Origin of the sequence: Citrobacter amalonaticus (genome assembly GCF_001559075.2) — a bacterium.
GTDB classification, from domain to species: Bacteria; Pseudomonadota; Gammaproteobacteria; order Enterobacterales; family Enterobacteriaceae; genus Citrobacter_A; species Citrobacter_A amalonaticus_F.
Genome location: NZ_CP014015.2, coordinates 2414554 through 2529896, shown reverse-complemented (window position 1 = coordinate 2529896; position 115343 = coordinate 2414554). Strand labels below are relative to the sequence as shown.

The window sequence follows — 115343 nt, the reverse complement described above, 5'->3', positions numbered from 1 at the left end:
GCAGCAATACCAATGAGCGCCAGCGCGATAAGCAGCGCCCGGTTCGCGGTGAAGTCGCTTGCCACCTGGGCGCCAGCACGCAACATCTGCGTATCTTCAATGGCGATCAGCGCCTGAACTTTCTCTTTATAGGCCTGCTGTACATTGACCGTCGTGGTCATCATCTCCTGCATTGCCGCCTGTCGGTTATGGTTTTGCAGTTCCTGCAGAATGCGGAATCGGGAGGCGAGATATTGCTCGCGCACGTCGCGGATCCCGGCGATGACCTTTTTCGATTCGGCGTTTAGCGGCGCAGCGTCCAGTTCATCCAGCAGCACTGTAATCTGCTGGCTAATGGTGTCGAGCTTTTTCTGCGACGTCTGGGCCCAGCGCCCCTCTTCGTCCATCAGCATCAGCTGCTGTGTGCTGACAAAATCCTGAAAATGATCGATGAGCTTATTGGCTTTTACCGTGACGGGATAGTCATTGGTAATGATGTTTTGCATACCGCTGTTGGCGCGGTCCAGGCTAAATAATGAAAGGCCCGAACTCACCATCATCAGTACAATAAACAATCCAAACGCGATAAATAATTTTGAGCGGATCTTCATGTTACGCAAAAACATATATTCTCCCTGGAGATAGTTTTCTTCAGACAGATTCCTTTATCGGTAACAAACTCACTAACTTTATGATATTGATCGCTTTTTATTATCAATAATTGTCGGAAAATAGTTTTTGACGATGAATAGACGCAGACCGATCGTTATATAAACGATTTTTTATAATGTCTTAATCGCCAAAAGACAGAAATTGAAAGATATGAATAAAATGAAAAAACCACCCGTAGGTGGCAATATTTAATATATCATTAACATTATTATTACAATAACGCTTACCATTACCGGTAAGCGTTGATGAGGATAAAAGAAAGGATCAGTGCAGCACCGTCACGGCATCCGCCAGACGGCTGGCACGGTGTTTAACCATAGCGGACACCTGCGCGCTCTCTTCAACCAACTCGGCGTTTTTCTGCGTGATGTCGTTAAGTTCGCTTACCGCACGCGTCAGACTGGTCAATCCGTCAGACTGCTCCAGCGTTGAATGGCTGATCTGCGCAATCAACTGGGTGACGTTTTGTACCTGAGAGACAATATCATCCATCGTACGTCCCGCCGCATGGACCTGCTGAGAACCCGACTGTACTTTATCCGCACTGGCATCGATCAACTTACGAATATCATTCGCCGCGCTGGCGCTGCGGCTAGCCAGATGGCGTACTTCACCTGCCACGACGGCAAACCCTTTGCCCTGCTCGCCCGCCCTGGCCGCTTCAACCGCGGCGTTCAGCGCCAGGATATTCGTCTGGAAAGCGATGTCGTTAATCAGCGTGGTGATGGTACCAATGCGCTGTGTGCTGTTGGCGATGTCATCCATGGTTTTAATCACGGTGTCCATCGCTTCACCGCCCTGCGTCGCCGCGCTACTGGCGGCAATCGACAGCTTATCGGCGGCGGATGCGGTTTCTGAGTTTTGTTTTACCGACGCCGCCATTTGATTCATGGTGGTCACCGTCTGCTGGACGTTATCGACCGTCTGACGCGTATGCTTATTCAGATCGTCATTGCCTTTCGCTAAGGTTTCGCTACCGTTTCTGACGCTCGACACCTGGCTTGAAACGTCGTTGATTAGCCAGCGACACATCAAACCAAGTTGCCCGACAGCGCGTAGCGTCAACCCCAGTTCATCACTGCGATTCAGATGCGCCACGCTGTTTCGCTCACCGGTCGCCACCTTCAGCGCCTGCTTCGCTACGTTCTCAATCGGGCGAACAATCTGCCACTCAAACGCCGCCGTACCCAACAACATCACCAGCGCACACATCAGTTGTGCAAGCCATGGCGCGCCGGACAGGTGTAGCGCCGCCGCCAATACCACGTAGATCAGCGCCATCACGCTGCGGACCCGCCAACGCACCGGCATTGCCGGTAGTTTCCCGAGCCATCCTTTACGCACCACCAGTCCTTTGTGGATCCGGCGTCGACAACGCCCCTCATTGAGCGCCTTGTAAAGCGGCTCAACCGTGGCGATCTCCGCATCCGTTGCGCGGGTGCGAATTGACATGTACCCCGTCACGTTCCCCTCGCGCACCATCGGTACCGCGTTCGCCCGAACCCAGTAGTGATCGCCATTTTTACGCCGATTCTTGACGATGCCGCTCCACGGCTCGCCCTGCTGCAGGGTGTACCACATGTCGGCGAAGGCTGCTTTCGGCATGTCCGGGTGACGCACCAGGTTGTGCGGTTGCGCCAGCAATTCATTGAGTGAGTAACCGCTAATATTGACGAACGTATCGTTGGCGTGCGTGATGTAGCTGTGGAGATCGGTAGTCGACATGAGGGTCGTATCGTCATCCAGCGGTGTATTTTGCTGGGTAACGTAGAGCTGAGAAGACATAGTCGCGTCCTGTGCAAGTTATCTGGTTGTTAACTTCTTGTCAGATGTTATTTCGGCGCTAACAGATTTATCTTTAGATGTTAAATTTGATTTAGATCGCAATTTGCGATTAAACCTCATAATTTGTACGAATTCTAATTGATTGATTTAAAATACTTTCGCTTTGAAACTATAAAGTCGCACTGTGGGACGCGCACTATCATCGCGCAAATTTTGCACTATTTCTGCGCAATCGCCCCTTCAGACACCGCTCTCGCACGGTCTTCACTTTGCGCAAAAACCCAGCAACTGTTAACAAATGAGATTAAATGTTGCGCAATAACAGTTCTCCCTGGTGTTTATCCCGATTTTCATCAGCGCCGCCGGGATGGCGCAATCCCTGCAATACTTAAATCGGTATCATGTGATACGCGATCTCCGGGAGCATATTTTGAACAGGTTACCTTCCAGCGCCTCGGCTTTGGCCTGTAGTGCGCACGCACTGAATCTCATTGAGAAGCGAACGCTTGATCATGAGGAGATGAAAGCACTTAACCGAGAGGTGATTGATTATTTCAAAGAGCATGTCAATCCGGGATTTTTAGAGTATCGCAAATCTGTTACCGCCGGCGGGGATTACGGAGCCGTAGAGTGGCAAGCGGGAGGTCTGAATACGCTTGTCGACACCCAAGGACAGGAGTTTGTCGACTGCCTGGGAGGTTTTGGAATTTTCAACGTGGGGCACCGTAATCCAGTTGTGGTTTCCGCCGTACAGAATCAACTCGCGAAACAACCTCTGCATAGTCAGGAACTGCTTGACCCACTGCGGGCCATGCTGGCAAAAACCCTTGCCGCCCTGGCACCCGGAAAACTGAAATACAGCTTCTTCTGCAACAGTGGTACCGAATCGGTCGAAGCGGCGCTGAAACTGGCGAAGGCGTATCAGTCACCGCGGGGCAAATTTACCTTTATCGCCACCAGCGGCGCGTTCCACGGTAAGTCGCTGGGCGCGCTGTCCGCCACCGCCAAATCCACGTTCCGCAAGCCGTTTATGCCGCTGCTGCCGGGCTTCCGTCATGTGCCATTCGGGAATATTGAGGCCATGCGTACCGCGCTCAGCGAGTGCAAAAAAACCGGAGATGATGTGGCAGCGGTGATTCTGGAACCTATTCAGGGTGAAGGCGGCGTGATCCTGCCACCGCAGGGTTATCTCACCGCCGTACGTAAACTCTGCGACGAGTTTGGCGCGCTGATGATCCTCGATGAAGTCCAGACCGGGATGGGGCGTACCGGCAAGATGTTTGCCTGCGAGCATGAGAACGTGCAGCCAGACATTCTCTGCCTGGCAAAAGCGCTGGGAGGCGGCGTGATGCCGATTGGCGCGACGATCGCCACCGAAGAGGTTTTCTCGGTACTGTTCGATAACCCCTTCCTGCACACCACTACTTTTGGTGGTAATCCACTGGCTTGTGCGGCCGCGCTGGCGACCATCAATGTGCTGCTGGAGCAGAACTTGCCGGCACAAGCGGAACAGAAAGGCGATATCCTGCTGGACGGTTTTCGCCAACTGGCGCGGGAGTATCCTGACCTGGTGCAGGACGCCCGCGGGAAAGGGATGCTGATGGCAATCGAGTTTGTCGACAATGAAACCGGCTACAGTTTCGCCAGCGAGATGTTTCGCCAGCGAGTCCTGGTTGCCGGAACGCTCAACAACTCGAAAACGATCCGCATCGAACCACCGTTAACGCTGACCATTGAGCAGTGTGAGCAAGTGCTGAAAGCCACGCGTAAAGCGCTGGCGGCACTGCGGGTGAACGTGGAAGAGATGTAAATCTATGCCGGGTAAGTCAGTGCCGGATGGCGCTGCGCTTATCCGGCCTACAACGGCACACACTTTTTTTGAATCCCATCACAATCATCGCATTCCCCTTTTCCCTTTTACCCGCCGACGGCTAAATTAGTAACTCATCCGACCACATAACAATAATTTTACATACTGGACAATCTTATGAGCTATCCGTCGCTGTTCGCCCCGCTTGATCTCGGCTTTACTCAGCTTAAAAACCGTGTGCTGATGGGTTCAATGCACACGGGACTTGAAGAGTATCCTGATGGCGCGGAACGCCTGGCCGCTTTCTATGCTGAGCGTGCCCGGCACGGCGTCGCACTGATTGTCACGGGGGGGATTGCACCTGCCCAGTCTGGTGTCGGAATGGAAGGCGGTGCCACGCTCAATGATGCTCGTCAGGTGGCACATCATCGCGTCATTACCGATGCCGTACACAACGAAGGCGGAAAAATTGCCCTACAGATCCTCCATACCGGGCGCTACAGCTATCAACCACAACTGGTAGCCCCTTCCGCGATTCAGGCGCCAATCAACCGGTTTACGCCGCACGCCCTGAGCCACGAAGAAGTTCTGCAACTGATAGAGGACTTCGCGCACTGTGCCCAGCTGGCGCGGGAAGCGGGTTACGACGGCGTGGAGGTAATGGGTTCGGAAGGCTACCTGATTAACGAGTTTCTCGCCTTGCGCACCAACCAGCGCGACGATGAATGGGGCGGTGATTATGCCCGGCGTATGCGCTTTGCCGTTGAAGTGGTGCGTGCAGTGCGTCAGAGGGTGGGGAACGACTTTATTATTATCTACCGCCTGTCGATGCTTGATCTGGTAGAAAACGGCGGCACCTTTGCAGAAACGGTGCAACTGGCGCAGGCCATCGAAGCCGCAGGCGCAACGCTCATCAACACCGGGATTGGCTGGCACGAAGCGCGCATTCCCACCATCGCCACACCGGTGCCTCGCGGTGCCTTTAGTTGGGTGACGCGTAAACTGAAAGGTCACGTTTCGCTGCCGCTGGTCACCACTAACCGCATTAACGATCCGCAGGTTGCCGATGAAATTCTGGCGCGTGGCGATGCCGATATGGTGTCGATGGCGCGCCCGTTTCTCGCGGATGCCGAACTGCTGTCGAAAGCGCAATCGGGGCGTGCCGATGAAATTAACACCTGCATCGGCTGTAATCAGGCATGCCTGGATCAGATCTTCGTCGGCAAAGTCACGTCGTGCCTGGTAAATCCTCGCGCGTGCCATGAAACCAAAATGCCTGTTTTTCCGGCTTCCACAATAAAAAATCTGGCTGTCGTCGGCGCGGGCCCGGCGGGCCTTGCCTTTGCCATCAATGCGGCGGCACGCGGTCATCATGTTACTCTCTTTGATGCGCTGGGCGAGATCGGCGGGCAGTTTAACATCGCCAAACAGATCCCCGGTAAAGAGGAGTTTTATGAAACGCTCCGCTATTACCGTCGGATGATCGATATCACCGGCGTAACGCTGAAACTGAATCATTATGTCGCGGCAGACGATCTGCAGGCATTCGATGAAGTGATCCTCGCCAGCGGGATCGAGCCGCGCAGGCCGCCGATCGACGGCATTGATCATCCGAAGGTCTTAACCTATCTCGACGTGCTGCGCGACAAAACCCCGGTGGGACGTCGGGTGGCGATCGTTGGCTGCGGCGGGATCGGCTTTGATACCGCGATGTACCTGAGTCAGCCCGGCGAACCCACCAGCCAGAGCATTGCCGATTTCTGTGTGGAATGGGGTATCGACACCAGCCTGCAACAGGCCGGCGGATTACGTCCGGAAGGCCCGCATTTGACTCGCAGCCCGCGCCAGATTGTGATGCTCCAGCGTAAGGCCAGCAAACCCGGCGAGGGACTGGGGAAAACCACCGGCTGGATCCATCGCACCACGCTGCTTTCACGCGGTGTGAAGATGATCCCGGCAGTCAGCTATCAGAAGATCGACGATGTCGGCCTGCACGTGTTGATCGGCGGTGAAGCGCAGACGCTGGAAGTCGATAACGTCATTATTTGTGCGGGTCAGGAGCCGCGACGTGAGCTGGCGGAACCGCTGCGTGCGACGGGAAAAACCGTGCACTTAATCGGCGGCTGTGATGTGGCGATGGAACTGGATGCCCGCCGGGCCATTGCCCAGGGCACCCGTCTGGCATTGGGAATTTAAAGTGCCTGATGGCGCTACGCTTATCAGGCCTACGGGATAGCCTCCCAATACGTAGGCCGGATAAGGCGCAGCCGTCATCCGGCAAAACGTTAGCGGCGACGACCGACTTTCACCGCTTTAAGCACCACAAACTTATTGTTGGTGGCAACGGTGGCGCAGTTGCCGAAGATCTTCTTCAGCTTGTGGAAGTAGTCGAGGTGACGGTTGGCGACGATATACAGCTCGCCGTTGATCTTCAGGCAGCGACGGGCGTGGTGGAACATTTCCCAGGCAATGTTATCCGTCAGCGCATGCTTCTGATGGAACGGCGGATTGCACAGTACGGCGTTAAAACGAAAAGGCTCCACTCCGGACAGCGCGTTGTTAATCATAAACTCGCAGCGATCGATGGCTTCAGGCAGGTTAGTTTCCACATTCAGACGGCTGGAAGCCACCGCCATTGGGGATTCATCGACAAAGACCACGTTAGCCTGCGGATTTTTTTCCAGCAGCGTCAGGCCAATTACCCCGTTGCCACAGCCGAGATCGACAATCTCCCCTTCCAGATTCTCTGGCAAGTGCTGCATAAAGAAGCGGGCGCCAATATCCAGCCCGGTGCGGGAGAAGACGTTGGCATGGTTATGGATGGTCCAGTCGGTGCCTTCCAGTTTCCAGCTCAGCGTTTCCGGCGCATCGGCCAGCGTCGGCTCGCTGAAGGTGCAATGGATGAGACGCGCCTTTTTCCACGCCAGCGTGGTGGTCGTTGGACCGAGCACTTTCTCAAACAGCTCCAGCGTAGAGTTATGGATATCCCGCGCCTTCGCGCCAGCAATGATACGGGTTTGCGGGGTCACCACTTTTCGCAGCGCGCGCAGCTGTTGCTCAAGCAGTGCCAGCGTTTTCGGCACTTTGATCAGTACCACGCCTGGCGCCTGCGGGTACTCTGCCGTGCTGTCGAGAAACTTGACGCTGGACTCCGCGATGTCGTTATGGCGCAGGTTTTCCCGCGTGGCCAGTTCGCTTAAATAAGAATCGCCAATGCTGTACGGCGACTGCTCCGCCAGCGCACAGCTCAGCGCACCGAAGGTATCATTCAGGATCAGCACCGGGCCGCGAATCTCCGTATCGTCCACCTGTTGCAGCAGATAGTCATCGGCCGCTTCCCACGCCAACAGTGGGTTAACGTCGTCCGTTTCCGGGAAACGTTTTAGTGTCAGTGAACGGAAACCGTTGTCTGTGTGGCTCATCGGCCCTCCTGAATGGTAAAATTTCGGCGTATCCCGTAAAAGGGTGCGTGAGTATACACTTTTTATGATTTGCATGGGTGACGATGAGCCAATTAACTTACCTCCAGGGCTACCCGGAGAACCTGCTTTCGCAGGTGCGCACGCTGATTGCCGAGCAGCGCCTGGGCGCGGTGCTGGAAAAACGCTATCCGGGAACGCATGATTTCGCGACGGATAAAGCGCTCTGGCAATACACCCAGGATCTGAAAAGTCAGTTTCTGCGTAATGCCCCGCCGATCAACAAAGTAATGTATGACAATAAGATCCACGTGCTGAAGAATGCGCTCGGCCTGCACACGGCAGTCTCTCGCGTACAGGGCGGCAAACTGAAAGCGAAAGCCGAGATCCGCGTCGCCACCGTGTTTCGCAACGCGCCGGAACCCTTTTTGCGAATGATCGTCGTCCACGAACTGGCGCATCTGAAGGAAAAGGAGCACAACAAGGCGTTTTATCAACTTTGCTGTCACATGGAACCGCACTATCACCAGTTGGAATTTGATACCCGCCTCTGGTTGACGCAGTTGTCGTTAAAGGAAACTGCGCAGTAGCGCACTGGCTTTGTCATAAAGGCGTGTTAAATTGACGACAGAATCCCTTTATGGAGCCTGAAGGCATTTATGATACGTTTCGCAGTGATTGGCACAAACTGGATCACCCGCCAGTTTGTGGATGCCGCCCATGAGACCGGCAAATATAAGCTAACCGCAGTCTATTCCCGCAGCCTCGAACAGGCGCAAACCTTCGCCAATGATTACCTCGTCGAGCATCTGTTTACCTCGCTGGATGCGATGGCGCAAAGCGATGCGATTGACGCGGTGTACATTGCCAGCCCGAACTCGCTGCACTTTCCCCAGACCCAACTGTTTCTGAGCCATAAAAAGCATGTGATCTGCGAGAAGCCGCTGGCGTCGAATCTGGCCGAAGTCGAAGCCGCCATCGCCTGTGCGCGGGAAAATCAAGTGGTGCTTTACGAAGCGTTTAAAACCGCCAGTCTGCCTAACTTCCTGCTGTTACAGCAGTCACTGCCGAAAGTGGGTAAGGTGCGCAAAGCGTTCCTCAATTACTGCCAGTACTCGTCGCGCTATCAGCGCTATCTTGACGGCGAAAACCCGAACACCTTTAACCCGGCCTTCTCAAACGGCTCGATCATGGACATCGGTTTCTACTGCCTGGCTTCTGCCGTGGCGCTGTGGGGGGAACCGCACAGCGTACAGGCCTCTGCCAGTCTGCTGGAAAGTGGCGTCGATGCCCACGGCGTGGTGGTGATGAACTACGGTGATTTCAGCGTCACTCTTCAGCATTCCAAAGTGAGCGACTCCGTTATCGACAGCGAAATCCAGGGCGAAGCCGGATCGCTGGTGATCGAAAAAATCTCCGAATGCCAGAAGGTCTGCTTTGTTCCACGCGGCGGGAAAACCCAGGACCTTACCCAACCGCAGCACATCAATACTATGCTGTATGAGGCACAGGCGTTCGCAGCACTGGTGGACGCCAATGAAGTGAATCACCCTGGATTGTCCAACAGTCGCATCACGGCAAAACTGTTAACCGAGATTCGTCGCCAGACCGGCGTCATCTTCCCGGCAGACGATGTCAGCCGCGCAGCCACTGCGTAAAACATTGTAAAACAGATGTTACAGGCCATTGACGGAATGCGTGGCCTGTCATATTTTGTTACCTGCAAAGGGGAGTAACTTCATTGTCGGTCGATCGTCATTACGATGTGTGAAAAACCACATCCGGTCACCGGGCAACGAAAAAGGAATGCGTTAACGCATTCTTTTTTTGTTGTAAGTGAGACCTTGCCGGAAGGCGAGGTCTATGCATAAAAAAGCAGCGGCTGACGTCTTCCGACGTTGGCCGTTTTTTTATGTGTAAGGAATGATGATGAATACTGTCGGCACACCGTTGTTATGGGGCGGATTCGCTGTTGTTGTGGTGATCATGCTGGCTATCGACCTCTTTTTGCAGGGGCGTCGTGGCGTACATACGATGACCATGAAGCAAGCGGCTGCCTGGTCCCTGGTCTGGGTCACGCTCTCGCTGTTGTTTAACGCTGCATTCTGGTGGTACCTGGTACAAACCGAAGGCCGCGCCGTTGCCGATCCGCAGGCGCTGGCGTTCCTCACCGGTTATCTGATCGAAAAATCCCTCGCCGTCGATAACGTCTTTGTCTGGCTGATGTTGTTCAGCTACTTCTCGGTGCCGCCTGCCCTGCAACGTCGGGTACTGGTGTACGGCGTATTGGGCGCGATTATCCTGCGTACAGTCATGATTTTTGCCGGTACCTGGCTTATCACCCAGTTCGACTGGATCCTGTACCTGTTTGGCGCATTCCTCCTGTTTACCGGAGTGAAAATGGCGCTGGCGAAAGAGGACAATTCCGGTATCGGCGACCGACCGCTGGTGCGCTGGCTGCGTGGACATCTGCGTATGACGGATACCATCGAAAACGAGCATTTCTTTGTGCGTAAAAAGGGTCTGCTGTATGCCACGCCGCTGCTGCTGGTGCTGATTCTGGTGGAACTGAGCGACGTTATTTTTGCGGTCGACAGTATTCCCGCCATCTTCGCCGTTACCATCGATCCGTTCATCGTCCTGACCTCGAACCTGTTCGCGATCCTGGGCTTGCGTGCCATGTACTTCCTGCTGTCTGGGGTTGCAGAGCGTTTCTCCATGCTGAAATACGGTCTGGCGGTGATCCTGGTGTTTATCGGTATAAAGATGCTGATCGTCGACTTTTACCATATCCCGATTGCGATTTCGCTCGGCGTGGTGTTTGGCATCCTGGTCGTGACGTTACTGATCAATGCCTGGGTCAACTACCAGCATGATAAGAAACAACAGGCGTAATTCTGTCGTGCCGGGCGGCGCTAGCGCGTCCCCGGCCAATAGACAATCTGACGTCTGCTATTTGCAGAACATGTCACATCATTGTTAATGCAAAGTTATAAAATATGACCGCAACATAAAATCCAGCATATTTCGCTTCCCGAAGCGTTATCTTTCCTTATACTCAACCAGGCAAACACTTTGTTACATCCGGAAAGAGACGTCCCAAGAACGTCCAGAGGATGGGCAATAACACAATGAAAGGATCAAGAAATGACTACGCAACGTTCATCGGGGCTGCTCCAGCGTTTGGCTCAAGGAAGCCTGGTAAAACAAATTTTGGTGGGTCTCGTACTGGGGATCTTACTGGCATGGATTTCAAAACCGGCGGCCATTGCCGTTGGCCTGCTCGGCACGCTGTTCGTCGGCGCATTAAAAGCCGTCGCACCGGTGCTGGTTCTGATGCTAGTGATGGCGTCGATCGCGAACCATCAGCACGGGCAAAAAACCAGCATTCGCCCGATTCTGTTTCTCTATCTGTTGGGGACGTTTTCTGCGGCGCTCGCCGCGGTAGTCTTCAGCTTCGCCTTCCCTTCAACGTTGCATCTGGCCACCAGTTCGCATGATATCGTGCCGCCGTCAGGCATCGTGGAAGTACTGCGTGGTTTGCTGATGAGCATGGTTTCCAACCCCATTGATGCACTGCTGAATGCCAACTATATCGGCATTCTGGTGTGGGCGGTCGGCCTTGGTTTTGCTCTGCGCCACGGCAATGACACCACCAAAAATCTGGTCAATGATATGTCGAACGCCGTTACCTTTATGGTGAAACTGGTGATTCGTTTTGCCCCGATCGGTATTTTTGGTCTGGTTTCTTCCACGCTGGCGACCACTGGGTTCGCAACGCTGTGGGGCTACGCGCAACTGCTGGTTGTGCTGGTCGGCTGTATGGCGCTGGTCGCGCTGGTTATCAACCCGCTGCTGGTGTTCTGGAAAATTCGTCGCAACCCATATCCGCTGGTCTTTGCCTGCCTGCGTGAAAGCGGCGTTTACGCCTTCTTCACTCGCAGTTCCGCAGCGAATATTCCGGTGAATATGGCGCTGTGTGAAAAACTGAATCTGGATCGCGATACCTATTCCGTTTCTATCCCGCTGGGCGCAACCATCAATATGGCGGGCGCGGCGATCACCATTACGGTGTTAACGCTGGCGGCGGTCAATACGCTGGGGATCCCGGTAGATCTGCCTACCGCGCTGCTGTTGAGCGTCGTCGCTTCTCTGTGTGCCTGTGGCGCATCGGGTGTTGCGGGTGGCTCGCTGCTGCTGATCCCGCTGGCCTGTAATATGTTTGGTATCCCGAACGATATCGCCATGCAGGTGGTTGCTGTCGGCTTTATCATCGGCGTGCTGCAGGATTCCTGTGAAACCGCGCTGAACTCGTCAACTGACGTTCTGTTTACCGCGGCAGCCTGCCAGGCTGAAGACGAACGTCTGGCGAATAATCCTCTGCGCAGCTAAGCCCCAGCCCCTTCCGTCATCTGGCGGAAGGGTTCTCTTCCTGTACGCTTTTCTCAATTTTGAACGGATCGATACCCCGGCGTTTCATACGCCAGAAGCGGATAATGTTCAGCCCGTTCATCACCAGAAAACTGCCTTCAATCAGCGTACCGCCGATCGATCCTAGCCAGAAGTTGTGTACCACCCAGCAGGCAGTTGCGCACCACATCACGCAGCGCACCGTTAATCCTTTACAGCGGAACAGCGCCCAGGTACTGGCGAGCGTGCCGATGATGGGCAGAATTTCCATCGCATGCTGTAGTTTTGCCAGCCCAAGCACCAGCGTGAGGATAATGAACAGCGCCATCACCCACAGTTTGCGGGTGCGCATCGACACCAGGGTACGCACGGTATTGAGTTCCGCGCTCATCCCGGCGGGCCAGGCGCCCATCAGAAAGAAGTGTACGCCTATCGTGGCGCTATAAACGGCAAGCTGGAGTCGGAAGCGGCGCTCATCGCGATTGAAAAACGTCGTAATGCCAATCAGAAACGCGAGCACACCGACGCCCTGAGCCAGCCAATACGCGGTCATGGGAGATCCTTGTCAGGAAATACAAAAACAAACGACGCTTCATCATATGAAACGTCGTTTTTAAAATCCAGATTCTCGTGATTACCCGAAAGGGAAAGGGTAATTACAACGTTACGCCGCTTTTAAAGATAGCCAGTTCGCGGAAATCATTGCGTTCGTTACAGGTCGGCTTGCCGTTCGCAAAATCGACGATGGTATCCACGAACTCATTCAGCAGTTGCGGCATCGCTTTGCCGTGAATCAACTGACCCGCATCAAAGTCGATCCAGTGCTTTTTCTTCGCGGCCAGTTCACTGTTGGTGGCGATTTTCACCGTCGGCACAAATCCGCCGTAAGGGGTACCGCGACCGGTGCTGAACAACACCATATGACAACCGGCCCCCGCCAGCGCACTGGTAGCAACCGCATCATTGCCCGGCGCGCTCAGCAGATTCAGCCCGTGGGTTTTCAGACGCTCGCCGTAGCGCAGCACGTCAACCACCTGGCTGGAACCCGCTTTCTGCGTGCAGCCCAGCGACTTATCTTCCAGTGTGGTGATCCCACCGGCTTTGTTACCCGGCGAGGGGTTCTCGTAAATCGGCTGGTTGTGGGCGATAAAATACTGCTTGAAGTCATTGACCATGGTGACCAGTTTGCCGAACGTCTCTTCGTCGCGACAGTGACTCATCAGCAGTTGCTCCGCACCGAACATCTCCGGCACTTCGGTCAGCACGGTGGTGCCGCCGTTGGCAATCATGTAGTCAGAGAAGCGACCGAGCATCGGATTCGCGGTGATCCCGGAAAGCCCGTCAGAACCGCCACACTCCAGACCAAACTTCAGCTCGCTCAGTTTCCCCGGCTCGCGTTTGTCATGACGCATCACGTCATAAAGCTGATGGAGATGCTCAACTCCGGCCTCCACTTCATCGTCCTGATGCTGACAAATCATAAAGTGCACGCGTTCAGGATCGAAGTCGCCCAGCGTTTCGCGGAAAGCATCGACCTGGTTGTTTTCACACCCCAGGCCAATCACCAGCACCGCGCCGGCATTCGGGTGACGGACCATGTTTTGCAGCATCGTCCGGGTATTGATGTGATCGTCGCCAAGCTGCGAGCAGCCGTAAGTGTGGCTGAACAGGAAGACACCGTCGGTGCCCTCGGCATCATGGGTCTCTTTCAGGAAACGGCTCTGGATCTGGCGCGCAATCCCGTTGACGCAGCCAACGGTTGGCAGGATCCAGAGTTCGTTTCGTACCCCGACGTCCCCGTTAGCGCGACGATAAATCTGCACGTCGCGATCCGCTGGTTGCGCAGGGAGATCCTGAAAATCAGGTTGATAGCTATACTCATCCAAATCGCTCAGATTGGTGCGAGTATTGTGGGCGTGAATATGTTCACCCGCCGCAATGTCCGCCAAAGCATGGCCGATAGGCTGGCCATACTTAATCACGTACGCCCCTTTCTTAATGTCACTCAGAGCAAATTTATGTCCGCGAGCAACATCCTGGCGAAGCGTTACGGTGTGGTTGTCCACAGTGACTTCTGTTCCCTGCGCCAAATCAGCCAGCGCGACCGCAACGTTATCCTGCACATGGATTTTGATGTATTGCATATCAACCCCGGACCTTAGTTCAGTTCAATGGCGAAGTAATCACGCGCATTGTTAAAGCAAATGTTTTTCACCATCTCACCCAGCAGTTGAATATCCGCCGGCGCTTCACCGGCCTGTACCCAACGACCAATCATCTGGCACAGAATGCGGCGGAAGTATTCATGACGGGTGTAGGAGAGGAAGCTGCGGCTGTCGGTCAGCATGCCGACAAAGCGGCTTAACAGACCCAATTGCGCCAGCTGCGTCATCTGACGTTCCATGCCGTCTTTCTGATCGTTGAACCACCAGCCGGAACCGAACTGCATTTTGCCCGGCATCCCTTCCCCCTGGAAGTTGCCGATCATGGTGCCCAGCACCTCGTTATCGCGCGGGTTCAGGCAGTAGAGAATGGTTTTCGGCAACAGGTTTTCTTCGTTCTGCTTGCTGAGCAGTTTTGACAGCTCTTCAGCCATCGGACGGTCGTTGATGGAGTCAAAGCCCACATCCGGTCCCAGCAGTTTGAACTGGCGCAGGTTGTTATTGCGCAGGGCGCCAATATGGTACTGCTGTACCCAACCGCGACGCGCATATTCCGCGCCCAGGAACACCAGCACAGCCGTTTTGAACTGCGCCACTTCATGTTCGTTCAGCGTCTCGCCCGCCAGGCGACGTGCCAGAATGCTATCCAGTTCAGCGTCGCTGGACTCGGCGAACAGCACCACATCCAGCGCGTGGTCGGAAACTTTGCAGCCGTGCGCCGCGAAGTGATCCAGACGTTTGGTCAGCGCGCTTTGCAGATCGGTAAAACGGCGAATGTCGGTGTCAGACACTTCACCCAGTTTTGCCATGTAATCGTTGAAGGTCGCCTGCTCAATATTGAAGGCTTTATCCGGACGCCAGCTCGGCAAGACTTTCACGGAGAAGCTGCTGTCTTTTGCGACCGTTGCGTGATGCTCCAGCGAATCGATCGGATCGTCAGTCGTGCCGACCATTTTCACATTCATCTGCTGCATGATGCCGCGCGCGGAGAATTTATCCTGCGCCAGCAGTTCGTTGCACTGATTCCAGATTTCATCCGCCGTCGACGGAGAAAGCAGCTTACCTGTCACGCCGAATGGGCGACGCAGTTCAAGGTGTGTCCAGTGGTATAACGGGTTGCCGATAGTATGCGGAACCGTCGCCGCCCACGCGTCAAACTTCTCGCGGTCAGAAGCGTCGCCGGTACACAGGCGCTCGGCGACACCGTTGGTGCGCATCGCGCGCCATTTGTAATGGTCGCCTTTCAGCCAGATGTCATACAGATTCTTGAATCGGTAGTCTTCGGCGATTTGCTGCGGCGGCAGATGGCAATGGTAATCGAAGATAGGTTGGTCTTTAGCGTAATCATGATACAGACGGCGGGCAAATTCAGTATCAAGTAGAAAATCTTCTGTCATAAACGGGGTCATTATCGTCTTCCTCTCAACGAGTGCGTCTGATTGCTTATGTAGCGATGCTGACAAAGTTATCACACCAATTTCCATAGTCTGTAGATATTTTCGTGAGATAGATCAATAAATGCTGACAAATTGTTTACCCTCGAAGTGGTAAACATCGCCCCAGGCCGCGCCAGCTCTGGCATCGCCTAATCGAAATAATAACCCTGCTAAGATTCACACTTTTGTGATGGCACTCACCTTTTAAAGTTGTATGACAAGTTATCTTTCTGCCGTCGCGATACATAAGCCGACGGAATGCAAAGTTACCGATGATTCATCATCGGATTGACCGGTACGGAAACCGAATTAGCAAAATTTATTTATGGCAACGTTCGGGCGTACCGGCTTTTTTTTGGTTACCCCGTCGTAAACAGCATCCTCTGCCACAGGCAGGAAGATGACCGCGATCTTTGCGGAAATAACAAAACGATGAGGTTTTACATGCGTAAAATTAAAGGGTTACGTTGGTACATGATTGCGCTGGTGACGCTAGGCACCGTGCTGGGTTACCTGACGCGTAACACTGTGGCGGCAGCGGCGCCAACTCTGATGGAAGAGTTGCACATCTCCACCCAACAGTACTCCTATATCATCGCAGCCTATTCTGCTGCTTACACTGTCATGCAACCTGTTGCCGGCTATGTGCTGGATATACTGGGTACCAAAATAGGCTACGCAATGTTTGCCGTGCTATGGGCCGTTTTCTGTGGCGCAACCGCGCTGGCAGGAAGCTGGGGTGGCCTGGCGCTGGCGCGTGGCGCGGTCGGTGCGGCAGAAGCCGCGATGATCCCGGCGGGACTGAAAGCCAGTTCCGAATGGTTCCCGGCGAAAGAGCGCTCCATTGCAGTCGGCTACTTTAACGTCGGCTCCTCTATCGGTGCGATGATTGCCCCGCCGCTGGTTGTCTGGGCGATCGTGATGCACAGCTGGCAGATGGCGTTCATCATCTCTGGTGTCCTGAGCTTCATCTGGGCCATGTCCTGGCTTATCTTCTATAAGCATCCGCGTGACCAGAAAAAACTGACGGACGAAGAGCGCGACTACATTATTAATGGTCAGGAAGCGCAGCACAAAAACAGCACCAAAAAGAAAATGTCACTCGCGCAGATCCTGCGTAACCGCCAGTTCTGGGGTATCGCCCTGCCGCGTTTCCTGGCAGAACCGGCCTGGGGGACGTTTAACGCCTGGATCCCGCTGTTCATGTTCAAAGTCTATGGCTTTAACCTGAAAGAAATTGCGATGTTCGCCTGGATGCCGATGCTGTTTGCAGACCTCGGTTGCATCGTGGGTGGCTATCTGCCGCCGCTGTTCCAGCGCTGGTTTGGCGTTAACCTTATTGTCTCGCGCAAAATGGTCGTTACGCTGGGCGCCGTACTGATGATTGGCCCAGGGATGATCGGTCTGTTCACCAGCCCATACATCGCCATCATGCTGCTGTGTATTGGTGGTTTTGCTCACCAGGCTCTGTCCGGTGCGCTGATTACGCTCTCTTCTGATGTCTTTGGTCGTAACGAAGTGGCAACGGCGAACGGTCTGACCGGGATGTCCGCCTGGCTGGCGAGTACGCTGTTCGCCCTGGTGGTCGGCGCGCTGGCAGACACCATTGGCTTCAGCCCGCTGTTTGCGGTACTGGCCGTGTTCGACCTGTTGGGCGCGCTGGTTATCTGGACCGTGCTGCAAAACAAACCGGCCAGTGACGTCGATTCTGGCCCGCAGTTCGATGAACCAGCGGCGCAAAGTTAGCCTGCCGACGGATAACGCATAAGTAATCTCAGCCGCCTGCTGGCACTCGCAGGCGGCTTTTTCGTTTCTGCGTATAGAGCCAAACTCGCGAAAGTGGTATAACAAATACAGTCTGCCGTATCATGCCTGGAGTGCATATGGAAATCACTGAACCACGACGTTTGTATCAACAACTTGCTGCTGATTTAAAAGAGCGCATCGAACAGGGTGTTTACCTGGTGGGTGATAAGTTGCCTGCAGAGCGTTTTATTGCCGATGAAAAAAATGTCAGCCGTACCGTGGTTCGTGAAGCCATCATCATGCTGGAAGTCGAAGGGTTTGTTGAGGTCCGCAAGGGTTCCGGGATCCACGTGATTTCCAATCAACCGCGCCACCAGCAGGCCACTGACGAGTCGCTGGAATTTGCCAACTACGGTCCTTTTGAATTGCTCCAGGCACGTCAGCTTATCGAAAGCAACATTGCGGAGTTTGCCGCCACCCAGGTCACCAAGCAGGACATCATGAAACTGATGGCGATCCAGGAACAGGCGCGCAACGAAAAATGTTTCCGCGACTCCGAATGGGACCTGCAATTCCACATTCAGGTCGCGTTAGCCACGCAGAACTCCGCACTGGCTGCTATCGTGGAAAAAATGTGGACACAGCGTAGTCACAACCCGTACTGGAAGAAACTGCACGAACATATTGATGCGCGTACCGTAGATAACTGGTGCGACGACCACGATCAAATCCTGAAGGCATTGATCCGCAAAGACCCGCATGCGGCAAAACTGGCGATGTGGCAGCATCTCGAAAACACGAAAATCATGCTGTTCAATGAAACCAGCGACGATTTTGAATTTAATGCCGACCGTTATCTGTTTGCCGAAAATCCGGTCGTTCATCTCGATACGGCGGCTAACGCGACAAAATAAACGTTCTTGATTCGACAGGCGCGCCGCTGCGCCTGTCAGTAAGCGAAAGGTATAAAGTGTCAGCCTGTGTAAATCCTCTCGCCACCCTCTCCTGCGATCAGCAAAATCACCTTTCACGGACGTGTAATTTCTATAACGGACTACGTTGACCTTTGTTACAATTAGATGCAATTCGAATTTATGTTTGTCAGTGCTTGCTTACTTCATAACTCTTAACAGGGAATAGTTCAGGCCGCGGCTTTGCGCCGTCCGCACACCATGTAAAACACTAACAATGATGCGGCGTAGCAAACTGTTAAACCCGGCGTGACGTTAACCAATTCGACCTGGAATACTGAATGGAACTTTTGACTCAATTACTGCATGCCCTGTGGGCGCAGGATTTTGAAACACTGGCCAATCCTTCCATGATTGGCATGCTGTATTTTGTTTTATTTATGATTCTGTTTCTGGAGAACGGGTTGCTGCCAGCCGCCTTTTTGCCTGGCGACAGTTTGCTGGTGTTAGTGGGCGTTCTGATTGCCAAAGGTGCCATGGGCTTTCCGCAAACCATTCTGTTGCTGACCGCAGCGGCAAGCCTCGGTTGCTGGCTGAGCTATATTCAGGGTCGATGGCTGGGCAATACCCGCATCGTACAAAACTGGTTATCGCACCTACCGGCCCACTATCACCAACGCGCGCACCATTTGTTCCATAAGCATGGTCTTTCCGCCCTGCTGATTGGTCGTTTTATCGCATTTGTTCGTACCTTACTGCCTACCATCGCTGGCTTATCCGGCCTGAATAATGCCCGCTTTCAATTTTTCAACTGGATGAGTGGCTTGCTGTGGGTGCTGATTTTAACCAGCCTGGGTTATCTGCTGGGGAAAACGCCGGTATTTCTGAAGTATGAAGATCAGCTGATGTCATGCCTGATGCTGTTACCCGTCGTGCTACTGGTTTTTGGCCTGGGCGGTTCACTGGTCGTCCTGTGGAAAAAGAAATACGGGAATCGAGGGTAAGGGATGCTGAAACCGCGCATAACGCTTAAACAACTGGCCTGGAGCACCGCCTTTCTGCTGGCGTTGAGCGCCATGCTGTTAGTCTGGTCAGCCGTTCGTCAGCAAGAATCCACGCTGGCGATCCGTGCCGTTCACCAGGGGGCCAGCGTGCCGGACGGCTTCTCGATCTGGCATCACCTCGACGCTAACGGCATTCGTTTTAAAAGCATTACACCGAAGAATGACACTCTGCTCATCACTTTCGATTCCAGCGCCCAGAGTGCCGCCGCCAAAGCGGTGCTCGACAAAACGCTGCCGCACGGCTACATCATTGCCCAGCAGGATGATAGCAATCAGGCCGTCCAGTGGTTGTCACGTTTACGCGACACTCCACATCGGGTAGGGTAATCTCCAGGAATCCGAATCATATCACCCACTTTGGTGATTTCTGCGATTAATGTCTATGATTAATGAGGCGATGGGGTCACCCTGTCGCTTTATCACTGGATCATCGTTCCTGAATTCATGGGGACGAGTCACAATGGAAGGTTCAAGAATGAAATACCGCATCGCTTTCGCTATCTCCCTTTTCGCCCTCAGTGCCGGCAGCTACGCTAACACGCTCTGCCAGGAAAAAGAGCAGGATATTCAACGGGAAATCAGCTACGCCGAGAAGCACAATAACCAGAATCGCATCAATGGGCTGAAAAAAGCGCTCAGCGAAGTCAGGGCCCACTGTACTGACAGCAAGCTGCGTGCCGATCATCAGGAAAAAATTGCTGAGCAGAAGGAAGAAATCGCCGAACGTCAGCGCGATCTCGCCGAAGCAAAGCAAAAAGGCGATGCGGACAAAATTGCCAAACGCGAGCGTAAACTGGCTGAAGCGCGAGCGGAACTGAAAGAGCTCGAGGCTCGCGACTACTAAGTATCAGTACCACTTACTCACCTGGAGAATACTATGTCGAAAGAAAACACATCGGAACATCTGCGCGCTGAGTTGAAATCCCTGGCCGATACGCTGGAAGAGGTGCTGAACTCCTCTGGTGATAAATCGAAAGAAGAGTTGAGTAAGCTCCGCAGTAAAGCCGAGCGTGCGCTGAAAGAGAGCCGCTATCGCCTCGGTGAAACGGGTGATGCCATTGCCAAACAGACCCGTGAAGCCGCTGCGCGTGCTGACGACTATGTGCGCGAAAATCCGTGGACCGGCGTCGGGATTGGCGCGGCCGTGGGCGTTGTGCTGGGCGTTCTGCTGACGCGTCGTTAATGATGGCGGATCCTCATCACGCACAAGGGCCCGGGAAAAGCGTTCTGGGTATCGGGCAGCGGATTGTCACTCTTCTCGTTGAGATGGTGGAAACGCGGTTGCGTCTGGCCGTCGTCGAGCTTGAAGAAGAAAAGGCGAACCTTTTTCAGCTTCTGCTGATGCTGGGACTCACCATGCTTTTCGCTGCATTTGGTTTGATGAGCCTGATGGTGTTAATCATCTGGGCCGTCGACCCGCAGTATCGGCTCAATGCGATGATTGCCACCACGGTCGTTCTGCTGGCTCTGGCGCTTATTGGCGGAATATGGACGCTGCGAAAAGCGCGGCGCTCCACGTTATTGCGCCATACCCGCCATGAACTGGCGAATGACCGGCAATTGCTCGAGGAGGAGAGCCGTGAGCGGTAAAGTCGAACGCGCACAACGTAAGGCCCAACTGCTTCGTGAGATCCAACAGCAACGGCTGGATCTTTCAGCCAGTCGTCGTGACTGGCTGGATGCCACGGGCGCTTACGATCGTGGCTGGAACACGCTGCTGAGCTTGCGCTCCTGGGCGCTGGTCGGCAGCAGCGTGATGGCGATCTGGACGATTCGCCACCCTAACCTGCTCGTGCGTTGGGCAAGGCGCGGGTTCGGCGTCTGGAGCGCCTGGCGACTGATTAAAAAGACGCTGCGCTCATCTGTTGCCTGATGGCGCTTCGCTTATCAGGCCTACGCACTCGACCTCTTCCTACTTCGCCTAATGGCGCTTCGCTTATCCGACTCTCACACTCAATATGTAGGCCGGATAAGGCGTAGCCGCCATCCGGCAGCTGTACCGGGAGCGCTTCGCTTACCCAATCTTCAATATCGCCCCACCGAAAAATCAAAATTTTTGAAAGATATTGACAGTTTTCCTTGCTAACAATTCTCATTCTTCACGCTTATGATTCTCTCCATCGACAGCAATGACGCGGAACACCGCGAAATTGCACCCAAAAAACAAAATCAGCAGTCTGTGTAGTTCCTGGAGAGAAGAATGAAAAAATTAGAAGATGTTGGTGTACTGGTAGCGCGTATTCTGATGCCAATCCTGTTTATTACTGCAGGTTGGGGAAAAATCACCGGTTACGCAGGTACCCAACAGTATATGGAAGCGATGGGCGTTCCGGGATTCCTGCTGCCACTGACCATTTTGCTTGAGTTCGGCGGCGGTCTGGCGATTCTGTTCGGTTTCCTGACCCGTACCACCGCGCTGTTTACCGCAGGCTTTACACTGCTGACCGCGTTTATCTTCCACAGCAACTTTGCAGAAGGCGTGAACTCACTGATGTTCATGAAAAACCTGACCATCGCTGGCGGCTTCCTGCTGCTGGGCATCACCGGTCCGGGCGCATTCAGTATCGACCGTGTACTGAACAAAAAGTGGTAAGCGCTCTATAATGAATGAAAAAGAACGAGGGGATTTTCTCCTCGTTTTTGCTATCTGAGGGAAAGAAATCATGGGACAACTGATCGACGGCGTCTGGCATGACACCTGGTATGACACCAAATCCACCGGGGGCAAATTTCAACGTTCGGTATCGGCATTCCGCAACTGGCTCACGCCGGATGGCGCGCCGGGCCCTTCCGGCGAAGGCGGTTTTGCGGCAGAAAAAGACCGCTATCACCTGTATGTTTCTCTCGCCTGTCCATGGGCGCACCGTACGTTAATTCTGCGTAAGCTCAAGGGACTGGAGCCGTTTATCTCCGTCTCGGTCGTGAATCCACTGATGCTGGAAAACGGCTGGACTTTTGACGATGATTTCCCGGCGGCCACAGGCGATACCTTATATCAGCACGAATTTCTGTATCAGCTTTACCTGCACGCCGATCCCCATTACAGCGGCCGCGTCACCGTGCCAGTCTTGTGGGATAAAAAGAACCATACGATTGTCAGTAATGAATCTGCTGAAATCATTCGCATGTTCAATACGGCGTTCGATGCGCAGGGTGCAAAAGCCGGGGACTACTATCCCCCTGAACTGCGCAACAAGATCGACGAACTGAACGGCTGGATTTATGACAACGTTAACAATGGCGTCTATAAAGCGGGCTTCGCCACCAGTCAGCAAGCCTATGATGACGCGGTAGAAAACGTCTTTACCGCGCTGGCGCGACTGGAGCAGATCCTCGGTCAGCATCGCTATCTGACAGGTAATCGACTCACAGAGGCTGATATTCGCTTATGGACAACGCTCATCCGCTTTGATCCGGTGTATGTCACACATTTCAAATGCGACAAGCATCGCATCAGCGACTATCTCAACCTGTATGGTTTTCTGCGTGATATTTATCAGATGCCAGGCATCGCGGAAACGGTCAATTTTGATCATATTCGCAATCACTATTTCCGCAGTCATAAGACCATTAACCCGACGGGCATTATCTCCATTGGCCCGTGGCAGGATCTCGACGAACCGCACGGGCGTGACAGCCGTTTCAAAGAGTGAATCCAGGCACCCTTCGCGGTGCCTCAGACCGCTGACAAAGAAGGAAAAAACGGGGTTTTTCCTTCTTTGTGATTATCAGCCGAAAATCAATGAATTGATTTTCCTGGTTTTTAATTAAGGAGCGCTCTGCTTGTCCGGTATCGGGATGAAGTTTGTCATCCCTCTCAAGGCACCCTTCGCGGTGCCTTATTAATTCACTATTCAGACATTTACCACCTAATCATTCGCATCTATTCTTATTCTGATTGCTTTGAAAACAAGTGATTGTCACAAGGTTGAGGCGAAAATGGACTGGTATATAAACGTTTTACGCAATTACATTGGTTTCGGCGGTCGGGCCCGTCGCAAAGAGTTCTGGATGTTTGTGCTGGTCAACATTATCTTCACGTTCGTTCTGGGCGTCCTGGATAAGATGCTTGGCTGGCAGCGCGCCGGAGGAGAAGGAATACTGACGACGATTTACGCGATCCTCGTCTTTTTACCCAGTTGGGCCGTTCAGTTCCGACGTCTGCACGACACTGATCGAACGGCCTGGTGGCTGTTACTGTTAGTGATTCCCGTCATCGGCTGGTTGGTGATCCTCATCTTCAACTGTCAGGACGGCACGCCAGGTGAAAACCGCTTCGGGCCAAACCCTAAGTAAAACGAAATGCGCTGATCGGCTTCGGGGCAATCGGTTTGCCCCGAATATGGTAATCCTGAAGAAAGCGTCGTTTATTTCCTGGCAAACAGTTTGGGAATTTCACGCAGACACCAGGCTTTAGCTTCCCCCATACTGTCTCTTCGCCAGGCCATAATGATGTCAATCTCGCTGGTCGATTCCGGACTGACCACGCGCAGTCGTCCTTCCGCAATATCCTGTTCCACCAGCGGATACGGCATCGTCGCCACCCCTAATCCTGCCAGCAACGCCTGACGCTTATCTTCGATGGTGCTGACGGTGAGGCGCGCTTGCTTATCCAGCAGTTGCACGGTTAATACCGGACGTTCACGCGCGGTATCCGCGACCGCAACGCCGCGATACTTCACCCGCGTTACTTCCGACAGCGGCTCCGGCTCCTGATGAATCGGGTGATCCGGCGCGGCAACATAGACGTTCATCAGAGTATACAGCTTGCGGGAATTAATTTCTGACGACGAACGAAAGTGCATGTCCGGGGCCACCACAATATCCGCCCGGCCTTGTTCCAGGCGCTCCCACGCCCCCGCCAGCACCTCGGTAATCACCGAAAGCTGCGTATTGGCTTTAACAGCCAGTTTGTCGATCAGCGGGAAAAAGGCCGGGGTTGGCACCAGCGCCTCGGTCACAATGGTCAGATGCGTTTCCCACCCTCGCGCCAGCGCCTCAGCGTCCGTGGTGAGCTTATCTGCCGCCTCCAGCAGCACACGCCCTCTTTCCAGCAGCATGCGCCCAACGTTTGTGAATTTTGTTCGATGTCCGGAGCGGTCAAACAACACCACATCCAGCTCTTCTTCCAGCTTCTGCATGGTGTAGCTGAGCGCAGACGGCACGCGCCCCAGTTCATCGGCCGCTGCGGCAAAGCTACCGCGGCGATCTATCGCGTCCATTACGCGTAATGCCTCAAGCGTTAACGCCCTTTCTTTGGCCATATCGTTCTCATTCAGGAAATTTGAACATACCGGGCAGAATATCTGGCTAACAATGCAGCGTCCAGCCCCTTAACATAAAAGGAAGTAAAGAGAGGTCAAGAACTATGATTACTACCCGAACAGCCAAACAATGCGGACAAGCAGACTACGGCTGGCTGCAGGCCCGTTATACCTTCTCCTTTGGACACTATTTCGACCCAAAACTGCTGGGCTACGCATCGCTGCGTGTGCTCAATCAGGAAGTCCTGGCGCCCGGTGCGTCCTTCCAGCCGCGCACCTGGCCAAAGGTGGACGTGCTTAATCTGATTCTCGAAGGCGTTGCAGAGTATCGTGACAGTGAAGGCAACCATGTGCAGGCCCAGGCGGGTGAAGCGTTGCTGCTCGCGGCGCAGCCGGGTATCAGCTACAGCGAACATAATATCAGCAAAGACAAACCGCTTACGCGTATGCAATTGTGGCTCGACGCCTGTCCTGAGCGCGAGAATGCTCTGGTGCAGAAGACAAAACTGACGAAGGCTAAACAGCAACTGATCGCCTCACCCGATGGTGAGAACGGCAGTCTACAGTTGCGCCAGCAGGCGTGGGTACACCATATTGAGCTGAATCAGGGCGAGTCACTGAGTTTTCAGCTTCACGGCCCGCGCGCTTATTTGCAGTCCATTCACGGCACCTTTCACGCCGTCACCCACGATGAAGCGCGTGAAGCGCTGACCTGTGGTGACGGGGCCTTTATTCGTGACGAAGCTAACATAACGCTCGTTGCCGATACGCCGTTACGCGCTTTGCTGATAGATTTGCCGGTGTAATCGGTAACCGGAGTGGTGTATGAGTAAGAAAGCGAAAAAACAGGCCCCGACAGGGAAAGTGGCAACGGCAGAAACCGACACCGCGCCCCGTGCGTTTGACTACGAGGCGATGCTGACCGAGCTGGAGGCGATTGTCGCGGACGCCGAAGTTCGTCTTTCCGAGGAAGACGCTGCCGCCTGATCCTCATTGCCGGATGACAGCGCAAGCGCTTTATCAGGCCTACACGTTCGTAGGCCGGATAAGCGTCGCGCCATCAGGCTGTCAGCCCTCCACTTAATGCGCTTTACGGGCCATGATCTCGATAATCTGTTTGTCCGTTTGCTGCATAGAATGACACGCCAACGCGCACAGGTTGGCAATAGATTGTTCCACGTTGTGCGCCACAATCCCTTCGTTACCGGTGACCGCCGTATCGTCCAACGCCATCAGCACCGCCTTCCACGCCGCAGAAGCACTGGTGGAGACTTTCATCGCACAACTGTTAGATGCCCCATCGCAAATCATTCCGCTGACATCGCCAATCATGCTGCTGATCGCCATCGAGATCGTGCTGTAGCGCCCTTCGTCCACCAGCCAGGCCATCCCTGCCGCGGCACCCATCGCGGCGGTCGTCGCAGCACACAGCGCCGACAGACGCGGGAGCTGGTGGTGTATGTAGATTGCGCTCAGATGGGAAAGCATCAGCGCACGCGCCAGTTTTTCTTCATCCACGCCAAAGTGTTCAGCCACCACCATCACCGGTACCGTGGCGGTGATCCCCTGATTGCCGGAGCCGGAGTTACTCATGGCGGGCAGCGTCGCGCCGCCCATACGCGCATCCGACGCCGCACTGGTCCGGATAAGGATCGCCGTCGAAAGATCGTTTGCCAGCAGACCGCGTGCGCACTGCTTTTCCAGCGTTGCGCCAATGTGCAGTCCCCAGTTTCCCCGTAACCCTTCCTGTGACAGCGCGCCGTTAAGTCGGGCGGCGTCGAGAATAAAACGAATAGCGTCGAACGGTACGGTATTCACAAACGCCAGAATTTCTTCCAGCGAGGTCTCAGAAAGCACCGCCAACGGCGATTCCTGCGCCTCATCGTCCGCATTCGCCTGCTGAGTAAACTTCACGCCGGTATGGGTTTCGATCCGCACAATGTGAGTATGACCGCCGACAATGGTGACGCACGCCCAGCCGTCATGGCTATAGACCTTTGCGCGAGAAAACAGGATGTCATCACAGGGTTGCTGCAACATCACCGACACCTTGCCCGCTTTCAGCATCGCTTTCGCATCGGCAATGGCCTGCGCGGAGGCATCTTTCAGCACCTCCAGTCCGGCGTTCGCATTCCCGCCAATCGCCCCCAGCGCGGCGGCGATTGGCAGCCCAACCATACCGGTTCCCGGCACCGTCACCCCCAGTCCGTTTTTCATCAGATTGGGCGAGACCCAGGCATCGATTCGCTCCACCGCGCCCTGCAGTTCAGAGGCCGCCACCGCCGCTGCCAGTGCAAGGGAAACCGGTTCCGTACAGCCCAGTGCGGGTTTCACCTCTTCCTCTACTGCGCGGATGAAACGCTGCCACAACGGATTTTTTATCGTCTCAGACATAACAACAACCTTCAGGATAAATCAGGAAAAAGCCAGGAACGGAGATACGCACAGCAACAAACCGGTGACGATAATCAGATACAGCGACGCCCCTTTGTATTTGTGCAATGCAGGGACTTTGTAGACCAGCCAGGCGGGGATCAAACATCCCACCATGCCGAAAATGGGACTACAAATCGACGTAAAACTCAGAACCGGCGCGTTGAGCACGATAGCGCTCCAGGCCAGTAAAATGGCAAACAGCATGATGCCGCGCTGCACCAGCGTTTCATTGATCTTCTCAGCCGGCAGTTTGCGACGCAGAATGTTCATCGCAATCCCCTGCGTGGCTTCGCGAAAGCCTAAATAGACGCCAAAGAACGCGGTCATCACGGCGAAAATGTTCAGGATGACGCTCACGACTTTCACCCAACCGGCGCCCGCACCGCTGATGAACTGTGCAGCAATCGCCAGCGCGGAGATATTCTGCTCATAGGCTTTAACCGCTTCGTCGTGTCCCATTGCCAGCGTAAAGGAGACGGCGTAGAAGAACACGGTGACAAACAAAATGCCGAAGGCAATATTCATGGCGCGTAGCGCTTTGTGACGCGCCACCTCGACGGATTTCTCACGGGAGCGGTAGGAGATCACCATCGGGCTCAGGGTCTGGATAAACAGGATTGAGGTCAGGGTAAACGGTAGCGTGATAATCGCGTTCTTAACCAGCAGCGCCATCGGCGGCAACGCGCCAATATTGTACAAATGCCACATGCCAACCATCGACACCCCCAGCGCCGCCACGACCAGCAGTTTGGTCAGCACCATACCGGTAGAGATTTTGAACAACAGTTTCTCACCGCGTGAAGAGATAGCCACGAGAATGCAGATCAGCACCAGACCATAGAACGGGTTATCGGATAGCAGTCCCTCTGTCACACCAAAAGTATGCAAATAGGAAGCGCTGTCGTTGGTGATAGCGGTGGAATAAACGAACATCCAGATAACCAGCATCACAAAGTACAGCGCGCCTAACAGAATGCCCCAGTTTTTCCCCAGATACCCGCTGATGACGCTGGGATAATCTTTACATTCCGGGGACTCCGCCAGCGTATTAATAAACAGACGCTGAAACAGATACATAGCGGGATAACCGATAACCGACGAGAGCAAAAAGACCCACAGCCCCATCAAACCGACCTGGACCGGGAGAAAAACAATCCCCGCGCCAATCGCCATCCCGATACTCATAATGACCCAACCGGTGTCGGTACTGTCGAATTTAATCGCTTCCCGCCACTCACTCTCTGTCATTCCAGCCCGGCGCGCAGGGGCGCTGGCGTCGAGAATGACGCTACTGTTCGTTGCCGTTTCCATAAAATTCTCGCTCATTGTGTAGGGTATATTTTTATTTTTTGTCGTGCCGCATCAAGGCGATACGCGGTACGGGGTATGCAGGCGAGTCATTAGAATGGAAAAAAGGATACGCTCAGGCGCAGAGAAAAACGTCACAAAATAACCCTGATATTTTCTATAAGTTAAGAAATTTTTTCTATTTAAAAACGTTTATATGTCATTTTTTTCTAAATTTGAAAGAGATCACAACAAAAAAGCACACCAAAGTGTGCTTTCCAGATGGCTGAAATGAATGAAATGCCCGATGGCGCAAGCTTATCGGGCCTACGAATGATGAACGTGTAGGCCGGATAAGGCGACAGCCGTCATCCGGCAAAACAACCAAATGCCCGATGGCGCAAGCTTATCGGGCCTACGAACGATGAACGTGTAGGCCCGATAAGGCGACAGCCGTCATCCGGCAAACTTTCTGGCGTTAGCTAACTGCACACCACTTTGATCGCTAAACCACCGCGTGATGTTTCGCGGTACTTATCGTTCATGTCCTTACCCGTCTCGTACATCGTTTCGATGACCTTATCCAGCGAGACACGCGGCTCGGAGGTACGGCGCAGCGCCATACGTGCGGCGTTGACCGCCTTGACTGCGTTGATCGCATTACGCTCAATACACGGGATCTGCACCTGCCCGGCGACCGGGTCGCAGGTTAAGCCGAGGTTGTGCTCCATAGCAATTTCCGCCGCGATGCAAACCTGCGCCGGGCTACCGCCCAGCAGTTCGGTCAACCCCGCCGCCGCCATTGAACTGGCCACGCCGATCTCCCCCTGACAGCCGACTTCCGCCCCGGAAATTGACGCATTCATTTTGTACAGCGCCCCAATGGCCCCGGCCGCCAGCAGATAGCGGGCGATGGAGTTGGCATTCAGCGGACGACGGAATTTATCGTAATAGGCCAAAACGGCTGGAATAATACCGCATGCCCCGTTGGTGGGCGCAGTGACCACGCGCCCGCCCGCCGCATTCTCCTCACTGACTGCGAGAGCAAACATGTTGATCCAGTCGATGACGTTCATCGGGTCGCTGGAGAGACTGTCACTGGAGACCAGCAGACGGCGTAACGCTACCGCGCGGCGCGGTACATTCAGCGGGCCGGGTAAGACGCCTTCGGTATTCATCCCGCGTTCTATGCCAGCGTGCATCACTTCCCAGATCTGAGCAAATCCGGCATCAATCTCCACCTTGCTGCGCAGCGCCAGTTCGTTTTGCATCATCAGCCCGGAGACTGAAAGGCCATTGCGCTCGCACAGTTTCAGCAGCTCGCTGGCGGAATGAAAATCATAAGGGACCGGCGCTTCCACGTCGTGCGCCTGACCAAAGCGCTCTTCCTCCACGATAAACCCGCCGCCAATCGAGTAGTAGGTTTTACTCAGCAGCGTCTCCTGGTTTTCCCAGGCGGTGATCCGCATACCGTTCTCGTGCCGTGGCAGCGTTTCACCATGAAAAACAATGCTGTCGGTAACCGGGAAATCGACGACATGTAACCCCTCAGCGACCGGCAAGCGGCCAGTACGGGTCACCTCGTCAATAAACGCGGGGATGGCGTCAATGTTGACGCTTTGCGGAGTGTTTCCGGCCAGCCCCATCATAATGGCAGTATCGGTCGCGTGGCCTTTTCCGGTCAGCGACAGTGAACCATACAGATCAACCGACATGCGCGTCGTGCGCGATAAGCTTCCACTGCTGACCAGTTGATCGATAAACCGTTTTCCTGCATTCATCGGCCCTACGGTATGGGAGCTGGATGGACCAATGCCAGGTTTGAAAATATCGAATGCGCTAATCATTTCTAGACCCTCGGACTCGTTCAGTGGAGACCAGGTTTTTATACGCATAGTGAATCGGGGCGATCCGCAGACCGCCCCGATAACGTTACATCGCCTGGGTGAAAGTACGCGAAATGACGTCCTGCTGCTGCTCACGGGTGAGCGCGTTGAAGCGCACAGCGTAGCCGGAGACGCGGATCGTCAGGTTCGGATAGTTTTCCGGATGTTCAATGGCATCCAGTAACATTTCCTTGTTCATTACGTTAACGTTCAGGTGCTGACCACCTTCCACATGCGCTTCATGGTGGAAGTAACCATCGAGCAGCCCGACCAGGTTGGTTTTCCGCACCCGATCCTCTTTCCCAAGTGCCGCAGGCACAATCGAGAAGGTGTACGAAATCCCGTCCTTCGCGTAGGTGAACGGCAGTTTCGCCACGGAGGTTAGCGAGGCGACAGCACCTTTGCGGTCACGCCCGTGCATCGGGTTAGCGCCCGGCGCAAATGGCGTTCCGGCGCGGCGTCCATCTGGGGTATTCCCGGTTTTCTGTCCGTACACCACGTTGGAGGTGATAGTCAGAATCGACTGCGTCGGTACCGCGTTCCGGTAGGTCGGCAACACTTTAATTTTCTTCATAAAGCGTTCAACCAGATCGCAGGCAATGCTATCCACGCGCTCGTCGTTATTGCCGTATTGCGGATATTCCCCTTCAATCACGAAATCGACCGCCAGCCCGTTATGGTCGCGAACCGGTTTCACCGTCGCGTACTTGATTGCAGAAAGTGAATCCGCCGCCACCGACAGCCCGGCAATCCCGCACGCCATCGTGCGATAGACGTCGCGATCGTGCAGCGCCATCAGCGACGCTTCGTAGCTGTACTTGTCGTGCATGTAGTGAATGATGTTCAGCGCGCTGATGTACTGCACCGCCAGCCAGTCCATAAAGTGGTCCAGACTGTCCATCACCGTGTCGTAGTCCAGCACGTCGTCCAGCAGCGGCGCGGTTTTCGGCCCCACCTGAATTTTCAGCTTCTCATCCACCCCGCCGTTGATTGCGTACAGCAGCGTTTTGGCGAGGTTGGCGCGCGCACCGAAGAACTGCATCTGCTTACCGATAACCATCGGGCTCACGCAGCAGGCGATCGCGTAATCATCGCTGTTAAAGTCGGTCCGCATCAGATCGTCGTTTTCATATTGCAGTGACGAGGTGACGATAGAGACCTGCGCGGCATATTTTTTGAACGCGATGGGTAACGCTTCTGACCACAGCACGGTGAGGTTTGGCTCCGGTGCCGGCCCCATCGTGTGCAGCGTATGCAGGTAACGGAAAGCGTTTTTGGTCACCAGCGTGCGGCCATCCAGCCCCATCCCGCCGATGACTTCGGTCGCCCAGATCGGATCGCCGGAGAACAGCGTGTCAAACTCCGGCGTACGCAGGAAGCGCACCATCCGGATCTTCATGATGAAGTGGTCGATCAACTCCTGCGCCTGTTGCTCTGTCAGGATCCCGGCATTGAAATCGCGCTCGATATAAATATCGAGGAACGATGCGGTGCGACCCAGCGACATCGCGCCGCCGTTTTGCGATTTCACCGCCGCCAGATAGGCAAAATAGACCCACTGTACCGCTTCCTGCGCGTTACGCGCCGGGCGAGAGATATCGCAGCCATATTTCGCCGCCATCTCCTGCATTTGCAGCAACGCACGACGGTGCTCCGCCAGCTCTTCACGCAGGCGAATCGTGGCTTCCAGACTCTGTCCCCACTCCAGATTTGACTGGAGATCGGCGAACTGCAACTCACGCTCACGCACCAGATAGCGGATGCCGTACAGCGCCACACGGCGATAATCACCGATGATGCGCCCACGACCATAGCCGTCCGGCAAACCGGTCAGCACACCGGATTTACGGCAGCGCAGCATGTCCGGAGAATAGGCGTCAAAAACGCCCTGGTTGTGGGTTTTACGCAGTTCGGTGAACAGGTACTCGAAGTTCGGATCCATCTCACGACCATAAGCATCGAACGAGCTTTTGATCATGTTGACGCCGCCAAACGGATGCAGCGCACGCTTCAGCGGCTTATCCGTTTGCAGACCGACAATCTTCTCCAGTTCCTGCTCAATGTAACCCGCATCGTGCGCAGTAATGGTGGTCGCAATATTGGTATCGAAATCGACCGGCGCATGGGTCGCGTTTTCGATACGAATGCCCGCCATCACCTTTTCCCACAATGCCGTAGTTGCAGGCGTTGCATCCGCAAGGAAGGATTCATCCCCTTCATAAGGCGTATAGTTGTGCTGAATAAAATCACGGACATTAATTTCTTCTTTCCAGTCCGTACCTTTAAAGCCAAGCCATGCTTCGGCATACAGCATATCGCTGGTATCGATATCTACCTTCATGAAAAATAATCTCTCTACAGAACAACAAATAAATTAGGCGTATTCCACGGCTGCGTTAATGCGGCCTAATTGAATCGCATCGAGCGCAATCATTTTTTCTTCGTTCGTCGGGATCACGGCGAAAATAACCCGGGCATCAGGGGCGGAAATAATGCGCTCGCCATGAGAATTCGACAGATTATTTCGGTCGCTGTCGATATTCACCCCCAATACCGCCAGATGCTCAACCACCAGACGACGAATTAATACCGAGTTCTCACCAATACCACCGGTAAAAATAATGCCGTCCAGACGGTGTAACGAAGCGGCATGTCCGGCAATATGACGGGCAATGCGGTGAACAAAGGTTTTAATCGCCAGCTGTGCCCGCTCATGTCCTTCATGCCAGGCTTTTTCCAGCACCCTTAAGTCGGACGACAGGCCAGAAATGCCGAGCAAACCGGACTCTTTATTCACTACCCGCTCCAGATCGCTCAGAGTCTGGTGGGTTTCGCTGGCGACCCACGCCATCGCGCCAAAGTCCACGTCGCCGCTACGCGTACCCATCATCAACCCTTCCAGCGGCGTCATCCCCATTGAGGTGTCGACGCTGTGACCATTACGGACGGCACAAATTGACGCGCCGTTGCCGAGGTGGGCGATCACCAGGCCGGAGTCCTGTTCGGACAGCGCAAGCAGTTCATGCGCGCGTTGAGAAACATAGCGGTGCGACGTTCCGTGAAAGCCATAGCGCCGCACGCCCAGCTCTTCGAAATACTTCCACGGCAGGCCATACAGATACGCTTCTGGCGCCATGGTCTGATGGAAGCTGGTATCAAACACCGCCACCTGGGTGACGCCGGGGAACAGATGCTGTGCGGATTCAATTCCGCTCAGATTGGCGTAATTATGTAACGGCGCCAGGGGTGAAACACGGCGAATATTGTCAATAACCTCATCAGTAATAATCGCTGACTCGGTAAAGATATTTCCGCCGTGAGCAATACGGTGGCCAATTAAGGCCACGCTGTCATTTAAATTACGTTTTTCCAGTTCAAACGCAATCGCCTTTAATGCGCCTTCGTAGCTGTGGTGAGCCAGTGTGACTGGCTCACCTCCATTTACAGATAAGAACGCATTTTCCGAGTTAATACCATCCGCAATACCTGCCATTAATACGTCGCAGTTATTTGCATCGAGTACTGAAAACTTAATTGAAGACGATCCACAATTAATAACCAGAACTATCGGAAACTCATTCATTTCACTACTCCGCTCATCCTGAGCTTAAGGATTAAAACAGTTTGTACACGATGTTCAGAATGGTCAGCAGACCGATGACGGTGACAAACACGTTATCCAGACGGCCACGGTATTTCGCCAGCGACGGTGCCTTACGAATGGCATACATCGGCAACAGGCACAGCAGTGAGGCAATAATTGGCGCACCCATCGCTTCAATCAGGTCCAGAATGTTCGGGTTGGCATAAGCCACAATCCAGGTAGACCCCATGATGAAGATCATGCTGATGGTGTTAAGTTTGCCGGAGGAAACCTTCGTTTTATCGCCTTTGTAACCGAACTTCAGCACCAGACCATTCAGCCCTTCCAGCGTTCCCAGGTAGTGACCGAAGAAGGATTTGAAGATGGCAACCAGCGCAATAATCGAGGCGCCATATTCCAGCACGGTGGCGAAAGTCGACTTCGTTCCGGACAGGGAAGCGAAGTGGTTTGCCAGATAAGACAATACCGGAATGTTCTGTGCTTTCGCATCTGCCATGTTTGCCGGAGAGAGCGTGAACAGGCAGCTAAAGGCGAAGAACATGACCACAGCGACCATCAGCATGCTGGCGCGAGAGATGATCTGAGAACATTTCTGCTCGGTGTATTCACGGCCAAAATCTTTCTCGTATTCTTCACGCTTAGAGACCACGAAAGACGAAACGATCGGCGAGAAGTTGAACGAGAACACCATGATGGAAATCCCCAGCCACACGGTGACCAGAATGCCATCGTGACCGGTTAAGGCGATATTACTGATATCGACCTGATCGATCACCGCAGAGTTCCAGTAAGGGATCAGCGACAGCGAGATCAGCACCAGGCTGGCAATGAACGGCCATACCAGGTAGCTCATCACTTTAACCATCAGATCCTTACCAAACCAGATAACGAACGCCATCAGCAGCAGCAGGAACAGTGCCACAAAACCACGGTTCAGCGCCGGCATCTGCAACTGGTTTTCCCAGAACGTCATGAACGTGTTAGTAATGGTGACGCCATAAATCCACAGCAGCGGACAAATCGCGAAGAAATAGAGGAACGTGATGACCACGCCGCCCGTCTTACCAAAGTGCTCTTCAACCGTTTCCGTGATGTTGCCGGACGGGTTTGACCCGGACAGACACAGACGCGCCAGCGCACGGTGGCAATAAAACGCGATGGGGTACGCCAGTACCAACATCAAAAGAATGGGGATTAAACCGCCAAATCCTGCGCGGATGGGGAAGAACAACACCCCGGCGCCGATGGCAGTACCAAATAAACCCAGTGTCCAGGTGGTGTCTGATTTACGCCAGGACGACTGTTTTGTCTGGCTGGATACAATGCTGTCAGTAGTACTCATATCCTATCCTCAACGAAGAGATTAATAGCCGGGTTTATGCGTCTGCTAAACCCGTAATTTGCGATACACGGGAAAGATCGATATTGCCGCCAGAAATAATGCTGACCGTTTTTCTGTTCTGGATATAGGCATCTAATTTCCCGCTTAATAAAGCAGCACATGCCAGTGCGCCTGCACCTTCTGTCACCACTTTGTTGCGTTGAATTAAAGCAATCATGCTGTTACGAATTTCGTCTTCGCTGACCAGGACAATGTCATCCACTAATTCACGCACAATTTCGTAAGTTAATTTACCCGGGCGGGAAACATCACAACCATCCGCCAGGGTGCCGGTCGTTCGGTGCGTGGTTATTTCTCCAGCCTGATAAGACGCCGCCATGCCGTGTACGTTTTCAGACTGCACGCCAATCACTTTAATGGTCGGGTTAATAGATTTTATGGCAATAGCAATACCGGCGATTAAACCGCCGCCGCCGATAGGAACAATCACGTTATCGACGTCATACAGGTCTTCCATAATTTCCAGGCCGATAGTGCCCTGGCCGGCAATGACTTTCGGATCGTCATAGGGTGGGATAAAAATACGCCCTTCCATTTCGACAATCTCACTGACCTTGGCGATGGTGTCGTTGAAGTTATCGCCGTGCAGCACCACTTCCGCCGAGTAGTCGCAGGTAGCGGCCACTTTCGATTTCGGCGCGCCCTTCGGCATCACCACTTTGCCATCAATGCCCAGCATCGCACAGGAGAGGGAAACCCCTTGAGCGTGGTTACCCGCTGAACACGCGACAACGCCTTTGCGTTTTTCCGCATCCGTCAATGAACTGAGTTTGTTAAATGCGCCACGAATTTTAAATGAGCCGGTACGCTGCATGTTTTCAAACTTAAGGAATATTTCCCCTTTGCACCGCTCACTAAAATAGTTTGAGCGCGGCATGCCTGTTTTATATATTTTCCCCGCCAGTCGTTTTTTTGCTTCGAGGATATCTTCAATGGCAACCGGGAGATCGTAAGTAATGTGCATTGTAACCTCTTACCTGATAGTAAAGTAATAGATAGCCGTAACCAACGTCTGATATTAAGAACGATGGTATGAATTGAGGATTAAATTAAATTTAATCGGTTAGTTAATTTCAATTAATTGCTTTCGTCTGCAACCTTTATAAGATGAATATTCTTTGGCTAATTCAACCAAAACCGATGCGGCTTTTTTAATACGATAGTTTTTTGACCATATTGCGGCATAGCGCGCAATGGGTAACGATTCTTCTACAGGGAGAGTAATAAACTGGTTCGAACCAAAAGGTGCGGCCATATCGCATGGAATCACTGTCAGAAAATTAGCATTGAGAACAAGATTGTAAATGGTCACAACAGAGTCGGTTTTAACGATGTTTTCAATGCTGATGCCATTTCTTTGCAGGGTGGTGAGGAGTTCGCTGTAGTAGCCCATATTCGTTTGTGGCAACACCCACTGTTCGTTCTGCAACGATTCCAGTGTGGTGGTGCCGGTGCATGTTCGGGACTTATTCGCCACCAGTACGAACTCCGACTCAAAGAGCGGCTCGACGTGCAGATCCTGCAATTTCATTTCATCGCTGAGCGTACCAATCGCGAAGTCCAGTCGTCCGTCGCGGATCGCCGGCAGGAATGAGGAGAGTTGCGCCTCATACATGGAGACCTGTGATTTTGGGTAGACCTCTTTGAACTTCTGGATCATATCGGACATAAAGGTAAAGCCAATCAGCGAAGGAAACCCGAATGAGATATCAACCACCGTGTTGTCGGTCATGCTGTTCATCTCATTCACCATGTTTTTCATCTCACGGGTGATGGATTCGGACCAGGAGAGTAAAACCTGCCCGGCATGGGTTAAGGTGACGCCGGTATTTTTGCGAACCACCAACTCAACGCCAAAATAAGCTTCAATATCGTTAATGATTTTACTAACAGCTGGCTGAGTTAACCCTAATTCTTTTGCCGCAGAACCGATAGAACCGCTTCTGATTACTTCCTGAAAGACCACCAACTGCTGTGTTTTTGGGAGAGCAAACGTATTCATATCGACCTGCGTTAATAACTTTGTTGACGGCGTGAAGTGTAACAAATTACATGAAGCAGGATATGTGCGACCACTCACAAATTGCCTTCACCTATATTTCAAGGGGTTATTTGTAAATAAATAAATCATTTACATTCAATTAGTTATAAAAATACCATGTCACTTTAGTCTGATTTTTGTCAAAAAAATAGGGGGGGATAACTATATTTTATGGCGATAACACACGTTATTTTCCCCTCACCTCTAAAAATGAGGAATGACGATATTTCAAGCAATTATCGCGTAGTTAATGGTCAATTTGTTCATTAAATTTAATAAGTAATTTATCAAATATAATTATATCCAGGACATAAGTTGGGTTAAATAACGTTATACATCACGTTTTTTTGCCTTATTTGTTTGTAAAGAAACATTGAATTTATCATTAATTAAATATAAGCACACAAACAGTTATCATTTACAACAACGTATTAACACTGACATTTTCATTTTTTTTAGTGTGTAATTTTAGACAAGAGAACGTTTGCTTTTCGTTTCTCTTGCCAAAGTCATCACTGGCAGCGTTTTGTGTTGATGCTCACAGAACCAGAAATCTCTTATCTGCAAGCAGCTCAAAACCATGCCGGATGGCGAAGCTATCGCATCTTATCCGGCCTGGAGGATTTAGTGTGCTGTTCGTAGGCCTGATAAGCGAAACGCCATCAGGCAACAGCGTTGTAGCTGCCTGTAAGTTTTTGCAGCCTATAAAAGTAAAAACCCGCCGGAGCGAGTTTTTACGTGGAAATAGTGAAGCTGACCGATAAGCCGATTTCTTTTGGTGTAGCGTCGTGGACAGTCATTCATCTGACCTTCGCCACCCAACCCTACAAAAGCAAAAACCCCACCTGATGGCGGAGTTCTTAAAGTGGTGAAGCTGACCGATAAGCCGCTTTCTTTCAGGTATAGCGTCGTGGACAGTCATTCATCTACATCATCTACAAAGCAAAAACCCCGCCTGATGGCGGGGTTTTTAAAGTGGTGAAGCTGACCGATAAGCCGGGTTCTGTCGTGGACAGTCATTCATCTAGGCCAGCAATCGCTCACTGGCTCAAGCAGCCTACCCGGGTTCAGTACGGGCCGTACCTTATGAACCCCTATTTGGCCTTGCTCCGGGTGGAGTTTACCGTGCCACGGACTGTTACCAGCCGCGCGGTGCGCTCTTACCGCACCCTTTCACCCTTACCTGATCCCACTTGCGTGGGCCATCGGCGGTTTGCTCTCTGTTGCACTGGTCGTGGGTTTCCCCCCCAGGCGTTACCTGGCACCCTGCCCTATGGAGCCCGGACTTTCCTCCCCTCCGCCTGTCTCCCCCGAAGGGGACGACGACGAAGCGGCGACTGTCTGGTCAGCTTCGGCGCGCAGTATAGAGGGTTTGCACGCCCTTGTCACCCTGCACTGCGCATTCCCACCGCCAGCGTCGCCGCAATGTTTCGCGACGCCCGGTAAATGTTGTCAAATGCGCCGCGAAAGGCCTCTTCCAGAGTACCAATACTGGTCAATACGCTGAATACGGCATCGATACCATATTGATGTACCACGCCGACATCCCGCGTCAGACTGCCCGCAATACCAATCACCGGCTTGTGGTATTTCTTCGCCACGTTCGCCACGCCCACCGGCACTTTGCCGTGAATGCTCTGGCTGTCGATGCGCCCTTCACCGGTCACAACCAGCGTACAGTCGTGAATATGTTCTTCCAGATTGAGCGCCTGAGTGACGATCTCAATCCCGCTTTTCAACTCCGCGCCGAGAAATGCCATCAGCGCCGCCCCCATGCCACCCGCCGCGCCTGCGCCTGGGACGTTTTTCACATCCACACCCAGTGATTTTTTAATGATATCCGCGTAGTGAGCCAGATTGCGGTCCAGTTCGAGAATCAGCGGCTCCGTCGCCCCTTTTTGCGGACCGAAGATCCGCGAGGCTCCCTGTTCGCCTACCAGTGGATTGGTCACATCACAGGCAACGCGAATAGCACACTGTTTAATGCGCGGATCCAGACCAGACACATCAATGGTGTTGAGAGTGTTCAGGCTGCCGCCGCCGTAGCCAATTTCAGTTCCGTTGGCATCACACAGCTTCGCACCCAGCGCCTGAACCATCCCGGCACCGCCGTCATTGGTCGCACTCCCGCCAATGCCGATAATAATATTGCTTGCCCCACTGTCCAGCGCCTGCAAAATAAGCTCCCCAGTGCCACGAGAAGTGGTAATCAGGGGGTTACGTTTGTCGGGGGGAACCAGCGCCAGTCCGCTGGCGGCCGCCATTTCGATAAACGCGGTCTTTCCATCGCCTGACATGCCCCAGTTGGCATTCACTTTTTCACCCAGCGGTCCGGTCACCAGAGCGGAATGTGCAGAACCGTGCGTGGCGGCAATCATGGCTTCAACCGTCCCCTCGCCCCCATCGGCGACCGGAACGGAAACATACTGCGCATCGGGGAAAATTTCCCGAAATCCTTTTTCTATCGCCTGAGCTACCTCAGTAGCAGAGAGGCTTTCTTTATAAGAGTCTGGGGCAATTACGATTTTCATGATGATCGCCTGTTACTGCACAACGCCGAATGGCGTTTTACTTATCCGGCCAACAATCCAGGCCCGGACTGCGACGCGCTATCCGGGCACAAGGTCATTAGCGAGTGACTTCCACTTTCGCCAGTTTCTCGTAGTAGCACGCCAGAGCACTGTGGTCGGCGGTTCCCAGGCCGTCAGCACGCAGCGCCTGCATCATCTCCATAACGGCCGCTGTCAGCGGAAGCTGAGCGCCAACACCGTGAGACGTATCCAGCGCGTTTGCCAGATCTTTAATGTGCAGATCGATACGGAAACCGGGCTTGAAGTTACGATCCATCACCATCGGCGCTTTCGCATCCAGGACGGTGCTGCCCGCCAGGCCACCACGGATCGCCTGATAAACCAGATCCGGGTTTACGCCGGCTTTGGTTGCCAGGGTCAGCGCTTCAGACATCGCGGCAATGTTCAGCGCCACAATCACCTGGTTCGCCAGCTTGGTAACGTTACCCGCGCCGATATCACCGGTATGAACAACGGATCCCGCCATCGCTTTCAGCAGATCGTAGTATTTATCGAAAATCGCCTTGTCGCCGCCAACCATCACCGACAGCGTACCGTCGATCGCCTTCGGCTCACCGCCGCTCACCGGTGCGTCCAGCATGTCGATGCCTTTGGCTTTCAGCGCGTCGCTGATCTCACGGCTCGCCAGCGGCGCGATGGAGCTCATATCGATCAGTACCGTCCCCGGTTTCGCCCCTTCGATAATGCCGCCTTCGCCCAGCGCAACCTCTTTCACGTGCGGAGAGTTTGGCAGCATGGTGATGATCACATCACACTGCTCAGCAATCGCTTTGGCGTTAGAAGCGGTTTCTGCGCCTGCCGCGATAACGTCAGCGATCGCTTCAGGATTACGGTCAGAAACCACCAGCGAGTAACCTGCTTTCAGGAGGTTTTTACTCATTGGTTTACCCATGATACCCAGGCCAATAAAACCAACTTTCATAGTCATATCAATTATCTCTCTTGTTTCGGTGGTGGTTATTTCTTAAAGGAATCAGCCAGTTTCTGCGTGGCGGAACGGAACACGCCCAGGTCGCTGCCGACAGCAACAAACGTGGCACCCCATTCCAGATAGCGACGTGCGTCGGCATCAACCGGCGCCAGAATGCCGCTCGGTTTACCGTGCGCTTTTGCACGGGCAAAGATGTGCTGAATGGCTTTCTGCACCTCAGGATGAGACGCATTGCCGAGGTGGCCTAACGCCGCAGCCAGATCGCTTGGGCCAACGAAAATACCGTCGACGCCTTCGGTGGCGGCGATAGCATCGACGTTATCCACGCCCTGCTGGCTCTCAATCTGCACAATGATGGTGATATTTTTGTTGGACTGCGCGAAGTAATCCGGGACGGTACCAAACATGTTGGCGCGATGCGATACGGACACGCCACGGATCCCTTCTGGCGGATAGCGTGTCGACGCAACGGCGTTCACCGCCTCTTCTTCTGTTTCAACAAACGGGATCAGGAAATTGTAAAAACCGATATCCAGCAGACGCTTGATAATCACCGGCTCATTGGTCGGTACACGCACAACCGGCGCGCTGGAACTGCCTTTCAGCGCCATCAGTTGTGGAATAAAGGTGGAGACATCATTTGGCGCATGCTCGCCATCCAACACCAGCCAGTCGAAGCCCGCCAGTCCTAAGACTTCGGTGCTGATGGGGCTTGCCAGCGCTGACCAGCAGCCAATCTGAATCTGATGCGCAGCCAGCGCTGCTTTGAATTTGTTCGGGAAGATGTCGTTATTCATCACTTTTACCTTGTCACTTAACCGTTAATTATTTCTGCAGTTCCATACGTTTAATGTCACCGACAATAAACAGGTAGCACACCATGGCCATCAGCGCGGAACAGCCAACGAATACCAGCGCGGCGTTGAAGGAATGCAGTTCACTTACCAGGTAACCGATAACCAGTGGCGTTACGATAGACGCCACGTTGCCAAAGACGTTAAATACTCCGCCGCACAGGCCCACAATCTCTTTCGGCGCGGTGTCTGAAATCACCGGCCAGCCCAGTGCGCCAAATCCTTTACCAAAGAAGGCCAGCGCCATCAGCGTCACCACCAGCGCGGTGTTGTCGGTGTAGTTGCACAGAATGATGGTGGAGGCCAGCAGCATTCCCAGCACAATCGGCAGCTTACGCGCAACGGTGATAGAAAAACCGCGCTTAATCAGATAATCCGAGAACACGCCGCCCAGTACGCCGCCAGCGAAACCACACAGCGCCGGAATCGAAGCCACCAGACCCACTTTCAGGATCGACATTCCTTTTTCCTGAACCAGGTAAATCGGGAACCAGGTCAGGAAGAACCAGGTGATAGTGTTGATGAAATACTGTCCGAAGAACACGCCAAGCATCATGCGGTTGGTCAATAACTGCTTGATGTAATGCAGTTTTGGACCACTTGCCACTGCGCTGCCCGGTTTTTTGTGGTCCATATCCACGACCGCACCGTTTTCAGAGATGAACTTCAACTCTTCTGCGGACATCCGCGGGTGGTCGGTGGGGTTATGAATCAGTTTGACCCACAGCGCCGTCAGGACAAACCCGATCACGCCCATCACAGTGAAGACATGCTCCCAGCCCCAGGCAAAGGTCAACCAGCCCAGCAGCGGCGAGAACAGTGCCAGCGAGAAATACTGAGCAGAGTTAAAGATTGCCGACGCGGTTCCACGCTCTTTGGTCGGGAACCAGGCCGCAACAATACGGGCGTTTGCCGGGAACGAAGGCGCTTCCGAGAACCCCAACATAAAGCGCATAAAGAACATGGAAACCCCCGCCCAGGCCAGCGGGAACATATCCACGAAGCCTTGCAGGAAGGTGAACAGCGACCAGAAGAACAGGCTGTAGGTGTAAACTTTTTTCGAACCAAACTTATCGAGCAACCAGCCGCCGGGGATTTGCATCAGCAGGTAGGCCCAGCCAAATGCAGAGAAGATGTAGCCCATTGACACGGCGCTCAACTGCAACTCTTTAGCAACTTCGGTACCGGCAATGGATAGCGTCGCCCGGTCCGCGTAGTTAACCGCTGTAACAATAAAAATTATCAGCAGAATTAAATAGCGGGTATGCGTACCTTTCTTTTTTTCTACAACTGTATCCAGGATCATTTTATTTACCTCAGGCACTTAAGCAGACATTTTTATTATTATTTATTGATGACAGACGCTATCGCTTATTAATAAGTACAGATACTTATTTCGTGATTCAGTATAATCAGGCGGAAAGCATTACGCATTGTGCGGATGCTCATTAACAACGTTAATTACAAATAATATCTTGAGCAAATGCACATAACGCTGGGCGCTGATGCACATATTTACGCTTTACCGCCCCTGATAGCAGGGCTTTCGCCATAACGAGTGATCTGGATCACATTCTTATTTTTGAACTCCTGACATCCTTATTTCACGACAGATCTTCCTTATTTTAATAATCAGATTCGCATAACTCTCTATATTAATATCACCCCGGCTGGAGAATACTGGACAATGGCCAACATCGAAATCAGACAAGAATCGCCGAGCGCATTTTATATAAAGGTCCACGAGACAGATAATGTGGCGATCATTGTTAATGACAATGGTTTGAAAGCCGGGACGCGATTCCCGGATGGACTGGAGCTGATTGAACATATTCCACAGGGACATAAAGTCGCGCTGGTGGATATTCCGGTTCATGGCGAAATCGTACGTTACGGTGAAGTGATCGGCTACGCCATGCGCGACATTCCGCGCGGAAGCTGGATTGATGAATCCATGGTTGAGCTACCGAAAGCGCCGCCGTTGAACACTCTGCCACTGGCGACCAAAGTACCTGAACCGCTGCCGCCGCTGGAAGGCTATACCTTTGAAGGGTACCGCAACGCCGATGGTAGCGTAGGCACCAAGAATCTGCTCGGTATCACCACCAGCGTGCACTGCGTGGCGGGCGTGGTGGATTATGTCGTCAAAATCATTGAGCGCGATCTGCTGCCTAAATACCCGAACGTCGATGGTGTGGTCGGACTTAACCACCTGTACGGTTGCGGCGTGGCAATTAACGCTCCGGCAGCCGTGGTGCCGATTCGTACCATCCATAACATCTCGCTGAACCCAAACTTTGGCGGCGAAGTGATGGTCATTGGCCTGGGCTGTGAAAAACTACAGCCGGAGCGTTTACTGGAAGGTACTGACGATGTGCAAAGTATTCCGGTCGACAGCGCCAGCATCGTCAGCCTTCAGGACGAGAAGCATGTAGGTTTTCGTTCTATGGTCGATGATATCCTGCAGGTCGCTGAGCGCCATCTGGCTAAGCTGAATCTGCGCCAGCGCGAAACCTGCCCGGCCTCTGAACTGGTCGTCGGCATGCAGTGCGGCGGCAGCGATGCGTTTTCCGGCGTGACGGCGAACCCGGCGGTGGGTTACGCCTCTGACCTGTTGGTACGCTGCGGCGCCACGGTGATGTTCTCCGAAGTCACCGAAGTGCGTGATGCGATTCATCTGCTGACGCCGCGCACCATCAACGAAGAGGTGGGTAAACGTCTGCTGGAAGAGATGGCCTGGTACGACAATTATCTCGATATGGGGAAAACCGATCGCAGCGCTAACCCCTCCCCGGGTAACAAAAAAGGTGGTCTGGCGAATGTGGTGGAAAAAGCGCTGGGCTCAATTGCGAAATCCGGTAAAAGCGCGATTGTCGAAGTGCTCTCTCCGGGTCAGCGCCCGACCAAACGCGGTCTGATTTATGCCGCAACGCCCGCCAGCGATTTTGTCTGCGGCACACAGCAGGTCGCGTCCGGGATCACCGTCCAGGTGTTCACCACGGGTCGCGGTACCCCCTACGGCCTGATGGCCGTGCCGGTGATTAAGATGGCAACCCGTACCGAACTGGCAAATCGCTGGTACGATTTAATGGATATCAATGCGGGCACCATCGCCACGGGCGAAGAGACCATTGAGGAAGTCGGTCAGAAACTGTTTGAGTTTATTCTCGATGTCGCCAGCGGCCGTAAGAAAACGTTCTCCGATCAATGGGGACTTCACAATCAGCTGGCCGTATTTAACCCGGCGCCAGTGACCTGATATTTTCGAAACGAAAGCAACCGAGAAAACGGGGATTAATCCCCGTTTTTTCTTTTCTGTCCGCGAAAGATAAGGTGATAGTGCTCGCAGTTTTGAAGGTTAATTTTTCGCCCGCCATTTTTCGATTTTCGTTGGTGTAAAAATCCTAACCCGTTGAAAGAAAGAATAATGTCTGAGCCCTCTCTTTTCGCCCTCTTTTCGTTTTGATAAAAGAGAAACCTACCGAAAAGCCGGGCTGTTTTAATGCGATAATTCCCTCATTTTTCCCCCTTTGACTTTCCCCTTTGTTAAACACAAGATTCAATGGCTTCTGTAATTTACCTCACCGACATTCTGACCCGAATAAAGAGGGAAGTTATGTATACCTTGAATAAAAATAATGTCGCCCTGGCATGCCTTTTTTCCTGTTTACTGGCCGCGCCGGCGGTTGCCAGTGCAGAAGGCCAGACGACAGATAAACCCGTTAAATTACGCTACACGCTATGGGATCGAAATCAACTTCCCGGCGAACAGCAGTTGGTTAATGAGTTTGAAAAAAACAATCCCGGTGTGAAAGTTGAAATTGAACTAACGCCCTATGATCAATATTTCATAAAACTCAGTTCAGCGGTCGGGGGAAATGTGGCGCCGGATGTATTCTGGATGAATATGCCGAATTTTCAGCAGTACGTTAAAAACGGCATGCTGGAACCACTGACCCCTTATTTAAAAGACAAATCATCACCAAATCTTGATGATTTCGTGAAAAGCTCTGTCGATGCTTATCAGTACCAATCTGCGCAATACGCTATTCCACGTGATATCGACGCGATTGCCGTCTGGTATAACAAAAAAATGTTTGATCAGGCTGGCGTAACCTATCCCGATAAAAACTGGACGTGGGACGATTTAAAACAGAAATCGGAACAGTTACGTAAAAATCTGGATCAGCATTCTTATCCGTTGGCGATGGATCTCGGCAGCGGTCAGGACAGTTACTTTAACCTGCTGCTCCAGGCCGGCACTCAGATTGTCCTGCCAGAGGGTAAAACGGACGTTGCCAGCGACAACGCGATCGCCATGTATCGCGACGTTCAGGGAATGCTGAAGGCAGGATTGCTCCAGCCGCCAGGCGAAATGAAAGCCGCCGACGTCTTCCAGTCCAACCGGGTGGCGATGATCTACGCGGGCTCCTGGTGGGCGCTGCCGTTCTCGCAGAACGAACTGATTAACGATCATGTCGGCGTAGTCCCGATGCCCAAAATGGCAGAACAGGCTGGCGTCTCTCATAGCCTGGCATTCGCCATGTCGGCCAAAAGCCAGCATAAAGAGGCCGCCTGGAAATTCATTGAATTTATGAGTTCAGAACATGCGCAGCAAACGCTGGCGGCGGGCAAAGTGGTGATTCCGGCCAATCAGAAAGTCGCCAAAGCGTGGGCGGAAGGCTTTAAGGATGTTGATGTTTCCGCCTATATCGATTCACTGGCATTTTCTCATAAATATCCCACCGCCGGATCCAATACCGCGAAATGGAATAGCATTCTCAACGACGGGCTGAAAAAAGTCTGGATGGGAAATGATCCGCAACAGGTTATGCCGGGTGTCGCAAAACGCGTTGAGCGTGAAATGCAGAAATAATAGTGAGGGAGCCTTGCTCCCTCTCACCTCTCCTGCGTTAACCCATTTATTGTTTGTAAAGTGAGCATCCCGGAGTCTGTATGAGCTATTCAGATGAAGCGGCCTCTCCGCCGTTATCGGCCAGGGAACCTAATAAGAAATCCCTGACCCGACTGGAAAAAGAAGAACGTTTCTGGGGGTGGATAATGATTCTGCCACTGCTGGCAGGATTAGTTATTTTTTACTTTACGCCGTTCTTCCAGAACGTATTTTACAGTTTTACCGATCTGGGCGAGTTTCAGATCTGGACGACAATCAGTCTGGATAATTACATTAATTTATTCAGCGATGATGAATTCCGTTCGGCGATCGTTAACACACTGGCCTATGTCTTTATTTGTGTGCCGGTGATCACGGTCCTGTCTTTACTGCTGGCGATTGGTTTAAACCAGGCAATTCGCGGTCAGTGGCTGTTCCGTACGCTGTTATTTCTTCCGGCCGTCACGATGCCTGCCGCCATTGCGATGGTCTGGCAGTGGTTGATGAACCGTAATTTCGGTTTGCTCAATCAGATCCTGGCTTATTTCGATATTCCCGCCATTGGTTGGCTGTCCGATCCGGATATTGTCCGTCTGAGCGCCTCACTGGTCATTATCTGGTCGGCTATCGCCCTGAAGATGATCATTCTGCTCGCCGGATTGCAGGGGATCCCGAAGCAGATTTATGAAGCCATGTCCCTGGATGGCATCAGTAAACTGCGCGGCTTCTGGTCGATTACCCTGCCATTAATGATCCCGACGCTGTTCTTTGTTCTGGTGATTTCGTTTATCGAAACGCTGCAAATATTCGATGTGGTGTATCTGCTGTTTGGCAGTTCTTCGATGGTGGACGAGCAGACCATGACTATCGCTTATCTCTTTTATAAATACGCCTTTATCTACCATGAAAAAGGGTACGCCTCTGCGATTGCCGTGGTGATTTTCGTTATCACGATGGTACTGACCCTGCTGCAGATATGGATAGGCAAACGGCTTAAAGCTCAGTAAGGCAACCACTATGTTCATGACAAAACGTGAAAAATGGCTGATTTATGGCCTGATGATCCTGGCGACGCTGGTCACGGTGGTTCCCTTTATCTGGATGATCATCACCTCGTTTAAAACCCAGGCGGAAAGTATTGCCTTTCCGCCAATCCTGCTGCCCGCCAATCCGGGGTTTCAGGCGTACGATAAAATCTTGCATGAGATGCCATTCGGCAGCTTTTATTTTAACTCGATCGTTTCCACGCTGGTTATCGTCATCTTACAAACGCTGATTGCCGCGATGGCGGCGTATGGTTTCTCCCGCCTGCGTTTTAAAGGGCGCGATCTCCTCTTTATGCTCTGCATTTCGATTCTGATGGTTCCCGGACAGATCTTTTTGATCCCGCAATTTTTAACGATCGAGAAAATAGGTCTGCTGAACTCGATTCCAGGCCTGGTGCTGCCGGGATTATTCAGTATTTATAGCGCCTTTTTATTGCGTCAGTTTTTTCTGTCCGTACCGAAAGAGCTGGAAGAAGCGGCCATTATGGATGGCTATAACCATTTAACGATCTTTTTCAAAATCATGCTGCCGCTGATTAAACCGGGGCTTATCGCCTGCGTCATTATTAACGGTTTGTGGAGCTGGAATAACTTAATGTGGCCGCTCATCGTCAATACCTCAATGGACAAAATGACGCTGCCGGTGGGCCTGGCCTCGCTCTCAGGTCGCGCCGGGGTGGAGTATCCCATGCTCATGGCGGGGGCGTTGCTCGCGATTATCCCCATGTTGTTACTTTATATTTTCTTCCAGCGCTATTTCATTCGTGGCATCGCCGGTGCCGGAATTAAAGGATAAGGGGCATTGTTATGTCAGGCATTCAATTACAGTCAGTAGGCAAAATCTATCCGAATGGCTTCCAGGCGATTCATGGCGTTGACCTTGAAATTCACGATGGCGAATTTATGGTTTTTGTCGGGCCATCCGGCTGCGCAAAATCAACGTTACTGCGCATGATCGCCGGTCTGGAAGAGATTACTCATGGCCATATTTCAATTGGCGAACGGTGCGTCAACGATCTGCTGCCAAAAGAACGTGGCGTGGCGATGGTTTTTCAAAACTATGCCCTCTATCCCCACATGACAATCTACAAAAATATGGCCTTCAGCCTGCAGGGCAAAATGGACAAGCAGGAGATAGAGGTTCGCGTACGGGAAGCCGCGCGCAAACTGGAAATCGAAGCGCTTCTCGATAAAAAACCCGGTCAACTTTCAGGGGGCCAGTGTCAGCGCGTTGCCGTTGGCAGGGCTATTGTGCGTAAGCCTGAGGTGTTTTTGTTTGATGAGCCGTTGTCCAATCTCGACGCCAAACTGCGCGTGTCGATGCGCGTGCGTCTGACGGAACTTCACCGCCAACTGCGTCACGAAGGGGTGAACGCGACAATGGTGTATGTCACACACGATCAGATTGAAGCGATGACCATGGGTGACCGCATTTGCGTGCTCAACGGTGGACGGATCATGCAGGTCGACACGCCGGGCAATATCTACCATCAGCCAAAGAATAAATTCGTGGCGGGCTTTATTGGTAATCCGGCGATGAATATCCATCTTCTGGCGCTCGACCCGGCTACGCACGGACTCCGTCTGGATGACACGCTAACCTTGCCGTTAACCGCACGACTGGCCTCCCAACTGACGAATTATCCGCACGACAGCGTCTGGTTTGGCATTCGTCCGGAGGCGATTCAGTTGGCGCAGCACAATGATCCTGCGGCTTTCGACGCCCGGATCACCAACGTGGAAAGAATGGGCAATGAAGATCTCCTGCATTTCGATATCGGCGCGCAACAAATGATCCTGCGAGTCAATTCGTCACCGGACTGGAGTCCGCTGCCCGGCGAATCGATCAAGGTGAAATTCAATCTCGAAGCCGCCTTTTTATTCGATAAGCAGGATGAAGAGAATTTAGCCGGAGCCTGATGGCGCAAACGTCATCAGCAGGCGCAAGAAATTTCAGTTTATTTTTTAATGCCCCACAGCGCAGAACAACGCGAATTCAGGCGAGGGCAAAATGAGAGGCTTATATGTGTGCAAAGAAAGTGACTGTGTTAGTGGTGGGTGCAGGCGCGCGCGGCGAAATCTATTCTCGCTACGCGCTTGAGCATCCGGACCGCATGCAGGTGGTCGGCGTGGCGGAACCCAGAGACGCGTATCGCCAACAATTTGTCGCTCAGCATAAAATTGAGCAGGAAAACATCTTTCGCGACTGGAAAGAGGCGGCGGCCCGCCCGCGAATGGCAGACGTCGTACTGATTTGTACTCAGGATACGATGCACAAAGAGCCTGCCGTCGCGTTTGCCGACCTCGGCTATCATATTTTGCTGGAAAAACCGATCGCCCCCACGCCGGAAGATTGCCGCACCATTATTGCTGCGGTGAAGCGCAACAACGTCTTATTGGGTGTCGCCCACGTTCTGCGCTACACCCGCTACACGCAAAAACTCAAGTCCCTGCTCGACTGCGGGGTGATTGGCGATATCGTCAGTATGCAGCATCTCGAGCCGGTAGGTTACTGGCACCAGGCGCACTCTTTCGTTCGCGGCAACTGGCGTAACGAAGCGGAATCGTCGTTTATGCTGTTACAGAAATCCTGCCACGATATGGACTGGATCCGCTACATCATGGGCGACCACTGTCAGGATGTGACCTCATTTGGCAACCTGAGTCATTTCGTGAAGGAGAATCAGCCGGAGGGCGCCGCCGACCGCTGCCTGGATTGCCAGGTTGAGGCGACCTGCCCCTGGTCAGCCTGCAAAATTTATCTTGGCGAGGATCACAAATGCACGCCACATTTCCGTCGCGTGCTGACGGCGGATCCCACCGAGGAAAACGTCCGTCAGGCGCTGCGCGAGGGTCCGTATGGCCGCTGCGTTTATCGCTGTGATAACGACGTGGTGGATCATCAGGTGGTCAACTTGCGTTTCGCGCATCAGCAAACCGTGACGTTCACCATGACCGCCTTTACCCGTATGGAAGATCGAAAGACGCGTCTTTTCGGTACGAAAGGCTATCTCGAGGGCAATGGCGAGCAGATCCGGGTGTTTGATTTTCTGACGGACAGCGAGACGCTCTACACGATCGATGAGATCGCCGCAGGCACGCAGACCCAGATGGGAGGCCATGGCGGCGGGGATTATTATCTGATGGATCGCTTTATTCACGCCGTGATGGCGGGCGATCAAAGTATGATTCTCTCCGGCCCGGATGAATCGCTGGAAAGTCACTTAATGGTCTTTGCCGCAGAGCGCGCTCGCAAGGAAAACTGTCTGGTTACACTGTGAAGTTCGAGGAGATGTGGCATGTTTTACGGTGTTGATATTGGCGGCACAAAAACTGAAATTGTCGCCTTTGATAAGGAAATGCAGGTTTGCTGGCGCAAGCGCGTAGCCACGCCGGTTCAGGATTACGAACTCTTTCTCTCGACCTTTACCTCGCTCATCGATACCGCCGACTGGGCAACGGGAATGCAGGGCAAAATAGGCATTGGCATGCCAGGGCTGATGGACAGGCATACCGGAAAGCTGCTGTCGTCAAACGTCCCCTGCCTGACCGGACGGCAGGTGATGGACGATCTGGCACACCGACTCAACCGCTCGGTGGCCCTGGACAATGACTGCTGCTGCTTCGCACTGTCGGAGGCGCATACCCAGCAGGCTCGTCAGTTCTCGCGAATCTTTGGCGCCATTATCGGCACCGGTATGGGCGGAGGACTGGTGATCGACGGGCAGTTGTATCGTGGGCGCAACCGGATGGCCAGCGAGTTTGGGCATTTACCGCTGCCCGCCACCTTTATGCGCCGTTATAACCTGCCGGAGATCACGTGCGGCTGCGGCTTAAAGGGTTGTCTGGAGCGCTATCAGTCCGGTCCCGGTTTACTCTGGCTGCATAAGCACTTCAGCGGGGAACAGCTCAAAATGGAAACGCTGCTGGAAAACTACCGTCATGGCAACGCCAGCGCCGTCGCCACGGTTGAGGCGTGGATTGATATGCTGGGCTGTACGCTGGCGCAGTTGCAGCTCATTCTGGATGTTGACGCCTTTGTTCTGGGCGGCGGCGTCTCCAACATTGAGGAAATTTACTCCTTATTGCCAGGCGCCATGTCACGCTATCTCTTCCCCGGACTGGCCCCCGCAAATGTCTTCCCGGCCGTGCATGGCGCATCCAGCGGCGTACGCGGTGCCGCCCTGTTACTGGTCGAACAGGATGCACTGATGCACTAAGCGATCGCCGGCAAAACGCGCTTTTGCCGGCGTTCTCCCTTATTCATCCACAATAACGACATCCACCCCCATCTGGCTGAGCGCCTGATGGTAATGTTCCGGGATACCGCTGTCGGTAATCACCCGGTCAATACCGCTGATTTCACTGATCATGCAAAAACTTTTGCGGCCGAACTTGCTGGAATCCGCGACGACCGTAACCTCCTGCGCCACCTGACACATCACCTGGTTAAGGTGCGCTTCCCCTGGATGCGGCGTGGTGATCCCGGCCTCCAGACAAAATCCATCAACGCCCAAAAAAAGCTTATCAAACCGATACTGTCTGAGCTGATGTTCCGCTGAAGGGCCGTACAGCGAGTAAACGCTTTGCCTGACATTTCCCCCTAATATCATGACATCCACCCGTTCAAAATTGGCGAGTTCCCAGGCAATGTTAAGCGCGTTGGTCATCACCACCAGATCGCGACGACTCTTAAGCAACGGAGGAATAAGCGTGGTGGTCGAGCCGGAATCGAGAATCAGCGTGTCACCATCTTTCACAAAACTGGCCGCTTTTTCGGCAATCCGCGATTTCACATCGCGGTTCAGTCGGTCTTTGTCCTGTAAGGGGCGATCGAGGGCAAAGTGTTGATTTAATACGGCGCCGCCATAGGAACGCATGACGCAGCCTTTCTGCTCGAGATAACGTAAGTCATTGCGGATCGTGACGCTTGAGACGCCGAAATGCACGCTCAGGGGTTCGACACGAACGCTACCTTGATCGCATAACAGATCTATTATTTGCTCGCGACGTCTTAAGTTATCCAGCATTGCTTTTGCTCCATTGCATATTGTTATGTTTTAGCGATTTATCGCTTTCGTTTTCTTTTTAATATATTAAATCAGAAGACTTAAGGCGAATTTGTGAACACGTCCGCAGCGCGGATTTTGACAAAAAAGCCTGTTTTTCTTTCGTTTTATCTAAACCGAAAATGAAAAATGCGAAAGATCGAAAAGCGTGCAGGACAGGTGAGCGGGAGAAGGAGACGAAAAATCAGTGAAAAAACGAAAGCGGGTTCGGCAAAAACCCGCTGACATTTTTCTTTTTGCTTAATTGAAGGACATCACATTTTTGAATTTTAACGATGCCGCTTAGACGATGATGACCTCAACGCCGCTGCGATGAAACTCCTTCAGGCTCTCTTCGGGAATGCCTTCATCGACAATGATGGTGTGAATACGTTGGGTATCAATAATTTTATGCAGGCTCGAGCGGTTAAATTTACTGGAGTCAGTGACCACGATAATCCGTTCCGCCACTTCACACATCCGGCGATTCAGTCGGGCTTCGTCTTCGTTATGGGTGCTGACGCCCCGCTCTAAATCAATGGCGTCGACGCCCAGAAACAGCATATCGAAGTGATAATTCTGCAACGACTGCTCGGCCTGGTCGCCATAAAACGACTGCGACTGACGACGCAAGTGACCACCGGTCATCAACAACTCCACGCCATCCGCTTCCAGTAAGGCATTGGCGACGTTCATCCCGTTGGTCATCGCAATCACATCGGTATGCTGACGCATCAGACGCGCAATCTCATAGGTCGTGGTGCCGGAGTCCAGGATCACACGGTGACCCGGTTTGATCAACCCCACGGCCGCTTTGGCGATACTGCGTTTCACCGCCGTGTTCAGTGAGCTTTTATCTTCGACGGAAGGCTCCACGCCTGGCGTATTGCTGTCGCAAATCAATGCGCCACCATAGGCGCGAACGGCGATCCCCTGCTTTTCCAGGAACGCCAGATCGTTGCGGATCGTCACCGTGGAAACGCCAAACAATCCCGAAAGATCGTTCACCTGTACGCTTCCTTGCTGCCGCAACCGCTGGATAATCTGCTCACGCCTTTCGCTGGTGCCTGACACCCGCTTGTCTCCAGAAGCATCGGTATTGCTCATAAGAAATCCTTTGGCTAATTCTTTCGTTTCATTTCGTTTCGCCTATTAACGCCTTTCTTTTATCGGAATGCAAGCCGAAAAAAGCCGACCAGAGGGGTGAAAAACCCGGCTGAATGCTTTCATTATGTTTCTTTTGTGAAACAGATCGGAAAACTATTATCTTTCGTTTTATTTTTATAAGACCATGATGCAGTATCAAGTGAAACAAAACGAAAGATTACATGTCGCAGTTATCTGACCTGGAGAGGAAAGTGAAACATCTGACTGATATGGTGGAACAGCATAAACGAGGTAAGACAAACGGAATTTACGCCGTTTGTTCCGCGCATCCGCTGGTGCTGGAATCCGCAATACGCTACGCGCAGGCAAATCACTCGCCGCTGCTGATTGAAGCAACCTCAAATCAGGTTGACCAGTTTGGCGGTTACACGGGCATGACCCCAGCCGATTTTCGCCATTTTGTCTGCCAATTGGCCGACTCACTTGATTTCCCACAGGAGCAGCTGATTCTGGGGGGCGACCACCTCGGTCCAAACCGTTGGCAAAATCTGGCCGCAGAACCGGCAATGGCCAATGCCGACGAACTGATCAGAAGCTATGTCGCCGCCGGATTCAAAAAAATCCACCTTGATTGCAGCATGTCCTGCCAGGGCGATCCCGTGCCATTGACCGATGCCATCGTCGCGGAACGTGCCGCGCGTCTGGCGAAGATCGCCGAAGAGACCTGCATTGATCATTTTGGTGAGTCGGATCTGGTTTATGTGATTGGCACTGAAGTGCCAGTACCGGGCGGAGCCCATGAGACGCTGACCGAACTGGCGGTAACCACGCCCGAGGCCGCACGTGCGACGCTGGAAGCCCATCGTCACGCCTTTGAAAAACAGGGACTCGATGCCATCTGGCCACGCATTATCGCGCTGGTGGTACAACCTGGCGTTGAGTTCGACCATACCCACATCATTGATTATCAGCCACAGAAAGCCGTCGCGTTAAGCAAGATGGTGGAAGCGTATGACACGCTGGTTTTTGAGGCGCACTCCACGGACTACCAGACGCCGCAGTCGCTGCGCCAGTTAGTGAAAGATCACTTTGCCATCCTGAAAGTCGGTCCGGCCCTGACCTTCGCCCTGCGCGAAGCGCTGTTCTCGCTGGCCGCCATTGAAGAAGAGTTGCTCCCGGCAAAAGCCTGTTCCGACCTGCGTCATGTCCTTGAGAGCGTCATGCTCGATCGTCCGGAATACTGGCAGAGTCACTACCACGGCGATGGCAATACCCGTCGCCTGGCGCGCGGCTACAGCTATTCCGATCGTGTTCGTTACTACTGGCCGGACAGCCAGATTGATGAGGCGTTTGAACGACTGGTGCGTAATCTGGCGGATGAACCGATTCCCCTGCCGCTCATTAGCCAGTATTTACCTTTGCAGTACGTGAAAGTGCGCGAGGGAGATCTCAATGCCACACCGCGAGAACTCATCATCAACCATATTCAGGACATACTGCAGCAGTACCATGCCGCCTGCCAGGGCGTAACGTCCCAAAACGGATAACAAAAAAGAGGAACACGCTATGCCAAATATTGTACTCAGCCGTATCGACGAAAGGCTCATTCATGGTCAGGTCGGGGTACAGTGGGTCGGATTTGCGGGGGCAAATCTGGTCCTGGTCGCCAACGATGAAGTGGCGGAAGACACTGTGCAACAGAACCTGATGGAGATGGTGCTGGCGGAAGGGATCGCCGTGCGTTTCTGGTCGCTGCAAAAAGTGATCGACAACATTCACCGCGCCGCCGACCGGCAGAAAATTTTGCTGGTCTGCAAATCCCCCACCGATTTCCTCAGGCTGGTCGAAGGTGGGGTTCCTGTTACACGCATCAACGTCGGAAATATGCACTACGCCAATGGCAAGCAGCAGATTGCAAAAACGGTCTCTGTCGACTCGACCGATATTACGGCGTTTAACGGCCTGAAAGCCGCCGGGGTGGAATGCTTTGTTCAGGGCGTTCCGACAGAACCCGCGCAGGATCTCTTTAAACTCATCTGAGGCCTTCACCATGGAAATTAGTCTGTTACAGGCTTTTGCATTAGGTATCCTCGCCTTTATTGCCGGCCTGGATATGTTCAACGGATTAACACACATGCACCGCCCGGTGGTGCTTGGGCCGCTGGTCGGCCTGATTCTGGGCGATCTGCATACCGGTATTTTAACCGGCGGTACGCTGGAACTGGTGTGGATGGGACTCGCACCGCTGGCAGGCGCGCAACCACCAAACGTCATCATCGGCACCATCGTGGGTACGACGTTCGCCATTACAACAGGGGTGAAACCGGATGTCGCCGTGGGCGTCGCCGTGCCGTTTGCCGTGGCGGTGCAAATGGGGATTACGTTCCTGTTCTCCGTGATGTCTGGGGTGATGTCCCGCTGCGACCGCATGGCGGCGAATGCCGACACCGCCGGTATTGAACGAGTCAACTATCTGGCGTTACTGGCACTGGGGATCTTCTATTTTCTGTGTGCATTCCTGCCGATTTACTTCGGCGCAGAGCACGCGAAAACGGCCATTGATGTTCTGCCGGAACGTCTGATTGACGGTCTCGGCGTCGCAGGCGGCATCATGCCAGCCATCGGCTTTGCCGTACTGCTGAAAATCATGATGAAAAACGTCTATATCCCTTACTTTATCATCGGTTTCGTGGGAGCCGCCTGGCTCAAGCTGCCGGTACTGGCGATCGCCGCCGCGGCACTGGCTATGGCGCTGATCGACCTGCTGCGTAAATCTCCAGAACCGACCCAACCAGCGGCCCAGAAAGAGGAATTCGAAGATGGCATCTAATCAACAAACTCTTCCGACTGTTTCCGACAGCGAAGAAACGCTGCTTTCCGGCGTAAACGAAAACATCTATGAAGATCAGAGCATTGGCGCAGAGTTGACCAAAAAAGATATCAACCGGGTCGCCTGGCGTTCCATGCTATTGCAGGCGTCATTTAACTATGAACGTATGCAGGCTTCCGGTTGGCTTTACGGGCTGCTGCCTGCGCTGAAAAAGATCCACACCAATAAACGCGACCTGGCGCGCGCCATGAAAGGCCACATGGGTTTCTTCAATACCCACCCCTTCCTGGTGACGTTTGTCATTGGCATCATTCTGGCGATGGAGCGCTCAAAGCAGGACGTTAACAGTATTCAGAGCACCAAAATTGCCGTTGGCGCACCGCTCGGCGGGATTGGCGATGCAATGTTCTGGCTAACGCTGTTGCCGATTTGCGGCGGCATCGGGGCCAGTCTGGCTTTGCAGGGTTCGATCCTCGGCGCGGTGGTCTTTATTGTGCTGTTTAACGTGGTCCATCTGGGTCTGCGTTTTGGCCTGGCGCACTATGCTTATCGTATGGGGGTCGCCGCCATTCCGCTCATCAAGGCCAATACGAAGAAAGTGGGCCACGCGGCGTCTATCGTCGGGATGACGGTCATTGGCGCACTTGTGGCGACCTATGTGCGTCTGAATACCACGCTCGAAATCAAGGCGGGGGATGCGGTCGTTAAGCTCCAGGCAGACGTGATCGACAAACTGATGCCCGCTTTTTTACCGCTGGTCTATACCCTGACGATGTTCTGGTTAGTCCGTCGCGGCTGGAGTCCGCTGCGCCTTATCGGTATCACCGTGGTACTGGGCGTCGTCGGCAAGTTCTGTCACTTCCTGTAAAGCAAAGAGGTCTTCGATGTTAGGTATTATTTTGACGGGGCACGGTGGGTTTGCCAGCGGTATGGAAAAAGCGATGAAACAGATCCTCGGCGAGCAGTCGCAGTTTATCGCCATCGACTTTCCGGAAACCTCCACCACTGCGCTGCTCACCTCGCAGCTTGAGCAGGCGATTGAACAACTGGACGGCGAGGAAGATATCGTTTTCCTGACCGACCTGCTCGGCGGCACACCGTTTCGCGTCGCCTCTACGCTGGCGATGTTGAAACCTGGCCGGGAAGTGATCACCGGCACTAACCTGCAACTGCTGCTGGAGATGGTGCTGGATCGCGAAGGACTCAGCAGCGAAGCATTTCGTGTGCAGGCGCTGGAGTGCGGGCATCGCGGCCTGACCAGCCTGGTTGACGAGCTGGGGCGTTGCCGCGAGGAGCACCCCATCGAGGAAGGGATATGACGCAGGTTTTGCGCGCCAGACGCCTGCTCACCGAGCAGGGCTGGCTGGACGATCATCAGTTGCGCGTTGAAGAAGGCGTCATCACGGCCATCGAGCCGATTGCTGCGGGTATCACCGTGCGCGACGCCGAGCTACTGTGTCCTGCCTATATCGATACTCACGTCCACGGCGGCGCGGGGGTCGATGTGATGGACGATGAACCGGACGCACTCGACAAGCTGGCGATGCACAAAGCGCGTGAAGGGGTTGCCAGTTGGCTCCCCACCACCGTCACCGCGCCGCTGAAGACGATTCACCACGCGCTGGAGCGCATCGCTCAACGTTGTTATTCCGGCGGGCCTGGCGCCCAGGTGCTCGGAAGTTATCTGGAAGGGCCGTACTTCACGCCGCAGAATAAAGGCGCCCATCCCCCGGAACTGTTTCGGGAACTGGACCTCACGGAACTGGATGAGCTGATCGCCATTTCACGACAGACCCTGCGGGTGGTGGCGCTGGCACCGGAAAAACCGGGCGCATTGCAGGCGATTCGCCATCTCAGGCAGCAGGGTTTGCGGGTGATGCTGGGGCATAGCGCAGCGACCTGGGCGCAAACCCAGGCCGCCTTTGACGCAGGCGCGAACGGACTTGTGCACTGCTACAACGGCATGACCGGACTCCATCACCGGGAGCCTGGAATGGTCGGCGCGGGACTCACCGATCCACGCGCGTGGCTGGAGCTCATCGCCGACGGACACCACGTCCATCCGGCCGCCATGAAGCTCTGTTGCTGCTGTGCCAAAGAGAGGCTGGTACTGATCACTGATGCGATGCAGGCCGCCGGTATGCCCGACGGAAACTACACGCTGTGTGGTGAAAAAGTCGAAATGCACGACGGAATTGTGCGAACCGCATCGGGTGGCCTGGCGGGCAGTACGTTGTCGGTGGATGCGGCAGTGCGCAATATGGTTGAACTGACAGGCATCGCCCCTGAGGATGCGATCCATATGGCCTCGCTCCATCCGGCGCGGCTGCTGGGGATCGACAGCCACTTAGGATCGTTAGCCGTGGGCAAACGCGCCAGCATGATCGCCCTCGACGGCGGACTGCATTTACAACAGATCTGGATTCAGGGTCAGCTCCTCCCCCTTTGACCCTTTTTTTTCTCCCTGGCCTTCGATCATGAATCGTAAGGCCTTTCTTTTCCTTTCGCTTAAGAAAACCCTCACCCCAGGACGTTCAGAGAGAATTATTACAGATCAATAAGATAAAAACGCTCTCCGTACAATCGATCACACTTTTCGTTTTATTTCATTTTGCATCATTGAACTTTCGATTTCTTTCCTATAGATTTTAATCAATCGATCATGTGAACAAGTGAAACGAAACGAAAGATAGCGACATTTTGCCAGCGTCTGATGTGGAATTCACAAGACTAAGGACTTACGTTATGCCAGAAACCTATACCCCTGCAGCGGCAACAACCGGAACCTGGACTGAAGAAGAGATCCGCCAGCAGCCTGCCAGTTGGATCCGATCGCTGACGAACATTGACGCGATTCGTACCGCGATCGACAACTTTCTCGCGCCACTACTGCGCAAAGACGATCTGCGGATCGTTCTGACCGGAGCGGGTACCTCGGCATTCATTGGCGAGATCATCTCTCCCTGGCTTGCCAGCCACACGGGGCAAAACATCAGCGCAGTACCGACCACCGATCTGGTCACCAATCCGATGGATTATCTGAATCCGGCGCATCCGCTGCTGCTGGTCTCATTTGCCCGTTCCGGCAACAGCCCGGAAAGCGTGGCCGCAGTGGAACTGGCAAACCAGTTCGTCCCTGAGTGCTATCACCTTTCGATCACCTGCAATGAAGCGGGCAGCCTGTACCAGAACGCGGTGGCAAGCGATAACGCCTTTGCTTTGCTGATGCCGGCAGAAACGCACGATCGCGGTTTTGCGATGACCAGCAGTATTACCACCATGATGGCCAGTTGCCTGGCGGTGTTCGCACCGAAACTCTTCAACAGCCAGACCTTCCGCGATGTCGCGGATCGCTGCCAGACGATCCTGTCTTCACTGGGGGATTTCAGCCACGGCGTGTTTGGCAATGAAAGTTGGAAACGGATCGTCTACCTCGGCAGCGGCGGATTGCAGGGTGCGGCGCGTGAATCAGCCCTGAAAGTGCTGGAACTGACCGCCGGTAAGCTGGCGGCGTTTTACGATTCGCCAACCGGCTTCCGTCACGGTCCGAAATCACTGGTGGATAACGAAACGCTGATCGTGGTGTATATCTCCAGCCACCCTTACACCCGACAGTACGATCTCGATCTGCTGGCGGAGCTGCGTCGCGATGATCAGGCCATGCGCGTTGTTGCCATTGCAGCCGAAAGCGATTCCCTTATCGAAGCTGGCCCGCATATTTTGCTGCCGCCTGCGCGTCATTTCATCGATACCGAACTGGCGTTCTGCTACCTGATGTATGCCCAGGTCTTTGCGCTCACCCAGTCCATTACTGTCGGTAATACGCCGGATACCCCGTCCCGCAGCGGTACGGTCAACCGCGTGGTACAGGGCGTCGTTATTCACCCGTGGCAGGCTTAAGAGGATCCGATCATGAGCATCATTTCCACGAAGTATCTCTTGCAGGATGCCCAGGCAAAAGGCTACGCCGTACCGGCCTTCAACATCCATAATGCCGAGACGATCCAGGCGATCCTCGAAGTGTGTAGCGAAATGCAATCGCCGGTGATCCTCGCCGGTACGCCAGGCACCTTTAAACATATCGCGCTGGAAGAGCTTTACGCACTGTGCACCGCCTACTCCACCACTTACGGCATGCCGCTGGCGCTGCATCTCGATCATCATGAATCGCTGGACGACATTCGCCATAAAGTGAACGCCGGAGTGCGCAGCGCCATGATCGACGGTAGCCATTTCCCGTTTGAAGAAAACGTGAAGCTGGTGAAATCGGTGGTGGATTTCTGCCACGCCCGCGATTGCAGCGTCGAAGCGGAGCTGGGGCGACTGGGTGGCGTCGAAGATGATATGAGCGTTGACGCAGAAAGCGCCTTTCTGACCGATCCGCAAGAGGCCAGACGCTTTGTTGAGCTGACCGGCGTCGACAGCCTTGCCGTCGCCATCGGTACCGCGCACGGCCTTTACACCAAAAAACCGAAAATCGATTTCCAGCGTCTGGCTGAAATTCGTGAAGTGGTGGATATTCCGCTGGTGCTACATGGCGCGAGCGATGTGCCTGACGAGTATGTCCGCCGCACGATAGAACTGGGCGTCTGTAAGGTTAACGTCGCCACTGAACTGAAAATTGCCTTTGCCGACGCCGTGAAAGCGTGGTTTGCCGACAACCCACAGGGCAACGATCCGCGCTACTACATGCGTGTCGGTATGGATGCAATGAAAGAAGTGGTGAGAAGTAAAATCACGGTTTGCGGTTCGGCCAACAGATTAGTGGTTGATCACGATTTAGCCTAAAACCATTTCAACACGATATTCAGAAGCGTTATCTGATTAATATCAGGTAGCGCTTTCTGGCCAAATAGCGGAGGAGAATAACGAGATTACATCACGCTGAATTAATTAATGAATGCGATACGGTAAGAATAATATATTTCAACAAACTCGGTCATTCAATTATTTTATGGTGAGGATTTAAGTATGGGCAGTCCAAATATCCTGTTAACGCGTATTGATAACCGACTGGTGCATGGTCAGGTGGGTGTCACCTGGACATCAACAATCGGCGCCAATCTGCTGGTCGTCGTGGATGATGATGTCGCTCAGGATGAGATTCAGCAGAAATTAATGGGCATCACTGCAGAAACCTACGGTTTCGGTATCCGCTTCTTCTCTATAGAAAAAACCATCAATGTCATCGGTAAGGCCGCGCCGCATCAGAAGATATTCCTGATTTGTCGCACCCCGCAGACGGTCAGAAAGCTGCTCGAAGGCGGTATCACGCTCAACGACGTGAACGTCGGCAATATGCACTTCTCGGAAGGCAAAAAGCAAATCAGCAGCAAAGTTTATGTCAATGAGCAGGATCTTCAGGACCTGCAGTTCATTAAGAAACATGGCGTAAACATTTTTATTCAGGATGTCCCTGGCGATCAAAAAGAAGCGATCCCGGAGTAAATAACAAGCCAATGTTTTCATATTAAAGGGACTTATTTACATGAGGTGTTCAAAATGCATGAAATAACGCTTTTACAAGGGATATCCCTCGCGGCATTAGTCTTCTTTCTGGGAATCGATTTTTGGCTGGAAGCCCTGTTTTTATTCAGACCAATTATTGTCTGTACGCTCACTGGTGCCATTCTTGGCGACATTCATATTGGTTTGATCACCGGCGGTCTGACCGAACTGGCTTTTGCTGGTTTGACGCCTGCCGGCGGTGTACAACCGCCAAACCCCATCATGGCGGGACTGATGACCACGGTGATCGCCTGGTCTACCGGCGTGGACGCCAAAACCGCCATCGGCCTTGGCCTGCCGTTCAGCCTGCTGATGCAATACGTGATTCTGTTCTTCTATTCCGCCTTCTCCCTGTTTATGTCCAGGGCCGACAACTGCGCGAAAGAAGCCAACACCCGCGCATTTGCCCGTCTGAACTGGCTGACGACGCTGATTGTCGCCTGCTCTTACGCCATTATCGCGTTTCTGTGTACCTATCTGGCGCAGGGCGCCATGCAGGCACTGGTGAAAGCCATGCCCGCCTGGCTTACTCATGGTTTTGAAGTTGCGGGCGGTATTCTGCCTGCCGTTGGTTTTGGTCTGTTGCTGCGCGTGATGTTCAAAGCGCAGTACATTCCTTACCTGATCGCCGGCTTCCTCTTTGTCTGCTACATCCAGGTCAACAACCTGCTCCCGGTCGCCGTCCTCGGCGCGGGCTTCGCCGTGTACGAATTTTTCAATGCTAAAGCTAAACAGCAGGCGCAACCCCAGCCTGTCGCCCGTAAAAATGATGATGAAGAGGATTACAGCAATGGGATCTGAAATCAGTAAAAAAGACATTACCCGTCTTGGCTTCCGCTCTTCCCTTCTTCAGGCGAGCTTTAACTATGAAAGGATGCAGGCGGGCGGCTTTACCTGGGCGATGCTGCCGATTCTGAAAAAAATCTATAAAGATGATAAGCCGGGGCTGAGTGCGGCCATGAAAGATCATCTGGAATTTATCAATACTCACCCCAACCTCGTCGGTTTTCTGATGGGGTTACTGATCTCCATGGAAGAGAAAGGAGAGAACCGCGACACCATTAAAGGTCTGAAAGTGGCGCTGTTTGGCCCCATCGCCGGGATTGGCGATGCTATTTTCTGGTTCACCTTACTGCCGATCATGGCGGGGATCTGCTCCTCTTTCGCCAGCCAGGGCAATTTGCTGGGGCCGATTCTGTTTTTCGCCGTCTATCTGATGATCTTTTTCCTGCGCGTCGGCTGGACTCACGTTGGCTATTCGGTCGGGGTAAAAGCCATTGATAAGGTGAGGGAAAACTCGCAGATGATCGCCCGTTCAGCGACGATCCTCGGGATCACGGTGATTGGCGGTCTGATCGCCTCTTACGTCCATATCGATGTCGTGACCTCTTTTGCCATCGACAGCACGCACAATGTGGCACTACAAAAGGATTTCTTTGACAAGGTCTTCCCGAACATTTTACCGATGGGCTACACGCTGCTGATGTACTACCTGCTGCGGGTGAAAAAAGCGCATCCGGTCCTGTTAATCGGCGTCACTTTTGTGCTTTCTATCGTCTCTTCCGCACTCGGCATTTTGTAAACCGAACGGGGCGCGACGGTACGTGCGCCCCTCGTCAAAAGGATGACTGACAAATGCAATGCATACAGTACTGCGACCACTACGATGCGCTCAGCGATCGCGCCAGCGAACGGTTGATTCAGGTCATACAGGACAAACCTGACGCGACGATTTGCCTGGCGACCGGTGCCACACCTGAACTGACCTATCGTTTCTTTGTCGAGAAAATACAGCAGCATCACATTGATATCCGGAACGTGACCTTCGTGAAGCTCGATGAGTGGCTGGGAATTCCCTTACACACGCCGGGTACCTGCGAATCGTTCCTGCAACAGCACATCGTGCAACCGCTTGGCCTGCGCCCGGAACAGTTGATCGGTTTTCAGTCGGAAAATATCGACGAAGCGGAGTGCGAACGCGTGACGGATTTGATTGCCTGTCGGGGCGGTCTCGATTTATGCGTACTGGGCATCGGCAAAAATGGTCATCTGGGGCTGAACGAGCCGGGAACCGCGCTGGAGCCGTGTTGCCATATCAGCAGGCTTGATGACCAAACGCGCCATCACGACATGCTGAAAACGGCCGGTCGTCCGGTGACGCACGGTATCACGCTGGGCCTGAAGGAGATCCTCAACGCAAAAGAAATTTTGCTGCTGGTTGCCGGGGAAGGCAAGCAGGCCGCTGTCGAAAAATACCTGACCGCTACCGTGACAACGGCGATTCCGGCCTCGTTTTTATGGCTGCATGACAATACGACATTCTTATTGGATGGCTCGCGATATTCTGATCGGTAACAACTCACCTCAACAGACACGCTGCAACGTTGCAGCGTGTCTGTTGAATTTACTCCCCCTGCTGCTCCAGCGCATATTTGTACAGGGCATTCTTTTTCACGCCGTGGATTTCAGCCGCCAGCGCCGCGGCTTTCTTCAACGGCAACTCGGCCTGTAACAACGCAAGGGTGCGCAGGGCATCGGCGGGCAGTTCATCTTCCTGCGCCTTGTGCCCCTCTACAATCAGCACCATCTCGCCTTTACGCCGGTTTTCATCCTCTTTAACCCACGCCAGCAGTTCACCCACCGGTGCGCCGTGGATCGTCTCCCAGGTTTTGGTCAGCTCGCGCGCCAGCACTACATAACGGGATTCGCCCCACACCGCGACCATATCTTCCAGACTGTCTAACAGGCGATGGGTGGATTCATAGAAAATCAGCGTACGCGGCTCGGTTTCGATAGCTTTCAGCGCGTCACGGCGTCCTTTTGATTTCGCCGGTAAAAAACCTTCATAGCAGAAGCGATCGGACGGCAACCCCGCCGCGCTTAATGCAGCTATCGCCGCACAGGGCCCCGGCAACGGCACGACACGGATGCCCTGCTCACGACAGGTACGCACGAGGTGGTACCCCGGATCGTTGATCAGCGGCGTTCCGGCATCGGAAACCAACGCGATGTTCTGCCCCTCTTTCAGCTTCGCCACCAGCGTTTCCGCTTTTTGCTGCTCGTTATGATCGTGCAGGGCGAACAATCGGGCATTAATCGCGAAATGCTGCAATAATAATCCGGTATGACGAGTATCTTCCGCGGCAATTAAATCAACGGCTTGTAACACTTCGAGGGCTCGTTGGGTAATATCAGACAAATTCCCGATTGGAGTAGGTACAATAAAGAGTTGGCCGCGAGAATTCTCCGCCGATTCGTGTTGTGTCATTGTGTCGTCCGTATTGCCGATTTAATATTGAGCATTGCGTATAAAAAATATCACTGGATACAGTATGGTACCCTTAACATTCTCTCGTTTAAAAGCCGCGCGCTGTCTGCCCATCGTTCTGGCAGCCCTGATTTTCGCCGGCTGTGGCACCCAGGCGCCCGATCAGAGCACTGCCCATATGCAGGGCACAGCGCAAGCTGATTCCGGCTTTTATCTGCAACAGATGCAGCAAAGCGCAAATGATAGCAAGACCAACTGGCAATTACTCGCCATTCGTGCACTGCTGAAAGAAGGCAAAAGCCAGCAGGCTATCGACCTGTTTAATCAGTTGCCGCAGGATCTGAATGATACCCAGCGTCGGGAACAATCGCTGTTAGCCGTTGAGATCAAACTGGCACAGAAAGATTTTGCCGGCGCGCAGGCGCTGCTGGATAAGCTCACCCCGTCTGATTTTGAGCAACATCAACAGGCTCGCTACTGGCAGGCGCAGATTGACGCCAGCCAGGGTCGCCCGTCACTCGCGCTACTGCGTGCCCTGATAGCTCAGGAGCCGCTGCTCAGCGAGAAAGATAAACAGAAAAACATGGACGCCACCTGGCAAGCACTGTCTGCCATGACGCAGGAACAGGCCCAGGCGCTGGTGATCAATGCCGATGAAAACGTGCTGCAGGGCTGGCTGGATCTGCAACGCGTCTGGTTTGATAACCGCAGCGATCCGGACATGATGAAAGCCGGTATTGCCGACTGGCAAAAACGCTATCCGCAAAACCCGGGAGCAAAACTGCTGCCCACTCAACTGGTCAATGTGCAGAGCTTTAAACCCGCCTCAACCAGCAAAATTGCCTTGCTGCTGCCGCTGAACGGTCAGGCTGCCGTATTTGGTCGCACGATCCAACAGGGCTTTGAAGCGGCCAAGAATCTCGGTACGCAACCTGTTGACGTGCAGCCCGCCGCGCAACCGGCTCCGGTCGCTGCCCCAACGCCGGCAGACCCGCAGCCGCAGCCGACCGATGGCGTCGCCAGTCCTGCCCAGGCGTCGGTGAGCGATTTGACCCACGACGAGCAGGCTGAACAGTCCGCGCCGGTCAGCGCACCGCAGGCAACGCCGGCGCAACCAGCCACCGCAAGCGCGGCGGCAAATCCATCCGCTGAACTGAAAATTTATGACACCAGCGCCCAACCGCTCGACCAGATCCTGACGCAGGTTCAGCAGGATGGCGCAAGCATCGTGGTCGGCCCGCTGTTGAAAAACAACGTCGACGAACTGATCAAAAGCAACACCCCGTTGAACGTACTGGCGCTTAACCAGCCGGAATCGGTACAGAGCCGGGCAAACATCTGCTACTTCGCCCTCTCACCGGAAGATGAAGCGCGTGATGCGGCGCGCCATATCCGTGAACAGGGTAAACAGTCGCCGCTGTTGCTGATCCCGCGTAGCGCGCTTGGCGATCGTGTTGCTAACGCCTTTGCTCAGGAGTGGCAAAGACTGGGTGGCGGTACGGTGTTGCAGCAGAAATTTGGCTCAACCGCGGAACTGCGTATGGGCGTTAACGGCGGTTCCGGCATTGCCTTAACCGGTAGCCCGGTTGCCGCGAGCACGCCGTCTCAACCTGGCGTCACCATTGGCAATTTAACCATTCCGGCGCCGCCAACGGATGCGCAAATCAGCGGTAACGGTGGGCGTGTGGACGCTGTGTATATTCTGGCAACGCCCAATGAGATCGCCTTCATCAAGCCGATGATCGCCATGCGCAACGGTAGCCAGAGCGGTGCAACGCTGTACGCCAGTTCGCGCAGCGCACAGGGAAATGCCGGTCCGGACTTCCGTCTGGAAATGGATGGCCTGCAGTACAGCGAGATCCCGATGCTGGCGGGCGCAAACCCGTCGCTGATGCAGCAGGCGCTCGGCGCTGTGAATAACGACTACTCGCTGGCGCGCATGTATGCGATGGGCGTGGACGCCTGGTCGCTGGCAAACCATTTCTCCCAGATGCGTCAGGTACAGGGCTTCGAAATTAATGGGAATACCGGCGCGCTGACCGCCAGTCAGGATTGTGTGATTAACAGGAAGTTATCATGGCTCCAGTACCAGCAAGGGCAGATTGTCCCCGCCAGTTAACGAGTAAACAGGCCGGTGACGCGTGGGAAACCACTGCGCGTCGCTGGCTGGAGCGCAAGGGACTGCATTTCATCGCCGCCAACGTGCATGAACGCGGCGGCGAGATCGACCTGATTATGCGTGATGGCAAAACAACCGTCTTTATTGAGGTTCGCTACCGACGCTCTACGGCGTTCGGTGGCGCCGCTGCCAGTGTGACGCGCAGCAAGCAACGCAAATTATTACAGGCTGCCCGCTTGTGGCTCGCGCGCCACAATGGGAGTTTTGATACTGTGGATTGCCGGTTCGATGTGTTAGCCTTCACCGGAAATGATGTTGAGTGGTTCAGGAATGCGTTTACTGACTGCTCATAATTGAAGATTCAGAGCAGACCCATTGGGCGTATATTGTTGCAGTCAGCCTGGACACGGACAGCGCGGAACCGCCGGAGCGTACTGGTCGTACGTGAGGAGTGTGAGCACTGCCCAGGTCTGAAATGGCAAATAAAATAACCTAATGAGTTAGCTCTTAAGGATTAGCGTGTTAGACAGAATTAAAGTCTGCTTTACCGAAAGCATTCAAACTCAAATTGCCGCAGCAGAAGCCCTCCCGGATGCTATCTCTCGTGCCGCCATGACGCTGGTTCATTCACTGCTCAATGGCAACAAAATTCTCTGTTGTGGTAATGGGACATCCGCTGCCAACGCACAGCATTTTGCTGCCAGCATGATCAACCGTTTTGAAACAGAACGTCCCAGTTTACCTGCGATTGCACTAAATACGGATAATGTGGTCTTAACAGCGATTGCCAACGACCGTCTGCATGACGAAGTGTATGCAAAACAGGTTCGGGCGTTGGGTCATGCGGGTGATGTCTTACTGGCCATCTCGACGCGCGGTAACAGCCGCGATATCGTGAAGGCCGTGGAAGCAGCGGTCACACGAGACATGACGATTGTGGCATTGACCGGGTATGACGGGGGTGAACTGGCTGGACTGTTAGGGCCACAGGATGTTGAGATCCGCATCCCTTCGCATCACAGCGCGCGCATTCAGGAAATGCATATGCTGACGGTAAACTGCCTGTGCGATCTGATCGATAACACGCTTTTCCCCCACCAGGATGATTAAGGAGTACACATGAAGGCTTTATCGCCAATCGCAGTCCTTATTTCTGCTCTGCTGTTGCAAGGTTGTGTGGCCGCCGCTGTTGTCGGTACAGCCGCCGTTGGTACCAAAGCAGCAACAGACCCACGTAGTGTAGGCACTCAGGTGGACGATGGAACCCTGGAAGTGCGCGTCAACAGTGCGCTGTCGAAAGATGCGCAGATCAAGAAAGAAACGCGAATTAACGTGACGGCTTATCAGGGTAAAGTGTTGCTGGTCGGCCAGTCGCCGAATAGCGAGCTCTCCTCACGCGCCAAACAGATTGCAATGGGCGTCGATGGTACCACCGAAGTCTATAACGAGATCCGTCAGGGTGAGCCGATTGGCATGGGCACCGCCTCGAACGACACCTGGATCACCACCAAAGTACGCTCTCAGTTACTGACCAGCGACCAGGTTAAATCTTCCAACGTGAAGGTGACAACCGAAAACGGTGAAGTGTTCCTGTTAGGCCTGGTGACCGAACGTGAAGCAAAAGCGGCTGCGGATATCGCCAGCCGGGTCAGCGGCGTGAAGCGCGTGACCACCGCGTTTACGTTTATTAAGTAAGTCCTTGTGTGCCGGATGACGGCGTAAACGCCTTATCCGGCCTACAGAATGTATCAGCAAAGCGCCCCCGGCATACCTTTTTTATATCAGCGCAAGACTCCCCACTATCACGCCAGCGATAACCACCAGCACCGCCGTTAACCACAGCGCTTTTGCCGGGAACGCTTTACGTAGCATGATCAGCGACGGCAGGCTGATGGCGGGTAATGTCATCAACAGTGCAAGCGCAGGCGCAGTCCCCATCCCTGCCAGCATCATGGTCTGCACAATCGGGATTTCTGCTGCGGTCGGGATCACAAACAGACAACCGGCTACCGCCAGCGCAATCACCCACAGCAGACTGTTATCGATCGCCCCATCCGCATGCGGGAACAACCAGACGCGCGCAGCACCCAGTACCAGCACCGCCAGAATGTAGACCGGAATAGTGCTCCAGAACAGCGTCCATAGCGCGCGGCCCCAGCGAACAAAGAACCCATTCTGTGCGTCTGGTTGCGTGATTTCCACCGGCAACGCAGTCTGCGGAGGCTCTTTCACCCATTTTTGTACCAGCGTCGCCACTACCAGCACCATCGCCAGTCCGGCGACCAGACGGATCGCCGCGAAATGCCAGCCGAGGACAAAGCCCATAAACACCAGCGTCGCCGGATTTAATAACGGATTCCCCATCCAGAAAGCCAGTGCCCCGCCCATCGAAACCTGTTGGCGACGCATCCCCGCCGCCACCGGTGCGGCACAGCAGGTGCACATCATGCCGGGCAGGGAGAAAAGCGTCCCGAACAGCGTGCCGCGAAAACGCGCTTGCCCGAGCGTACGTAACAGCCAGTCACGCGGGATCAGAACCTGAATCAGCGAGCCGAGGATCACCCCCAATACCGCTGCCTTCCAGACCGCAATGAAATAGACCATTGCATAGTCCCAGGCCGCCTGCCAGGGGTTCGCATCAGCCTGCGCCAGAATAGATTTACCGATGCTGTGAGTTTCTGCGGCGGTGAAGGCTTTCCCGTAATAAGGCTGCCATTTCACATACCAGAGACCGACGATGACGACGAGAAAGAAAAGAGCGGGTTTCCACCATTGAAACGGTGTTGCCGCCTGAGATGAAGACTGACCAGCCATAGCATTCCCCAGGGAGTATGAGAGTAATAAGCCGGGGAATACTACGCCTTTGGGAAATGTTTGGAAACGTTATATTTTCCGTATGCCTTGTCTGGCCTACGATTCACGCGTCAGGCGGCTCTTTCCCGCAGTTGAGACGAGGTCAGGATCGTCACGCCGTCGTGTTCAGGCGCCAGCGCTTCTGCCAGCATCGCGCGCGCCACGTCCCGCGCGTCAATTGACTTCCAGTTGCCCGGTAGTAGCCGAAACAACGGCGAAAAAAGGGTTTCAGTGAACCGCTGTCGGGTCCGGTCGCCGAGCAGCATCGATGGACGTGCAATCGTCAGCCTTGGCCAATCTTGCGCGATTAGCGCCTCTTCCATCTCACCTTTTACACGGTTGTAGAAAAACGGCGAATGGGCGTTGGCCCCCATCGCGCTCACCACCAGCATATGCTGTGCGCCCAGACGGCGGCCGGTCAACGCGGTGTCGACCACCAGCGTATAGTCGGCATGGATAAACGCCTCTTTACTGCCGGCTTCCCGGCGGGTCGTGCCCAGGCAGCAAAAAACAATATCGACAGGATCGGTGACCTGCGCCAGCGCATCGGTCAGTTGCGGATCGTAGGGATTATGGACGCCAGGCATATCCGCCAGCGGGCGTCGCGTCGGCGCGGCAATGGAATGGATCTTCGGTTCATTAAGCAGCATCCGCAGTAAATGTCCGCCAACCAACCCGGTCGCCCCGGTAATCAGTACCTGACTCATCCTCACCCCTTTCCAGAATAGTCCGCCTTGCGCCCTCAGTCTCATCGACCAGGCTTATTAGTCACAGTGTAATTATCCATCATCATGGAAAAATTGCCTTATCCAATGCCAATATCGCGGAGGACGCATGAGTAAGAAGATTGCCGTTTTGATCACTGACGAGTTTGAGGATTCAGAATTCACCTCACCCGCGGCAGAATTTCGCCAGGCCGGGCATGAGGTCATTACGATTGAAAAACAGGCGGGTAAAACGGTGAAAGGCAAAAAGGGCGAGGCCAGCGTCACCATTGATAAAGCGATTGATGAGGTCCGGCCTGCTGATTTTGATGCCCTGCTGTTACCTGGCGGTCACTCACCGGATTACCTGAGAGGTGATGATCGCTTCGTCACCTTTACGCGTGATTTCGTGAACACCGGTAAACCGGTCTTCGCCATCTGCCACGGGCCACAGCTACTGATCAGCGCCGATGTCATTCGTGGTCGTAAACTCACAGCGGTGAAACCGATCATTATCGATGTGAAAAACGCGGGTGCGGAATTTTACGATCAGGAAGTAGTGGTTGATAAAGACCAACTGGTAACCAGTCGTACCCCTGACGATCTGCCGGCGTTCAATCGCGAAGCATTACGTATCCTCGGTACCTGACTGACGTAACCAAACCAACTTTTTACCAAAGCCCAGGGTGTTGTCGGTAAACTTGAGTTCATCCAGGCGGATTTCCCATACTGGCGCGGACAGCATTCTGGCGACCGGGAAGCGGCGGAGATAGGCCTGTCGCGCGGCGTCGCTTTCATCTCCTGTCAGTTGACGAATCTCGCCTTTAAACTGCACGCCGCGAATCAATGCGACCGTTTTGGGTTGACCGTTTACCGTTCCCGCTACGGGGGCCTGCGGGCCTGACATCTGCGCATGCCGCGTTTTCTCTTCCGTCAGCAGATAAAAAACGACCTTTTTGGCGTCGAAGAGATAAAACGCATTTGCACACCACAGTTCGCCTTCATGATGCACGCACCAGGTCACAACGTGTTGTTTCGCCAGCCAACGACTGATCGCAGTGAGTGTTTCCATCTCGGTTCTCTTTTATACTGGATGCCAGAAACGTAACACGCCGAAGGCCACGATGACACCCTGGTATCTTTATCTGATCCGTACCGCCGACAATGCCCTGTACACCGGGATCACGACCGACGTGGCGCGTCGCTACCAGCAGCATCAACGGGGTAAAGGCGCGAAGGCGCTACGGGGGAAAGGGGAGCTGACGCTGGCATTTTCCGCACCGGTTGGCGATCGTTCACTGGCGTTACGCGCAGAATACCGGGTCAAAAGACTCACCAAGCAGCAAAAAGAACGGCTGGTTGCAGAAGGCGAAGGGTTTGCAGCGTTACTGAATGACCTGCAAACCCCGGCGCTTAAAAACGATTAAAGTGATCGTGATACTCGACCAGTCCCGTAACGCCGCTTAGCGCGTCTTCCGCTAAACGGTGTACCTGAAACGCGCTTTCGGTGCCCGGCCAGCGGCAATGCAGATCGTAATGGGCGGCCAGTTCAAAACCAAAGCGACTGTACAGTGCCGGATCGCCCAGGGTGACCACGGCGGCATAGCCAAATTCGTTGAGCGAATCCAGTCCTTCATAGACCAGCTGGCGCGCCAGACCTTGCCCACGGTAGTTTTCATCGACGGCCAGCGGCGCCATACCGACCCACTGCAGATCTTCACCCTGCACGTCGACGGGGCTGAATGCCACGTACCCCACCACCTGACCTTCATCGTCGGTGGCGACCAGACCGAGCGTCAGAAAACCATCTTCACGTAGATCGTGAACCAGTTTCGCTTCCGCATCGCTTTCGAATGAACGACGCAGCAGGGCATCAATGCCGGGGGCGTCAATGGGAATTTCTACTCGAATCAGCATGGTTCACCTACCGATGTTTGTTTGGTTTCTGGCGAGTATTTCATGCCCGCCTCAACAAAATCCGCCAGTTGCAGCAGCATAACGCGCAACGCTTTGGGCATCTGCTCCAGCTCAATGGCATCCATCAGGTTCTTCACATACAACCCTAACTCCGTATCCCCTTCGATCACCAGGCGGCGCTGGAAGAAGAGCGTATCCGGATCCTGCTTACGCGCGGCGATCATCAACAGATCGCTGGCATCAGCGCTAAAACTCACGTCGGCTTGCGCATCCTCGCTGACGATCAGTTTGTCATTCTCGACCGAGGTATACCACTTCAGGCCGATATCGCGAACCGTAATGCTTAACCAACGGCCTTCCAGGAATTCCAGTTCACCGTCTGCCAGGGCCTGGCGAAACTGCCAGCTCAGGACCTGTTCCAGAACCTGACGTTGCAGTGCAAAGGGCGTCAGTTTAACTGGCACACTCATCAGAGACGGACCGAAATGTACTAAGCGTGAACGCAGCTTATCTAACACGAGCTTTACTCCCTGTTTCAATTATCCTGCTATTTTGCCATATCAGATAAACGACATAGCGGCGTAAATCAACAATTGCGTACGAAATCTCTACCTCTTTATTACTGATATCAATACGACTTTAACTGCCTTAAATCAAAAATTGTCGCAGCAAGGTTAACTAAAATCCTTGTTCGTTAACAATTATGCGTCCCAGGCGGCGCAATCTTCAGGATAAATTATGGAGCTGCTCTGCCCTGCCGGAAATCTCCCGGCGCTTAAGGCGGCCATCGAAAACGGCGCTGATGCTGTTTATATCGGGCTTAAAGATGATACCAACGCCCGCCACTTCGCCGGCCTTAACTTTACCGAGAAGAAATTGCAGGAAGCGGTGAGTTTTGTCCATCAACACCGCCGCAAATTGCACATCGCCATTAACACCTTTGCGCATCCGGACGGTTATGCCCGCTGGCAGCACGCGGTGGATATGGCCGCGCAACTGGGCGCGGATGCGCTGATCCTTGCCGATCTCGCGATGCTTGAGTATGCCGCAGTTCGTTATCCGCATATTGAGCGCCATGTCTCTGTTCAGGCTTCGGCAACGAATGAAGAAGCGATCAACTTTTATCACCGCAATTTTGATGTTGCCCGCGTCGTCCTGCCACGCGTGCTCTCGATTCATCAGGTGAAACAGCTTGCCCGCGTGACGCCCGTACCGCTGGAAGTTTTTGCTTTCGGCAGTCTATGCATTATGGCGGAAGGTCGCTGTTACCTCTCGTCCTGGTTGACCGGTGAATCTCCCAATACGGTAGGCGCCTGCTCCCCTGCCCGCTTTGTGCGCTGGCAGCAGACGCCGCAGGGGCTGGAATCTCGTCTGAATGAAGTGTTGATCGACCGCTATCAGGACGGGGAAAACGCCGGTTATCCGACGCTGTGTAAAGGTCGTTATCTGGTTGATGGCGAGCGTTACCACGTACTGGAAGAACCAACCAGCCTGAACACGCTGGAACTGCTGCCGGAACTGCTGGCGGCGAATATTGCCTCGGTGAAAATCGAAGGCCGTCAACGCAGCCCGGCCTATGTCAGCCAGGTCGCGAAAGTGTGGCGCCAGGCGATCGACCGCTGCATGGCCGACCCGCAAAACTACGCGCCGCAGGCAGCCTGGATGGAGACGCTCGGCGCGATGTCCGAAGGCACTCAGACGACGCTTGGCGCGTATCACCGTAAATGGCAGTGAGAAAAGCAATGAAATATTCCTTAGGGCCGGTGCTTTACTACTGGCCGAAAGAGACGCTGGAAGACTTCTATCAGCAGGCCGCCGCCAGCAGCGCGGATGTTATCTATCTCGGCGAAGCGGTGTGCAGCAAACGCCGCGCCACGAAAGTCGGCGACTGGCTGGATATGGCGAAGTCGCTCGCCGGTAGCGGCAAGCAGGTGGTGCTTTCAACGCTGGCGCTGGTGCAAGCCTCTTCTGAGCTGAATGAGCTGAAGCGCTATGTCGAAAACGGCGACTTTTTGCTGGAGGCCAGCGATCTTGGCGTGGTGAATATGTGCGCCGACCGCAAACTCCCGTTTGTCGCCGGACACGCGCTGAACTGCTACAACGCGGTCACGCTGCGCCTGCTGCTCAAACACGGGATGGTGCGCTGGTGTATGCCGGTAGAACTGTCCCGCGACTGGCTGATGAACCTGCTCAATCAGTGTGATGAACTGGGGATTCGCCAGCAGTTTGAAGTGGAAGTCCTGAGCTACGGGCATCTGCCGCTGGCTTACTCCGCTCGCTGCTTTACCGCTCGCTCGGAAGACCGGCCGAAAGATGAATGCGAAACCTGCTGCATCAAGTACCCGAATGGCCGCGACGTGCTCTCTCAGGAAAATCAACAGGTGTTCGTCCTCAATGGCATTCAGACCATGAGCGGCTATATCTACAATCTGGGTAACGAACTGACGTCAATGCAGGGCCTGGTGGATATCGTGCGTCTGTCACCGCTGGGAACCGAAACATTCGCTATGCTCGACGCCTTCCGCGCCAATGAAAATGGCGCATCGCCTCTGGCCCTTGAAGCACACAGTGACTGTAACGGTTACTGGAAACGCCTGGCCGGTCTGGAATTGCAGGCCTGATGCCTCTCTGCCGGATGGCGGCATAACTGCCTTATCCGGCCAACTCCAGGCCTGATCATCAGGTATTTTCTGTCCGCCACGCGTTTTATAAAGCTCACTTTGTTAACTACGGTTATCATTTTTTAATGCACTATTAAAAAATATGCCGATGACAAAGTGAGCCGTTATGACTGACAAAACCATTCCTTTCTCGGTGCTGGATCTGGCGCCGATTCCTGACGGATCCTCAGCAAAAGAGGCGTTCTCGCACTCGCTGGATCTTGCCCGTCTCGCGGAAAAACGGGGCTACCATCGCTACTGGCTGGCGGAACACCACAATATGACCGGTATCGCCAGTGCCGCAACTTCAGTGCTGATCGGCTATCTGGCCGCCAACACCCGCACGTTGCACCTCGGTTCCGGCGGCGTCATGCTTCCCAATCACTCACCGCTGGTGATCGCCGAGCAGTTCGGTACGTTGAATACGCTCTATCCGGGACGCATTGATCTCGGCTTAGGACGCGCGCCGGGCAGCGACCAGCCGACAATGCGAGCCCTGCGTCGTCATATGGGCGGCGATATCGATAACTTCCCTCGTGACGTCGCTGAGCTGGTGGACTGGTTTGACGCGCGCGATCCCAATCCGCAGGTACGCCCGGTGCCTGGCTACGGCGAGAAGATCCCGGTCTGGCTGTTAGGCTCCAGCCTCTACAGCGCACAGTTAGCCGCACAGCTTGGCCTGCCGTTCGCTTTTGCCTCCCACTTCGCACCGGATATGCTGTTCCAGGCGCTGCATCTGTACCGCACGCAGTTCCGGCCATCAGCACGGCTGGAAAAACCGTATGCCATGGTGTGCATCAACATCATTGCCGCCGACAGCAACCGTGATGCGGAATATCTGTTCACCTCGATGCAGCAGGCGTTCGTCAAGTTGCGGCGTGGTGAAACGGGCCAACTCCCGGCGCCGATTCAAAATATGGATCAGTTCTGGTCGCCGTCAGAGCAGTACGGTGTACAGCAGGCGCTGAGCATGTCGCTGGTGGGCGATAAAACGAAAGTACGCCACGGACTGGAGTCAATTCTGCGTGAAACCCAGGCGGACGAGATCATGGTTAACGGGCAGATTTTTGATCATCAGGCGCGTCTGCACTCGTTTGATCTGGCAATGGATGTGAAAGAGGAGTTGGTGGGGTAGTTTTTTGCCGGATAGCGGCTTTGCCTTATCCGGCCTACTCAATTCCTGTAGGCCCGGTAAGCGTAGCGCCACCGGGCATTTTGGTTACTGATACACAGGCAATAAATTAAAGCTCGACAGGATGTGTACCAGCGCGTTACCGACACCGAAAAACAGAATCAGGACAATCATCGGCTTACCACCCCAGACACGGAATTTCGGGCTGCCAAAGCGCTGACGTGACTTGCGAGCCAGCAGCGCCGGCACAATCGCGGCCCAGATGGTCGCCGCCAGTCCTGCGTAGCCAATGGCATACAGGAATCCGTTCGGCCACAACAACCCACCGACAATCGGCGGAACAAAGGTAAGCAGCGCCGTTTTGAAGCGCCCCAGCGCCGAATCGTCAAAACCAAACAGATCCGCCAGATAGTCAAACAGTCCCAACGTAACGCCGAGGAATGAACTCGCCACCGCAAAGTTGGAGAACACCACCAGCAACAGGTCCAGACTGCGACTGTTCAGCACCCCGCTTAGCGCCTGCACCAACACATCAATATTGCCGCCCTTCTGCGCGATACCGATAAACTCAGGACGTGGAATGTTTCCCATCGTCCCCAGCAACCAGACGCTGTACAGCACCAGCGCCAGCAGCGTGCCGTACACCAGGCACTTCACAATGGTGCGCGGGTCTTTGCCGTAGTATTTCATCAGGCTTGGGACGTTACCGTGGTAGCCAAACGAAGCCAGACAGAACGGCAGCGTCATCAACAGGTACGGCGTATAAGAGGCGTGACTTTCCGCGACGTTAAACAGCGTTGTCGGCGTGACGTGCCCGAGCAGACTGCCGAAAGTCAGGAAGAAAGTAATGACCTTTGCACCCAGCACGATCGCCGTCATGCGGCTCACCGCTTTGGTACTCAACCACACTACAAACGCCACCAGCAGGGCAAAGCCAAACCCTGCCGCACGCGCAGGCACATTCAGCGACATTTCACTGAAGGTATGGTGCAAAATAGAACCGCTCGCGGAAATATAAGCGTAGGTCAGGATATAGAGCACGAAGGCAATAGAAATACCGTTGACCACGTTCCAGCCTTTGCCCAGCAGATCTTTGGTGATGGTGTCGAAGCTTGAACCAATACGATAGTTGAGGTTTGCTTCGAGGATCATCAAACCGGAATGCAGCATGCAGAACCAGGTAAAGACCAGCGCCGCCATTGACCAGAAAAACCACGCACCGGACATGACCACCGGCAGAGAGAACATCCCTGCGCCGATAATAGTGCCGCCGATGATCACCACGCCGCCGAGCAGCGAAGGTGATGTCTGGGTGGTGGTTAGTGTTGCCATTTAGCGATTTCTCCAGCGAATAATGTTGTGGCCGCATTTTAATGTGCTGCACTGTACCAGTACAATAGTACAAATGAAATAAAAAAAGCCCCGATAATTTTACCGGGGCTGTATCTATTACTTTACATCAGTAAGCAAGAAGTTTTACGCGTCACGACGACGGCTGGAACCTTCTTCACGACGTGGGGCACGGCTACCTTCGCGACGTTCACCACTGAAACGACGACCATCACCACGACCGCCTTCACGACGTTCACCGCCGAAACCGCGACCTTCGCCACGACCGCCTTCACGACGCTCGCCACCGAAGCTGCGACCACCGCCACGACGTTCAGTGTGCGGCTGTGCATCGCCCAGCAGCTGCATGTTCATCGGCTTGTTCAGGATGCGAGTGCGCGTAAAGTGCTGCAGTACTTCACCCGGCATGCCTTTCGGCAGTTCGATGGTGGAGTGCGAAGCGAACAGCTTGATGTTACCAATGTAACGGCTGCTGATGTCGCCTTCGTTTGCAATCGCGCCAACGATATGACGAACTTCAACACCATCATCACGGCCCACTTCAATGCGGTACAGCTGCATATCGCCAACGTCACGACGTTCACGACGCGGACGGTCTTCACGGTCGCCACGCGGGCCACGATCGTTGCGGTCACGCGGACCACGATCGTCACGGTCGCGGAACTCACGCTTCGGACGCATCGGCGCATCTGGCGGCAGAATCAGCGGACGTTCGCCCTGCGCCATCTTCAGCAGAGCGGCAGCCAGGGTTTCGATATCCAGCTCTTCGTCTTCCGCCGTCGGCTGCAGTTTCGCCAGCAGCGCACGGTACTGATCCAGATCGCTGCTTTCCAGCTGCTGCTGTACTTTAGCCGCAAATTTTTCCAGACGACGTTTGCCCAGCAGTTCTGCGTTCGGCAGTTCAACTTCCGGAATGGTCAGCTTCATCGTGCGTTCAATGTTACGCAGCAGACGACGCTCGCGGTTCTCAACGAACAGCAGCGCACGGCCTGCACGACCCGCACGACCGGTACGACCGATACGGTGAACGTAAGACTCGGAATCCATTGGGATATCGTAGTTTACGACCAGGCTGATACGCTCAACGTCCAGGCCACGGGCCGCAACGTCGGTTGCAATCAGGATATCCAGACGACCGTCTTTCAGACGTTCCAGGGTCTGCTCACGCAGCGCCTGGTTCATGTCGCCGTTCAGCGCGGCGCTGTTATAGCCGCTACGCTCCAGCGCTTCAGCCACTTCCAGAGTCGCGTTTTTGGTACGAACGAAGATAATCGCCGCATCAAAATCTTCCGCTTCCAGGAAACGCACCAGCGCTTCGTTTTTACGCATGCCCCAGACAGTCCAGTAGCTCTGGCTGATGTCCGGACGAGTCGTGACGCTGGACTGAATGCGCACTTCCTGCGGCTCTTTCATGAAGCGTCGGGTAATGCGACGAATCGCTTCCGGCATGGTGGCAGAGAACAGAGCGGTCTGATGACCTTCCGGGATCTGCGCCATGATGGTTTCAACGTCTTCGATGAAGCCCATACGCAGCATTTCATCGGCTTCGTCCAGTACCAGACCGCTCAGACGAGACAGATCCAGGGTACCGCGTTTTAAGTGATCAAGCAGACGACCCGGCGTACCGACGACGATCTGCGGCCCTTGACGCAGGGCGCGTAACTGCACGTCATAACGCTGGCCGCCGTACAGGGCAACCACGTTCACGCCGCGCATGTGTTTAGAGAAATCCGTCATGGCTTCGGCTACCTGAACCGCCAGCTCGCGGGTCGGTGCCAGCACCAGAATCTGAGGTGCCTTCAGCTCAGGATCAAGATTGTTGAGCAGCGGTAAAGAGAACGCTGCCGTTTTGCCGCTACCGGTCTGGGCCATGCCCAGAACATCGCGACCGCCCAGCAGATGCGGAATGCACTCTGCCTGGATTGGAGATGGTTTTTCGTAACCCAGATCGTTAAGGGCTTCAAGGATAGGAGCCTTCAGGCCCAGATCTGCAAAAGTGGTTTCGAATTCAGCCATGTAGTACGTGTGCCTCAAAATTAATGGCGGCCAGTCTACATAACTCATCATGAAATTGATCTGCAATTTTCATTGAAAAGTGTGAACCGGCTCAAAGTAGGTGTATTAACGAACAACAACGCCCTCACCCGTGAAGGTGATGGCAATCAAAAAAGATTACGGGCTGATGTGTACGTCAGCTATTGCTGGTCCGATTCTGCCAGGTCATCTTGGTCCTGGCCCAGGAGCGATAATTCCAACAATGCATATCGGTGCTCAACAAAGTTATGAACGTTGTTAGCCACCGCCAGTTTGAACAATGCCGTAGCGTTGTCCAAATCCCCCAGACTTAGGTAGTACTTACCTAAATAGAAGTTGGTTTCACTGAGATGCTCAGCGAGCGAGGTGTTATCCGTTGCGTCCGCCTTGAGCCTATCCATCAGCGTTGCTTCGCTAATGTTGCCCAGGTAGAACTCGACAATGTTCCATCCCCATTGTTCTTTATCCGATTTCTCGAAGCGCTGTTTCAGCGCGACTTTCGCCTGCTTCTCATCGAGCTTCTGCTCAGCGAGATAAAGCCACAGGCTGCGGAAAGGATCATTGGGATCGTCTTGATAAAACGCCAGCAGATCATCTTGCGCTAACTTGTCGCGACCGCCGTAATACAATGCGATACCGCGATTTAAGTGCGCGTAGTTGTAAGTTGGATCAAGCTCAAGTACAGAATCAAACGCTTCATAGGCAGCATCAAAATTGCCTGCCTGCGTTAAATAAATGCCTAAGTAATTGAATACTTCAGGCATATCAGGTCTGATTGCCAGCGCTTGTGAAAAATCATTTCGCGCTAATGCCCTCAAACCGAGACTATCATACAACACTCCGCGCTCATATAAAAGCTGTGCGCGTTCGTCATCGGTTAAAGCCCGACTGGCAAGAATTTGTTCCATGCGTGCCAGAATCACTTCCTGCTGCAAAGTCGGTTGCAATGGTACTGCGAGGACTTCACTCTTACGCCAGGTGGAGTTACTGCATCCAGCCAGCGTGAGTGCTGTTGCCACGAAACACCAGCGCAAAAAAGGCTTCATTTCCCACTCCCGAAGACAACGATTAATTGAACGTCCTGTTCCCCGGTTGCTAACAAGGCGTCCTGCCAGGTTAAAAGCCCTCCGCAACCGCGGAGGGCAAATGGCAACCTTACTCGCCCTGCTGGCTAGCCGGAGCTTCCGGTGCAGCCGCTGGCTGAGATTGTTCAGTTGCTTCTTTAATGCTCAGACGTACACGGCCCTGGCGATCAACTTCCAGAACTTTAACCGGTACTTCCTGGCCCATCTGCAGATAATCGGTCACTTTCTCTACGCGCTTATCTGCGATCTGCGAGATGTGTACCAGACCTTCTTTACCGCCACCGATGGCAACGAACGCACCAAAGTCAACGATACGGGTCACTTTACCGTTGTAGATACGGCCCACTTCGATTTCTGCGGTGATCTCTTCGATACGGCGAATTGCGTATTTCGCTTTTTCACCGTCGGTTGCTGCGATTTTCACGGTACCGTCATCTTCGATTTCGATGGTGGTGCCGGTTTCTTCGGTCAGCGCACGGATAACAGAACCGCCTTTACCGATCACGTCTTTGATTTTGTCCGGGCTGATCTTGATAGTATGGATACGCGGTGCAAACTGAGAAATATCGCCGCGCGGCGCATTAATCGCCTGTTCCATCACGCCCAGGATGTGCAGACGCGCACCTTTAGCCTGGTTCAGAGCAACCTGCATGATCTCTTTGGTGATACCTTCAATTTTGATATCCATCTGCAGAGCAGAGATACCGTCACGGGAGCCCGCAACTTTGAAGTCCATATCGCCCAGGTGATCTTCGTCGCCCAAGATGTCAGACAGAACAACGTAGTTGTCGCCTTCTTTCACCAGACCCATCGCGATACCCGCAACGGCCGCTTTGATCGGCACGCCTGCGTCCATCAGCGCCAGGGAGGCACCACACACGGAAGCCATGGAAGAAGAACCGTTGGATTCGGTGATTTCAGAAACCACACGAACGGTGTACGGGAATTTATCCAGATCCGGCATCACTGCCAGCACGCCGCGTTTCGCCAGACGACCGTGACCAATTTCACGACGCTTCGGAGAACCTACCATGCCGGTTTCGCCGACGCAGTACGGAGGGAAGTTGTAGTGGAACAGGAAGTTGTCAGTACGCTCGCCCATCAGTTCGTCGAGGTTCTGCGCATCACGGGTGGTACCCAGGGTCGCGGTAACCAGCGCCTGAGTTTCGCCACGGGTGAACAGGGCGGAACCGTGGGTACGCGGCAGTACGCCAGTACGCACGTCCAGACCACGGATCATGTCTTTTTCGCGGCCATCGATACGCGGCTCACCGGCCAGTACGCGGCTACGAACCACGTTTTTCTCGATTGCGTGCAGGATTTCACCCAGTTCGTTAGCGTCCAGGGATTCATCTTCTGCCACCAGCGTCGCGATGGTTTCAGACTTGATCACGTCAACCTGAGCATAACGCTCTTGTTTGTCGGTGATGCGGTAAGCGTCGCTCAGGCGCGCTTCAGCCAGCGCAGCAACGCGCGCGTTCAGCGCTTCGTTGACGGCTTCTGGCTGCCAGTCCCAACGTGGTTTACCGGCTTCTTTCACCAGTTCGTTGATTTCTTTGATAACAACCTGCTGCTGATCGTGACCAAACACGACAGCACCCAGCATCTGATCTTCGCTCAGCAGTTCTGCTTCGGATTCAACCATCAGCACGGCGGCTTCGGTACCGGCAACCACCAGATCCAGCTTGCTCTCTTTCAGCTCGTCCTGAGTCGGGTTCAGTACGTACTGGTCATTGATATAACCCACACGTGCCGCACCGATTGGGCCGTTGAACGGAATACCAGACAGAGACAGTGCAGCAGAGGCACCGATCATCGCGACGATATCCGGGTTAACCTGCGGGTTAACGGAAACGACGGTGGCGATAACCTGAACTTCGTTCACAAAACCTTCCGGGAACAGCGGGCGAACCGGGCGGTCAATCAGACGCGCGATCAGGGTTTCGCCTTCGCTTGGACGGCCTTCACGACGGAAGAAGCTACCTGGGATACGGCCAGCAGCGTAGGTACGCTCCTGATAGTTAACGGTCAGCGGGAAGAAGTCCTGGCCCGGCTTCGCTTTTTTCTGGCCGACAACGGTCACGAATACCGCAGTGTCATCCATGCTAACCATAACAGCGGCAGTGGCCTGACGGGCCATCATGCCGGTTTCCAGCGTGACGGTATGCTGACCGTACTGGAATTTACGAACGATCGGATTAAGCAAAATAATATCCTTTCAAATTTTTGGCGACACAGACTGAATCGCCGTTAATACCCGATCTTCTGCGCATCCTCGCGACTAATGACAACCCTAACCCATACGAAATTGGGTAAAGCCTCTCATTAGCCGCGCGAACCTCTGCAACGGAAGATCATTCATAGCAACAATACAATAGTTTCCAGTGAATTGCTGCCATCTGCTTGAAAAAAGGGGCCATGAAGGCCCCCTTTTACGAAACTCGCAAGAATTAGCGACGCAGACCCAGACGCTCGATCAGCGCGGTGTAGCGTGCAACATCTTTACGTTTCAGGTAGTCGAGCAGTTTACGACGCTGAGAAACCATGCGCAGCAGACCACGACGGCTGTGGTGATCTTTTTTGTGCTCTGCAAAGTGGCCCTGCAGGTGGTTAATCTGTGCAGTCAACAGAGCAACCTGAACATCGGTAGAACCGGTGTCGTTTGCATCACGACCGAACTCAGAAACGATTTTAGCTGTAGCTTCAGTACTTAGAGACATTTTAAAACTCCAAAGTATTAAGTATGAAAGGACGCCGATCTCTAATTCAGCGTTCCCAGTGTGCGCCAGGTGAACTGTTAAAAAATTCACGCGACGTTAAGCGGCAGTATTCTACTCGTAGCGCCTTCTTATCGCAAGACGAACCCGTGCTACGCCGGATACTCCACCACTAATCGGCGAGGAGCCACGCGACCTTCGTCGTCGATCTCGCCCATACCGATAAATTTACCGTCATCACCTTCCGTGACACGGACTAACCCTTCCAACGGCGCGCCGTTCGTGCGAACCGGGTTACCATTTTTGAAGTAAACCGAAGAGGTTAGCGGCAAATTAACGACAGGGTAGTCCGAAGCTGGACTGTCCATCGGCATCAACAGTGGATCAAGCAACTGTGCTGCCGGGATCCCCTGTTGCTCCGCCTGTTCGACCATTTCACGCAGACGTTCCAGTGTGACCATACGATCCACCGGATATTTGCTGACCGTCAGACGACGCAGGAAAATCACGTGCGCACCACATCCCAGCTTCTCACCCAGATCGTCAATAATAGTACGAATATAGGTGCCTTTCGAACAGTGTACTTCCAGCTCCAGTTCATCTCCTTCATGACGGATAAACAGCAGCTCGTAAACGGTAATCGGTCGGGCTTCACGTGGCACTTCAATGCCCTGGCGCGCGTACTCGTACAGTTTTTTACCCTGATACTTCAGCGCCGAATACATCGACGGCACCTGCTCGATATCACCGCGGAACGTGTCCAGCGCGGCAGCCAATTGCTCAGGGGTGAAGGTGACCGGGCGCTCCTGCACGATTTGCCCATCGGCATCGGACGTGTCTGTACGCTGTCCCAGACGGGCAATCACCCGATAACGCTTGTCAGAATCCAGCAGATACTGCGAAAACTTGGTCGCTTCCCCGAGGCAAATCGGCAGCATGCCGGTCGCTAACGGATCCAGCGCCCCGGTATGCCCGGCGCGGTTGGCGTTATAGATGCGTTTGACTTTTTGCAGTACGTCATTGCTGGACATGCCCTGCGGCTTATCCAGCAGCAGGACACCGTGAATGTCGCGACCACGACGACGAGGACGACTCATTAGTCCTCCTTGCTGTCGTCCGGGTTTACACGACGTTCTTCGTCATGTTTAACCACGTTGGTCACCAGGTTGGACATGCGCATCCCTTCCACCAGCGAGTTATCGTAGAAGAAGGTCAGTTCCGGCACGATACGTAGACGCATCGCTTTACCCAGCAGGCTACGGATGAAACCGGACGCTTCCTGTAACGCTTTGATGCCCGCCTTGATAGCGTCTTCATCTTTGTCATTAAGGAAGGTGACATACACTTTGGCATACGCCAGATCGCGTGACATTTCGACACCGGAAACGGTGGTCATCATGCCCAGACGCGGGTCTTTAATTTCGCGCTGCAGGATGATTGCGATTTCTTTTTGCATCTCCTGTCCCACGCGCTGCGGGCGACCGAATTCTTTCGCCATAATAAATTCTCCAGACAAAAAAGGGGCCTTGAGCCCCTTTTAAAAATTATTGCCGGGTGGCGCTTCGCTTCCCCGGCCTACGCAAAACCATCTTCTAAGTATTTCGGGTTGCAACACAGCGGCAAGGGCGTGAATCCCCGGGAGCATAGATAACTATGTAACCGGGGTGAACGCACGTAGCCAACGCAGTGGCGGCCCGAAAGACGACGAAGATTATGCGATCGTACGCTGAATCTCGATGATCTCGAACACTTCGATCATATCGCCAACGCGAACGTCGTTGTAGTTCTTCACGCCGATACCACATTCCATGCCGTTACGAACTTCGTTAACGTCATCTTTGAAGCGGCGCAGGGATTCCAGCTCGCCTTCATAGATAACCACGTTGTCACGCAGGACGCGGATTGGGTTGTGACGTTTGATCGTCCCTTCGGTAACCATACAGCCCGCGATGGCACCAAATTTCGGTGATTTAAACACATCACGAACTTCAGCCAGACCGATGATCTGCTGTTTCAGTTCCGGAGACAGCATACCGCTCATCGCCGCTTTCACTTCGTCGATCAGGTTATAGATGACGGAGTAGTAGCGCAGATCCAGGCTTTCTGCTTCGATCACTTTACGTGCAGAGGCATCAGCACGGACGTTGAAGCCAACCAGAATCGCGTTGGACGCCGCAGCCAGGGTCGCGTCGGTTTCGGTGATACCACCGACACCAGAACCGATGATCTTCACTTTCACTTCGTCGGTAGACAGTTTCAGCAAGGAGTCGGAGATCGCTTCCACAGAACCCTGAACGTCGGCCTTCAGCACGATGTTCACTTCGTGAACTTCGCCTTCGGTCATGTTGGCGAACATGTTCTCGAGTTTAGATTTCTGCTGACGCGCCAGTTTCACTTCACGGAATTTGCCCTGACGATACAGCGCAACTTCACGTGCTTTCTTCTCGTCACGTACCACAGTGACTTCGTCACCGGCAGCCGGAACACCAGACAGACCCAGGATTTCCACTGGAATGGACGGACCCGCTTCCAGTACTTCCTGACCCAGTTCGTTACGCATCGCACGAACGCGACCGTATTCGAAGCCGCACAGTACGATATCGCCTTTGTGCAGCGTGCCTTCACGCACCAGTACGGTAGCAACCGGACCACGACCTTTATCCAGGAAGGATTCGATAACCGCACCGCTCGCCATCCCTTTACGGACCGCTTTCAGTTCGAGAACTTCGGCCTGCAGCAGGATCGCATCCAGCAGTTCGTCGATACCGGTACCTGCTTTTGCAGAAACGTGGACGAACTGGCTCTCACCGCCCCACTCTTCCGGCAGAATGCCGTACTGGGACAGTTCGTTTTTAACGCGATCCGGATCGGCTTCCGGCTTATCGATTTTGTTCACCGCCACCACAACCGGCACACCCGCCGCTTTCGCGTGCTGAATAGCTTCGATGGTCTGCGGCATCACGCCGTCGTCTGCTGCAACAACCAGAACCACGATATCCGTTGCCTGCGCACCACGAGCACGCATGGAGGTAAACGCGGCGTGACCCGGGGTGTCCAGGAAGGTGATCATACCGTTGTCGGTTTCAACGTGGTAAGCACCGATGTGCTGGGTAATGCCACCCGCTTCGCCAGAGGCCACTTTCGTTGAACGAATGTAGTCCAGCAGAGACGTTTTACCGTGGTCAACGTGACCCATGATGGTCACAACCGGTGCGCGCGGTTCAGCCGCAGCACCCGTATCACGGTCGCTCATTACGGCTTCTTCCAGCTCGTTCTCACGACGCAGGATAACTTTGTGGCCCATCTCTTCGGCAACCAGCTGTGCGGTTTCCTGGTCGATCACCTGGTTGATGGTCGCCATTGCACCCAGCTTCATCATCGCTTTGATGACCTGAGAGCCTTTAACCGCCATCTTGTTCGCCAGATCGCCAACGGTGATGGTTTCGCCAATCACAACGTCACGGTTAACGGCCTGCGCTGGCTTCTGGAAGCCCTGCTGCAGTGCGGAACCTTTACGCTGTTTGCCGCCTTTACCGCCGCGAACCGCGGCACGCGCTTCTTCACGGTCAGCTTTGGATTCAGCGTGTTTGTTGCCTTTCTTCGCCGGACGCGCCGCTTTCGTGTTGCGGCCACGGCCACGGCCGCCTTCCACTTCACGATCGTTTTCGTCTTCGGCCTGGCGAGCGTGCTGAGAAGTGGTGACATGATAATCGCTCTTATCTTCTTCCACTTTTTCCTGCTCAGCCCACGCGCCTGCGTTCTCTTCCGCCATACGGCGAGCTTCTTCCGCTACGCGGCGCGCTTCTTCTTCAAGCTTGCGACGTGCTTCTTCTTCCGCTTTACGCTTCAGCTCTGCAGCTTCATTCTCACGGCGGGCTTTCTCGGCCTGGGCGGTTTTGGTCATATCGTCAGTCTGTTGATTGCTCACTTTGTCTTTTTCCGCAGCTTCGCGTTTCGCTTTATCAGCGGCGTCACGCTTAGCTTGTTCTGCGGCCTCACGGTCAGCTTTTTGTTGCGCCTCGCGTTTGGCCATTTCTTCTGCCTCACGACGGGCCTGCTCTTCCGCTTCACGCTGCGCTTGCTCTTCCGCGGCAAGGCGTTCGGCCTCTTGCGGATCACGTTTCACAAAGGTGCGCTTCTTGCGGACTTCGATTTGTACCGATTTGCTTTTTCCACCGGTACCTGGAATGTTCAGGGTGCTGCGCGTTTTACGCTGCAGCGTCAGCTTATCCGGGCCAGAACCATTTTCACGGTTCAGGTGCGCCAGTAAAGTCTGTTTTTCTTGTGCGGACACAGAGTCATCAGCAGACTTCGGGATACCGGCATCAGCAAATTGCTGTACCAGGCGATCCACGGAGGTCTGTATCTCTGCGGCCAGCGCTTTTACGGTTACATCTGTCATGCTGTTCCTTCCTGCTACAGTTTATTACGCTTCGTCGCCGAACCAGCAAATATTACGGGCAGCCATAATCAGCTCACCGGCTTTTTCGTCGGTCAACCCTTCGATATCAGCCAGATCATCAATGCCCTGTTCGGCGAGATCTTCCAGCGTACAAACACCACGGGCAGCCAGTTTGAAGGCCATATCGCGATCTAATCCTTCCAGATTCAGCAGATCGTCAGCCGGCTTGTTATCACCGAGGCTTTCTTCCTGGGCCAGTGCCAGAGTGGTCAGTGCGTTTTTAGCACGCTCGCGCAGTGCTTCAACGGTTGGCTCATCAAGGCCATCGATTTCCAGCAGTTCTTTCATTGGCACGTAGGCCAGTTCTTCCAGGGTTGCGAACCCTTCTTCAACCAGAACAGTGGCGAACTCTTCATCAATATCGAGATATTTGGTGAAGGTATCGATAGCAGCATGTGCTTCAGCCTGATGTTTAGCCTGGAGGTCATCAACGGTCATCACGTTGAGTTCCCAGCCGCTTAATTGCGAAGCCAGGCGGACGTTCTGACCATTACGTCCAATTGCTTGCGCCAGGTTACCGGCTTCAACGGCGATATCCATGGTGTGTTTATCTTCATCCACCACGATAGACGCAACGTCAGCAGGCGCCATAGCGTTAATCACGAACTGCGCCGGGTTATCATCCCACAGGACGATATCGATGCGCTCGCCGCCCAGCTCGGTCGAAACCGCCTGAACGCGTGCGCCACGCATACCGACACACGCGCCAACCGGGTCGATACGCTTGTCGTTGGTTTTCACCGCGATTTTCGCACGGGAACCCGGATCGCGAGCGGCGGCTTTAATTTCAATCACTTCTTCGCCAATTTCCGGCACTTCAATGCGGAACAGTTCGATCAGCATTTCCGGCTTGGAACGCGTCACAAACAGCTGTGCGCCACGTGCTTCCGGGCGAACAGAGTAAAGAACGCCACGAATACGGTCGCCAGGGCGGAAGTTTTCGCGCGGCAGCATATCTTCACGCAGGATCACAGCTTCAGCATTGCTGCCCAGATCCAAAGAGATGTTGTCGCGGTTCACTTTCTTCACCACGCCGGTGATGATTTCACCTTCGTGTTCACGGAACTGATCGACAACCATCGCGCGTTCAGCTTCACGAACTTTCTGTACGATAACCTGTTTTGCGGTCTGGGTAGTGATACGGTCAAAGGTCACAGATTCAATCTGATCTTCAACGTAATCGCCCAGGTTCAGGCTTTCGTCTTCAAAACGTGCGGCTTCCAGTGTGATTTCTTTCGTCGGCTGGGTCACTTCTTCAACAATCACCCAACGACGGAAAGTGTCAAAATCACCGCTTTTACGATCGATTTCTACGCGAACGTCAATCTCTTGTTCATATTTTTTCTTTGTCGCTGTAGCCAGCGCACTTTCCAACGCTTCAAAAATTTTCTCGCGTGGCAGCGCCTTTTCATTGGATACGGCTTCAACAACAGCCAAAATTTCTTTGTTCATCGCGGGCTTTTCACCTCATCCAGACTGTTAAAAGTGGGGAACCAGGTTCGCCTTCTGGATATTACTCAGCGCGAACACTTCATCTTTTCCTTCGACTGTGACGGTGATCATTTCACCATCTACCGCTTTGATAACGCCCTGCCATTTACGGCGATTCTGTACCGCCATGCGGAGTACCAGCGAAACTTCTTCACCCAGGAAACGCACATAGTGTTCAGCAGTGAACATTGGGCGGTCGAGACCCGGTGAGGAGACTTCCAGGTTGTAAGCCACAGTAATAGGATCTTCGACGTCCAGAACTGCGCTCACCTGGTGGCTCACATCAGCACAATCATCAACATTGATGCCATCTTCACTATCAATATAGATGCGCAGTGTGGATGTGCGACCGCGAATAAATTCGATGCCGACCAGCTCGTAACCTAAGGCTTCAACTGGCGCTGTAATCATCTCTGTTAATTTTTGCTCTAATGTGGACAAGCCCACCCCCAAGACATAAAAAAAGGGCCTAAAGCCCAGTTATTCTGTAGTCAGATAACAAAAAACCCCGATAAATCGGGGCTTTAGATAACTGAACCCTATAACCGCAACTGCGGTCTGGAGAACCTTCCGAAAGAATTTTTTTCAAATCCAGCTACGAAGGCCATAGTCTTCACAGTATATTTGAAAAAGAACTCTAAGGGAAAGTGGTTGCGGGGGCCGGATTTGAACCGACGACCTTCGGGTTATGAGCCCGACGAGCTACCAGGCTGCTCCACCCCGCGCCTGAAACGTGGCAAATTTTACTCGTTTTGGGTAAAAGATGCAAATACTGCTGGGATTTGGTACCGAGGACGGGACGTAAAATCTGCGCGTATTATATTGATTACCCCCCCATTGTGTCAACCTTGTTAACGACATAACCTGACACGCCGTCATCAGCGTAATTTGCGGAAAAAAACACGAAACTCTTCCTGTCTCCGTAAAAAGATGATTAAATGAAAACTCATTTATTTTGCATAAAAATGCACTGAGAGCAGAAAGCCGATCTCACCATCAGTCTATCAAGCAGGGTTTTATTTTATGACGACGATTCTCAAGCATCTCCCGGTAGGTCAACGTATTGGTATCGCTTTTTCCGGCGGCCTGGACACCAGCGCGGCACTGCTGTGGATGCGACAAAAAGGGGCTGTCCCATATGCATATACTGCGAACCTGGGTCAGCCAGACGAGGAGGACTATGATGAGATCCCTCGTCGTGCAATGGAATACGGTGCAGAGAACGCTCGACTGATCGACTGCCGTAAACAACTGGTTGCTGAAGGTATCGCCGCGATTCAGTGCGGTGCATTCCATAACACCACTGGCGGGCTCACCTATTTCAATACCACGCCGCTGGGTCGTGCAGTCACCGGCACCATGCTGGTTGCAGCGATGAAAGAAGATGGCGTCAATATCTGGGGCGACGGCAGCACCTATAAAGGAAACGACATCGAGCGTTTCTATCGCTATGGCCTGCTGACAAACGCTGAATTGCAGATTTACAAACCGTGGCTGGATACGGATTTTATCGATGAACTGGGCGGTCGTCATGAGATGTCTGAGTTTATGATCGCCTGCGGTTTCGACTACAAAATGTCCGTCGAAAAAGCCTACTCCACGGACTCCAACATGCTCGGCGCGACGCACGAAGCCAAAGACCTCGAGTTTCTGAATTCCAGCGTCAAGATCGTCAACCCAATAATGGGCGTGAAGTTCTGGGATGAGAACGTGAAGATCGCGGCGGAAGAAGTCACCGTTCGTTTCGAACAGGGTCATCCGGTCGCGCTGAACGGTAAGACCTTCAGTGACGATGTGGAAATGATGCTGGAAGCGAACCGCATCGGCGGTCGTCACGGTCTGGGAATGAGCGACCAGATTGAAAACCGTATTATTGAAGCCAAAAGCCGTGGTATTTACGAAGCCCCTGGGATGGCGCTGCTGCATATCGCCTATGAGCGTCTGCTGACGGGTATCCACAACGAAGACACCATCGAGCAGTATCACGCCCACGGCCGTCAGTTAGGTCGTCTGCTCTATCAGGGCCGTTGGTTCGATTCTCAGGCGCTGATGTTGCGTGATGGTCTGCAACGTTGGGTCGCCAGCCAGATTACCGGTGAAGTGACGCTGGAACTGCGTCGCGGCAACGACTATTCGATCCTCAATACCGTGTCCGACAACCTGACCTATAAGCCAGAGCGTCTGACAATGGAGAAAGGTGACTCCGTGTTCTCACCGGACGATCGTATTGGGCAGTTGACCATGCGTAACCTGGATATCACCGATACCCGCGAGAAGCTGTTCGGCTATGCACAGTCTGGTCTGCTGACCGCCTCTTCCGCAACCGGCCTGCCACAGGTTGAGAATCTGGAAAATAAAGCGAAATAAATATTCATCATCTTAAGGCCGCGAAAGCGGCCTTTTTTATGCGCGGAATATAGGGCGTCTGTAGATCGGATAAGGCGTTTACGCCGCCATCCGACATTATCACAACGCCTGATGGCGCTACGGTTATCAGGCCTACACAGGACAGTCACAAATGACAGGCGAAAAAAAAGACGCTTTTCAGCGTCTTTCTTTCGGAATATTGGTACTGAGGATGGGACTCGAACCCACAAGCCCGTTAGGGCACTACCACCTCAAGGTAGCGTGTCTACCAATTCCACCACCTCAGCACGGATATTACGATTACTGTGGGATATCGCTGGTCGGCTTAGCCGGAGCAGCTGGCTGAGGCTGTTCGGTTTTCGCCGGCGCACTCAGATTTTCCCACTCACTTCCTTTATTGGTTTTGTTACTGTTGATATTGCCCAGTACCAGACTGATGATAAAGAACAACGTCGCCAGCACAGCCGTCATACGGGTCATGAAGTTACCAGAACCACTTGAACCAAACAGCGTAGCGGAAGCGCCTGCTCCGAAGGAGGCTCCCATATCAGCGCCTTTACCTTGCTGCAGCATGATCAAGCCCACAAGGCCAATTGCCACAATAAGGAAAACTACCAAAAGAGCTTCGTACATAATCAACCTGTTCCTTGCGGAGTTGCCGCATACCAATGCTTCTAACCAATAACGCGGGATATTTTACTGTTTCCCACTGAAGCGGGTGTGAATACTAACCAAAGCGAATGACCTTCGCAAGGGCAATTTTAGTGCATTGTATCAACTGCGGAAAAAAACAGCAAAAGCCGGTTTTCCCTTTAATAAAAAGGCAGCAAACGCCGCCTTTTTATGCAGTTAAGTCTGTCTTACACCGCTTTGACCGCATCTGCGATGCGATGGGCGAACTCGGTCACCTGGGCTTCGTCTTCGCCTTCAACCATCACGCGGATTAACGGCTCAGTGCCCGATTTACGCAGCAGTACACGCCCACGACTTCCCAGTGCAGATTCCACGTCCGCAGTCACGGCTTTCACCGTATCATTTTCCAGCGGATCGCCGCTGCCGGCGGTGTAACGCACATTCACCAGAATCTGCGGGAACATTTTCATGCCGCTGCACAGATCGTGAAGGCTCATGTGGTTACGCACCATCGCGGCCACCACCTGCAGACCGGCAACAATACCGTCACCGGTGGTGGTTTTATCCAGCAGAATGACGTGACCAGAGTTTTCCGCGCCGATACGCCAGCCTTTTTCCTGCATTTTTTCCAGCACGTAGCGGTCACCGACTTTCGCACGGGTAAACGGAATGCCGAGTTGCTTGAGCGCCAGTTCCAGACCCATGTTGCTCATCAGCGTCCCGACCGCGCCACCGCGGAGTTGTCCCTGACGCAGGGCTTCACGGGCGATGATATACATGATCTGATCGCCATCGACTTTATTGCCTTCATGGTCAACCATGATCACGCGGTCGCCGTCGCCATCCAGCGCGATACCCAGATCGGCTTTTTCCGCGAGCACGCGGGCCTGCAAGGCACGCACATCGGTGGCGCCGACTTCTTCGTTAATGTTCACGCCATTTGGCTCACAGCCAATGGTAATCACCTTCGCACCCAGTTCACGCAGCACGTTAGGCGCAATGTGATAGGTTGCCCCGTTGGCGCAATCCACCACAATTTTAAGTTCATTCAGGCTCAACTCGTTCGGGAATGTGCCTTTGCAAAATTCAATGTAACGCCCCGCTGCGTCAACGATGCGGCTGGCTTTACCGAGCTCAGCGGAGTCCACACAGGTGATCTCTTTTTCCATCTCCGCTTCAATGGCTTCTTCGACGGCGTCGGGCAGCTTGGTACCGTCGATGGAGAAGAATTTAATACCGTTGTCGTAGAACGGGTTATGCGATGCGGAGATCACAATCCCGGCTTCGGCGCGGAAAGTACGCGTCAGGTAAGCAACCGCAGGCGTCGGCATTGGTCCTGTAAACGAGGCGGACAACCCTGCCGCCGCCAGGCCAGCTTCAAGCGCTGACTCCAGCATATAACCGGAAATTCGGGTGTCTTTGCCGATGATGATTTTACGCGAGCCGTGGCGCGCCAGGACTTTACCGGCCGCCCAGCCCAACTTCAGTACAAAATCAGGCGTAATCGGCGCATCGCCCACGCGACCACGGATCCCATCAGTGCCAAAATATTTACGGTTACTCATAGCGTTTGTTTTCCTTTGCGGACAATGTGGCTTCCACCACACGCATCGCTTCTACGGTTTCTTTGACGTCATGGACACGAATGATCTGCGCCCCCTGCATAGCAGCAATGACCGCACAGGCAAGGCTACCGCTCAGACGCTCTGATGGACCCACATTGAGCAGTTGGCCCACCATCGATTTACGTGACATTCCCACCAGCAGCGGCAGGTTAAAATGGTGAAATTCAGCCAGTCGCGCCAGTAATGTATAGTTATGGGAGAGATTTTTACCGAAACCGAATCCCGGGTCGAGCAACAATTTCTCTTTTGCGATGCCAGCTCTTTCACAACGTGCTATTTGCTCAATAAAGTAGCGATTTACATCCGCAAACACGTCCTCATATTTGGGCGCTTCCTGCATGGTCTTCGGCTGTCCCTGCATATGCATCAGACAAACCGGCAAACCGGTTTCTGCGGCTGCCTCCAGCGCGCCGGGTTCAGAGAGCGAGCGAATATCGTTAATGATGTGAGCGCCCACTCTTGCCGATTCGCGGATCACTTCAGGCTTTGAGGTATCCACCGAAATCCAGACTTCAAAACGTTGGGCAATCGCCTCAACCACCGGGATAACACGCGCCAGTTCCTCTTCCACACTCACATCCGCCGCACCGGGGCGCGTAGACTCACCGCCGACATCAATGATGGTCGCCCCGGCATTAATCATCAGATTGGCATGTTTCACCGCCTCAATCAGCGTGTTATGCGTTCCACCATCTGAGAAGGAATCCGGCGTGACGTTAAGGATCCCCATCACATGAGGATGGCTGAGATCCAGTGAAGTGCCCTGGGCATAGAGTTTCATGGTGTTATCCCTGGTATAAATTGATAAGAAAAAACCCCGGAGCAAGCCCCAGGGTTTTCAATAAAACGCAGTCATCAACAACGGTAACTTATTTGTCGCCTAACTGCTCTGACATGGTATTACCTGGGTTCGGCGTGCGCGGTTCATCAACCGGGCGCGGCGCACGAGGTGTGCCATTGTTGTCAGAATTGTTAGAGCCCGGTTCTTCCCAGCCAGCTGGCGGGCGAACATCGCGGCGAGCCATCAGGTCATCAATCTGCGGCGCATCGATGGTCTCATATTTCATGAGCGCATCTTTCATGGCGTGCAGGATGTCCATGTTGTCATTCAGGAGCTGACGCGCACGATTGTAGTTACGCTCAATCAGCGCTTTCACTTCCTGGTCGATGATACGCGCGGTTTCATCGGACATATGTTTCGCTTTTGCAACGCTACGACCGAGGAATACTTCGCCCTCTTCTTCCGCGTACAGCAGCGGACCGAGTTTGTCGGAGAAGCCCCACTGGGTCACCATGTTACGCGCCAGGTTAGTTGCAACCTTAATGTCGTTCGACGCACCGGTAGAAACATGTTCAACACCGTAGATGATCTCTTCTGCCAGACGACCGCCGTACAGCGTGGAGATCTGACTTTCCAGCTTCTGACGGCTGGCGCTGATCGCGTCGCCTTCAGGCAGGAAGAAGGTCACACCCAGCGCACGACCGCGCGGGATAATCGTCACTTTATGCACCGGATCGTGTTCCGGTACCAGGCGACCGATAATCGCGTGGCCTGCTTCGTGGTACGCGGTCGATTCCTTCTGCGCTTCCGTCATCACCATGGAGCGACGTTCCGCACCCATCATGATTTTGTCTTTCGCTTTCTCGAACTCAACCATCGACACGACGCGCTTGTTGCCACGAGCAGCAAACAATGCCGCTTCGTTCACCAGGTTCGCCAGGTCCGCACCGGAGAAGCCCGGCGTACCACGGGCAATGATTGCCGCGTCGATATCCGGTGCCAGCGGTACGCGACGCATATGCACTTTCAGGATCTGTTCACGACCACGCACATCCGGCAAGCCGACCACAACCTGACGGTCGAAACGGCCTGGACGCAGCAGCGCAGGGTCAAGAACGTCCGGACGGTTGGTTGCCGCAATAACGATGATACCTTCGTTACCTTCGAAACCATCCATCTCAACCAGCATCTGGTTCAGGGTCTGTTCACGTTCATCGTGACCGCCACCCAGACCTGCGCCACGCTGGCGACCTACGGCATCGATTTCATCGATGAAGATAATGCACGGCGCTGCTTTCTTGGCCTGTTCGAACATGTCACGCACACGAGATGCACCGACACCGACGAACATTTCCACGAAGTCAGAACCTGAAATCGTAAAGAATGGAACCTTCGCTTCACCTGCAATGGCTTTCGCCAGCAAGGTTTTACCGGTACCCGGAGGACCGACCATCAGGACGCCTTTCGGGATTTTACCGCCCAGTTTCTGGAAGCGGCTCGGCTCACGCAGGTATTCGACCAGTTCCGCTACCTCTTCTTTCGCTTCGTCACAGCCTGCGACGTCGGCAAAAGTGGTTTTGATCTGATCTTCCGTCAGCATGCGCGCTTTGCTCTTACCGAACGACATGGCGCCTTTGCCACCGCCGCCCTGCATCTGACGCATAAAGAAGATCCAGACGCCGATCAACAGCAGCATTGGGAACCAGGAAATGAAGATGGAAGCCAGCAGGCTCGGTTCTTCTGGTGGTTCACCCACAACCTTGACGTTCTTAGTCAGCAGGTTATCAAGCAGCTTCGGATCGTTTACCGGAATGTAAGTCGTGTAACGGTTACTATCTTTCTTGGTAACGTTGATCTCACGTCCGTTGATACGTGCTTCACGAACCTGGTCGTTGTTGACCTCTTGCAGGAAGGTAGAGTAATCCACCTTACGGCCATTAGACTCGCTGGGCCCAAAGCTCTGGAATACTGACATCAGCACAACGGCAATGACCAGCCAGAGTATTAGGTTTTTCGCCATGTCACTCAAGGGATTAACCTCTTATTACAACTGTGTTAAAAACAGCGTCAGGATACTCTATATCCAGCGTCTTTCAAACTTTCGTCTGAAATCGACCAGTTATGGTTTACGCCCGGTCGCTACAATATACACTTCACGCGAACGTGCGCGAGAAGAGTCCGGCTTACGAACTTTCACCTTCGTAAACAGGGAGCGAATTTCCCTTAGGTACTCATCGAAACCTTCGCCCTGGAACACCTTCACTACAAAACTGCCACCTGGCGCTAGCACATCACGACACATTTCTAACGCCAGTTCCACCAGATACATGGCACGGGGGATATCCACCGCCGGTGTTCCGCTCATGTTTGGTGCCATATCTGACATGACAACCTGGACTTTACTGTCACCCACGCGTTCCAGCAGCGCTTTCATGACAAGTTCATCACGAAAATCGCCCTGAAGAAAGTCCACACCAACGATAGGATCCATAGGTAAAAGATCACAAGCGATGATACGGCCTTTGCCGCCAATCTGCGAGACCACATACTGTGACCAGCCTCCTGGCGCAGCACCGAGATCGACTACTGTCATCCCCGGCTTAAAAAGTTTGTCACTTTGCTGTATTTCATCAAGTTTAAACCAGGCACGGGAACGCAACCCCTTTTTCTGTGCCTCTTGAACATATTTATCGCTAAAGTGTTCCTGAAGCCAGCGACTCGAGCTGGCAGAACGCTTCTTACCTGTCATTTAACTTTCCCATCGGGGCAGAACATCGTTGCCATACGGCGTAAATTTCCACGCACTATTTGGCGATATATGGGAGATGGCGGTAGAATGACCCGTTTTCAATCCCAACGTAAGCAAAAATATACGATGAATCTGAGTACTAAACAAAAACAGCACCTGAAAGGTCTGGCACATCCGCTCAAGCCGGTCGTTATGCTTGGCAATAATGGTTTGACCGAAGGGGTACTGGCCGAGATTGAACAAGCGTTAGAGCACCATGAACTTATCAAGGTGAAAGTCGCGTCTGAAGATCGCGAAACAAAAACCTTGATCGTGGACGCTATCGTGCGCGAAACCGGCGCCTGTAATGTACAGGTCATCGGTAAAATGCTGGTGCTTTATCGCCCGAGTAAAGAACGCAAAATCTCGCTGCCACGCTAAGAATATCCTAAAGTCGAACACAAAACCTGTGTAAAACGAGGGATTTCCCGCAAGCAGGAGAGCAAAATGCCACGCTCTCTTCGTTGATAAAAGGCCGCTATGCGGCCTTTTTCCTTTCTTTACAATACATCAACATCTTGAGCACTTACAGGTATTCTACCTTAGTGACTTCATATTCCACTTCACCGCCCGGCGTTTTGATCACCACGACGTCATCCTGTTCTTTGCCAATCAGACCACGTGCAATCGGCGAGTTGACGGAAATCAGGTTCTGTTTGAAGTCCGCTTCGTCATCGCCCACGATACGCCAGGTCTGCTCTTCGTCGTTATCAAGGTTCAGAACGGTGACCGTCGCGCCAAAGACAACGCGACCGTTATTCGGCATTTTGGTGACATCGATGACCTGTGCATTCGACAGCTTCGCTTCGATGTCTTTGATACGACCTTCACAGAACCCCTGCTGTTCACGCGCCGCGTGATATTCCGCATTCTCTTTCAGATCGCCATGCTCACGCGCTTCGGCAATAGAGGCGATAATTTCAGGGCGGCGCACAGATTTCAGAAAATCCAGCTCTTCGCGTAATTTTTCTGCACCACGTAAGGTCATCGGAATCGCTTGCATTGATTATACCTCTTGAACATTCCTGTAGGGGGCGACGCTGTGCCCCGGCTGTTAAGCCTGCCCCGGTATGGCGTCATACCCGGACCAGAAGCAAAAAAATACCGACCCGGACGCAAGGTCCAGGTCAGCTACAATTCTTAATTTGATACGTATTTTACCCTGGAGTTCCCTATGGGTCATCGTTTACTTTCCAGGGCATTGCGCCGTAGTATGACGGCTTGTTTCCAGGTTGTTAGCGCGAGATTATGCGATTTTCCAGATTTATCATCGGATTGACCACCAGTGTAGCGTTCAGCGTCCAGGCCGCGAACGTTGACGAGTACATCAACCAGCTCCCTGCCGGAGCCAACCTTGCCCTCATGGTTCAGAAGGTCGGCGCCCCGACTCCCGCAATTGATTATCATAGTCAGCAAATGGCACTTCCTGCCAGTACGCAGAAAGTGATTACCGCGCTGGCGGCCTTAATTCAGCTTGGCCCTGACTTCCGCTTTACGACCACGCTGGAGACTAAAGGCAGCGTTGATGCGGGCGTTCTCAAAGGTGACTTAGTGGCGCGATTTGGTGCCGATCCGACGCTAAAAAGACAGGATATTCGGAATATGGTAGCGAACCTGAAAAAATCAGGCGTCACGCAAATCACCGGAAATGTCCTGATTGATACCTCAGTTTTTGCCAGTCACGATAAAGCGCCAGGATGGCCCTGGAACGACATGACCCAGTGCTTCAGCGCGCCGCCTGCGGCCGCCATTGTCGATCGAAACTGCTTCTCGATTTCGCTCTACAGCGCGCAAAAAGCGAATGATTTGGCCTATATTCGCGTGGCGTCTTACTACCCGGTCACGATGTTCAGCCAGGTTCGCACCCTCGCGCGCGGCTCTGCGGAGGCGCAATATTGTGAGCTGGACGTGGTTCCGGGCGATTTAAACCGCTTCACGTTGACCGGGTGTCTGCCGCAGCGTGCCGACCCTCTGCCGCTGGCATTTGCCATTCAGGACGGCGCCAGCTATGCCGGGGCTATCCTGAAAGATGAGCTCAAACAGGCCGGTATCACCTATAGCGGAACATTATTACGCCAGACGCAGGTCAATGAGCCAGGCACCATTGTGGCAAGCAAGCAGTCTGCGCCGCTGCACGATCTGCTTAAGATTATGCTGAAAAAGTCGGACAACATGATTGCCGATACCGTCTTCCGGATGATTGGTCACGCACGGTTTAATGTACCGGGAACGTGGCGTGCGGGCTCCGATGCCGTGCGGCAGATCCTGCGTCAGCAAGCAGGGGTCGATATTGGCAACACGATTATTGCCGATGGCTCCGGCCTGTCGCGCCATAACCTGATTGCCCCCTCCACCATGATGCAGGTACTGCAATACATCGCGCAGCACGACAACGAGCTGAACTTCATCTCAATGCTGCCGCTGGCGGGCTATGACGGCTCTCTGCAGTACCGTGCGGGTCTGCATCAGGCGGGCGTCGACGGTAAGGTCTCAGCGAAAACGGGTTCATTGCAGGGGGTATACAACCTGGCGGGCTTTATTACCACCGCAAGCGGGCAACGGATGGCGTTTGTACAATATCTGTCGGGTTATGCGGTAGAACCTGCCGATCAACGTAACCGCCGCATTCCGCTGGTTCGCTTTGAAAGCCGATTGTACAAAGATATTTATCAGAATAACTGAGTCAGCAGAAACAAAAACCCCGGCAACATGGCCGGGGTTTTCTTGAGATTAACGCTTATAGATGAACTCGACGCCTTCTTCGTCGTCTTCGTCCCAGTCGTCATCCCAGTCGTCTTCTGCTTCTTCTTCCACTTCTGCGATTTGCTGGCGATGATAATCATCCCACATGAACTCGACTTTCTCTGGCTGCTTCTCTTCTTCCGCCTGAGTAATCGGGTTCTCGATGATAAAGGTCATCACATCCCAGCAGAGATCTTTCACGCCCAGTTGGCTGGCGGCAGAGATCAGATAGTACTTATCTTCCCAGCCCAGCGCCTGCGCGATAGCTTTGGCTTTCTCTTCCGCTTCGGCTTTGTCCAGCAAATCGATCTTGTTGAACACTAACCAGCGCGGTTTGGCTGCCAGATCCTGACTGTATTTTTCCAGCTCGCCGATGATGATGCGCGCATTCTCAACCGGATCGGAACCGTCGATCGGATCGATATCGATGAGGTGCAGCAGTACGCGGCAACGCTCAAGGTGTTTCAGGAAGCGGATGCCCAGACCGGCACCTTCCGCAGCGCCTTCAATCAGCCCTGGAATGTCCGCAACCACGAAGCTCTTCTCGTTATCCATACGGACAACGCCGAGGCTCGGCACCAGCGTGGTAAACGGATAATCCGCCACTTTAGGCTTCGCCGCAGAGACCGCTCGGATAAAGGTCGATTTACCGGCATTTGGCATCCCCAGCATGCCCACATCCGCCAGCAGCATCAGCTCCAGCAGCAGGTCACGCTTGTCGCCCGGCGTCCCCATTGTTTTCTGCCGCGGCGTACGGTTGACGGAAGATTTAAAGCGGGTGTTACCCAGACCGTGCCAGCCGCCTTTTGCGACCATCAGACGCTGACCGTGTTTGGTCATGTCGCCCATGGTTTCGCCCGTGCCCTGGTCGATCACACGCGTCCCTACCGGTACTTTAATGGTGACATCTTTCCCGCGTTTACCGGTGCAGTCACGGCTGGCGCCATTCTGACCTCGCTCTGCGCGAAAAGATTTCTCAAAACGGTAGTCGATCAGGGTGTTCAGGTTTTCGTCGGCTTCCATCCAGACGTCGCCACCATCACCGCCATCGCCGCCGTCCGGACCGCCTTTCGGGATATATTTCTCACGGCGGAAGCTTACGCAACCATTACCGCCATCGCCTGCAACGACCAGAATCGTTGCTTCATCAACAAACTTCATTTTACTCTCCGTAAATCATTCGCCTGAGCGGGGCTGCGATACCACCGATTCATGCTTACGTAATCCGCCCCAAATACGATGACCAATGGCGGAGTACATCGCGCCCGCAACCACGACAAACGCACCGAGATAACCGAGAAGGTTTAACATCGGTCTGGCGAAGAAATCGGGCCAGGCCATAGATAAAAGATCTGAAAATAACAGCGTAAACAGCGGGGTGAGCGTGATTAATGCGCTCACCTGCGCTGCCTGCCATCGCGCCATCGCTTCCGCCAGGGCGCCATATCCTACCAGTGTATTCAGCCCACAGAAAATTAAACAGGCTAGCTGCCAGTCACTGAGCTGAGCTATCACGCCGGGCTGCGCCAGCGGCAATAGCGCTATCGTACATAAAGTGTACAGTAAAAACAGAATCTGCGGTGATGCCAGACGCCGCAATAACACCTTTTGCGCGACACCATAGCTTACCCAGACCGTAGCCGCACCGACGCCAAAAATGACACCCCAGGTGTAATCGGTCAGCCTGGTAAAAATTTCGATCAGACTGGTATTGAAGAACATCACCAGTCCGCACAACAGCATTATCGCGCCGACAATCTGCGTACCGCGCATTTTCTCTTTAAGGATAAATACGCTCGCGACCATCATGCCCACCGGCGACAGTTGGCCGATCACCTGCGAAGCCGTTGGGCTTAAATACTGCAGGGAAGAGCTGAACAGGATGAAGTTGCCAAAGAGCCCACCGGTAGCAATCGCCAACAGGACCAGCCAACGCGGCTTGCGAAAAATGCGCAGCGGCGGAAGCTTACGCTTCGCGGCCAGAATCGCCCCGAGGCCAACACTGGCGATTAAAAAACGGTAAAAAACGATGGTAGGAGGCTCCATCACCTCCAGCACCTGCTTCATAGCAATTGGCAAAGCCCCCCAACACACCGCCGTTGTGAGCGCCAAAAGAATACCAATGCCAGCCTGCTGCTTCATGCCCGTTTTCCCTGCAAGGGCTCGTTATCCGGTGCAAAACGGTTTCACGAGCATATTTACCGGTCGTCGAATGTAAAAAGCCCCGCAACAGGTTGCGGGGCTTTTATCCGTTACCGGACCACGAAAAACTTACTCAGCAACGATGCTGATGTATTTACGGTTGTTCGGGCCTTTAACTTCAAATTTCACTTTACCGTCTGCTTTAGCAAACAGAGTGTGGTCACGACCGCAACCTACGTTAGTGCCAGCGTGGAACTTGGTACCACGTTGACGAACGATGATGCTACCCGCCAGAACGGATTCGCCACCGAAACGCTTAACGCCCAGGCGTTTAGCTTCTGAATCGCGACCGTTACGAGTTGAGCCGCCAGCCTTTTTATGTGCCATTTAAATCTCTCCTCAGGTCTTAGGCGCTGATGCCAGTAATTTTCACATCAGTGAACCACTGACGATGGCCCTGCTGCTTACGATAGTGTTTACGACGACGAAACTTAACGATTTTAACTTTCTCGCCACGACCGTGAGCAACAACTTCAGCTTTGATAACGCCGCCATCAACGAAAGGAACGCCGATTTTGACTTCTTCACCGTTTGCGATCATCAGAACTTCAGCGAATTCAATAGATTCGCCAGTTGCGATGTCCAGCTTTTCCAGGCGAACGGTCTGACCTTCGCTTACTCGGTGTTGTTTACCACCACTTTGGAAAACCGCGTACATAAAAAACTCCGCTTCCGCGCACACCTTTTCAATGATTCAGAGTGCGCTATAAATATTCACAATAGGGCGCGAATATTACGCAAAACGTGAGCCTTTGACAAGTGCTACAGTCAATACATGAAGAAAAAAAACACAACGTGTATGGTAACGTTTATCTGCGGCGTTTTTTCAGTACAATCAGCATATATTTCTAACCCTAAACCCTAAGTTACCTTGCCGTATGATGAGGTAAACGGGGCGAAAAGCCCGGCTTTTGCGATGAATTTAGAAAAAATCAATGAGTTAACCGCGCAAGATATGGCGGGTGTCAATGCGACAATCCTTGAACAGCTTAATTCCGACGTCCAACTGATCAATCAGTTGGGCTATTACATTGTGAGCGGTGGCGGTAAACGCATTCGCCCGATGATTGCCGTACTCGCGGCGCGCGCCGTTGGCTATCAGGGAAATGCCCATGTCACGATCGCGGCATTGATCGAATTTATCCACACCGCCACCCTGCTTCATGACGATGTGGTGGATGAATCCGATATGCGCCGGGGTAAAGCCACGGCGAACGCCGCGTTTGGCAATGCCGCCAGCGTGCTGGTTGGCGATTTTATCTATACCCGAGCTTTCCAGATGATGACCAGCCTCGGCTCGCTGAGGGTGCTGGAAGTGATGTCTGAAGCCGTGAACGTCATTGCTGAAGGTGAAGTCCTGCAGTTAATGAACGTTAACGACCCGGACATTACGGAAGAAAGCTATATGCGCGTGATCTACAGTAAAACAGCGCGTCTGTTTGAAGCGGCGGCGCAGTGTTCCGGTCTCCTCGCGGGCTGTAGTGAAGCCGAGGAAAAAGGACTGCAGGATTATGGTCGCTATCTGGGCACTGCATTCCAGTTGATTGACGATCTGCTGGACTATAACGCCGACGGCGAACAGCTCGGTAAAAATGTCGGTGATGACCTGAACGAAGGCAAACCGACGTTACCGCTGCTGCATGCGATGCGTAACGGCACGCCAGAGCAGGCGCAAATGATTCGCCATGCGATCGAGCAAGGCAATGGCCGACACCTCCTGGAGCCCGTGCTGGAAGCGATGAACGCCTGCGGCTCACTGGAGTGGACACGCCAGCGTGCGGAAGAAGAGGCTGACAAAGCCATCGCCGCGCTGCAAGTGCTGCCGGATTCCCAATGGCGCGAAGCGTTGATCGGCCTGGCACATATCGCCGTCCAGCGCGACCGTTAATAACGATGGAATCATCCCGCTGCCTGCGCGGGATGATTCATAAAAGCTCCAATAAAACCCACGCAATCTCTCTACTCCGCTGCAAATAAAGCAAAAACTCTTAATAAATTCTGAATATTCAAACTCTTTACTCGAACATATTAGAACAACAATTCTCTGAGCGTATAGTGTCTTCTGCAAATTGATTGTGTCAATCAACGATGAATGACCATAAACGAGGGGATAAATGGAGAGCAAACTCATTGACTGGCATCCGGCAGATATCATTGCTGGATTACGTAAAAGAGGGACATCAATGGCTGCCGAGTCGCGCAGAAATGGATTAAGTTCCTCCACGCTGGCAAACGCCTTAACCCGACCGTGGCCGAAAGGCGAGCTGATCATTGCGAAAGCGCTCGGAACGGATCCCTGGGTGATCTGGCCTTCACGTTACCATGACGCGAAAACCCATGCGTTTATCGACAGAACGCGCATGATGCGGGCGGCACGTCGTGACAAGCAGGATGTAGAGTAAGGCACAAAGCAGTAGCCCCGGCCATCGGCAATGGGGCTACTGCTTTCATTGACGCTTATTCGGCTTTTACGCGCTCGATATTGGCGCCCAGCGCGCGCAGTTTATCTTCGATACGCTCGTATCCACGATCGATATGATAAATACGATCCACAACCGTCGTCCCTTCCGCAATACATCCCGCCAGTACCAGACTGGCCGAAGCACGCAGATCCGTCGCCATCACCTGCGCGCCGGAGAGCTTATCGACACCGTGACAAATGACGGTATTGCTTTCGATTTCCGCATGAGCGCCCATACGGCTCAGCTCAGGCACGTGCATAAAGCGGTTTTCAAACACGGTTTCCGTGATGAATCCGGTCCCTTCCGCTACCAGGTTCAGCAGCGTGAACTGGGCCTGCATGTCCGTCGGGAATGCCGGGTGCGGCGCGGTGCGCACGTTGACGGCTTTTGGACGTTTACCGTGCATGTCGAGGCTGATCCAGTCTTCACCCACTTCGATATCCGCGCCGGCATCGCGCAGTTTCGCCAGTACCGCATCCAACGTATCCGGCTGCGCGTTACGGCAGATGATTTTGCCGCGAGAAATCGCCGCGGCGACCAGGAAAGTCCCGGTTTCGATACGGTCCGGCAATACGCGATAGACACCGCCGCCCAGACGTTCTACGCCTTCGATGGTGATACGATCGGTACCCTGGCCGGAGATTTTCGCGCCCAGCGCAATCAGGAAGTTGGCCGTGTCGACAATTTCTGGTTCACGTGCGGCGTTTTCAATGATGGTGGTGCCTTCCGCCAGCGTGGCGGCACACATGATGGTGACCGTTGCGCCAACGCTGACTTTATCCATGACGATATGCGCGCCTTTCAGGCGGCCATCCACGGAAGCTTTCACATAGCCTTCTTCCAGCGTGATCGTGGCGCCCAGTTGCTCCAGACCAGTGATATGCAGGTCAACCGGACGTGCGCCGATCGTGCAACCGCCAGGCAGAGAAACCTGGCCCTGACCAAAACGAGCCACCAGCGGTCCCAGCGCCCAAATTGATGCGCGCATGGTTTTTACCAGGTCATACGGTGCGCAGAAAACATTCACGTCGCGGGCATCGATGTGCACGGAGCCATTGCGTTCCACTTTCGCGCCAAGCTGACTCAGCAGTTTCATCGAGGTATCAACGTCCTTCAATTTCGGGACGTTCTGGATCTCTACCGGCTCTTCCGCCAGCAACGCCGCAAAAAGGATCGGCAGAGCGGCGTTTTTCGCGCCAGAAATTGTGACTTCGCCCTGGAGCCGGGTTGGCCCCTGTACACGAAATTTATCCATGATGTTGTTCTCAGTTAAAATTCATCGTCGTTACCGGTGTATCACCCGTAACTCAAAAACCGTTTAGTTTGCGATCGCGCGCCCACTCTGCGGGGGTATACGCTTTGATCGACAGGGCATGAATGCGGTTGTCCGCAATGTACTCCATCAGCGGCGCATAGACCGACTGCTGCTTCTTCACCCGGCTCATGCCGTCAAACATCTCACCCACGGCAATAACCTGAAAGTGACTGCCATCGCCAGAGACGTGGACTTCCTGGAGGGAGAGTGCGTTCATCAGCACGCTCTGAATTTCATTATTTTCCATGGGCTCTTCATTCGTCAGATTGTGAAAACAGCCCAACATCTTAGAGCAAAGTTGCGCTGTCATAAATAAGCAAAAAGCCTCGCGGGTCAATCCGGCGAGGCTGTAGATAATAACGTACTGATATTACTGACGCGGAAGCACGTCAGCCGGCAAATTATAGAGTTCCGCCAGGGTAAAGACTTTGTCGTTCACCCCCGACAGCGACACGTTGTTGCCCTGCTCTTTCACCAGACTGATGAGATGGACCAGCAGCGCCAGTCCCCCCGTATCCACTCGGGAGACCTGGCTGAGATCGATGCAGGTCACACCGGTCATCGCTTCAATACGCGCATCCCACAAAGGATTAAGCACATCCTGGTCCAGTTCCCCCACCAGCGACAGCTTGTCACCGTCACGCGTCCAGTTGAGTGACTGCGTCATTACTTCTTCTCTTCCAGCGTGATTTTTTGCTGCGAGATAGATTTCAGTTGCGCTGTCAGTCCATCGATCCCTTTAGTACGCAGCAGATCGCTCCACTCATTCTGTTTGGTGGTGATCATACTGACGCCTTCGGCGATCATGTCATAGGCCTGCCAGTGACCCGTCTGGGTGTTTTTACGCCACTGGAAGTCCAGACGCACCGGAGGACGACCGTTTGGATCGAGAATGGTTACACGGATCGGAACGATGCTCGCATCGCCTAACGGTTGTTCCGGAGCAATCTGATACGTCTGCCCGTGATACATCGCCAGCGCCTGGCCGTAGGCCTGTTTCAGGTATTCACGAAACGCGGCGAAATAGGCTTCACGCTGAGCCGGAGTAGCCTCTTTGTAGTAACGCCCCAACACCAGCGCACCAGCGTATTTCACCTGCACATACGGCAGCAGCTCCTGGTCAACCACATCACGCAGATAATCCGGATTAGAACGGATTTTCGGCTGTTCGTTTTTCAGGCGGTCGAAGGTTTTCTGCGCCGCTTCATCCATCAACTTGTAAGGGTTGGTCTGATCGGCTGCAATGGCGGTGCTCAGCGGTGCAATCACCAGCAGAGCCACCATCATTAAACGCTTAAGCATAATTCGATTCTCCTGAGATTAATTCGTTGTGCCCGCAGGCCCAGTGGCTTCATTATGGCCTTCGGTTGGCGCCGGCGCATCGCCAGAATTCTTATTGTCATCGCCTTTACTGTTGCTGTTGTAAAGGAACTGACCAATCATGTCTTCCAGCACCATCGCGGATTTGGTGTCCTGGATTGTGCCGCCATCTTTGAGGATAGACGTTCCCAGCTCAGGATCTTCAAAACCAACGTTCAACGCCAGATACTGTTCCCCCAGCAGACCGGACGTCCGGATGCTCAGTGAACTGGTATCAGGGATGTGGTTATAACGTTCTTCGATGTCCAGCGTCACGCGCGGTAAATAGGTCTTCGGATCCAGGGAGATATCCGCCACGCGGCCCACGACCACACCACCGATACGCACTGGCGAACGCACTTTCAGGCCGCCGATATTATCGAATGTCGCGTAAATCGTGTAGGTCGGTTCTGTGCGCATAGAGGTCACGTTGGCCGCCTTCAGGCAGACAAACAGCGCGGCCAGCAATGCGGCTAACAAGAAGATCCCCACCCAAATTTCATTTTTTTTCGTTTGCATGAACTCAATTCCCAAACATCAATGCGGTCAGTACAAAGTCCAGACCCAGAACGGCCAGCGACGAGTGCACAACGGTGCGTGTGGTTGCCCGGCTGATTCCCGCCGAGGTTGGAATCGCATCATACCCATTGAATAATGCAATCCAGGTTACCGTAATGGCGAACACCACGCTTTTAATCAAACAGTTGACCAGATCCAGACGCCAGTCGACGGCATTCTGCATCGCGGACCAGAAGAAGCCAGCATCAATCCCCTTCCAGCTTACGCCGACCAGAGAACCGCCCCAGATTCCGACGGCCACAAACAAAATCGTCAGCAGCGGCAGCGAAATCACGCCCGCCCAGAAACGCGGAGAGATCACCCGGCGCAGTGGATCGACGGCCATCATTTCCATACTGGAAAGCTGTTCGGTCGCGCGCATCAGGCCAATTTCAGCGGTCAGCGCAGAGCCCGCACGCCCCGCAAACAGCAGCGCGGCGACAACCGGACCGAGTTCACGCAGCAGCGACAGCGCCACTAACATCCCCAGACTGGTTTCCGCACTATAGGTGGTGAGTACCAGATAGCCCTGCAGCCCCAGCACCATGCCGATAAACACGCCAGAAACAATAATGATCAGCATCGACAGGACGCCCACATTATAAAGCTGGCGCACCAGCAACGGCGCGTGCTTACGAAACTCCGGTTTGCCAACCAGCGCATTGAACAACATTAACCCGGCGCGCCCGAACGTTCTGAGAGTTTTAATCCCCTTATGTCCCAGCGTCGCCAGTGCATTTAACAGCATGAGTGGCTTAACTCCCTGTTCCGAGTAAATCAGAGTGATAATCGCCCGCAGGATAGCGGAACGGGACCGGCCCGTCTGCAATGCCATCCAGGAACTGACGCACACGCGGGTCGTCATTCTCTTGCAACGCCTGCGCGCTGCCGTGGGCCACAATCTTTTTGTCCGCCATAATATAGGCGTGATCGGCAATACTCAGGACTTCCGGCACATCGTGAGAAACCACGACGCAGGTCACGCCCAGCGCATTATTTAATTCAGAAATCAGTTTGACCAGCACGCCCATGGTGATCGGATCCTGTCCGACAAACGGTTCATCAAACATGATGAGATCCGGCTCCAGCGCAATGGCGCGTGCTAACGCCGCCCGGCGCGCCATCCCACCAGACAGTTCAGAGGGCATCAGTTTTGCCGCGCCGCGCAGACCGACGGCTTCCAGTTTCATCATCACCGTGCTCTTCAGTAACGGCGGGGGAAGCGTGGTATGTTCGCGTAACGGATAGGCCACGTTATCAAACACGTTCATGTCGGTGAACAGCGCCCCGGACTGAAACAGCATACTCATCCGTTTGCGTACCGTGTAGAGGCGCGAGCGAGACATCTCAGGAATGTTCTCGCCATCAAACAAGATCTCTCCTTGGTCCGGCACAATTTGTCCGCCGATCAGACGCAACAGCGTCGTTTTACCGATGCCCGATGGCCCCATGATCGCGGTTATCTTGCCACGCGGTACGGTCAGAGAGATGTTATCGAAAATGCAGCGGTCGCCGCGCGTAAAGCTGACATCGCGCATATCGACTAAATTCGCCACAGACTGCCCCATTGATTCATCCTTCGTGTTGCTTGTTGATCTCAGCATGGCGTGGAATTCAGCCATGAACCCAACATATTTACAGAATATTACCCGTGCTGGTTAGCTAAAGCTGGCATTTGTTTTACTTTTTAGCTGCATAAAGTCAAAATTAAGACTTCGTTACGGTTTCCAGACGATCCCGGTGGACCGGCGAGTATACCTGAAGAAAGGACTTTAGATGCTTTTAGCAACGGCGCTGTTAATTATTGGTTTATTATTGGTCGTCTACGGCGCCGACCGCCTGGTTTTTGCCGCGTCAATCTTATGTCGAACCTTCGGGATCCCGCCGCTGATTATCGGTATGACGGTAGTCAGTATAGGCACATCTCTGCCTGAAATTATTGTTTCTGTCGCCGCCTCTCTGCACGGGCAGTTAGATTTAGCCGTCGGCACCGCGCTAGGCTCTAACATTACCAACATTTTGTTGATCCTCGGGCTTGCCGCGCTGATCCACCCTTTTACCGTGCATTCCGATGTTCTGCGTCGCGAATTGCCGCTAATGTTGCTGGTTAGCATTGTGGCCGGATCCGTACTGTATGACGGACAACTCAGCCGCAGCGATGGTATCTTTCTTTTACTGTTAGCCGTGTTATGGCTGCTGTTCATTGTTAAAATCGCCCGTCTCGCTGAGCGTCAGGGTAATGACAGCCTCACCCGGGAGCAGGTTGCCGAGTTGCCGCGTGAAGGCGGATTACCGGTGGCGTTTTTATGGCTGGGCATTGCGCTGATTATCATGCCGATGGCGACCCGAATGGTGGTGGATAACGCCACTGTGATTGCCAATTACTTCGCAATGAGCGAACTGACGATTGGCCTGACGGTGATCGCCATTGGCACCAGCCTGCCTGAACTGGCAACCGCCATCGCGGGCGTGCGCAAAGGTGAGAACGATATCGCGGTGGGCAATATCATCGGCGCGAACATTTTTAACCTCACCATTGTTCTCGGCCTTCCCGCGCTGATTACGCCGGGTGACGTCAATCCGCTGGCGTTCAGCCGTGATTACAGCGTGATGCTGCTGGTGAGCATCATCTTTGCATTAGTTTGCTGGCGGCGTCCCCGCCAGTCCGGTCGCGGCGCGGGCGTGCTGCTGACTGGCGGTTTTATCGTATGGCTGGCGATGTTGTATTGGCTATCGCCACTTCTCGTTGGATAACTGGAAACAGACATATGTCGCACTTAGCGTTACAACCGGGTTTTGACTTTCAGCAAGCCGGCAAAGAGGTTCTGGCGATTGAACGTGAAGGCCTGGCGGAGCTCGATCAGTACATCAACCAGGATTTCACTCTCGCCTGTGAAAAAATGTTCAACTGCACCGGCAAAGTGGTGGTGATGGGCATGGGGAAATCGGGGCATATTGGCCGCAAAATGGCCGCGACCTTTGCCAGCACCGGTACCTCCTCATTCTTCGTTCATCCGGGCGAAGCCGCCCACGGCGATCTGGGGATGGTGACCTCGCAGGATGTAGTGATTGCCATCTCCAACTCCGGGGAATCCAGCGAGATCGCGGCCCTGATTCCGGTTCTTAAGCGACTGCAGGTTCAGCTTATCTGCATGACCGGTCGACCAGAAAGCAGCATGGCGCGTGCTGCGGATGTCCATCTGTGTGTTAAAGTACCGCAGGAAGCCTGTCCGCTTGGACTGGCCCCGACAAGCAGCACCACCGCCACATTAGTGATGGGCGATGCGCTGGCGGTGGCGTTGTTAAAGGCGCGCGGCTTTACCGCTGAAGATTTTGCGCTGTCACATCCGGGCGGTGCGCTGGGGCGTAAACTGCTGCTGCGCGTGAACGATATTATGCATACGGGTGATGAAATCCCGCATGTCACCAAAGAAGCCAGCCTGCGCGATGCGCTGCTGGAGATAACCCGCAAGAACCTCGGGATGACCGTGATTTGCGATGATGCGATGAAGATCGACGGTATCTTCACCGACGGTGATTTACGTCGCGTCTTTGATATGGGCGTTGACGTGCGCCAGCTCGGTATCGCCGACGTGATGACGCCTGGGGGCATTCGCGTGCGTCCAGGGATTCTGGCGGTCGATGCCCTGAACTTAATGCAGTCTCGTCATATCACCTCCGTAATGGTTGCCGATGGCGACCAGTTACTCGGTGTGTTACATATGCATGATCTCCTGCGTGCAGGCGTTGTGTAGAAATTCAAGGATAAAGAGAAATGAGCAAAGCAGGTGCGTCGCTTGCGACCTGTTATGGACCCGTCAGCGCGGACGTCATCGCCAAAGCAGAGAATATCCGTCTGCTGATTCTTGATGTCGATGGCGTGCTGTCGGATGGCCTGATTTATATGGGCAACAACGGTGAAGAACTGAAGGCTTTCAACGTCCGTGATGGTTACGGGATCCGTTGTGCGCTAACGTCTGATATCGACGTCGCCATCATTACCGGACGAAAGGCTAAACTAGTAGAAGATCGGTGTGCCACACTGGGGATCACGCATCTGTATCAGGGGCAATCAGACAAACTGGTCGCCTTTCACGATCTGCTGGCAAAACTGGCGATTGCGCCGGAAAACGTGGCCTACGTCGGTGATGATCTGATTGACTGGCCGGTGATGGAAAAAATTGGCCTGAGTATTGCCGTTGCGGATGCGCATCCGTTACTGCTCACGCGCGCGGATTACGTTACGAAAATCGCGGGCGGGCGCGGCGCGGTACGAGAAGTCTGTGATTTATTATTACTGGCGCAGGGTAAGCTTGATGAGGCCAAAGGGCAATCGATATGAGTAAAGCCAGACGTTGGGTTATCATTCTACTGTCGTTGGCCGTGCTGGTGCTGATTGGGATTAACCTGGCCGATAAAGACGACACGGCGCAGGTGGTGGTGAATACGAGCGATCCGACCTACAAGAGCGAGCATACGGATACCGTTGTCTACAGTCCGGAAGGCGCGCTGAGCTATCGTTTGATCGCCCAACATGTTGAATATTATTCCGATCAGGCCGTTTCGTGGTTCACACAACCCGTATTAACGACGTTTGATAAGGACAAGATCCCGACGTGGTCAATCAAGGCTGATAAAGCCAAGCTGACTGAGGATCGGATGCTGTATCTTTATGGTCACGTTGAAGTCAACGCGCTGGTGCCTGACGCTCAACTTCGCAGAATTACCACCGATAACGCGCAGATCAATCTGGTGACGCAGGATGTTACCTCTGAAGACCTCGTCACGTTATACGGAACAACATTTAACTCCAGCGGACTGAAAATGCGCGGCAACTTACGCAGCAAGAACGCCGAGCTGATTGAAAAGGTTAGAACCTCCTATGAAATTCAAAACAAACAAACTCAGCCTTAATCTTGTGCTTGCCAGCTCACTTCTGGCCGCCAGCATTCCGGCGTTCGCCGTCACCGGCGATACCGAACAGCCGATCCACATTGAATCGGACCAGCAGTCTCTGGATATGCAGGGCAACGTCGTGACCTTCACCGGCAATGTCATTGTGACCCAGGGCACGATCAAAATTAACGCCGATAAAGTGGTCGTTACCCGCCCTGGCGGTGAAGAGGGTAAAGAGGTCATTGACGGCTTCGGCAACCCGGCCACGTTCTATCAAATGCAGGACAACGGTAAGCCGGTAAAAGGCCATGCGTCGAAAATGCATTATGAATTGGCGAAAGACTTTGTCGTGCTCACCGGCAATGCGTACCTGGAACAGCTCGACAGCAACATCACCGGGGACAAAATTACCTATCTGGTGAAAGAGCAGAAAATGCAGGCCTTCAGTGAGAAAGGCAAGCGTGTGACTACCGTTCTGGTTCCGTCGCAGTTGCAGGACAAAAACCAGGCCCCGGCTCAGAAGAAGAGTAACTAATTCGTTATGGCAACATTAACTGCAAAGAATCTGGCGAAGGCCTACAAAGGCCGCCGCGTCGTGGAAGATGTCAGCCTGACCGTCAACTCGGGCGAGATTGTCGGTCTGCTTGGGCCGAACGGTGCGGGTAAAACCACCACCTTCTACATGGTTGTCGGCATTGTGCCGCGCGATGCCGGTAACATCATTATTGATGATGAAGACATCAGCCTGCTGCCGCTGCATGCCCGCGCACGCCGAGGAATTGGCTATCTGCCGCAGGAAGCGTCGATTTTTCGCCGCCTGAGCGTGTACGATAACCTGATGGCCGTGCTGCAAATTCGTGACGATCTCTCCAGCGAACAGCGTGAAGACCGCGCTAACGAGCTGATGGAAGAGTTCCACATTGAGCATCTGCGCGACAACATGGGTCAGTCACTCTCCGGCGGGGAACGTCGCCGTGTGGAAATCGCCCGCGCCCTGGCCGCTAACCCGAAATTTATCCTGCTGGATGAACCGTTTGCCGGCGTTGACCCCATCTCCGTTATCGATATCAAACGCATTATTGAGCATCTGCGTGACAGCGGTCTCGGCGTGTTGATTACCGACCATAACGTCCGCGAAACGCTGGCCGTGTGTGAACGAGCCTATATCGTGAGCCAGGGACACCTGATCGCGCACGGTACGCCGACAGAAATCCTGCAGGACGAGCACGTGAAGCGCGTATACCTTGGGGAAGACTTCAGACTCTGATAGGGTAGAAGTTTGCGACGTCATAGCGGGAGAAAACGACTCTGAACATGAAGCAAGGTTTGCAACTCAGGCTGAGCCAACAACTGGCGATGACGCCGCAGCTACAACAGGCGATTCGTCTGTTGCAGTTGTCCACGCTGGAACTGCAGCAGGAACTCCAGCAAGCGCTGGAAAGCAATCCGTTGCTGGAGCAAACCGATCTTCACGACGAAGTTGATACCCGCGAAACTCAGGACAGCGAAACGCTGGATACCGCCGACGCTCTCGAACAAAAAGAGATGCCGGAAGAGTTGCCGCTCGACGCCAGCTGGGATGAAATCTACACCGCCGGTACGCCGTCGGGCACCAGCGGCGACTACATCGACGATGAGCTCCCCGTTTACCAGGGTGAAACCACGCAGACCCTACAGGATTACCTGATGTGGCAGGTGGA

At 53.7% G+C, this 115343-nt stretch carries 114 protein-coding genes, 2 tRNA genes and 1 other RNA gene (2 of these 117 only partly in view); 59 read left to right on the top strand and 58 right to left on the bottom strand.

What is annotated here, in order from left to right; genetic code table 11:
• Positions 1–605 carry the 5' end (the start) of a methyl-accepting chemotaxis protein gene (locus tag AL479_RS12280; RefSeq protein ID WP_061076247.1) on the bottom strand. Its footprint begins 961 nt before the window's first position, so only the first 605 of its 1566 coding nucleotides appear in the window; it begins with the start codon at positions 603–605; its stop codon lies off the left edge, out of view.
• Between the two features lie 310 nt (positions 606–915).
• Positions 916–2436 (bottom strand): PAS domain-containing methyl-accepting chemotaxis protein, encoded by a 1521-nt coding sequence (locus AL479_RS12275; protein ID WP_061076246.1) that lies wholly within the window; start codon positions 2434–2436, stop codon positions 916–918.
• 430 nt (positions 2437–2866) lie between these two features.
• Between AL479_RS12275 and ygjG the strand changes: the two genes are divergently transcribed.
• Together ygjG and AL479_RS12265 are read left to right on the top strand one after the other, a co-directional pair.
• Complete coding sequence (gene ygjG / locus AL479_RS12270) at positions 2867–4246, top strand: putrescine aminotransferase (protein ID WP_192479192.1); 1380 nt, start codon at positions 2867–2869, stop codon at positions 4244–4246.
• A 177-nt stretch (positions 4247–4423) separates the two neighbouring features.
• A complete protein-coding gene (locus AL479_RS12265) occupies positions 4424–6442 on the top strand; it encodes an NADPH-dependent 2,4-dienoyl-CoA reductase (protein ID WP_061076244.1) in 2019 nt (672 codons plus the stop codon).
• A gap of 89 nt (positions 6443–6531) precedes the next feature.
• Here the strand turns inward: AL479_RS12265 and rlmG are convergent, their stop codons facing one another.
• Entirely contained in the window at positions 6532–7668 is a 1137-nt protein-coding gene (gene rlmG / locus AL479_RS12255; RefSeq protein WP_061076243.1) for a 23S rRNA (guanine(1835)-N(2))-methyltransferase RlmG, read from the bottom strand.
• A gap of 83 nt (positions 7669–7751) precedes the next feature.
• On the opposite strand from rlmG, the gene AL479_RS12250 reads away from it, so the two are divergent.
• The 4 genes from AL479_RS12250 (at position 7752) to sstT (ending at position 12057) form a co-directional block, all read left to right on the top strand.
• The gene (locus AL479_RS12250) at positions 7752–8255 is read left to right on the top strand and encodes a M48 family metallopeptidase (RefSeq protein ID WP_061076242.1); all 504 of its coding nucleotides are present in this window, start codon (positions 7752–7754) and stop codon (positions 8253–8255) included.
• A gap of 69 nt (positions 8256–8324) precedes the next feature.
• Positions 8325–9323 carry a Gfo/Idh/MocA family protein gene (locus AL479_RS12245; RefSeq protein WP_061076241.1) on the top strand — a complete coding sequence of 333 codons (999 nt, stop codon included), beginning with the start codon at positions 8325–8327 and terminating at the stop codon, positions 9321–9323.
• A gap of 271 nt (positions 9324–9594) precedes the next feature.
• The gene (locus AL479_RS12240; protein WP_061076240.1) at positions 9595–10560 is read left to right on the top strand and encodes a TerC family protein; all 966 of its coding nucleotides are present in this window, start codon (positions 9595–9597) and stop codon (positions 10558–10560) included.
• Between the two features lie 252 nt (positions 10561–10812).
• Positions 10813–12057 carry a serine/threonine transporter SstT gene (sstT, locus tag AL479_RS12235; RefSeq protein WP_061076239.1) on the top strand — a complete coding sequence of 415 codons (1245 nt, stop codon included), beginning with the start codon at positions 10813–10815 and terminating at the stop codon, positions 12055–12057.
• A 16-nt stretch (positions 12058–12073) separates the two neighbouring features.
• Here sstT and AL479_RS12230 read toward each other — a convergent pair whose 3' ends face one another.
• The 3 genes from AL479_RS12230 to uxaC form a co-directional block, all read right to left on the bottom strand.
• Entirely contained in the window at positions 12074–12628 is a 555-nt protein-coding gene (locus AL479_RS12230; RefSeq protein ID WP_061076238.1) for a YgjV family protein, read from the bottom strand.
• Between the two features lie 103 nt (positions 12629–12731).
• Positions 12732–14219: a UxaA family hydrolase gene (locus tag AL479_RS12225; RefSeq protein WP_061076237.1), complete on the bottom strand. Its 1488-nt coding sequence runs from the start codon at positions 14217–14219 to the stop codon at positions 12732–12734.
• Between the two features lie 14 nt (positions 14220–14233).
• Positions 14234–15646 carry a glucuronate isomerase gene (uxaC, locus tag AL479_RS12220; RefSeq protein ID WP_061076236.1) on the bottom strand — a complete coding sequence of 471 codons (1413 nt, stop codon included), beginning with the start codon at positions 15644–15646 and terminating at the stop codon, positions 14234–14236.
• Positions 15647–16117: 471 nt separating this feature from the next.
• On the opposite strand from uxaC, the gene exuT reads away from it, so the two are divergent.
• The 11 genes from exuT to AL479_RS12165 all read left to right on the top strand — a co-directional run bounded on the left by exuT (position 16118) and on the right by AL479_RS12165 (position 23690).
• Entirely contained in the window at positions 16118–17419 is a 1302-nt protein-coding gene (gene exuT / locus AL479_RS12215) for a hexuronate transporter ExuT (RefSeq protein WP_061077970.1), read from the top strand.
• 137 nt (positions 17420–17556) lie between these two features.
• Complete coding sequence (exuR, locus tag AL479_RS12210) at positions 17557–18333, top strand: transcriptional regulator ExuR (protein WP_061076235.1); 777 nt, start codon at positions 17557–17559, stop codon at positions 18331–18333.
• A 338-nt stretch (positions 18334–18671) separates the two neighbouring features.
• Positions 18672–19334: a DedA family general envelope maintenance protein YqjA gene (gene yqjA, locus AL479_RS12205; protein WP_042998225.1), complete on the top strand. Its 663-nt coding sequence runs from the start codon at positions 18672–18674 to the stop codon at positions 19332–19334.
• Between the two features lie 3 nt (positions 19335–19337).
• Entirely contained in the window at positions 19338–19721 is a 384-nt protein-coding gene (gene mzrA / locus AL479_RS12200; protein ID WP_061076234.1) for an EnvZ/OmpR regulon moderator MzrA, read from the top strand.
• A gap of 148 nt (positions 19722–19869) precedes the next feature.
• The gene (locus AL479_RS12195) at positions 19870–20238 is read left to right on the top strand and encodes a DUF1090 domain-containing protein (protein WP_061076233.1); all 369 of its coding nucleotides are present in this window, start codon (positions 19870–19872) and stop codon (positions 20236–20238) included.
• Positions 20239–20271: 33 nt separating this feature from the next.
• Positions 20272–20577 (top strand): DUF883 family protein, encoded by a 306-nt coding sequence (locus tag AL479_RS12190; protein WP_061076232.1) that lies wholly within the window; start codon positions 20272–20274, stop codon positions 20575–20577.
• Positions 20578–20579: 2 nt separating this feature from the next.
• Positions 20580–20984, top strand: a complete 405-nt coding sequence (locus AL479_RS12185; RefSeq protein WP_061077969.1) for a phage holin family protein — start codon at positions 20580–20582, stop codon at positions 20982–20984.
• A complete protein-coding gene (locus tag AL479_RS12180) occupies positions 20974–21267 on the top strand; it encodes a YqjK-like family protein (protein ID WP_061076231.1) in 294 nt (97 codons plus the stop codon). The genes AL479_RS12185 and AL479_RS12180 overlap by 11 nt, the downstream gene beginning before the upstream one ends.
• 327 nt (positions 21268–21594) lie before the next feature.
• Positions 21595–21987, top strand: coding sequence for a DoxX family protein (locus tag AL479_RS12175; protein ID WP_040073926.1), 393 nt, complete (start codon positions 21595–21597; stop codon positions 21985–21987).
• 70 nt (positions 21988–22057) lie between these two features.
• Positions 22058–23047 carry a glutathione S-transferase family protein gene (locus AL479_RS12170; RefSeq protein ID WP_061076230.1) on the top strand — a complete coding sequence of 330 codons (990 nt, stop codon included), beginning with the start codon at positions 22058–22060 and terminating at the stop codon, positions 23045–23047.
• 286 nt (positions 23048–23333) lie between these two features.
• Positions 23334–23690 carry a DUF805 domain-containing protein gene (locus AL479_RS12165; RefSeq protein WP_061076229.1) on the top strand — a complete coding sequence of 119 codons (357 nt, stop codon included), beginning with the start codon at positions 23334–23336 and terminating at the stop codon, positions 23688–23690.
• Positions 23691–23761: 71 nt separating this feature from the next.
• Here AL479_RS12165 and yhaJ read toward each other — a convergent pair whose 3' ends face one another.
• Entirely contained in the window at positions 23762–24658 is an 897-nt protein-coding gene (yhaJ, locus tag AL479_RS12160; protein WP_061076228.1) for a DNA-binding transcriptional regulator YhaJ, read from the bottom strand.
• 104 nt (positions 24659–24762) lie between these two features.
• On the opposite strand from yhaJ, the gene AL479_RS12155 reads away from it, so the two are divergent.
• Both AL479_RS12155 and AL479_RS23950 read left to right on the top strand, forming a co-directional pair.
• Positions 24763–25464 (top strand): pirin family protein, encoded by a 702-nt coding sequence (locus AL479_RS12155; protein WP_061076227.1) that lies wholly within the window; start codon positions 24763–24765, stop codon positions 25462–25464.
• A 19-nt stretch (positions 25465–25483) separates the two neighbouring features.
• Positions 25484–25645 (top strand): hypothetical protein, encoded by a 162-nt coding sequence (locus AL479_RS23950; RefSeq protein ID WP_187394394.1) that lies wholly within the window; start codon positions 25484–25486, stop codon positions 25643–25645.
• A gap of 93 nt (positions 25646–25738) precedes the next feature.
• Here AL479_RS23950 and AL479_RS12150 read toward each other — a convergent pair whose 3' ends face one another.
• The 13 genes from AL479_RS12150 to garP all read right to left on the bottom strand — a co-directional run bounded on the left by AL479_RS12150 (position 25739) and on the right by garP (position 42996).
• The gene (locus AL479_RS12150; RefSeq protein ID WP_061076226.1) at positions 25739–27052 is read right to left on the bottom strand and encodes a serine dehydratase subunit alpha family protein; all 1314 of its coding nucleotides are present in this window, start codon (positions 27050–27052) and stop codon (positions 25739–25741) included.
• A gap of 21 nt (positions 27053–27073) precedes the next feature.
• Positions 27074–28405 carry an amino acid permease gene (locus AL479_RS12145; protein ID WP_061076225.1) on the bottom strand — a complete coding sequence of 444 codons (1332 nt, stop codon included), beginning with the start codon at positions 28403–28405 and terminating at the stop codon, positions 27074–27076.
• A 458-nt stretch (positions 28406–28863) separates the two neighbouring features.
• Positions 28864–30228 carry an L-serine ammonia-lyase gene (gene tdcG / locus AL479_RS12140; RefSeq protein ID WP_061076224.1) on the bottom strand — a complete coding sequence of 455 codons (1365 nt, stop codon included), beginning with the start codon at positions 30226–30228 and terminating at the stop codon, positions 28864–28866.
• An 85-nt stretch (positions 30229–30313) separates the two neighbouring features.
• Positions 30314–32608, bottom strand: coding sequence for a formate C-acetyltransferase (gene pflB / locus AL479_RS12135; protein WP_061076223.1), 2295 nt, complete (start codon positions 32606–32608; stop codon positions 30314–30316).
• A 33-nt stretch (positions 32609–32641) separates the two neighbouring features.
• Entirely contained in the window at positions 32642–33850 is a 1209-nt protein-coding gene (tdcD, locus tag AL479_RS12130) for a propionate kinase (protein WP_061076222.1), read from the bottom strand.
• Between the two features lie 31 nt (positions 33851–33881).
• Positions 33882–35213, bottom strand: a complete 1332-nt coding sequence (gene tdcC / locus AL479_RS12125) for a threonine/serine transporter TdcC (RefSeq protein WP_061076221.1) — start codon at positions 35211–35213, stop codon at positions 33882–33884.
• A 34-nt stretch (positions 35214–35247) separates the two neighbouring features.
• Entirely contained in the window at positions 35248–36237 is a 990-nt protein-coding gene (tdcB, locus tag AL479_RS12120) for a bifunctional threonine ammonia-lyase/L-serine ammonia-lyase TdcB (protein WP_042998242.1), read from the bottom strand.
• A 99-nt stretch (positions 36238–36336) separates the two neighbouring features.
• The gene (gene tdcA, locus AL479_RS12115) at positions 36337–37275 is read right to left on the bottom strand and encodes a transcriptional regulator TdcA (RefSeq protein ID WP_061076220.1); all 939 of its coding nucleotides are present in this window, start codon (positions 37273–37275) and stop codon (positions 36337–36339) included.
• 1015 nt (positions 37276–38290) lie between these two features.
• An RNA gene (rnpB, locus tag AL479_RS12105) (RNase P RNA component class A) lies at positions 38291–38667 on the bottom strand.
• 32 nt (positions 38668–38699) lie between these two features.
• Positions 38700–39845: a glycerate 2-kinase gene (gene garK / locus AL479_RS12100; RefSeq protein ID WP_061076219.1), complete on the bottom strand. Its 1146-nt coding sequence runs from the start codon at positions 39843–39845 to the stop codon at positions 38700–38702.
• A gap of 97 nt (positions 39846–39942) precedes the next feature.
• On the bottom strand, positions 39943–40833 hold the full coding sequence (gene garR / locus AL479_RS12095; protein ID WP_042325204.1) for a 2-hydroxy-3-oxopropionate reductase: 891 nt from the start codon (positions 40831–40833) through the stop codon (positions 39943–39945).
• A gap of 29 nt (positions 40834–40862) precedes the next feature.
• Positions 40863–41633 (bottom strand): 2-dehydro-3-deoxyglucarate aldolase, encoded by a 771-nt coding sequence (gene garL, locus AL479_RS12090; RefSeq protein WP_042998245.1) that lies wholly within the window; start codon positions 41631–41633, stop codon positions 40863–40865.
• A 28-nt stretch (positions 41634–41661) separates the two neighbouring features.
• Positions 41662–42996, bottom strand: a complete 1335-nt coding sequence (gene garP, locus AL479_RS12085; protein WP_058587539.1) for a galactarate/glucarate/glycerate transporter GarP — start codon at positions 42994–42996, stop codon at positions 41662–41664.
• A 381-nt stretch (positions 42997–43377) separates the two neighbouring features.
• Here garP and garD point away from each other — a divergent pair, with 381 nt between their 5' ends.
• The 7 genes from garD (at position 43378) to AL479_RS12050 (ending at position 51850) form a co-directional block, all read left to right on the top strand.
• On the top strand, positions 43378–44949 hold the full coding sequence (garD, locus tag AL479_RS12080; protein WP_061076218.1) for a galactarate dehydratase: 1572 nt from the start codon (positions 43378–43380) through the stop codon (positions 44947–44949).
• Between the two features lie 357 nt (positions 44950–45306).
• Positions 45307–46566 carry an ABC transporter substrate-binding protein gene (locus AL479_RS12075; RefSeq protein WP_061070612.1) on the top strand — a complete coding sequence of 420 codons (1260 nt, stop codon included), beginning with the start codon at positions 45307–45309 and terminating at the stop codon, positions 46564–46566.
• Positions 46567–46646: 80 nt separating this feature from the next.
• Positions 46647–47591: a carbohydrate ABC transporter permease gene (locus tag AL479_RS12070; RefSeq protein WP_061076217.1), complete on the top strand. Its 945-nt coding sequence runs from the start codon at positions 46647–46649 to the stop codon at positions 47589–47591.
• 10 nt (positions 47592–47601) lie between these two features.
• On the top strand, positions 47602–48426 hold the full coding sequence (locus tag AL479_RS12065) for a carbohydrate ABC transporter permease (RefSeq protein WP_061076216.1): 825 nt from the start codon (positions 47602–47604) through the stop codon (positions 48424–48426).
• An 11-nt stretch (positions 48427–48437) separates the two neighbouring features.
• A complete protein-coding gene (locus tag AL479_RS12060) occupies positions 48438–49550 on the top strand; it encodes an ABC transporter ATP-binding protein (RefSeq protein ID WP_061076215.1) in 1113 nt (370 codons plus the stop codon).
• Between the two features lie 104 nt (positions 49551–49654).
• A complete protein-coding gene (locus tag AL479_RS12055; protein ID WP_061076214.1) occupies positions 49655–50911 on the top strand; it encodes a Gfo/Idh/MocA family protein in 1257 nt (418 codons plus the stop codon).
• 18 nt (positions 50912–50929) lie between these two features.
• Positions 50930–51850, top strand: a complete 921-nt coding sequence (locus AL479_RS12050) for an ROK family protein (RefSeq protein ID WP_061076213.1) — start codon at positions 50930–50932, stop codon at positions 51848–51850.
• A 39-nt stretch (positions 51851–51889) separates the two neighbouring features.
• On the opposite strand, the gene agaR is transcribed toward AL479_RS12050, so the two are convergent.
• On the bottom strand, positions 51890–52660 hold the full coding sequence (agaR, locus tag AL479_RS12045; RefSeq protein WP_042998253.1) for a transcriptional repressor AgaR: 771 nt from the start codon (positions 52658–52660) through the stop codon (positions 51890–51892).
• A gap of 321 nt (positions 52661–52981) precedes the next feature.
• Positions 52982–53785, bottom strand: a complete 804-nt coding sequence (locus AL479_RS12040) for a DeoR family transcriptional regulator (RefSeq protein ID WP_061076212.1) — start codon at positions 53783–53785, stop codon at positions 52982–52984.
• 269 nt (positions 53786–54054) lie between these two features.
• On the opposite strand from AL479_RS12040, the gene kbaZ reads away from it, so the two are divergent.
• From kbaZ to AL479_RS11980, 12 genes are all read left to right on the top strand, one after another.
• Positions 54055–55332 (top strand): tagatose-bisphosphate aldolase subunit KbaZ, encoded by a 1278-nt coding sequence (gene kbaZ, locus AL479_RS12035; RefSeq protein ID WP_233628630.1) that lies wholly within the window; start codon positions 54055–54057, stop codon positions 55330–55332.
• A gap of 19 nt (positions 55333–55351) precedes the next feature.
• Complete coding sequence (gene agaV, locus AL479_RS12030) at positions 55352–55825, top strand: PTS N-acetylgalactosamine transporter subunit IIB (RefSeq protein ID WP_061076210.1); 474 nt, start codon at positions 55352–55354, stop codon at positions 55823–55825.
• Positions 55826–55835: 10 nt separating this feature from the next.
• The gene (gene agaW, locus AL479_RS12025; protein WP_061076209.1) at positions 55836–56615 is read left to right on the top strand and encodes a PTS N-acetylgalactosamine transporter subunit IIC; all 780 of its coding nucleotides are present in this window, start codon (positions 55836–55838) and stop codon (positions 56613–56615) included.
• Positions 56605–57483, top strand: a complete 879-nt coding sequence (agaE, locus tag AL479_RS12020; protein ID WP_061076208.1) for a PTS N-acetylgalactosamine transporter subunit IID — start codon at positions 56605–56607, stop codon at positions 57481–57483. Before agaW ends, agaE begins: the two co-directional genes overlap by 11 nt.
• A 16-nt stretch (positions 57484–57499) precedes the next feature.
• The gene (gene agaF, locus AL479_RS12015; RefSeq protein ID WP_042325173.1) at positions 57500–57934 is read left to right on the top strand and encodes a PTS galactosamine/N-acetylgalactosamine transporter subunit IIA; all 435 of its coding nucleotides are present in this window, start codon (positions 57500–57502) and stop codon (positions 57932–57934) included.
• Positions 57931–59064, top strand: a complete 1134-nt coding sequence (gene nagA, locus AL479_RS12010) for an N-acetylglucosamine-6-phosphate deacetylase (RefSeq protein ID WP_061076207.1) — start codon at positions 57931–57933, stop codon at positions 59062–59064. Before agaF ends, nagA begins: the two co-directional genes overlap by 4 nt.
• Positions 59065–59360: 296 nt before the next feature.
• Entirely contained in the window at positions 59361–60515 is a 1155-nt protein-coding gene (locus AL479_RS12005) for an AgaS family sugar isomerase (RefSeq protein ID WP_061076206.1), read from the top strand.
• A 12-nt stretch (positions 60516–60527) separates the two neighbouring features.
• Positions 60528–61403 carry a tagatose-bisphosphate aldolase subunit KbaY gene (kbaY, locus tag AL479_RS12000; protein ID WP_061076205.1) on the top strand — a complete coding sequence of 292 codons (876 nt, stop codon included), beginning with the start codon at positions 60528–60530 and terminating at the stop codon, positions 61401–61403.
• Between the two features lie 183 nt (positions 61404–61586).
• On the top strand, positions 61587–62063 hold the full coding sequence (agaB, locus tag AL479_RS11995; protein ID WP_046487632.1) for a PTS galactosamine transporter subunit IIB: 477 nt from the start codon (positions 61587–61589) through the stop codon (positions 62061–62063).
• Positions 62064–62117: 54 nt separating this feature from the next.
• Positions 62118–62924: a PTS galactosamine transporter subunit IIC gene (gene agaC / locus AL479_RS11990; protein ID WP_046487635.1), complete on the top strand. Its 807-nt coding sequence runs from the start codon at positions 62118–62120 to the stop codon at positions 62922–62924.
• Complete coding sequence (gene agaD / locus AL479_RS11985; protein ID WP_042325161.1) at positions 62914–63705, top strand: PTS galactosamine transporter subunit IID; 792 nt, start codon at positions 62914–62916, stop codon at positions 63703–63705. Before agaC ends, agaD begins: the two co-directional genes overlap by 11 nt.
• Before the next feature lie 53 nt (positions 63706–63758).
• Positions 63759–64478, top strand: a complete 720-nt coding sequence (locus tag AL479_RS11980) for a galactosamine-6-phosphate isomerase (RefSeq protein WP_061076204.1) — start codon at positions 63759–63761, stop codon at positions 64476–64478.
• Positions 64479–64527: 49 nt separating this feature from the next.
• On the opposite strand, the gene rsmI is transcribed toward AL479_RS11980, so the two are convergent.
• On the bottom strand, positions 64528–65391 hold the full coding sequence (gene rsmI / locus AL479_RS11975; protein ID WP_061076203.1) for a 16S rRNA (cytidine(1402)-2'-O)-methyltransferase: 864 nt from the start codon (positions 65389–65391) through the stop codon (positions 64528–64530).
• Positions 65392–65455: 64 nt separating this feature from the next.
• Here rsmI and AL479_RS11970 point away from each other — a divergent pair, with 64 nt between their 5' ends.
• The 4 genes from AL479_RS11970 to dolP all read left to right on the top strand — a co-directional run bounded on the left by AL479_RS11970 (position 65456) and on the right by dolP (position 69205).
• Positions 65456–67510: a penicillin-binding protein activator gene (locus AL479_RS11970; protein ID WP_061076202.1), complete on the top strand. Its 2055-nt coding sequence runs from the start codon at positions 65456–65458 to the stop codon at positions 67508–67510.
• Positions 67468–67863 carry a YraN family protein gene (locus tag AL479_RS11965; RefSeq protein WP_061076201.1) on the top strand — a complete coding sequence of 132 codons (396 nt, stop codon included), beginning with the start codon at positions 67468–67470 and terminating at the stop codon, positions 67861–67863. The genes AL479_RS11970 and AL479_RS11965 overlap by 43 nt, the downstream gene beginning before the upstream one ends.
• Positions 67864–68029: 166 nt before the next feature.
• A complete protein-coding gene (gene diaA, locus AL479_RS11960) occupies positions 68030–68620 on the top strand; it encodes a DnaA initiator-associating protein DiaA (protein ID WP_023246631.1) in 591 nt (196 codons plus the stop codon).
• Positions 68621–68629: 9 nt separating this feature from the next.
• Positions 68630–69205, top strand: a complete 576-nt coding sequence (gene dolP / locus AL479_RS11955; protein ID WP_061076200.1) for a division/outer membrane stress-associated lipid-binding lipoprotein — start codon at positions 68630–68632, stop codon at positions 69203–69205.
• Between the two features lie 81 nt (positions 69206–69286).
• Here the strand turns inward: dolP and AL479_RS11950 are convergent, their stop codons facing one another.
• Positions 69287–70324 carry a permease gene (locus AL479_RS11950; protein WP_061076199.1) on the bottom strand — a complete coding sequence of 346 codons (1038 nt, stop codon included), beginning with the start codon at positions 70322–70324 and terminating at the stop codon, positions 69287–69289.
• Between the two features lie 110 nt (positions 70325–70434).
• On the bottom strand, positions 70435–71070 hold the full coding sequence (locus AL479_RS11945; protein WP_061076198.1) for an NAD(P)H-binding protein: 636 nt from the start codon (positions 71068–71070) through the stop codon (positions 70435–70437).
• 127 nt (positions 71071–71197) lie between these two features.
• Between AL479_RS11945 and yhbO the strand changes: the two genes are divergently transcribed.
• A complete protein-coding gene (gene yhbO, locus AL479_RS11940) occupies positions 71198–71716 on the top strand; it encodes a protein/nucleic acid deglycase (RefSeq protein ID WP_061076197.1) in 519 nt (172 codons plus the stop codon).
• Here the strand turns inward: yhbO and AL479_RS11935 are convergent.
• Entirely contained in the window at positions 71696–72139 is a 444-nt protein-coding gene (locus tag AL479_RS11935) for a YhbP family protein (protein ID WP_061076196.1), read from the bottom strand. The two genes, yhbO and AL479_RS11935, sit on opposite strands and share 21 nt — an antisense overlap.
• Before the next feature lie 52 nt (positions 72140–72191).
• On the opposite strand from AL479_RS11935, the gene AL479_RS11930 reads away from it, so the two are divergent.
• The gene (locus AL479_RS11930; RefSeq protein ID WP_061076195.1) at positions 72192–72494 is read left to right on the top strand and encodes a GIY-YIG nuclease family protein; all 303 of its coding nucleotides are present in this window, start codon (positions 72192–72194) and stop codon (positions 72492–72494) included.
• Here the strand turns inward: AL479_RS11930 and AL479_RS11925 are convergent.
• Together AL479_RS11925 and ubiT are read right to left on the bottom strand one after the other, a co-directional pair.
• On the bottom strand, positions 72481–72984 hold the full coding sequence (locus AL479_RS11925) for a GNAT family N-acetyltransferase (protein ID WP_061076194.1): 504 nt from the start codon (positions 72982–72984) through the stop codon (positions 72481–72483). The genes AL479_RS11930 and AL479_RS11925 overlap by 14 nt on opposite strands.
• A complete protein-coding gene (gene ubiT, locus AL479_RS11920) occupies positions 72978–73502 on the bottom strand; it encodes a ubiquinone anaerobic biosynthesis accessory factor UbiT (RefSeq protein ID WP_042325135.1) in 525 nt (174 codons plus the stop codon). The genes AL479_RS11925 and ubiT overlap by 7 nt, the downstream gene beginning before the upstream one ends.
• A 220-nt stretch (positions 73503–73722) precedes the next feature.
• Between ubiT and ubiU the strand changes: the two genes are divergently transcribed.
• The 3 genes from ubiU (at position 73723) to AL479_RS11905 (ending at position 76779) form a co-directional block, all read left to right on the top strand.
• Positions 73723–74718 carry a ubiquinone anaerobic biosynthesis protein UbiU gene (gene ubiU, locus AL479_RS11915; RefSeq protein WP_061076193.1) on the top strand — a complete coding sequence of 332 codons (996 nt, stop codon included), beginning with the start codon at positions 73723–73725 and terminating at the stop codon, positions 74716–74718.
• An 8-nt stretch (positions 74719–74726) separates the two neighbouring features.
• On the top strand, positions 74727–75605 hold the full coding sequence (locus AL479_RS11910) for a U32 family peptidase (RefSeq protein WP_061076192.1): 879 nt from the start codon (positions 74727–74729) through the stop codon (positions 75603–75605).
• A 166-nt stretch (positions 75606–75771) separates the two neighbouring features.
• Positions 75772–76779: a luciferase-like monooxygenase gene (locus AL479_RS11905; protein ID WP_044255915.1), complete on the top strand. Its 1008-nt coding sequence runs from the start codon at positions 75772–75774 to the stop codon at positions 76777–76779.
• A gap of 84 nt (positions 76780–76863) precedes the next feature.
• Here the strand turns inward: AL479_RS11905 and mtr are convergent, their stop codons facing one another.
• From mtr to AL479_RS11850, 12 genes are all read right to left on the bottom strand, one after another.
• Positions 76864–78108 carry a tryptophan permease gene (gene mtr / locus AL479_RS11900; RefSeq protein WP_061076191.1) on the bottom strand — a complete coding sequence of 415 codons (1245 nt, stop codon included), beginning with the start codon at positions 78106–78108 and terminating at the stop codon, positions 76864–76866.
• 144 nt (positions 78109–78252) lie between these two features.
• Positions 78253–80142, bottom strand: a complete 1890-nt coding sequence (gene deaD, locus AL479_RS11895) for an ATP-dependent RNA helicase DeaD (protein WP_061076190.1) — start codon at positions 80140–80142, stop codon at positions 78253–78255.
• The gene (gene yrbN, locus AL479_RS23820) at positions 80135–80215 is read right to left on the bottom strand and encodes a protein YrbN (protein ID WP_010723222.1); all 81 of its coding nucleotides are present in this window, start codon (positions 80213–80215) and stop codon (positions 80135–80137) included. The genes deaD and yrbN overlap by 8 nt, the downstream gene beginning before the upstream one ends.
• 106 nt (positions 80216–80321) lie before the next feature.
• Positions 80322–81206, bottom strand: coding sequence for a lipoprotein NlpI (gene nlpI / locus AL479_RS11890; protein ID WP_042998280.1), 885 nt, complete (start codon positions 81204–81206; stop codon positions 80322–80324).
• A 109-nt stretch (positions 81207–81315) separates the two neighbouring features.
• A complete protein-coding gene (gene pnp, locus AL479_RS11885) occupies positions 81316–83451 on the bottom strand; it encodes a polyribonucleotide nucleotidyltransferase (RefSeq protein ID WP_061076189.1) in 2136 nt (711 codons plus the stop codon).
• A gap of 244 nt (positions 83452–83695) precedes the next feature.
• The gene (gene rpsO, locus AL479_RS11880) at positions 83696–83965 is read right to left on the bottom strand and encodes a 30S ribosomal protein S15 (protein ID WP_000059465.1); all 270 of its coding nucleotides are present in this window, start codon (positions 83963–83965) and stop codon (positions 83696–83698) included.
• Between the two features lie 149 nt (positions 83966–84114).
• Positions 84115–85059, bottom strand: a complete 945-nt coding sequence (gene truB, locus AL479_RS11875; protein ID WP_061076188.1) for a tRNA pseudouridine(55) synthase TruB — start codon at positions 85057–85059, stop codon at positions 84115–84117.
• Complete coding sequence (gene rbfA, locus AL479_RS11870) at positions 85059–85460, bottom strand: 30S ribosome-binding factor RbfA (RefSeq protein ID WP_042998283.1); 402 nt, start codon at positions 85458–85460, stop codon at positions 85059–85061. Before rbfA ends, truB begins: the two co-directional genes overlap by 1 nt.
• Positions 85461–85673: 213 nt before the next feature.
• Positions 85674–88364 carry a translation initiation factor IF-2 gene (infB, locus tag AL479_RS11865; protein ID WP_061076187.1) on the bottom strand — a complete coding sequence of 897 codons (2691 nt, stop codon included), beginning with the start codon at positions 88362–88364 and terminating at the stop codon, positions 85674–85676.
• Between the two features lie 24 nt (positions 88365–88388).
• Entirely contained in the window at positions 88389–89876 is a 1488-nt protein-coding gene (nusA, locus tag AL479_RS11860; protein WP_042325113.1) for a transcription termination factor NusA, read from the bottom strand.
• A gap of 27 nt (positions 89877–89903) precedes the next feature.
• Complete coding sequence (gene rimP / locus AL479_RS11855; protein WP_043001756.1) at positions 89904–90356, bottom strand: ribosome maturation factor RimP; 453 nt, start codon at positions 90354–90356, stop codon at positions 89904–89906.
• A gap of 207 nt (positions 90357–90563) precedes the next feature.
• Positions 90564–90640: transfer RNA gene (locus AL479_RS11850), tRNA-Met, on the bottom strand.
• Between the two features lie 298 nt (positions 90641–90938).
• Here AL479_RS11850 and argG point away from each other — a divergent pair.
• Entirely contained in the window at positions 90939–92282 is a 1344-nt protein-coding gene (argG, locus tag AL479_RS11845) for an argininosuccinate synthase (RefSeq protein WP_061076186.1), read from the top strand.
• Between the two features lie 200 nt (positions 92283–92482).
• On the opposite strand, the gene AL479_RS11840 is transcribed toward argG, so the two are convergent.
• From AL479_RS11840 to rlmE, 6 genes are all read right to left on the bottom strand, one after another.
• A tRNA-Leu gene (locus AL479_RS11840) sits at positions 92483–92569 on the bottom strand.
• A 13-nt stretch (positions 92570–92582) separates the two neighbouring features.
• Positions 92583–92915, bottom strand: a complete 333-nt coding sequence (gene secG / locus AL479_RS11835; RefSeq protein WP_042325094.1) for a preprotein translocase subunit SecG — start codon at positions 92913–92915, stop codon at positions 92583–92585.
• Positions 92916–93142: 227 nt separating this feature from the next.
• A complete protein-coding gene (gene glmM, locus AL479_RS11830; RefSeq protein ID WP_042998287.1) occupies positions 93143–94480 on the bottom strand; it encodes a phosphoglucosamine mutase in 1338 nt (445 codons plus the stop codon).
• Entirely contained in the window at positions 94473–95321 is an 849-nt protein-coding gene (folP, locus tag AL479_RS11825) for a dihydropteroate synthase (RefSeq protein ID WP_061076185.1), read from the bottom strand. The genes glmM and folP overlap by 8 nt, the downstream gene beginning before the upstream one ends.
• Before the next feature lie 88 nt (positions 95322–95409).
• On the bottom strand, positions 95410–97341 hold the full coding sequence (gene ftsH / locus AL479_RS11820) for an ATP-dependent zinc metalloprotease FtsH (RefSeq protein ID WP_042325087.1): 1932 nt from the start codon (positions 97339–97341) through the stop codon (positions 95410–95412).
• 99 nt (positions 97342–97440) lie between these two features.
• Positions 97441–98070 carry a 23S rRNA (uridine(2552)-2'-O)-methyltransferase RlmE gene (gene rlmE / locus AL479_RS11815; RefSeq protein ID WP_042291855.1) on the bottom strand — a complete coding sequence of 210 codons (630 nt, stop codon included), beginning with the start codon at positions 98068–98070 and terminating at the stop codon, positions 97441–97443.
• A gap of 126 nt (positions 98071–98196) precedes the next feature.
• On the opposite strand from rlmE, the gene yhbY reads away from it, so the two are divergent.
• Positions 98197–98490: a ribosome assembly RNA-binding protein YhbY gene (gene yhbY / locus AL479_RS11810; protein WP_041686369.1), complete on the top strand. Its 294-nt coding sequence runs from the start codon at positions 98197–98199 to the stop codon at positions 98488–98490.
• Positions 98491–98635: 145 nt separating this feature from the next.
• On the opposite strand, the gene greA is transcribed toward yhbY, so the two are convergent.
• Positions 98636–99112 (bottom strand): transcription elongation factor GreA, encoded by a 477-nt coding sequence (gene greA / locus AL479_RS11805; protein WP_042325084.1) that lies wholly within the window; start codon positions 99110–99112, stop codon positions 98636–98638.
• Positions 99113–99357: 245 nt separating this feature from the next.
• Here greA and dacB point away from each other — a divergent pair, with 245 nt between their 5' ends.
• A complete protein-coding gene (gene dacB, locus AL479_RS11800; protein ID WP_061076184.1) occupies positions 99358–100791 on the top strand; it encodes a serine-type D-Ala-D-Ala carboxypeptidase in 1434 nt (477 codons plus the stop codon).
• A 48-nt stretch (positions 100792–100839) separates the two neighbouring features.
• Here the strand turns inward: dacB and cgtA are convergent, their stop codons facing one another.
• The 4 genes from cgtA to rplU form a co-directional block, all read right to left on the bottom strand.
• Complete coding sequence (gene cgtA, locus AL479_RS11795) at positions 100840–102012, bottom strand: Obg family GTPase CgtA (protein ID WP_061076183.1); 1173 nt, start codon at positions 102010–102012, stop codon at positions 100840–100842.
• A gap of 15 nt (positions 102013–102027) precedes the next feature.
• The gene (locus AL479_RS11790) at positions 102028–102993 is read right to left on the bottom strand and encodes a DMT family transporter (RefSeq protein ID WP_061076182.1); all 966 of its coding nucleotides are present in this window, start codon (positions 102991–102993) and stop codon (positions 102028–102030) included.
• 129 nt (positions 102994–103122) lie between these two features.
• Positions 103123–103380, bottom strand: coding sequence for a 50S ribosomal protein L27 (rpmA, locus tag AL479_RS11785; protein WP_003861831.1), 258 nt, complete (start codon positions 103378–103380; stop codon positions 103123–103125).
• A gap of 19 nt (positions 103381–103399) precedes the next feature.
• Positions 103400–103711: a 50S ribosomal protein L21 gene (gene rplU / locus AL479_RS11780; RefSeq protein ID WP_042325074.1), complete on the bottom strand. Its 312-nt coding sequence runs from the start codon at positions 103709–103711 to the stop codon at positions 103400–103402.
• 258 nt (positions 103712–103969) lie between these two features.
• Between rplU and ispB the strand changes: the two genes are divergently transcribed.
• Together ispB and sfsB are read left to right on the top strand one after the other, a co-directional pair.
• Positions 103970–104941 (top strand): octaprenyl diphosphate synthase, encoded by a 972-nt coding sequence (ispB, locus tag AL479_RS11775; protein ID WP_061076181.1) that lies wholly within the window; start codon positions 103970–103972, stop codon positions 104939–104941.
• Positions 104942–105167: 226 nt separating this feature from the next.
• Entirely contained in the window at positions 105168–105455 is a 288-nt protein-coding gene (sfsB, locus tag AL479_RS11770) for a DNA-binding transcriptional regulator SfsB (protein ID WP_061076180.1), read from the top strand.
• Between the two features lie 55 nt (positions 105456–105510).
• Here the strand turns inward: sfsB and murA are convergent, their stop codons facing one another.
• From murA to mlaF, 7 genes are all read right to left on the bottom strand, one after another.
• A complete protein-coding gene (gene murA / locus AL479_RS11765) occupies positions 105511–106770 on the bottom strand; it encodes a UDP-N-acetylglucosamine 1-carboxyvinyltransferase (protein WP_061076179.1) in 1260 nt (419 codons plus the stop codon).
• 52 nt (positions 106771–106822) lie between these two features.
• Positions 106823–107077 (bottom strand): BolA family iron metabolism protein IbaG, encoded by a 255-nt coding sequence (gene ibaG / locus AL479_RS11760; RefSeq protein ID WP_042325065.1) that lies wholly within the window; start codon positions 107075–107077, stop codon positions 106823–106825.
• A gap of 123 nt (positions 107078–107200) precedes the next feature.
• Positions 107201–107497 carry a lipid asymmetry maintenance protein MlaB gene (gene mlaB / locus AL479_RS11755; protein ID WP_061076178.1) on the bottom strand — a complete coding sequence of 99 codons (297 nt, stop codon included), beginning with the start codon at positions 107495–107497 and terminating at the stop codon, positions 107201–107203.
• On the bottom strand, positions 107497–108132 hold the full coding sequence (mlaC, locus tag AL479_RS11750) for a phospholipid-binding protein MlaC (RefSeq protein ID WP_061076177.1): 636 nt from the start codon (positions 108130–108132) through the stop codon (positions 107497–107499). Before mlaC ends, mlaB begins: the two co-directional genes overlap by 1 nt.
• Positions 108133–108150: 18 nt before the next feature.
• Positions 108151–108708, bottom strand: coding sequence for an outer membrane lipid asymmetry maintenance protein MlaD (mlaD, locus tag AL479_RS11745; protein WP_061077968.1), 558 nt, complete (start codon positions 108706–108708; stop codon positions 108151–108153).
• A 4-nt stretch (positions 108709–108712) separates the two neighbouring features.
• The gene (gene mlaE / locus AL479_RS11740) at positions 108713–109495 is read right to left on the bottom strand and encodes a lipid asymmetry maintenance ABC transporter permease subunit MlaE (RefSeq protein WP_042325057.1); all 783 of its coding nucleotides are present in this window, start codon (positions 109493–109495) and stop codon (positions 108713–108715) included.
• Positions 109496–109502: 7 nt separating this feature from the next.
• Positions 109503–110315: a phospholipid ABC transporter ATP-binding protein MlaF gene (mlaF, locus tag AL479_RS11735; protein WP_061076176.1), complete on the bottom strand. Its 813-nt coding sequence runs from the start codon at positions 110313–110315 to the stop codon at positions 109503–109505.
• 208 nt (positions 110316–110523) lie between these two features.
• Between mlaF and AL479_RS11730 the strand changes: the two genes are divergently transcribed.
• The 7 genes in view from AL479_RS11730 to rpoN are tightly spaced (at most 47 nt apart) and all read left to right on the top strand, a layout consistent with a single transcriptional unit that may run on beyond the window.
• Positions 110524–111501: a calcium/sodium antiporter gene (locus AL479_RS11730; RefSeq protein ID WP_061076175.1), complete on the top strand. Its 978-nt coding sequence runs from the start codon at positions 110524–110526 to the stop codon at positions 111499–111501.
• A 14-nt stretch (positions 111502–111515) separates the two neighbouring features.
• Positions 111516–112502, top strand: a complete 987-nt coding sequence (kdsD, locus tag AL479_RS11725; RefSeq protein ID WP_061076174.1) for an arabinose-5-phosphate isomerase KdsD — start codon at positions 111516–111518, stop codon at positions 112500–112502.
• A 20-nt stretch (positions 112503–112522) separates the two neighbouring features.
• Entirely contained in the window at positions 112523–113089 is a 567-nt protein-coding gene (kdsC, locus tag AL479_RS11720; protein WP_061076173.1) for a 3-deoxy-manno-octulosonate-8-phosphatase KdsC, read from the top strand.
• Positions 113086–113661, top strand: coding sequence for an LPS export ABC transporter periplasmic protein LptC (gene lptC / locus AL479_RS11715; RefSeq protein ID WP_042325047.1), 576 nt, complete (start codon positions 113086–113088; stop codon positions 113659–113661). Before kdsC ends, lptC begins: the two co-directional genes overlap by 4 nt.
• Complete coding sequence (lptA, locus tag AL479_RS11710; RefSeq protein ID WP_061076172.1) at positions 113630–114178, top strand: lipopolysaccharide ABC transporter substrate-binding protein LptA; 549 nt, start codon at positions 113630–113632, stop codon at positions 114176–114178. The genes lptC and lptA overlap by 32 nt, the downstream gene beginning before the upstream one ends.
• Before the next feature lie 6 nt (positions 114179–114184).
• Positions 114185–114910, top strand: a complete 726-nt coding sequence (lptB, locus tag AL479_RS11705; protein WP_042998305.1) for an LPS export ABC transporter ATP-binding protein — start codon at positions 114185–114187, stop codon at positions 114908–114910.
• Positions 114911–114957: 47 nt separating this feature from the next.
• On the top strand, positions 114958–115343 hold the start of the coding sequence (gene rpoN / locus AL479_RS11700) for an RNA polymerase factor sigma-54 (RefSeq protein WP_061076171.1). Its footprint extends 1048 nt past the window's final position; 386 of the gene's 1434 nt are visible here — the first part of the coding sequence; the start codon lies at positions 114958–114960; the stop codon falls past the right edge of the window.

Coding starts and splice junctions, on each gene's coding strand:
- AL479_RS12275 (WP_061076246.1), bottom strand. CDS start 2,436: ATGTCTTCTCAGCTCTACGTTACCCAGCAAAATACACCGCTGGATGAC.
- AL479_RS12265 (WP_061076244.1), top strand. CDS start 4,424: ATGAGCTATCCGTCGCTGTTCGCCCCGCTTGATCTCGGCTTTACTCAG.
- rlmG (WP_061076243.1), bottom strand. CDS start 7,668: ATGAGCCACACAGACAACGGTTTCCGTTCACTGACACTAAAACGTTTC.
- AL479_RS12250 (WP_061076242.1), top strand. CDS start 7,752: ATGAGCCAATTAACTTACCTCCAGGGCTACCCGGAGAACCTGCTTTCG.
- AL479_RS12245 (WP_061076241.1), top strand. CDS start 8,325: ATGATACGTTTCGCAGTGATTGGCACAAACTGGATCACCCGCCAGTTT.
- AL479_RS12240 (WP_061076240.1), top strand. CDS start 9,595: ATGAATACTGTCGGCACACCGTTGTTATGGGGCGGATTCGCTGTTGTT.
- sstT (WP_061076239.1), top strand. CDS start 10,813: ATGACTACGCAACGTTCATCGGGGCTGCTCCAGCGTTTGGCTCAAGGA.
- AL479_RS12230 (WP_061076238.1), bottom strand. CDS start 12,628: ATGACCGCGTATTGGCTGGCTCAGGGCGTCGGTGTGCTCGCGTTTCTG.
- AL479_RS12225 (WP_061076237.1), bottom strand. CDS start 14,219: ATGCAATACATCAAAATCCATGTGCAGGATAACGTTGCGGTCGCGCTG.
- uxaC (WP_061076236.1), bottom strand. CDS start 15,646: ATGACCCCGTTTATGACAGAAGATTTTCTACTTGATACTGAATTTGCC.
- exuT (WP_061077970.1), top strand. CDS start 16,118: ATGCGTAAAATTAAAGGGTTACGTTGGTACATGATTGCGCTGGTGACG.
- exuR (WP_061076235.1), top strand. CDS start 17,557: ATGGAAATCACTGAACCACGACGTTTGTATCAACAACTTGCTGCTGAT.
- yqjA (WP_042998225.1), top strand. CDS start 18,672: ATGGAACTTTTGACTCAATTACTGCATGCCCTGTGGGCGCAGGATTTT.
- mzrA (WP_061076234.1), top strand. CDS start 19,338: ATGCTGAAACCGCGCATAACGCTTAAACAACTGGCCTGGAGCACCGCC.
- AL479_RS12195 (WP_061076233.1), top strand. CDS start 19,870: ATGAAATACCGCATCGCTTTCGCTATCTCCCTTTTCGCCCTCAGTGCC.
- AL479_RS12190 (WP_061076232.1), top strand. CDS start 20,272: ATGTCGAAAGAAAACACATCGGAACATCTGCGCGCTGAGTTGAAATCC.
- AL479_RS12185 (WP_061077969.1), top strand. CDS start 20,580: ATGGCGGATCCTCATCACGCACAAGGGCCCGGGAAAAGCGTTCTGGGT.
- AL479_RS12175 (WP_040073926.1), top strand. CDS start 21,595: ATGAAAAAATTAGAAGATGTTGGTGTACTGGTAGCGCGTATTCTGATG.
- AL479_RS12170 (WP_061076230.1), top strand. CDS start 22,058: ATGGGACAACTGATCGACGGCGTCTGGCATGACACCTGGTATGACACC.
- AL479_RS12165 (WP_061076229.1), top strand. CDS start 23,334: ATGGACTGGTATATAAACGTTTTACGCAATTACATTGGTTTCGGCGGT.
- yhaJ (WP_061076228.1), bottom strand. CDS start 24,658: ATGGCCAAAGAAAGGGCGTTAACGCTTGAGGCATTACGCGTAATGGAC.
- AL479_RS12155 (WP_061076227.1), top strand. CDS start 24,763: ATGATTACTACCCGAACAGCCAAACAATGCGGACAAGCAGACTACGGC.
- AL479_RS23950 (WP_187394394.1), top strand. CDS start 25,484: ATGAGTAAGAAAGCGAAAAAACAGGCCCCGACAGGGAAAGTGGCAACG.
- AL479_RS12150 (WP_061076226.1), bottom strand. CDS start 27,052: ATGTCTGAGACGATAAAAAATCCGTTGTGGCAGCGTTTCATCCGCGCA.
- AL479_RS12145 (WP_061076225.1), bottom strand. CDS start 28,405: ATGGAAACGGCAACGAACAGTAGCGTCATTCTCGACGCCAGCGCCCCT.
- tdcG (WP_061076224.1), bottom strand. CDS start 30,228: ATGATTAGCGCATTCGATATTTTCAAACCTGGCATTGGTCCATCCAGC.
- pflB (WP_061076223.1), bottom strand. CDS start 32,608: ATGAAGGTAGATATCGATACCAGCGATATGCTGTATGCCGAAGCATGG.
- tdcD (WP_061076222.1), bottom strand. CDS start 33,850: ATGAATGAGTTTCCGATAGTTCTGGTTATTAATTGTGGATCGTCTTCA.
- tdcC (WP_061076221.1), bottom strand. CDS start 35,213: ATGAGTACTACTGACAGCATTGTATCCAGCCAGACAAAACAGTCGTCC.
- tdcB (WP_042998242.1), bottom strand. CDS start 36,237: ATGCACATTACTTACGATCTCCCGGTTGCCATTGAAGATATCCTCGAA.
- tdcA (WP_061076220.1), bottom strand. CDS start 37,275: ATGAATACGTTTGCTCTCCCAAAAACACAGCAGTTGGTGGTCTTTCAG.
- garK (WP_061076219.1), bottom strand. CDS start 39,845: ATGAAAATCGTAATTGCCCCAGACTCTTATAAAGAAAGCCTCTCTGCT.
- garR (WP_042325204.1), bottom strand. CDS start 40,833: ATGACTATGAAAGTTGGTTTTATTGGCCTGGGTATCATGGGTAAACCA.
- garL (WP_042998245.1), bottom strand. CDS start 41,633: ATGAATAACGACATCTTCCCGAACAAATTCAAAGCAGCGCTGGCTGCG.
- garP (WP_058587539.1), bottom strand. CDS start 42,996: ATGATCCTGGATACAGTTGTAGAAAAAAAGAAAGGTACGCATACCCGC.
- garD (WP_061076218.1), top strand. CDS start 43,378: ATGGCCAACATCGAAATCAGACAAGAATCGCCGAGCGCATTTTATATA.
- AL479_RS12075 (WP_061070612.1), top strand. CDS start 45,307: ATGTATACCTTGAATAAAAATAATGTCGCCCTGGCATGCCTTTTTTCC.
- AL479_RS12070 (WP_061076217.1), top strand. CDS start 46,647: ATGAGCTATTCAGATGAAGCGGCCTCTCCGCCGTTATCGGCCAGGGAA.
- AL479_RS12065 (WP_061076216.1), top strand. CDS start 47,602: ATGTTCATGACAAAACGTGAAAAATGGCTGATTTATGGCCTGATGATC.
- AL479_RS12060 (WP_061076215.1), top strand. CDS start 48,438: ATGTCAGGCATTCAATTACAGTCAGTAGGCAAAATCTATCCGAATGGC.
- AL479_RS12055 (WP_061076214.1), top strand. CDS start 49,655: ATGTGTGCAAAGAAAGTGACTGTGTTAGTGGTGGGTGCAGGCGCGCGC.
- AL479_RS12050 (WP_061076213.1), top strand. CDS start 50,930: ATGTTTTACGGTGTTGATATTGGCGGCACAAAAACTGAAATTGTCGCC.
- agaR (WP_042998253.1), bottom strand. CDS start 52,660: ATGCTGGATAACTTAAGACGTCGCGAGCAAATAATAGATCTGTTATGC.
- AL479_RS12040 (WP_061076212.1), bottom strand. CDS start 53,785: ATGAGCAATACCGATGCTTCTGGAGACAAGCGGGTGTCAGGCACCAGC.
- kbaZ (WP_233628630.1), top strand. CDS start 54,055: ATGGTGGAACAGCATAAACGAGGTAAGACAAACGGAATTTACGCCGTT.
- agaV (WP_061076210.1), top strand. CDS start 55,352: ATGCCAAATATTGTACTCAGCCGTATCGACGAAAGGCTCATTCATGGT.
- agaW (WP_061076209.1), top strand. CDS start 55,836: ATGGAAATTAGTCTGTTACAGGCTTTTGCATTAGGTATCCTCGCCTTT.
- agaE (WP_061076208.1), top strand. CDS start 56,605: ATGGCATCTAATCAACAAACTCTTCCGACTGTTTCCGACAGCGAAGAA.
- agaF (WP_042325173.1), top strand. CDS start 57,500: ATGTTAGGTATTATTTTGACGGGGCACGGTGGGTTTGCCAGCGGTATG.
- nagA (WP_061076207.1), top strand. CDS start 57,931: ATGACGCAGGTTTTGCGCGCCAGACGCCTGCTCACCGAGCAGGGCTGG.
- AL479_RS12005 (WP_061076206.1), top strand. CDS start 59,361: ATGCCAGAAACCTATACCCCTGCAGCGGCAACAACCGGAACCTGGACT.
- kbaY (WP_061076205.1), top strand. CDS start 60,528: ATGAGCATCATTTCCACGAAGTATCTCTTGCAGGATGCCCAGGCAAAA.
- agaB (WP_046487632.1), top strand. CDS start 61,587: ATGGGCAGTCCAAATATCCTGTTAACGCGTATTGATAACCGACTGGTG.
- agaC (WP_046487635.1), top strand. CDS start 62,118: ATGCATGAAATAACGCTTTTACAAGGGATATCCCTCGCGGCATTAGTC.
- agaD (WP_042325161.1), top strand. CDS start 62,914: ATGGGATCTGAAATCAGTAAAAAAGACATTACCCGTCTTGGCTTCCGC.
- AL479_RS11980 (WP_061076204.1), top strand. CDS start 63,759: ATGCAATGCATACAGTACTGCGACCACTACGATGCGCTCAGCGATCGC.
- rsmI (WP_061076203.1), bottom strand. CDS start 65,391: ATGACACAACACGAATCGGCGGAGAATTCTCGCGGCCAACTCTTTATT.
- AL479_RS11970 (WP_061076202.1), top strand. CDS start 65,456: ATGGTACCCTTAACATTCTCTCGTTTAAAAGCCGCGCGCTGTCTGCCC.
- AL479_RS11965 (WP_061076201.1), top strand. CDS start 67,468: ATGGCTCCAGTACCAGCAAGGGCAGATTGTCCCCGCCAGTTAACGAGT.
- dolP (WP_061076200.1), top strand. CDS start 68,630: ATGAAGGCTTTATCGCCAATCGCAGTCCTTATTTCTGCTCTGCTGTTG.
- AL479_RS11950 (WP_061076199.1), bottom strand. CDS start 70,324: ATGGCTGGTCAGTCTTCATCTCAGGCGGCAACACCGTTTCAATGGTGG.
- AL479_RS11945 (WP_061076198.1), bottom strand. CDS start 71,070: ATGAGTCAGGTACTGATTACCGGGGCGACCGGGTTGGTTGGCGGACAT.
- yhbO (WP_061076197.1), top strand. CDS start 71,198: ATGAGTAAGAAGATTGCCGTTTTGATCACTGACGAGTTTGAGGATTCA.
- AL479_RS11935 (WP_061076196.1), bottom strand. CDS start 72,139: ATGGAAACACTCACTGCGATCAGTCGTTGGCTGGCGAAACAACACGTT.
- AL479_RS11930 (WP_061076195.1), top strand. CDS start 72,192: ATGACACCCTGGTATCTTTATCTGATCCGTACCGCCGACAATGCCCTG.
- AL479_RS11925 (WP_061076194.1), bottom strand. CDS start 72,984: ATGCTGATTCGAGTAGAAATTCCCATTGACGCCCCCGGCATTGATGCC.
- ubiU (WP_061076193.1), top strand. CDS start 73,723: ATGGAGCTGCTCTGCCCTGCCGGAAATCTCCCGGCGCTTAAGGCGGCC.
- AL479_RS11910 (WP_061076192.1), top strand. CDS start 74,727: ATGAAATATTCCTTAGGGCCGGTGCTTTACTACTGGCCGAAAGAGACG.
- AL479_RS11905 (WP_044255915.1), top strand. CDS start 75,772: ATGACTGACAAAACCATTCCTTTCTCGGTGCTGGATCTGGCGCCGATT.
- mtr (WP_061076191.1), bottom strand. CDS start 78,108: ATGGCAACACTAACCACCACCCAGACATCACCTTCGCTGCTCGGCGGC.
- deaD (WP_061076190.1), bottom strand. CDS start 80,142: ATGGCTGAATTCGAAACCACTTTTGCAGATCTGGGCCTGAAGGCTCCT.
- yrbN (WP_010723222.1), bottom strand. CDS start 80,215: ATGAAAATTGCAGATCAATTTCATGATGAGTTATGTAGACTGGCCGCC.
- nlpI (WP_042998280.1), bottom strand. CDS start 81,206: ATGAAGCCTTTTTTGCGCTGGTGTTTCGTGGCAACAGCACTCACGCTG.
- rpsO (WP_000059465.1), bottom strand. CDS start 83,965: ATGTCTCTAAGTACTGAAGCTACAGCTAAAATCGTTTCTGAGTTCGGT.
- truB (WP_061076188.1), bottom strand. CDS start 85,059: ATGAGTCGTCCTCGTCGTCGTGGTCGCGACATTCACGGTGTCCTGCTG.
- rbfA (WP_042998283.1), bottom strand. CDS start 85,460: ATGGCGAAAGAATTCGGTCGCCCGCAGCGCGTGGGACAGGAGATGCAA.
- infB (WP_061076187.1), bottom strand. CDS start 88,364: ATGACAGATGTAACCGTAAAAGCGCTGGCCGCAGAGATACAGACCTCC.
- nusA (WP_042325113.1), bottom strand. CDS start 89,876: ATGAACAAAGAAATTTTGGCTGTTGTTGAAGCCGTATCCAATGAAAAG.
- argG (WP_061076186.1), top strand. CDS start 90,939: ATGACGACGATTCTCAAGCATCTCCCGGTAGGTCAACGTATTGGTATC.
- secG (WP_042325094.1), bottom strand. CDS start 92,915: ATGTACGAAGCTCTTTTGGTAGTTTTCCTTATTGTGGCAATTGGCCTT.
- glmM (WP_042998287.1), bottom strand. CDS start 94,480: ATGAGTAACCGTAAATATTTTGGCACTGATGGGATCCGTGGTCGCGTG.
- folP (WP_061076185.1), bottom strand. CDS start 95,321: ATGAAACTCTATGCCCAGGGCACTTCACTGGATCTCAGCCATCCTCAT.
- ftsH (WP_042325087.1), bottom strand. CDS start 97,341: ATGGCGAAAAACCTAATACTCTGGCTGGTCATTGCCGTTGTGCTGATG.
- rlmE (WP_042291855.1), bottom strand. CDS start 98,070: ATGACAGGTAAGAAGCGTTCTGCCAGCTCGAGTCGCTGGCTTCAGGAA.
- yhbY (WP_041686369.1), top strand. CDS start 98,197: ATGAATCTGAGTACTAAACAAAAACAGCACCTGAAAGGTCTGGCACAT.
- greA (WP_042325084.1), bottom strand. CDS start 99,112: ATGCAAGCGATTCCGATGACCTTACGTGGTGCAGAAAAATTACGCGAA.
- dacB (WP_061076184.1), top strand. CDS start 99,358: ATGCGATTTTCCAGATTTATCATCGGATTGACCACCAGTGTAGCGTTC.
- cgtA (WP_061076183.1), bottom strand. CDS start 102,012: ATGAAGTTTGTTGATGAAGCAACGATTCTGGTCGTTGCAGGCGATGGC.
- AL479_RS11790 (WP_061076182.1), bottom strand. CDS start 102,993: ATGAAGCAGCAGGCTGGCATTGGTATTCTTTTGGCGCTCACAACGGCG.
- rpmA (WP_003861831.1), bottom strand. CDS start 103,380: ATGGCACATAAAAAGGCTGGCGGCTCAACTCGTAACGGTCGCGATTCA.
- rplU (WP_042325074.1), bottom strand. CDS start 103,711: ATGTACGCGGTTTTCCAAAGTGGTGGTAAACAACACCGAGTAAGCGAA.
- ispB (WP_061076181.1), top strand. CDS start 103,970: ATGAATTTAGAAAAAATCAATGAGTTAACCGCGCAAGATATGGCGGGT.
- sfsB (WP_061076180.1), top strand. CDS start 105,168: ATGGAGAGCAAACTCATTGACTGGCATCCGGCAGATATCATTGCTGGA.
- murA (WP_061076179.1), bottom strand. CDS start 106,770: ATGGATAAATTTCGTGTACAGGGGCCAACCCGGCTCCAGGGCGAAGTC.
- ibaG (WP_042325065.1), bottom strand. CDS start 107,077: ATGGAAAATAATGAAATTCAGAGCGTGCTGATGAACGCACTCTCCCTC.
- mlaB (WP_061076178.1), bottom strand. CDS start 107,497: ATGACGCAGTCACTCAACTGGACGCGTGACGGTGACAAGCTGTCGCTG.
- mlaC (WP_061076177.1), bottom strand. CDS start 108,132: ATGCTTAAGCGTTTAATGATGGTGGCTCTGCTGGTGATTGCACCGCTG.
- mlaD (WP_061077968.1), bottom strand. CDS start 108,708: ATGCAAACGAAAAAAAATGAAATTTGGGTGGGGATCTTCTTGTTAGCC.
- mlaE (WP_042325057.1), bottom strand. CDS start 109,495: ATGCTGTTAAATGCACTGGCGACGCTGGGACATAAGGGGATTAAAACT.
- mlaF (WP_061076176.1), bottom strand. CDS start 110,315: ATGGGGCAGTCTGTGGCGAATTTAGTCGATATGCGCGATGTCAGCTTT.
- AL479_RS11730 (WP_061076175.1), top strand. CDS start 110,524: ATGCTTTTAGCAACGGCGCTGTTAATTATTGGTTTATTATTGGTCGTC.
- kdsD (WP_061076174.1), top strand. CDS start 111,516: ATGTCGCACTTAGCGTTACAACCGGGTTTTGACTTTCAGCAAGCCGGC.
- kdsC (WP_061076173.1), top strand. CDS start 112,523: ATGAGCAAAGCAGGTGCGTCGCTTGCGACCTGTTATGGACCCGTCAGC.
- lptC (WP_042325047.1), top strand. CDS start 113,086: ATGAGTAAAGCCAGACGTTGGGTTATCATTCTACTGTCGTTGGCCGTG.
- lptA (WP_061076172.1), top strand. CDS start 113,630: ATGAAATTCAAAACAAACAAACTCAGCCTTAATCTTGTGCTTGCCAGC.
- lptB (WP_042998305.1), top strand. CDS start 114,185: ATGGCAACATTAACTGCAAAGAATCTGGCGAAGGCCTACAAAGGCCGC.